The organism is Sphingobium sp. FG125 (genome assembly GCF_057809795.1).
The window spans coordinates 56,661-169,038 of record NZ_JBMDKQ010000009.1; the positions used below are offsets into that span (position 1 = coordinate 56,661).

Annotated in this window: 107 protein-coding genes and 2 pseudogenes (1 of these 109 running past the window's edge); 61 read left to right on the forward strand and 48 right to left on the reverse strand. The window is 63.1% G+C overall.

The window, feature by feature from the left end:
- The 3 genes from glgB to ACODSR_RS10735 all read right to left on the reverse strand — a co-directional run.
- Positions 1-306 carry the 5' end (the start) of a 1,4-alpha-glucan branching protein GlgB gene (glgB, locus tag ACODSR_RS10725; protein WP_489076298.1) on the reverse strand. It extends 1,854 nt beyond the left edge of the window, so 306 of the gene's 2,160 nt are visible here — the first part of the coding sequence; it begins with the start codon at positions 304-306; its stop codon lies beyond the left edge, outside the window.
- A 22-nt stretch (positions 307-328) separates the two neighbouring features.
- Entirely contained in the window at positions 329-2,797 is a 2,469-nt protein-coding gene (locus ACODSR_RS10730) for a glycogen/starch/alpha-glucan phosphorylase (protein WP_489076300.1), read from the reverse strand.
- Between the two features lie 85 nt (positions 2,798-2,882).
- Complete coding sequence (locus ACODSR_RS10735; RefSeq protein ID WP_489076302.1) at positions 2,883-4,091, reverse strand: serine hydrolase domain-containing protein; 1,209 nt, start codon at positions 4,089-4,091, stop codon at positions 2,883-2,885.
- Positions 4,092-4,232: 141 nt separating this feature from the next.
- On the opposite strand from ACODSR_RS10735, the gene ACODSR_RS10740 reads away from it, so the two are divergent.
- The 4 genes from ACODSR_RS10740 to ACODSR_RS10755 all read left to right on the forward strand — a co-directional run bounded on the left by ACODSR_RS10740 (position 4,233) and on the right by ACODSR_RS10755 (position 11,428).
- The gene (locus ACODSR_RS10740) at positions 4,233-4,745 is read left to right on the forward strand and encodes an RNA polymerase sigma factor (protein ID WP_489076304.1); all 513 of its coding nucleotides are present in this window, start codon (positions 4,233-4,235) and stop codon (positions 4,743-4,745) included.
- A 55-nt stretch (positions 4,746-4,800) separates the two neighbouring features.
- Positions 4,801-5,730, forward strand: a complete 930-nt coding sequence (locus ACODSR_RS10745; protein ID WP_489076306.1) for a FecR family protein — start codon at positions 4,801-4,803, stop codon at positions 5,728-5,730.
- Positions 5,714-8,137 carry a TonB-dependent receptor gene (locus tag ACODSR_RS10750; protein WP_489076308.1) on the forward strand — a complete coding sequence of 808 codons (2,424 nt, stop codon included), beginning with the start codon at positions 5,714-5,716 and terminating at the stop codon, positions 8,135-8,137. The genes ACODSR_RS10745 and ACODSR_RS10750 overlap by 17 nt, the downstream gene beginning before the upstream one ends.
- Positions 8,138-8,224: 87 nt before the next feature.
- Positions 8,225-11,428 carry an autotransporter outer membrane beta-barrel domain-containing protein gene (locus ACODSR_RS10755; RefSeq protein ID WP_489076310.1) on the forward strand — a complete coding sequence of 1,068 codons (3,204 nt, stop codon included), beginning with the start codon at positions 8,225-8,227 and terminating at the stop codon, positions 11,426-11,428.
- Between the two features lie 290 nt (positions 11,429-11,718).
- Here the strand turns inward: ACODSR_RS10755 and gatB are convergent, their stop codons facing one another.
- From gatB to gatC, 6 genes are all read right to left on the reverse strand, one after another.
- The gene (gene gatB, locus ACODSR_RS10760) at positions 11,719-13,224 is read right to left on the reverse strand and encodes an Asp-tRNA(Asn)/Glu-tRNA(Gln) amidotransferase subunit GatB (protein ID WP_489076312.1); all 1,506 of its coding nucleotides are present in this window, start codon (positions 13,222-13,224) and stop codon (positions 11,719-11,721) included.
- On the reverse strand, positions 13,224-13,640 hold the full coding sequence (locus tag ACODSR_RS10765) for a type II toxin-antitoxin system VapC family toxin (protein ID WP_489076314.1): 417 nt from the start codon (positions 13,638-13,640) through the stop codon (positions 13,224-13,226). Before ACODSR_RS10765 ends, gatB begins: the two co-directional genes overlap by 1 nt.
- A complete protein-coding gene (locus tag ACODSR_RS10770; RefSeq protein WP_489076316.1) occupies positions 13,637-13,930 on the reverse strand; it encodes an AbrB/MazE/SpoVT family DNA-binding domain-containing protein in 294 nt (97 codons plus the stop codon). The genes ACODSR_RS10765 and ACODSR_RS10770 overlap by 4 nt, the downstream gene beginning before the upstream one ends.
- Before the next feature lie 87 nt (positions 13,931-14,017).
- Complete coding sequence (locus tag ACODSR_RS10775) at positions 14,018-14,350, reverse strand: hypothetical protein (RefSeq protein WP_489076318.1); 333 nt, start codon at positions 14,348-14,350, stop codon at positions 14,018-14,020.
- Positions 14,350-15,834: an Asp-tRNA(Asn)/Glu-tRNA(Gln) amidotransferase subunit GatA gene (gatA, locus tag ACODSR_RS10780; RefSeq protein ID WP_489076320.1), complete on the reverse strand. Its 1,485-nt coding sequence runs from the start codon at positions 15,832-15,834 to the stop codon at positions 14,350-14,352. The genes ACODSR_RS10775 and gatA overlap by 1 nt, the downstream gene beginning before the upstream one ends.
- 129 nt (positions 15,835-15,963) lie before the next feature.
- The gene (gene gatC / locus ACODSR_RS10785; protein ID WP_489076322.1) at positions 15,964-16,251 is read right to left on the reverse strand and encodes an Asp-tRNA(Asn)/Glu-tRNA(Gln) amidotransferase subunit GatC; all 288 of its coding nucleotides are present in this window, start codon (positions 16,249-16,251) and stop codon (positions 15,964-15,966) included.
- 140 nt (positions 16,252-16,391) lie between these two features.
- Between gatC and ACODSR_RS10790 the strand changes: the two genes are divergently transcribed.
- Both ACODSR_RS10790 and ruvX read left to right on the forward strand, forming a co-directional pair.
- Complete coding sequence (locus ACODSR_RS10790) at positions 16,392-17,510, forward strand: DUF3089 domain-containing protein (RefSeq protein ID WP_489076323.1); 1,119 nt, start codon at positions 16,392-16,394, stop codon at positions 17,508-17,510.
- Positions 17,507-17,977 (forward strand): Holliday junction resolvase RuvX, encoded by a 471-nt coding sequence (gene ruvX / locus ACODSR_RS10795; protein WP_489076325.1) that lies wholly within the window; start codon positions 17,507-17,509, stop codon positions 17,975-17,977. Before ACODSR_RS10790 ends, ruvX begins: the two co-directional genes overlap by 4 nt.
- Before the next feature lie 132 nt (positions 17,978-18,109).
- Here ruvX and ACODSR_RS10800 read toward each other — a convergent pair whose 3' ends face one another.
- The 3 genes from ACODSR_RS10800 to serB all read right to left on the reverse strand — a co-directional run bounded on the left by ACODSR_RS10800 (position 18,110) and on the right by serB (position 20,965).
- Positions 18,110-19,714 (reverse strand): L,D-transpeptidase family protein, encoded by a 1,605-nt coding sequence (locus tag ACODSR_RS10800; protein WP_489076327.1) that lies wholly within the window; start codon positions 19,712-19,714, stop codon positions 18,110-18,112.
- On the reverse strand, positions 19,663-19,917 hold the full coding sequence (locus ACODSR_RS10805) for a hypothetical protein (RefSeq protein WP_489076329.1): 255 nt from the start codon (positions 19,915-19,917) through the stop codon (positions 19,663-19,665). The genes ACODSR_RS10800 and ACODSR_RS10805 overlap by 52 nt, the downstream gene beginning before the upstream one ends.
- Before the next feature lie 169 nt (positions 19,918-20,086).
- Positions 20,087-20,965: a phosphoserine phosphatase SerB gene (gene serB / locus ACODSR_RS10810; RefSeq protein ID WP_489076331.1), complete on the reverse strand. Its 879-nt coding sequence runs from the start codon at positions 20,963-20,965 to the stop codon at positions 20,087-20,089.
- On the opposite strand from serB, the gene miaA reads away from it, so the two are divergent.
- The 7 genes from miaA (at position 20,964) to leuA (ending at position 28,749) form a co-directional block, all read left to right on the forward strand.
- Entirely contained in the window at positions 20,964-21,908 is a 945-nt protein-coding gene (gene miaA / locus ACODSR_RS10815; RefSeq protein WP_489076333.1) for a tRNA (adenosine(37)-N6)-dimethylallyltransferase MiaA, read from the forward strand. The genes serB and miaA overlap by 2 nt on opposite strands.
- Positions 21,909-22,008: 100 nt before the next feature.
- Complete coding sequence (locus ACODSR_RS10820; protein ID WP_489076335.1) at positions 22,009-23,760, forward strand: acetolactate synthase 3 large subunit; 1,752 nt, start codon at positions 22,009-22,011, stop codon at positions 23,758-23,760.
- A gap of 10 nt (positions 23,761-23,770) precedes the next feature.
- Positions 23,771-24,130, forward strand: coding sequence for a hypothetical protein (locus ACODSR_RS10825; protein ID WP_489076337.1), 360 nt, complete (start codon positions 23,771-23,773; stop codon positions 24,128-24,130).
- Positions 24,130-24,645, forward strand: coding sequence for an acetolactate synthase small subunit (gene ilvN, locus ACODSR_RS10830; protein ID WP_489076339.1), 516 nt, complete (start codon positions 24,130-24,132; stop codon positions 24,643-24,645). The genes ACODSR_RS10825 and ilvN overlap by 1 nt, the downstream gene beginning before the upstream one ends.
- A 195-nt stretch (positions 24,646-24,840) precedes the next feature.
- Positions 24,841-25,860 (forward strand): ketol-acid reductoisomerase, encoded by a 1,020-nt coding sequence (gene ilvC, locus ACODSR_RS10835; protein WP_489076341.1) that lies wholly within the window; start codon positions 24,841-24,843, stop codon positions 25,858-25,860.
- 235 nt (positions 25,861-26,095) lie between these two features.
- On the forward strand, positions 26,096-26,722 hold the full coding sequence (locus ACODSR_RS10840) for a YceI family protein (RefSeq protein WP_489076343.1): 627 nt from the start codon (positions 26,096-26,098) through the stop codon (positions 26,720-26,722).
- Between the two features lie 353 nt (positions 26,723-27,075).
- Complete coding sequence (leuA, locus tag ACODSR_RS10845) at positions 27,076-28,749, forward strand: 2-isopropylmalate synthase (protein WP_489076345.1); 1,674 nt, start codon at positions 27,076-27,078, stop codon at positions 28,747-28,749.
- Between the two features lie 117 nt (positions 28,750-28,866).
- On the opposite strand, the gene ACODSR_RS10850 is transcribed toward leuA, so the two are convergent.
- On the reverse strand, positions 28,867-30,234 hold the full coding sequence (locus ACODSR_RS10850) for a M20/M25/M40 family metallo-hydrolase (RefSeq protein WP_489076483.1): 1,368 nt from the start codon (positions 30,232-30,234) through the stop codon (positions 28,867-28,869).
- Between the two features lie 295 nt (positions 30,235-30,529).
- Here ACODSR_RS10850 and ACODSR_RS10855 point away from each other — a divergent pair, with 295 nt between their 5' ends.
- Positions 30,530-31,834: a dicarboxylate/amino acid:cation symporter gene (locus ACODSR_RS10855; protein WP_489076347.1), complete on the forward strand. Its 1,305-nt coding sequence runs from the start codon at positions 30,530-30,532 to the stop codon at positions 31,832-31,834.
- A 19-nt stretch (positions 31,835-31,853) separates the two neighbouring features.
- Here ACODSR_RS10855 and ACODSR_RS10860 read toward each other — a convergent pair whose 3' ends face one another.
- The gene (locus tag ACODSR_RS10860; RefSeq protein WP_489076349.1) at positions 31,854-32,114 is read right to left on the reverse strand and encodes a hypothetical protein; all 261 of its coding nucleotides are present in this window, start codon (positions 32,112-32,114) and stop codon (positions 31,854-31,856) included.
- Between the two features lie 9 nt (positions 32,115-32,123).
- Complete coding sequence (locus tag ACODSR_RS10865) at positions 32,124-32,483, reverse strand: hypothetical protein (RefSeq protein WP_489076351.1); 360 nt, start codon at positions 32,481-32,483, stop codon at positions 32,124-32,126.
- A 218-nt stretch (positions 32,484-32,701) separates the two neighbouring features.
- Between ACODSR_RS10865 and ACODSR_RS10870 the strand changes: the two genes are divergently transcribed.
- From ACODSR_RS10870 to trmFO, 3 genes are all read left to right on the forward strand, one after another.
- Positions 32,702-33,049, forward strand: a complete 348-nt coding sequence (locus ACODSR_RS10870; RefSeq protein WP_489076353.1) for a type II toxin-antitoxin system RelE/ParE family toxin — start codon at positions 32,702-32,704, stop codon at positions 33,047-33,049.
- Entirely contained in the window at positions 33,046-33,333 is a 288-nt protein-coding gene (locus tag ACODSR_RS10875) for a helix-turn-helix domain-containing protein (protein WP_489076355.1), read from the forward strand. Before ACODSR_RS10870 ends, ACODSR_RS10875 begins: the two co-directional genes overlap by 4 nt.
- A gap of 299 nt (positions 33,334-33,632) precedes the next feature.
- Positions 33,633-34,976: a methylenetetrahydrofolate--tRNA-(uracil(54)-C(5))-methyltransferase (FADH(2)-oxidizing) TrmFO gene (trmFO, locus tag ACODSR_RS10880; protein WP_489076357.1), complete on the forward strand. Its 1,344-nt coding sequence runs from the start codon at positions 33,633-33,635 to the stop codon at positions 34,974-34,976.
- 121 nt (positions 34,977-35,097) lie between these two features.
- Here trmFO and ACODSR_RS10885 read toward each other — a convergent pair whose 3' ends face one another.
- Complete coding sequence (locus ACODSR_RS10885) at positions 35,098-35,562, reverse strand: EF-hand domain-containing protein (protein ID WP_489076359.1); 465 nt, start codon at positions 35,560-35,562, stop codon at positions 35,098-35,100.
- A 35-nt stretch (positions 35,563-35,597) separates the two neighbouring features.
- Positions 35,598-36,281, reverse strand: a complete 684-nt coding sequence (locus ACODSR_RS10890) for a hypothetical protein (protein WP_489076361.1) — start codon at positions 36,279-36,281, stop codon at positions 35,598-35,600.
- A gap of 92 nt (positions 36,282-36,373) precedes the next feature.
- On the opposite strand from ACODSR_RS10890, the gene ACODSR_RS10895 reads away from it, so the two are divergent.
- From ACODSR_RS10895 to ACODSR_RS10905, 3 genes are read left to right on the forward strand one after another with little or no spacing between them, the layout of a single operon-like run.
- Positions 36,374-38,419: a TadE/TadG family type IV pilus assembly protein gene (locus ACODSR_RS10895; RefSeq protein WP_489076363.1), complete on the forward strand. Its 2,046-nt coding sequence runs from the start codon at positions 36,374-36,376 to the stop codon at positions 38,417-38,419.
- Between the two features lie 8 nt (positions 38,420-38,427).
- Positions 38,428-39,012 (forward strand): TadE/TadG family type IV pilus assembly protein, encoded by a 585-nt coding sequence (locus tag ACODSR_RS10900; RefSeq protein WP_489076365.1) that lies wholly within the window; start codon positions 38,428-38,430, stop codon positions 39,010-39,012.
- The gene (locus ACODSR_RS10905) at positions 39,009-39,665 is read left to right on the forward strand and encodes a TadE/TadG family type IV pilus assembly protein (RefSeq protein ID WP_489076485.1); all 657 of its coding nucleotides are present in this window, start codon (positions 39,009-39,011) and stop codon (positions 39,663-39,665) included. Before ACODSR_RS10900 ends, ACODSR_RS10905 begins: the two co-directional genes overlap by 4 nt.
- A gap of 36 nt (positions 39,666-39,701) precedes the next feature.
- Here ACODSR_RS10905 and ACODSR_RS10910 read toward each other — a convergent pair whose 3' ends face one another.
- The 4 genes from ACODSR_RS10910 to eno all read right to left on the reverse strand — a co-directional run bounded on the left by ACODSR_RS10910 (position 39,702) and on the right by eno (position 44,019).
- Positions 39,702-41,054 (reverse strand): pyruvate dehydrogenase complex E1 component subunit beta, encoded by a 1,353-nt coding sequence (locus ACODSR_RS10910; RefSeq protein ID WP_489076367.1) that lies wholly within the window; start codon positions 41,052-41,054, stop codon positions 39,702-39,704.
- Positions 41,054-42,130 carry a pyruvate dehydrogenase (acetyl-transferring) E1 component subunit alpha gene (gene pdhA, locus ACODSR_RS10915; RefSeq protein WP_489076369.1) on the reverse strand — a complete coding sequence of 359 codons (1,077 nt, stop codon included), beginning with the start codon at positions 42,128-42,130 and terminating at the stop codon, positions 41,054-41,056. The genes ACODSR_RS10910 and pdhA overlap by 1 nt, the downstream gene beginning before the upstream one ends.
- A gap of 224 nt (positions 42,131-42,354) precedes the next feature.
- Complete coding sequence (locus ACODSR_RS10920) at positions 42,355-42,666, reverse strand: FtsB family cell division protein (RefSeq protein ID WP_119744283.1); 312 nt, start codon at positions 42,664-42,666, stop codon at positions 42,355-42,357.
- A gap of 78 nt (positions 42,667-42,744) precedes the next feature.
- Entirely contained in the window at positions 42,745-44,019 is a 1,275-nt protein-coding gene (eno, locus tag ACODSR_RS10925) for a phosphopyruvate hydratase (protein WP_489076371.1), read from the reverse strand.
- A gap of 231 nt (positions 44,020-44,250) precedes the next feature.
- Here eno and ACODSR_RS10930 point away from each other — a divergent pair, with 231 nt between their 5' ends.
- The 5 genes from ACODSR_RS10930 (at position 44,251) to ACODSR_RS10950 (ending at position 46,516) form a co-directional block, all read left to right on the forward strand.
- The gene (locus ACODSR_RS10930) at positions 44,251-44,892 is read left to right on the forward strand and encodes a hypothetical protein (RefSeq protein ID WP_489076373.1); all 642 of its coding nucleotides are present in this window, start codon (positions 44,251-44,253) and stop codon (positions 44,890-44,892) included.
- A 40-nt stretch (positions 44,893-44,932) separates the two neighbouring features.
- Positions 44,933-45,322: a phage holin family protein gene (locus tag ACODSR_RS10935; protein ID WP_489076374.1), complete on the forward strand. Its 390-nt coding sequence runs from the start codon at positions 44,933-44,935 to the stop codon at positions 45,320-45,322.
- Positions 45,319-45,642 (forward strand): hypothetical protein, encoded by a 324-nt coding sequence (locus ACODSR_RS10940; RefSeq protein ID WP_489076376.1) that lies wholly within the window; start codon positions 45,319-45,321, stop codon positions 45,640-45,642. The genes ACODSR_RS10935 and ACODSR_RS10940 overlap by 4 nt, the downstream gene beginning before the upstream one ends.
- Positions 45,635-46,189, forward strand: coding sequence for a hypothetical protein (locus ACODSR_RS10945; protein WP_489076378.1), 555 nt, complete (start codon positions 45,635-45,637; stop codon positions 46,187-46,189). Before ACODSR_RS10940 ends, ACODSR_RS10945 begins: the two co-directional genes overlap by 8 nt.
- 105 nt (positions 46,190-46,294) lie before the next feature.
- Positions 46,295-46,516: a DUF4170 domain-containing protein gene (locus ACODSR_RS10950; protein ID WP_489076380.1), complete on the forward strand. Its 222-nt coding sequence runs from the start codon at positions 46,295-46,297 to the stop codon at positions 46,514-46,516.
- A 3-nt stretch (positions 46,517-46,519) separates the two neighbouring features.
- Here ACODSR_RS10950 and ACODSR_RS10955 read toward each other — a convergent pair whose 3' ends face one another.
- The 3 genes from ACODSR_RS10955 to carB all read right to left on the reverse strand — a co-directional run bounded on the left by ACODSR_RS10955 (position 46,520) and on the right by carB (position 51,074).
- Entirely contained in the window at positions 46,520-47,158 is a 639-nt protein-coding gene (locus tag ACODSR_RS10955; protein WP_119744290.1) for a rhomboid family intramembrane serine protease, read from the reverse strand.
- Between the two features lie 23 nt (positions 47,159-47,181).
- Entirely contained in the window at positions 47,182-47,658 is a 477-nt protein-coding gene (gene greA / locus ACODSR_RS10960) for a transcription elongation factor GreA (RefSeq protein ID WP_489076382.1), read from the reverse strand.
- Positions 47,659-47,738: 80 nt separating this feature from the next.
- Positions 47,739-51,074, reverse strand: coding sequence for a carbamoyl-phosphate synthase large subunit (gene carB / locus ACODSR_RS10965; protein ID WP_489076384.1), 3,336 nt, complete (start codon positions 51,072-51,074; stop codon positions 47,739-47,741).
- 76 nt (positions 51,075-51,150) lie between these two features.
- Between carB and ACODSR_RS10970 the strand changes: the two genes are divergently transcribed.
- Positions 51,151-51,492: an endonuclease domain-containing protein gene (locus ACODSR_RS10970; RefSeq protein ID WP_489076386.1), complete on the forward strand. Its 342-nt coding sequence runs from the start codon at positions 51,151-51,153 to the stop codon at positions 51,490-51,492.
- Positions 51,493-51,664: 172 nt separating this feature from the next.
- On the opposite strand, the gene ACODSR_RS10975 is transcribed toward ACODSR_RS10970, so the two are convergent.
- Genes ACODSR_RS10975 through carA form a run of 3 tightly spaced genes read right to left on the reverse strand, consistent with a single transcriptional unit; the run spans position 51,665 to position 53,907 of the window.
- Complete coding sequence (locus ACODSR_RS10975) at positions 51,665-52,267, reverse strand: hypothetical protein (RefSeq protein ID WP_489076388.1); 603 nt, start codon at positions 52,265-52,267, stop codon at positions 51,665-51,667.
- 24 nt (positions 52,268-52,291) lie between these two features.
- Positions 52,292-52,660 carry a ribonuclease E inhibitor RraB gene (locus ACODSR_RS10980; RefSeq protein WP_489076390.1) on the reverse strand — a complete coding sequence of 123 codons (369 nt, stop codon included), beginning with the start codon at positions 52,658-52,660 and terminating at the stop codon, positions 52,292-52,294.
- Entirely contained in the window at positions 52,657-53,907 is a 1,251-nt protein-coding gene (gene carA / locus ACODSR_RS10985) for a glutamine-hydrolyzing carbamoyl-phosphate synthase small subunit (protein WP_489076392.1), read from the reverse strand. The genes ACODSR_RS10980 and carA overlap by 4 nt, the downstream gene beginning before the upstream one ends.
- Positions 53,908-54,064: 157 nt before the next feature.
- On the opposite strand from carA, the gene ACODSR_RS10990 reads away from it, so the two are divergent.
- The 9 genes and pseudogenes from ACODSR_RS10990 (at position 54,065) to ACODSR_RS11030 (ending at position 63,066) form a co-directional block, all read left to right on the forward strand.
- A complete protein-coding gene (locus ACODSR_RS10990) occupies positions 54,065-54,517 on the forward strand; it encodes a GatB/YqeY domain-containing protein (RefSeq protein ID WP_489076394.1) in 453 nt (150 codons plus the stop codon).
- Between the two features lie 121 nt (positions 54,518-54,638).
- The gene (locus tag ACODSR_RS10995) at positions 54,639-55,046 is read left to right on the forward strand and encodes a GIY-YIG nuclease family protein (RefSeq protein WP_489076396.1); all 408 of its coding nucleotides are present in this window, start codon (positions 54,639-54,641) and stop codon (positions 55,044-55,046) included.
- 92 nt (positions 55,047-55,138) lie between these two features.
- Positions 55,139-56,980: a DNA primase gene (dnaG, locus tag ACODSR_RS11000; RefSeq protein ID WP_489076398.1), complete on the forward strand. Its 1,842-nt coding sequence runs from the start codon at positions 55,139-55,141 to the stop codon at positions 56,978-56,980.
- A 35-nt stretch (positions 56,981-57,015) separates the two neighbouring features.
- Positions 57,016-57,357 (forward strand): annotated as a pseudogene (locus tag ACODSR_RS11005) (DNA primase); the annotation flags it as partial.
- Positions 57,358-57,434: 77 nt separating this feature from the next.
- A complete protein-coding gene (rpoD, locus tag ACODSR_RS11010) occupies positions 57,435-59,489 on the forward strand; it encodes an RNA polymerase sigma factor RpoD (protein WP_489076400.1) in 2,055 nt (684 codons plus the stop codon).
- Between the two features lie 427 nt (positions 59,490-59,916).
- Positions 59,917-60,597 carry a DUF6975 family protein gene (locus tag ACODSR_RS11015; protein WP_119744297.1) on the forward strand — a complete coding sequence of 227 codons (681 nt, stop codon included), beginning with the start codon at positions 59,917-59,919 and terminating at the stop codon, positions 60,595-60,597.
- Positions 60,598-60,682: 85 nt separating this feature from the next.
- Entirely contained in the window at positions 60,683-61,528 is an 846-nt protein-coding gene (locus tag ACODSR_RS11020; protein ID WP_489076402.1) for an AAA family ATPase, read from the forward strand.
- A 2-nt stretch (positions 61,529-61,530) separates the two neighbouring features.
- Positions 61,531-61,944, forward strand: a complete 414-nt coding sequence (locus ACODSR_RS11025; protein ID WP_489076404.1) for a GFA family protein — start codon at positions 61,531-61,533, stop codon at positions 61,942-61,944.
- 90 nt (positions 61,945-62,034) lie between these two features.
- Positions 62,035-63,066 (forward strand): hypothetical protein, encoded by a 1,032-nt coding sequence (locus ACODSR_RS11030; RefSeq protein WP_489076406.1) that lies wholly within the window; start codon positions 62,035-62,037, stop codon positions 63,064-63,066.
- Positions 63,067-63,075: 9 nt separating this feature from the next.
- Here ACODSR_RS11030 and ACODSR_RS11035 read toward each other — a convergent pair whose 3' ends face one another.
- Both ACODSR_RS11035 and ACODSR_RS11040 read right to left on the reverse strand, forming a co-directional pair.
- Positions 63,076-63,873 (reverse strand): SDR family NAD(P)-dependent oxidoreductase, encoded by a 798-nt coding sequence (locus ACODSR_RS11035; protein ID WP_489076408.1) that lies wholly within the window; start codon positions 63,871-63,873, stop codon positions 63,076-63,078.
- 74 nt (positions 63,874-63,947) lie between these two features.
- Positions 63,948-64,640: a TetR/AcrR family transcriptional regulator gene (locus tag ACODSR_RS11040; RefSeq protein ID WP_489076410.1), complete on the reverse strand. Its 693-nt coding sequence runs from the start codon at positions 64,638-64,640 to the stop codon at positions 63,948-63,950.
- Positions 64,641-64,757: 117 nt separating this feature from the next.
- Between ACODSR_RS11040 and ACODSR_RS11045 the strand changes: the two genes are divergently transcribed.
- From ACODSR_RS11045 to ACODSR_RS11060, 4 genes are all read left to right on the forward strand, one after another.
- Positions 64,758-66,071, forward strand: a complete 1,314-nt coding sequence (locus tag ACODSR_RS11045) for an aromatic ring-hydroxylating oxygenase subunit alpha (protein ID WP_489076412.1) — start codon at positions 64,758-64,760, stop codon at positions 66,069-66,071.
- On the forward strand, positions 66,064-66,594 hold the full coding sequence (locus tag ACODSR_RS11050; RefSeq protein WP_489076414.1) for a nuclear transport factor 2 family protein: 531 nt from the start codon (positions 66,064-66,066) through the stop codon (positions 66,592-66,594). The genes ACODSR_RS11045 and ACODSR_RS11050 overlap by 8 nt, the downstream gene beginning before the upstream one ends.
- Positions 66,595-66,602: 8 nt before the next feature.
- Complete coding sequence (locus ACODSR_RS11055; protein WP_489076416.1) at positions 66,603-67,607, forward strand: NADP-dependent oxidoreductase; 1,005 nt, start codon at positions 66,603-66,605, stop codon at positions 67,605-67,607.
- Between the two features lie 67 nt (positions 67,608-67,674).
- Positions 67,675-69,345 (forward strand): MFS transporter, encoded by a 1,671-nt coding sequence (locus ACODSR_RS11060; protein WP_489076418.1) that lies wholly within the window; start codon positions 67,675-67,677, stop codon positions 69,343-69,345.
- A 30-nt stretch (positions 69,346-69,375) separates the two neighbouring features.
- On the opposite strand, the pseudogene putA reads toward ACODSR_RS11060, so the two are convergent.
- A pseudogene (gene putA / locus ACODSR_RS11065) lies at positions 69,376-72,965 on the reverse strand (trifunctional transcriptional regulator/proline dehydrogenase/L-glutamate gamma-semialdehyde dehydrogenase).
- A 98-nt stretch (positions 72,966-73,063) separates the two neighbouring features.
- On the opposite strand from putA, the gene ACODSR_RS11070 reads away from it, so the two are divergent.
- Complete coding sequence (locus ACODSR_RS11070) at positions 73,064-73,543, forward strand: Lrp/AsnC family transcriptional regulator (protein WP_489076420.1); 480 nt, start codon at positions 73,064-73,066, stop codon at positions 73,541-73,543.
- A gap of 6 nt (positions 73,544-73,549) precedes the next feature.
- Here ACODSR_RS11070 and ACODSR_RS11075 read toward each other — a convergent pair whose 3' ends face one another.
- Positions 73,550-75,019, reverse strand: a complete 1,470-nt coding sequence (locus ACODSR_RS11075; protein ID WP_489076422.1) for a mannitol dehydrogenase family protein — start codon at positions 75,017-75,019, stop codon at positions 73,550-73,552.
- Positions 75,016-76,431: a glucuronate isomerase gene (gene uxaC, locus ACODSR_RS11080; RefSeq protein ID WP_489076424.1), complete on the reverse strand. Its 1,416-nt coding sequence runs from the start codon at positions 76,429-76,431 to the stop codon at positions 75,016-75,018. Before uxaC ends, ACODSR_RS11075 begins: the two co-directional genes overlap by 4 nt.
- A gap of 204 nt (positions 76,432-76,635) precedes the next feature.
- Between uxaC and ACODSR_RS11085 the strand changes: the two genes are divergently transcribed.
- Complete coding sequence (locus tag ACODSR_RS11085; protein WP_489076426.1) at positions 76,636-77,709, forward strand: LacI family DNA-binding transcriptional regulator; 1,074 nt, start codon at positions 76,636-76,638, stop codon at positions 77,707-77,709.
- Between the two features lie 91 nt (positions 77,710-77,800).
- Here the strand turns inward: ACODSR_RS11085 and purB are convergent, their stop codons facing one another.
- On the reverse strand, positions 77,801-79,117 hold the full coding sequence (gene purB / locus ACODSR_RS11090) for an adenylosuccinate lyase (RefSeq protein ID WP_489076428.1): 1,317 nt from the start codon (positions 79,115-79,117) through the stop codon (positions 77,801-77,803).
- A 286-nt stretch (positions 79,118-79,403) separates the two neighbouring features.
- Here purB and ACODSR_RS11095 point away from each other — a divergent pair, with 286 nt between their 5' ends.
- Entirely contained in the window at positions 79,404-79,835 is a 432-nt protein-coding gene (locus ACODSR_RS11095; protein WP_489076430.1) for an EF-hand domain-containing protein, read from the forward strand.
- Between the two features lie 113 nt (positions 79,836-79,948).
- Here ACODSR_RS11095 and ACODSR_RS11100 read toward each other — a convergent pair whose 3' ends face one another.
- Positions 79,949-80,209 (reverse strand): hypothetical protein, encoded by a 261-nt coding sequence (locus ACODSR_RS11100; protein ID WP_489076432.1) that lies wholly within the window; start codon positions 80,207-80,209, stop codon positions 79,949-79,951.
- A 107-nt stretch (positions 80,210-80,316) separates the two neighbouring features.
- On the opposite strand from ACODSR_RS11100, the gene ACODSR_RS11105 reads away from it, so the two are divergent.
- The 5 genes from ACODSR_RS11105 (at position 80,317) to pyrF (ending at position 84,793) form a co-directional block, all read left to right on the forward strand.
- Complete coding sequence (locus ACODSR_RS11105; RefSeq protein ID WP_489076487.1) at positions 80,317-81,453, forward strand: fumarylacetoacetate hydrolase family protein; 1,137 nt, start codon at positions 80,317-80,319, stop codon at positions 81,451-81,453.
- On the forward strand, positions 81,450-82,208 hold the full coding sequence (gene xylB / locus ACODSR_RS11110) for a D-xylose 1-dehydrogenase (RefSeq protein ID WP_489076434.1): 759 nt from the start codon (positions 81,450-81,452) through the stop codon (positions 82,206-82,208). Before ACODSR_RS11105 ends, xylB begins: the two co-directional genes overlap by 4 nt.
- 70 nt (positions 82,209-82,278) lie before the next feature.
- Positions 82,279-83,691 (forward strand): sugar porter family MFS transporter, encoded by a 1,413-nt coding sequence (locus ACODSR_RS11115; RefSeq protein ID WP_489076436.1) that lies wholly within the window; start codon positions 82,279-82,281, stop codon positions 83,689-83,691.
- A gap of 92 nt (positions 83,692-83,783) precedes the next feature.
- Complete coding sequence (locus tag ACODSR_RS11120) at positions 83,784-84,122, forward strand: LapA family protein (protein ID WP_489076438.1); 339 nt, start codon at positions 83,784-83,786, stop codon at positions 84,120-84,122.
- The gene (gene pyrF / locus ACODSR_RS11125; protein WP_489076440.1) at positions 84,119-84,793 is read left to right on the forward strand and encodes an orotidine-5'-phosphate decarboxylase; all 675 of its coding nucleotides are present in this window, start codon (positions 84,119-84,121) and stop codon (positions 84,791-84,793) included. Before ACODSR_RS11120 ends, pyrF begins: the two co-directional genes overlap by 4 nt.
- Before the next feature lie 162 nt (positions 84,794-84,955).
- Here the strand turns inward: pyrF and ACODSR_RS11130 are convergent, their stop codons facing one another.
- From ACODSR_RS11130 to ACODSR_RS11155, 6 genes are all read right to left on the reverse strand, one after another.
- Complete coding sequence (locus ACODSR_RS11130; RefSeq protein ID WP_489076442.1) at positions 84,956-85,609, reverse strand: outer membrane protein; 654 nt, start codon at positions 85,607-85,609, stop codon at positions 84,956-84,958.
- A 175-nt stretch (positions 85,610-85,784) separates the two neighbouring features.
- Positions 85,785-87,164, reverse strand: a complete 1,380-nt coding sequence (locus tag ACODSR_RS11135; protein ID WP_489076444.1) for an L-serine ammonia-lyase — start codon at positions 87,162-87,164, stop codon at positions 85,785-85,787.
- Positions 87,165-87,166: 2 nt separating this feature from the next.
- On the reverse strand, positions 87,167-91,345 hold the full coding sequence (locus ACODSR_RS11140; protein ID WP_489076446.1) for a translocation/assembly module TamB domain-containing protein: 4,179 nt from the start codon (positions 91,343-91,345) through the stop codon (positions 87,167-87,169).
- Positions 91,345-93,393 (reverse strand): autotransporter assembly complex protein TamA, encoded by a 2,049-nt coding sequence (locus tag ACODSR_RS11145; protein WP_489076448.1) that lies wholly within the window; start codon positions 93,391-93,393, stop codon positions 91,345-91,347. The genes ACODSR_RS11140 and ACODSR_RS11145 overlap by 1 nt, the downstream gene beginning before the upstream one ends.
- Positions 93,394-93,470: 77 nt before the next feature.
- Positions 93,471-93,950, reverse strand: a complete 480-nt coding sequence (locus tag ACODSR_RS11150; protein WP_006966534.1) for a DUF1465 family protein — start codon at positions 93,948-93,950, stop codon at positions 93,471-93,473.
- A 122-nt stretch (positions 93,951-94,072) separates the two neighbouring features.
- Entirely contained in the window at positions 94,073-94,252 is a 180-nt protein-coding gene (locus ACODSR_RS11155; protein ID WP_037492337.1) for a YdcH family protein, read from the reverse strand.
- A 188-nt stretch (positions 94,253-94,440) separates the two neighbouring features.
- Here ACODSR_RS11155 and ACODSR_RS11160 point away from each other — a divergent pair, with 188 nt between their 5' ends.
- Positions 94,441-94,599, forward strand: coding sequence for a YdcH family protein (locus ACODSR_RS11160; RefSeq protein WP_489076450.1), 159 nt, complete (start codon positions 94,441-94,443; stop codon positions 94,597-94,599).
- A 164-nt stretch (positions 94,600-94,763) separates the two neighbouring features.
- On the opposite strand, the gene ACODSR_RS11165 is transcribed toward ACODSR_RS11160, so the two are convergent.
- The 4 genes from ACODSR_RS11165 to ACODSR_RS11180 form a co-directional block, all read right to left on the reverse strand.
- On the reverse strand, positions 94,764-95,138 hold the full coding sequence (locus ACODSR_RS11165) for a PilZ domain-containing protein (RefSeq protein WP_489076452.1): 375 nt from the start codon (positions 95,136-95,138) through the stop codon (positions 94,764-94,766).
- A 68-nt stretch (positions 95,139-95,206) separates the two neighbouring features.
- A complete protein-coding gene (gene dksA / locus ACODSR_RS11170; protein WP_006966545.1) occupies positions 95,207-95,671 on the reverse strand; it encodes an RNA polymerase-binding protein DksA in 465 nt (154 codons plus the stop codon).
- Between the two features lie 653 nt (positions 95,672-96,324).
- A complete protein-coding gene (locus ACODSR_RS11175; protein ID WP_489076454.1) occupies positions 96,325-96,840 on the reverse strand; it encodes a hypothetical protein in 516 nt (171 codons plus the stop codon).
- 21 nt (positions 96,841-96,861) lie between these two features.
- The gene (locus ACODSR_RS11180) at positions 96,862-97,155 is read right to left on the reverse strand and encodes a hypothetical protein (RefSeq protein ID WP_489076456.1); all 294 of its coding nucleotides are present in this window, start codon (positions 97,153-97,155) and stop codon (positions 96,862-96,864) included.
- A 4-nt stretch (positions 97,156-97,159) separates the two neighbouring features.
- Between ACODSR_RS11180 and ACODSR_RS11185 the strand changes: the two genes are divergently transcribed.
- The 6 genes from ACODSR_RS11185 to rimO all read left to right on the forward strand — a co-directional run bounded on the left by ACODSR_RS11185 (position 97,160) and on the right by rimO (position 103,292).
- Positions 97,160-97,258: a PEP-CTERM sorting domain-containing protein gene (locus tag ACODSR_RS11185; protein WP_489076458.1), complete on the forward strand. Its 99-nt coding sequence runs from the start codon at positions 97,160-97,162 to the stop codon at positions 97,256-97,258.
- A 304-nt stretch (positions 97,259-97,562) separates the two neighbouring features.
- Positions 97,563-98,843, forward strand: coding sequence for a serine--tRNA ligase (serS, locus tag ACODSR_RS11190; RefSeq protein ID WP_489076460.1), 1,281 nt, complete (start codon positions 97,563-97,565; stop codon positions 98,841-98,843).
- A gap of 111 nt (positions 98,844-98,954) precedes the next feature.
- Complete coding sequence (gene surE / locus ACODSR_RS11195; RefSeq protein ID WP_489076462.1) at positions 98,955-99,719, forward strand: 5'/3'-nucleotidase SurE; 765 nt, start codon at positions 98,955-98,957, stop codon at positions 99,717-99,719.
- A gap of 45 nt (positions 99,720-99,764) precedes the next feature.
- Positions 99,765-100,811, forward strand: coding sequence for a peptidoglycan DD-metalloendopeptidase family protein (locus ACODSR_RS11200; RefSeq protein WP_489076464.1), 1,047 nt, complete (start codon positions 99,765-99,767; stop codon positions 100,809-100,811).
- 62 nt (positions 100,812-100,873) lie between these two features.
- Positions 100,874-101,863 (forward strand): potassium channel family protein, encoded by a 990-nt coding sequence (locus ACODSR_RS11205; protein ID WP_489076489.1) that lies wholly within the window; start codon positions 100,874-100,876, stop codon positions 101,861-101,863.
- A 61-nt stretch (positions 101,864-101,924) separates the two neighbouring features.
- Positions 101,925-103,292 carry a 30S ribosomal protein S12 methylthiotransferase RimO gene (gene rimO / locus ACODSR_RS11210; protein WP_489076466.1) on the forward strand — a complete coding sequence of 456 codons (1,368 nt, stop codon included), beginning with the start codon at positions 101,925-101,927 and terminating at the stop codon, positions 103,290-103,292.
- Between the two features lie 155 nt (positions 103,293-103,447).
- On the opposite strand, the gene ACODSR_RS11215 is transcribed toward rimO, so the two are convergent.
- Positions 103,448-104,287, reverse strand: a complete 840-nt coding sequence (locus ACODSR_RS11215) for a DUF4163 domain-containing protein (protein WP_489076468.1) — start codon at positions 104,285-104,287, stop codon at positions 103,448-103,450.
- A complete protein-coding gene (locus tag ACODSR_RS11220) occupies positions 104,287-104,487 on the reverse strand; it encodes a hypothetical protein (protein ID WP_489006135.1) in 201 nt (66 codons plus the stop codon). The genes ACODSR_RS11215 and ACODSR_RS11220 overlap by 1 nt, the downstream gene beginning before the upstream one ends.
- A gap of 144 nt (positions 104,488-104,631) precedes the next feature.
- On the opposite strand from ACODSR_RS11220, the gene ACODSR_RS11225 reads away from it, so the two are divergent.
- From ACODSR_RS11225 to argC, 4 genes are all read left to right on the forward strand, one after another.
- Positions 104,632-106,026 (forward strand): leucyl aminopeptidase family protein, encoded by a 1,395-nt coding sequence (locus ACODSR_RS11225; RefSeq protein ID WP_489076491.1) that lies wholly within the window; start codon positions 104,632-104,634, stop codon positions 106,024-106,026.
- Positions 106,027-106,087: 61 nt separating this feature from the next.
- Positions 106,088-106,495: a MarR family transcriptional regulator gene (locus ACODSR_RS11230; RefSeq protein WP_217672033.1), complete on the forward strand. Its 408-nt coding sequence runs from the start codon at positions 106,088-106,090 to the stop codon at positions 106,493-106,495.
- A complete protein-coding gene (locus ACODSR_RS11235; protein WP_489076470.1) occupies positions 106,455-107,363 on the forward strand; it encodes a C40 family peptidase in 909 nt (302 codons plus the stop codon). The genes ACODSR_RS11230 and ACODSR_RS11235 overlap by 41 nt, the downstream gene beginning before the upstream one ends.
- Complete coding sequence (gene argC, locus ACODSR_RS11240) at positions 107,360-108,304, forward strand: N-acetyl-gamma-glutamyl-phosphate reductase (RefSeq protein ID WP_489076472.1); 945 nt, start codon at positions 107,360-107,362, stop codon at positions 108,302-108,304. The genes ACODSR_RS11235 and argC overlap by 4 nt, the downstream gene beginning before the upstream one ends.
- Before the next feature lie 114 nt (positions 108,305-108,418).
- Here argC and ACODSR_RS11245 read toward each other — a convergent pair whose 3' ends face one another.
- On the reverse strand, positions 108,419-108,628 hold the full coding sequence (locus ACODSR_RS11245; RefSeq protein ID WP_489076474.1) for a hypothetical protein: 210 nt from the start codon (positions 108,626-108,628) through the stop codon (positions 108,419-108,421).
- 223 nt (positions 108,629-108,851) lie between these two features.
- Here ACODSR_RS11245 and ACODSR_RS11250 point away from each other — a divergent pair, with 223 nt between their 5' ends.
- Both ACODSR_RS11250 and ACODSR_RS11255 read left to right on the forward strand, forming a co-directional pair.
- Positions 108,852-109,025 carry a hypothetical protein gene (locus tag ACODSR_RS11250; protein ID WP_182913842.1) on the forward strand — a complete coding sequence of 58 codons (174 nt, stop codon included), beginning with the start codon at positions 108,852-108,854 and terminating at the stop codon, positions 109,023-109,025.
- Positions 109,026-109,083: 58 nt separating this feature from the next.
- A complete protein-coding gene (locus tag ACODSR_RS11255) occupies positions 109,084-110,409 on the forward strand; it encodes a PQQ-dependent sugar dehydrogenase (RefSeq protein WP_489076476.1) in 1,326 nt (441 codons plus the stop codon).
- A 38-nt stretch (positions 110,410-110,447) separates the two neighbouring features.
- Here ACODSR_RS11255 and ACODSR_RS11260 read toward each other — a convergent pair whose 3' ends face one another.
- A complete protein-coding gene (locus ACODSR_RS11260; protein WP_489076478.1) occupies positions 110,448-111,263 on the reverse strand; it encodes an ATP-binding protein in 816 nt (271 codons plus the stop codon).
- A gap of 110 nt (positions 111,264-111,373) precedes the next feature.
- On the opposite strand from ACODSR_RS11260, the gene ACODSR_RS11265 reads away from it, so the two are divergent.
- Positions 111,374-112,330, forward strand: coding sequence for an L-threonylcarbamoyladenylate synthase (locus ACODSR_RS11265; protein ID WP_489076480.1), 957 nt, complete (start codon positions 111,374-111,376; stop codon positions 112,328-112,330).
- Positions 112,331-112,378: the final 48 nt, after the last annotated feature.

Here is a 112,378-nt window from a genome sequence, read left to right on the forward strand (position 1 = left end):
CCCCAGCACCGGGCCGAACCCATAGGGGTCGATCATGACATGGTCGCCGCCATCGCCATAATGGGCGACATAACGCAGCGGCTGGCGCTTGCGCAGCTTCACCTTGCCAAAGAACAGACCGTCCGGGTGGATCGCCGCCAGTTCGCCGACCGGCTTGCCGTCCAGCGTCTGGGCCGTAACCCCGACCGCATCGGGCAGCAGGACGCAGGCGGTAAAGCCGCTATCGGCCGGATGCACGCCAAGCGTGGCAAAGGGGTCGTCCTCGCGACCTTGTATCAGCCGGTCAATCTGCTCCGGCGTCAACACCACCTCTATCCCTGCACCCTGGTCACGACTTTATCTTCCAGATGTCGGTCGCATATTCGCGGATAGTCCGGTCCGACGAGAACCAGCCCATCCGGGCGACATTATGTATCGCCTTCTTCGCCCACAAAGCGCCATCCGTCCAGAGCGCATCGACATTGCGCTGCGCGGCGGAATAGCTGTCGAAATCGGCCGCCAGCATGAACCAGTCATGCTCATAGATGCCCTGGATCAGCCCCTTGTAGCGATCCGGGTCGTCGGGCGAGAACACACCGCTGGCGATCGCGTCGAGCGCCTGCGACAATTCGCGGCTCTGGCCGATCACCTCGCCCGGATTATAGCCATTGGCGCGGCGCTCATTCACCTCCTGCGCGGTCAGGCCGAAGATGATGATATTTTCTTCCCCCACATGATCGCGCATCTCGACATTGGCGCCATCCAGCGTGCCGATGGTCAGCGCACCATTGACCGCGAACTTCATGTTGCCGGTGCCGGACGCTTCCATGCCCGCGGTCGAAATCTGTTCGGACAGGTCGGCCGCCGGGATCATCACTTCGGCCATCGACACGTTATAGTTGGGCACGAACTGCAACTTCAGCAGCCCCTGCACCGCCGGATCATGATTGACCGCCCGCGCCACATCGCCCGCCAGCTTGATGATCAGCTTGGCGTTATGATAGCTCGACGCCGCCTTGCCCCCGAATAATTTGACCCGCGGCACCCAGTCCTTTTCCGGGTGGGACCGGATCTGGTCATAAAGCGACACCGCCTCGACAATATTGAGCAACTGCCTTTTATATTCGTGGATGCGCTTGATCTGAATGTCGAACATGGCAGCCGGATCGATCCGCGCGTTGACCTTCTGGCGCAGGATATTGGACAACGCTTCCTTGTTTGCCCGCTTCACGGCCAGGAACTTCTCCTGAAACGCACTGTCGTCGGCAAAGGGATCAAGGTCGCGCAACGCTTCGGGATCGTCCATGAACCGGTCGCCAATCGCCTCGCGGATCAGCCCGAACAGGCCCGGATTGCACTGCATCAGCCAGCGGCGGAAGGTGACGCCATTGGTCTTGTTGTTGATCCGCGTAGGATAAAGATTGTGCAGGTCGGCAAAGACCGTGACCTTCATCAAATCGGTATGCAGCGCCGACACGCCATTGACGCTGTGCGATCCGGCAAAGGCCAGATTGCCCATCCGCACCCGCCGGTCGCCGCCCTCATCAATCAGCGAAATCGCGCCGATCGCATGATCGTCAAACTGACCCGACTTGCGCGCCTCCGCCAGCAAGCGACTATTGACCGCATAGACGATCTGCATGTGCCGGGGCAGCAGCCGCTCGAACAGCGGCACCGGCCAGCTTTCCAGCGCTTCGGGCAGCAATGTGTGATTGGTGTAGCTGAAGGTGCGCCGGGTAATGTCCCACGCCTCGCCAAAATCCAGCCCATGATCGTCGAGCAAGATGCGCATCAGCTCCGCCACCGCCACCGCAGGGTGGGTGTCGTTCAGCTGGATCGCCGCCTTGTCCGGCAAAGTCAGGATGCTGCCGAAATATTGGATATGGCGCCGGACAATGTCCTGCAACGACGCGGAGGAGAAGAAATATTCCTGCCGCAGCCTCAATTCCTGCCCCGCCGCAGAACTGTCGGCAGGATACAGCACGCGGGTCAGCGATTCCGCGCGGTTGCTTTCGGCCAGCGCGCCCAGATGATCGCCCGCATTGAATTTGGCGAGCAGAATGGGATCGATCGGCTGCGCCTGCCACAGCCGCAGCGTGTTGACCCGCTTGCCGCGCCAGCCCGCAATCGGCGTGTCATAGGGGGTGGCGATCACCCGCTCGGACGGACGCCAGTGCATCTGGTTCGGCCCGGCATCCTCGCCCTCGGCGGGATCGACCCGCCCGCCAAAGCCGACCTCATAACTCGCCTCGCGCCGTTCAAACTCCCACGGATTGCCGTGCGCCAGCCAGGTTTCGGGCAGCTCCACCTGCCAGCCGTCCGAAATTTCCTGCCGGAACATGCCGTTCACATAGCGGATGCCATAGCCATAGGCCGGCACGTCGGTGGTCGCCATGCTCTCCATGAAGCAGGCAGCCAGGCGGCCAAGCCCGCCATTGCCCAGCGCCGCGTCCGGCTCTAGCGCCGCGATAATGTCGATATCGACACCCAGCGAAGCCAGTGCGGCCTGCATATCGTCCAGCATTTCCATGTTGGACGCGGCATCGCGCATCAGCCGGCCGATCAGAAATTCCAGGGACAGATAATAGACCCGCCGCCCCTCTTCCTCATAGGTTTTCTGGGTGGACGTGATCCAGGCGTCGATCACCCGGTCGCGGATCGAGAGGATGACGGCGTGCAACCAGTCATGCGGCTTGGCGGCGGCCGCATTCTTGCCGATGCGATAGGTCAGCCGCTCGACAATCTCATGGGCCAGCACTTCGGGATCGACCCGGCGCGGCGCGGGTATCGGAAGTTTGGTCTGGCCCTTGAGGTTCATGTGGCTCGTCCCCCTATTCTGTCAACGGGATGATGGCACAGCGTCCCGGCCCAAGCCAAAGGGTTTTTGCAGCGCAGCAAAAAAATCAGAGCGCCTGGTTGCCCCGACGCTCGACAATCGAATCCCGAACACCGGCGCGCAGTTCGGACCGGACCGGATAGGCACTGGAGGGGAGCAACTGGGTCATGAAAATGCCGATCAGCCGCTCGATCGGGTCGATCCAGAAATAGGTCGAAAACACCCCGCCCCAATAATATTCGCGGCTGTCAAGGTTCATCGCAAAGCCCAGGCCAAAGCCCACGCCCTCATAGTCGGCCTCGCTGAACATGCCGGTCGAGTGGCGGGCCAGATCGCCCCCGCCCGGCAGATGATTGTCCCGCATCATCGCCACGGTTTCGGGCAGGAGCAGTCGCGCGCCGTCCAGTTCTCCGCCGCGCAACAACATGCACGCAAAGCGGTGATAATCCGCCACGCTCGACACCAGCCCGCCCCCGCCGGACAGGAACCGCCCCTGCCGCCGCCAGCCGCTGCGCGCGCCCAGATCAGCGATCACCCTCTGCCCGTCCTCGTCCAGCCGCCAGGCATCGGTCATCCGGTCGACCTGATCGTCGCGCACGACAAAGCCGGTGTCGGTCATGCCCAGCGGATCGAAGATGCGGGTGCGGAAAAAAGCGTCGAGGTCCATCCCGCTCAACCGTTCCACCACGACGCCCAGCACGTCGGTCGACACCGAATAATTCCACCGCTTACCGGGCGAAAATTCCAGCGGCAGCCGGGCAAGATCGGCAATGAAGGCATCCGACGTGCGTTTCTGCTGAAATTCGTCCAGCCCAAGCGCCCGATATCGCGCGTCGATCGGCGTCTGGCGTTGCAACCCGTAGGTCAGCCCTGACGTATGGCGCAGCAGGTCGATCATCCGCATCACCTGCTTCACCCGCGCCCGATTGCCGCGCCCGACGCGCAAATCGGCAAATTCGGGGATGACGTCCGCTACCGGCGTATCGAGCGCGACCTTGCCCGCCTCCACCAGCATCATGAACGCAACGGACGTGACCGGTTTGGTCATCGACGCGATGCGGTACAGCGCATCGTCGCGTAATGGCTCGCCACTGGCCCGCGCCGCGCCCCGCGCCATCGACAGCAAAGGCTGTTCATCGCGCGAGACCAATAACTGCACATGCGCCAGCTTGCCCGACGCCAGATAGGCCCGGTCCAGATGGCCGACCAGCGCATCCAGCCGATCCGGGTCCATCCCCGCCGCCTGCGCCGCCGCCCTGTCCACGCCATCCGTCATGCCGTCATGCTCCGATCACCCTGCCCGGTGCAGCGCTAATGCAGCAACGCGGCCGCGTAAACAGCTTGGGCGTTGCCAAGACCCCGCTCGGCCATCTATGGCAACCCGCCAAGAACTGCCCCGCATTGGACATAGACAGGCATGGCCACCGGCCTTTCCGCACTTTTCATGGCAAACCGCGCCGCCCTGCTGCGCTTCCTGCGCGCGCGCGGTGCGGGGGAGAATGCGGAAGATATGATCCAGGATATGTGGATGAAGCTGGAGGCCAAGGATATCGGCCCGGTCGCCGATCCGCTGCCCTATCTCTATCGCATGGCCAATAATCTGATGCTGGACCGCTACCGATCCGCCACCCGGCGCGAACGGCGCGAGCAGGATTGGGCGGAGGGGGCTGGTGGCGTGATGGCCGACCCCGTCGATGACATGCCCGTCGACGAACGGCTGATCCTCAACCAGGCGCTGGACGAGGCGCGCGAGGTGCTGCGCGCGCTCGGCCCGCGCGTCGAGCTGGTGTTCCGTCGCTTCCGTATCGAAGGGGTCGGGCAACGCGCCATTGCCGACGAACTGGGGGTCAGCCTGACCACGGTGGAGAAGGATCTGCAAAAGGCCTATCGTGCCATGCTGGCGCTCAAGCAAAAAATGGATACGGCATGAGGCGGTTGGCGGCGTCAGTCTCTGCAAGGGGCAAAAAATGAACGGGGCTGGAGCCATGATGCAAGAGGAAGCGCTCGGATGGGTTATCCGCACGCGCGATCCCGACTTTGTCGACTGGGAGGCCTTCACGCTGTGGCTGGAGGGCGACCCGGCGCGGGCCGACGCCTATGACGCGCTGATGGCAGCCGACACCGAGTTGGACATGATCATTCCGCCCGAATCCGTCGCCATGCCGGTCGCGGCCAATGATCCAGGCGAACCGCCCCGCCGGACATGGCGCTGGATTGGCGGCGGCGCGATTGCCGCGGCGCTGGTCGCGGCCATCTCGGTCGGCATGATGACCCGCGCGGACATCTACACCGTCACAACCCGCCCCGGCGAAACGCAGACGATCGCGCTGGAGGATGGCACAAGGATCGACGTCAATGGCGGCACAACGCTGCGGCTCGACCGCAACGACACGCGCTTTGCCGCACTCGACAGCGGCGAAGCTGCCTTCACCGTGCGCCATGATGCTGCCAACCCGTTCCGCGTGACTGTGGGCGAGGCTGTGTTCGAGGATGCCGGGACAGTGTTCAACATCGTCCACGTTGGCGACGCGACCCGCATCGGCGTGTCGGAGGGCAAGGTGATCTACAACCCGGAGGCGCAGGCGATCAGCCTGCCCGCCGGACGGGCGCTGGCCGACGATGCGCAGGGCTTGCGGGTGATGGATGTCGCCCCAGCGGCAGTGGCCAGCTGGCGGCAGGGACGCCTGGTCTATGCCAATGCTGCGGTCAGCGAGATCAGCCAGGATATTGCCCGGTCGCTCGGCGTAAAGCTGACCGCCACGCCCGGCGCGCGGGCTATGCGTTTCACTGGCACGATCCGGCTGGACAAAGACCCGGCGCGCTTCTTTGCAGGCGCTGCCCCGCTGATGGGACTGAGCGCGATACGCACTGGCGACGGCTGGGTGCTGAAGGAAGGGAATGGGCCGCAAAGCTGACCTCCTGATCGTCACCGCGCTGGCGATCGCAACGCCGGCACAAGCGGCGGACAGACAGAGCATCAGCATCGCCCCTGCTCGGCTGGGCGAGGCGGTGGTGGCGCTTGGCCGTCAAACCGGCGTCAGCATCGGCATGTCCGACCAGTCGCTCGCCGCAATAGCGACCCCCGCCGTCACGGGGCGCCTGTCGGTCGAAGCCGCGCTCAAACGCCTGCTCCGGGGCAGCGGCGCGACCGCCCGGCGGATCGACGCCACCACCTGGCGCATCGTCCGCGCCCGCCCTGCCCCGCGCCCCAGCGCGCCTGCACCGATTGCGGCGGCACCCGTGACCGATCAACCCGCCGCAGAGATCATCGTCACCGCCTCCAAGCGCGACACGCCCCTGCTCCGCTATGCCGGCATGGTCGAAGCGCTCGACACCAACCTCTTTTCCAGCGGCGAAGCTTCGGGCGGCACCGCAACGCTACTGGCGCGGGTCGCGAGCCTGAGTTCCACCCATGCAGGCGCGGGCCGTAACAAGCTGTTCATCCGCGCCATCGCCGATTCCGGCGTCGCCGGGCCGACCCAGGCCACAACCGGTCAATATCTGGGCGACATGCGGCTCAACTATGCCGCGCCCGACCCTGACCTCAAACTCTATGATGTCGGCCGGATCGAGATATTGGAAGGACCGCAGGGTACGCTCTACGGCGCGGGATCGCTTGGCGGGATCATCCGCATCATGCCCAACGCCCCCAATCTGGGCGCATTTGGCGGGCAAGTGTCGGCGGGCCTCTCCGCCACCCAGCATGGCGCCCCCGGCGGCGATCTGTCCGCCACGCTGAATGTGCCGATCGTCGCGGAGAAGATCGCGCTGCGGGTCGTTGGCTATGGCGTGCAGGAGGGTGGCTATATCGACGATGTCAGCCGCAACCTGAACGACGTCAACCGCACCCGCATTTATGGCGGTCGCGCCGCTTTGCGCTTTGCCCCGGACGAAAACTGGACCATCGACCTGAATGGCGTGTACCAGCATATCGACGGTCGGGACGCCCAATATGCAACCCAGTCGCTCGACAGGCTTCAGCGCGCATCGAGTGTCGCCCAGCCTTATTTTTCCGACTATCTGCTCGGCAATATCAGGATAGAGCGTCAGTGGGACACGTTGCGCTTCGTGTCCTCGACCGGTTTTGTCCATCATGAACTGGCCGAAAGCTATGACGCGACCCAGCAGGACGAGGCACCATCGCTGTTCCGCCAGCGCAATGATGTTGACATATTCTCCACCGAAAACCGCTTGGTGCGCGATCTCGACAATGGTCTTGGCTGGATATTGGGGGCGTCCTACCTCCAGAGCCGCTCGAAGATCAGCCGCTCGCTGACCTCCTACGGCACTGCGCCGGTCCAGTCGCAGGTCATCCCCGGCGTGCCGATGTTCGGCGGCGGGATGCCAGCGACCGCCACCGGGGTGCGCAACAGCGTCAAGGAAGCGACCCTGTTCGGCGAAGCCTCGTTCGAGTCGGTCAAAGGCCTGATCGCGACCATCGGCGGACGGCTGACCAACAGCCGCCTTTCGGGCGAGGCGCTCGATCCGATTGCGGCCCTGTCCTCGGCCGATCTCGCCCGCGCAGAAGCACAGGCGGACCGCAGCGAAACCATATTCCTCCCTTCCTTCGCGCTGCTGACCGACGCCATTCCCGACGTCACTCTTTACGCCCGCTATCAACAGGGCTTCAGGCCCGGCGGGCTGGCGGTGGACGACCAGCGGGTCCGCCGCTTCCAGAATGACCGCGCATCGACCATGGAGATTGGTTTCCGCAAAGGGATGCCGGGTCGCGACGCCATCGCGATCAGCGGCAACCTGGCCTATACCGACTGGCGCAACATTCAGGCGGACGTGACCGACCGGATCGGCCTGCCCACCACCGCCAACATCGGCGACGGGCGCATCTATACGGTCGAGGGGCGGATCGTCGTGCGCCCGGTGCCGCGCCTGACACTGGATGGCAGCATCATCTATAATGACAGCCGCCTGTCCCAGCCCGCGCAGTTCCTGCGGGCGCTCTCCTATGGCGGACAATCACTGACCCTGCCCAATGTCGCCAATCTGGGCGGACGGCTGGCGTTCGATTATCGCGCACCGCTGGGCGATGCGATGGCCCTGCATCTGTCGGGTTCGGCCCGCTATGTCGGCAAGTCGCAACTGGGCGTCGGTCCGATATTGGGGCGGACCCAGGGCGATTATGTCGACACCAGCCTGTCCGCCAGCGTGACGCGCGGCCCCGTGCAGATGTCGCTGACGCTCACCAATCTGCTCGACAGCGACGGCAACCGCTTTTCGCTTGGCACCCCCTTCGACCTGCGTACCGACTATTATACCCCGCTGCGTCCCCGCACCGTGCGGATCGGCATCGACTTCGCTTTCTGAACATCGGTTCAGACGGAAATGCCGGTCCGGCACCGTCCTTCCTGCACGCGCGCATAAAAATCAGGCGCGGCACGCAGAGGAGACATCATGCGACATCTACTGGCCTGCACGGCCATCGCCCCGGCGCTGGTCGCGCTGACGCTGGCCAACGCCATGGCAGCCACCACCATCGGCACATCGACCACCGCCCCGGTCAAGACATCGACCGTCGCTGCCGGATCGGCGGACGACATCATCATCAGTTCCGCCGGCTCCATCACCCTGACCAGCGGCACCGGCGTCACGCTCGACAGCAATCATGACGTCAGCAATGCCGGCACGATCACGATCAACGACGCCGACAATGTCACCGCCATTCTGGCTGTCCCCGGCACCACCGGCGACATCACCAATAGCGGCACGATCACCCTCACTGAAAATTACACCGCGACCGACACCGACAGCGATGGCGACATAGATGGCACCTTCGCCAAAGGATCGGGCAAGACCGGAATCTGGGTCCAGGCCGGCGCAGCCCATGTCGGCAATGTGGACCATAGCGGCACGACGACGATCGAGGGCAACCAGTCCGCTGGCATCCGGCTTGACGGCGCACTGACCGGCAATCTGACGACCAGCGGGACCACCACCGTTACCGGCGACAACAGCTATGGGCTAGTCGCCAATGCCGTCACCGGCAATGTCACGCTGCGCAGTTCGACATCGGTGCAGGGTGCCAACAGCGTCGGCGCGGCGCTGACGGGCGACATCGGCGGCGCGCTCAAGATTCAGGGCGCGATCGTCAGCACCGGCTATCGCTCCACCACCCGCCCGACCGACGTGACCAAGCTGGATGCCGACGATCTGTTGCAGGGCGGTTCCGCCGTCGTCATCGCGGGCAATGTGGGCGGCGGCGTGATCTTCGACGTGCCGCCGACGCTCAGCACCACCGACACCGATGTGGACGATGACGGCCTGCTCGACGCCAGCGAAGGCAGCGCATCCGTCGCCACCTATGGCTCCGCCGCTGCCGTCCAGATCGGAACGTCGGGCAGCAACACCGTTATCGGCGCGGTGGCTGCCGACAGTTCGGGCTATGGCCTGATCGTCAAGGGCGCAATCGGCGGTTATGGCGTGTATGATGGCGTCGCCGCCAACGGTCTGGTCCTCGGTGGCCTGGGCGGCGACGTCACCATTGCCAAGGGGATCGGCATCGACGGCACCCTCGCCGCCGTCTCCTATGACAGCAACGCCACCGCGCTACGGCTGGGGTCCGGGGCCAGCACCGGCACGATCAAAGTCGGCGGCACGATCGGCGCGACCGGATCGGCACTGACCGGCACATCGGCGCGCGCCATCGTCATCGACGCGGGTGCCTCGGTCAATTCCCTCACCATCAGTGGCACCGTCGGCGCGTCGGCGCTCAGCACCGAGAAAGGAACGGCGATCGCGATCCTCGATTCCTCCGGCACGCTCGCCAGCCTGTCCAACACCGGCCGCATCAGCGCATCGGGCGGCCTGACCAACAGCGCGATCGACCTCAGCGCCAACAGCAGCGGCGTGACCCTGACCCAGGCACTCGCCTCTGCGACCGCCATCGCGCCCTCGATCATCGGCGACATCAAGCTGGGATCGGGCAATGACGCGCTGACCGTCTCGGCGGGCAGCATCACCGGCAATCTGACGCTGGGCGCAGGCAATGACAGCATTGCCCTTTCCGGCACGTCCAGCCTCACCGGCAATGTCGGCTTCGGTGTCGGCAATGCCAGCCTGTCGCTGGCCGACAGCGCCAAACTGACCGGCGCAGTGGATTTCGGCAACGGCAGCGGCACGCTGACATTGGGCGGCACATCGACGCTGACCGGTGCGATCAGCAACAGCGGCGGCATGACGGTGGTGCTGAACGGCGGCACGCTCAATGCCACCAACACCGGCACGGTGTCGCTTGCCTCCCTGTCCGCCAGCGGCACGTCGACGCTCGGCGTCACCATCAACGCGGCGACCAACACCGCGACCGTCTATGACGTGGCGGGCGCCGCCAGCTTTGCCAGCGGATCGCAGGTCAAGGTGAACCTCACCCAGGTCAGCGGTTCGGCGGGCGATTATGTCATCGTGCGGGCCGGATCGCTCAGCGGATCACCAACGCTGGCGACCAGCACATTGCTGCCCTATCTGTTCAAGGGCAGCGTCACGGGCGACAGCAATGCCGGCACGGTCACTCTCTCGATCGCGGCAAAAAGCGTTACCGACCTGGGCCTCACCGGCTCGCTCGCCCGCGCCTATCCCGCGATTTTCGCCGCGCTCGACAATGACGCGGCGGTCGCCAGCGCCTATCTGGGCATCAGCGACGGCACGACGCTCGCCACCAATTTGCGCCAGATGCTGCCCGACCATGCGGGCGGCACGTTTGAGGCAGTGACGTCGGGGTCGCGCGCGACCGCACGCATCCTGTCGGACCCCAATGGCATTTATCGTACCAAGGACGGGCGGTTGGGCTTCTGGCTGCAACAGGTCGGCTTCGGCGGAGCCAAGAGCGTGGGCGATACAGCATCCTACGACATCAGCGGTTGGGGCGCTGGTGGTGGCGTCGAATATCTGACCGACCTTGGCGCGTTCGGCGGTTCCTTCGCCTACATCCACGCCAGCGACAGCAGCGGCAGCTCCAACAATGCAGTCGATTCCGACCAATATGAGCTGGCTGCGCACTGGCGCGGCCAATGGGGACCGTTGCTGGCCTTTGCCCGCCTGTCCGCCGCGACGATCGGCTTTACCGGCACCCGCCATTTCGAAAATGGCGACGTCACCCGGACGGCGGACGGCAAATGGGATGGCAAACTCTATTCCGCCATAGCCGGTGCCGCCTATCAATGGCAGATGGGCCGGTTCAGCCTGCGCCCGGCGGTCGGCATCGACTATTACCGCCTGAAGGAGGACGGCTATAGCGAGGCTGGCGGCGGCGACGCTTTCAACCTGACCGTCCTGGGCCGCAGCAGCGACGAAACCACCGCCAATGGCACGGTGACGGCGGGCTATGACTTTGGCAGCCTCAAGCCCGAAGATGGCTGGGTGCGGCTGGAACTGGAGGGTGGCCGTCGCCAGATTATCGGCGGATCGCTCGGTGAAACGGTGGCCTATTTCAAGGGCGGCGATCGCTTCACCCTGGTGGCGGACGATCGCACCAACGGATGGACCGGTCGCGCGCGCCTTTATGGCGGCACCGACACATTCCGCGTCGGCGGCGAGTTCGGCGCGGAGGAACAGCAAAATCACGTCGCCATCTCATTTAGGGCGACGGTTAACTTCGTGCTGTGACGTCTTGATTGTGAATGGACGGGCCACACCCCACAGACCCTCCCGGTCCGTCCGTTTAGTCCCGGCACATCCCTCCCCCAGGGCGCCGGGCACAAAAAGAGGGGCGTCGCCGGTCTCCCCGGCGGCGCCCCTTATTTTTTGCGATATGACTTGTCGGAAATCCTCCCCCTGTGGGGGAGGTGGCAGCACGAAGTGCTGACGGAGGGGTGTCGCCGTCTCGATAGGGTGACACCCCTCCGTCTGGCCTGCGGCCAGCCACCTCCCCTGCAAGGGGAGGATTTTGTGTTCGATCAGCCCGCCAGCGCCTTCTTCACCAACTCATTCACCACCTGCGGGTTGGCCTTGCCCTGCATCGCCTTCATCGTCTGGCCGACGAAGAAGCCGAACAAAGCTTCCTTGCCGCCGCGATATTGCTCGACCTTGTCGGCGTTGTTGGCCAGCACATTGGCCACAGCCGCCTCGATCGCGCCAGTGTCACTGGTCTGCTTCAGACCCTTTTCCTCGACGATCTTGCCCGCCCCGTCGCCGGTTTCCAGCATGATTTCGAACACCTGCTTGGCCAGCGATCCCGACAGTGTGCCGTCCGCGACCAGCGCCAGCAATTCGGCGGCCTGCGCGGGGCTGACCGGGCTGTCCTCCAGGCTTTTGCCAAGCCGGTTGAGCGCGCCATAGAGGTCCGACAGCAGCCAGTTGGCTGCGGCCTTGGCGACATCGCTCTCGCTCTTTTTCTGCGCGGCGGCGCTTTCGGCCAGCAGCGTCTCGAACCAGCGCGCGGTGTCGGCGTCGGCGGTCAGCGTCGCGGCATTATAGGGCGACAGGCCCAGCGCGCTTTCATACCGCTTGCGTTTGACGTCGGGCAGTTCGGGCAGCGAGGCGCGACATTCATCAAGGAAGGCGTCGTCAAGCACCAGCGGCAACAGGTCGGGATCGGGGAAGTAGCGATAATCATGCGCATCTTCCTTCGACCGCATCGACCGGGTCTCATTCTTGTCCGGGTCATACAGGCGGGTTTCCTGCACGATCTTGCCGCCTGCCTCCAGCACATCGACCTGACGGCTCGCCTCCCGCTCCACCACGGCCATGACGAAACGCACCGAATTGACGTTCTTCGTCTCGGTCCGCGTGCCGAGTTCCCCGCCCGGCTTGCGCACAGACACATTGACGTCGGCGCGCATGGAACCCTGATCCATATTGCCGTCGCACGACCCAACATAACGCAGGATCGTCCGCAGCTTCGCCAGATACGCCCCCGCTTCGGCAGGCGAACGCATGTCAGGCCGCGACACGATTTCCATCAGCGCCACGCCGGAGCGGTTGAGATCGACATAGGAGCTGGTCGGATGCTGGTCATGCATCAGCTTGCCCGCATCCTGCTCGACATGGATGCGCTCGACGCCGATCACCTTGCCGCTGGTTTCGGGGTTCTTTTCGTCCAGTACGATCTCGATCTGCCCTTCACCCACGATCGGGTGGTAGAGCTGGCTGATCTGATAACCCTGGGGCAGATCGGCGTAGAAATAGTTTTTCCGGTCGAACCGCGACCATTTGTTGATCTGCGCATCGATCGCCATGCCGGTGCGCACCGCCTGGCGGATGCACTCGCGGTTGGGCACGGGCAACATGCCGGGCATCGCCGCGTCGACCAGGCTCACCTGCGTATTCGGCTCCGCCCCGAAAGCGGTCGCCGCGCCGGAAAACAGCTTGGCGTTCGACGTCACCTGCGCATGGACCTCCAGGCCGACCACGACCTCCCACTCACCGGTTGCGCCCTGGATGCGATAGGTTGATTCAGTCATCAGTCGTCCTTTGAAGGCGTGATCAACGGCACGCCGGGGAAATAGCTGCGGTAGAAACGCGGGTCACGGGTCAGGATGGTCGCGCCGAGAGCCTGCGCATGGCCACCGATCAGGAAGTCGGCGAGGATGGATTTAGCCGCCATCGGTTGCTTCCGACGACGATGAACCTGAAAGGCTTTCCCCGCCAGAAATGCCCCCTCAGGCATCAAGGGTTCGACATCGATAAGCATGGCAGCCAGAAGAACGCGCAGATCATCCAGTGCCTCGAACTTTGGCGCCATTTCGCCGATCACTACCGGGTTTACGAATAGATAGGCACCAAATGCAGCACGATTGATATTGGCAGCGGACCATTCAAACCAATCGGGATCACGATCCAGAACATCAATGAGAACGTTGGAGTCAACAAGGATCACGGTTCGTAATTACCCCGTATTTCCCGCATATACTCATCTGTACTCATGCCGTCAGGATTAGGATATTTCCCGGCGATCGCATTGATCGCTTCGCGTACCCGTCGGCTTCTCTCCGCTGCTTCCTCAGGGCTGAACCCCAAAGGAGCAACAACCACCTGTCCCGCTTCGTTGACCATGACCTTATAGGGCTGCCCCGGCACCAGACCGGCGGCGTCGCGCATGGCTTTGGGGATCAATATCTGACCCTTGCTCGTCATGGTTCCGGTATCGATCTTGCTCTGCGCGTTCATTGCCAAATCTCCAGTGTTACCAAGGTAACACTTTGCAGTTCCATCTTCAATCGCCGGTAGCGCTCAGGGTGCGAAAGGTTGGTTCGGTCATTTCGCCCGTTCCAAATATTCAATGGTGAGCGCAAATTCGCGCTCAAGAATGTCCGCACGGCTCCCGCGAACCTCAATGTCGCTCAAAGCTCGTATGATTACCTCACGATATTGAGGAAACTTTCGAAGTTCATATGCTACGGCGGCATTGCCCAAAGCGGCCGTTCCAGCTGTCCCCAGTTCCTTCATCAGGTCGTGAAATTTATGAAATTCCCGAAACCGCTGCTCCCGACGCTGATTTGTCACGTAAGACATCGCTGAGTAGGCCAAAGCTGCGAACGGGATCACCAACCCCAGCCAAGCGATGACCTGATCCCAGCTGTAGCTCATCACCACCACTTGTCCGGCCGCGCCACAAAGCCAGCCCGTTCCTCAATCGCCAGCCCCGCGTTCAGCACCGTCTGCTCGTCCAGCGCCTTGCCGATGATCTGCAAGCCCAGCGGCAGGCCCTGGCTGTCCAAGCCACCCGGCACCGACATTGCGGGCAGTCCGGCCAGCGAGGCTGGCACGGTGAACACGTCGTTCAGATACATGGCCAACGGATCGGCCTGCTTTTCGCCCAGGGTGAAGGCTGCGCTTGGTGCGGTCGGGGTCAGCAGCAGGTCGCATTGCTCGAACGCTCGATCGAAGTCGCGCGCGATCAGCGCCCGGACTTTCTGCGCCTGGGTATAATAAGCGTCGTAGAAACCGGCGCTCAGCACATAGGTGCCGATCATGATGCGGCGCTTGACCTCCGGCCCGAAACCGGCGGCGCGGGTCGCGGCATACATATCCTGCAACCCTGCGCCATCGGGCAGGTCGCGCTGGCCGTAACGCACGCCGTCATAGCGGGCGAGGTTGGAGGAGGCTTCGGCGGGCGCGATGATATAATAGGTCGGCAGCGCATATTTGGTATGCGGCAGCGACACTTCCACCACGTTCGCCCCTGCGTCCTTGAGCCAGGCGATGCCCTTGTCCCACAAAGCCGCGATTTCCGCGTTCAGGCCATCAGGGCGATATTCCTTGGGAATGCCGACCGTCTTGCCACGCAGGTCGCTGGACAGGTTTGCTTCCCACTGAGGCACGGCCAAATCAAGGCTGGTCGAATCCTTGGGATCGAAACCCGCCATCACGTCCAGCAGCAACGCATTGTCGCGCACCGTCCGCGCCATCGGCCCGGCCTGATCGAGCGAAGAGGCGAACGCCACGATACCCCAGCGCGAACAGCGGCCATAGGTCGGCTTGATCCCCGAAATGCCGGTGAAAGCGGCAGGCTGGCGGATCGATCCGCCCGTGTCGGTGCCAGTCGCCGCAGGACACAGCCGCGCGGAAATGGCCGAGGACGAGCCGCCCGACGAACCGCCGGGCGCCAGCGCCGCATTGTCGCCGCCGCCACGTTTCCAAGGCGAGATCACATTGCCATAATAGCTGGTCTCGTTGGACGATCCCATCGCGAACTGGTCCAGGTTCAGCTTGCCCAGCATCCCAGCGCCCGCTGCCCACAGCTTGCCCGACACAGTCGATTCATAGGTCGGCACAAAGCCTTCCAGCATGTGCGACGCGGCGGTGGTCTGGACCCCTTCGGTGCAGAACAAATCCTTCATGCCGATAGGGACACCCGCCAGCGCGCCGAGCGTTTCGCCGGCGACCTTCGCAGCATCGGCGGCATCGGCAGCAGCCAGCGCCTTTTCCGGCGTTTCGACGATGAAAGCGTTAAGCGCCTTGGCCGCCGCGACATTGGCGTTGAAACCTTCGGCCACTTCACGCGCGGAAAAGTCGCCAGCGCGGAATCCGTCGCGGATTTCGGCTACGGTCAGGTCAGTAAGGTCAGTCAAAATCTTTTCCCCGTTCGGGCTGAGCGAAGTCGAAGCCCTCTGCTGAGCGAAGCGAAGTAGCCTCCCTCCGGTCGGCCGAGCCCTTCGACAGGCTCAGGGCGAACGGGGGAAGAAGGCGCAGGGCAACCCTCACTCGATTACCTTCGGCACCGCAAAAAAGCCATGTTCTGCCTGGGGCGCATTGGCCAGCACACGATCGCGGACATTGCCGTCGGTCACGGCGTCCACGCGCAGGCGTTGCGTGTTGGGGATAACGGCGGTCATCGGCTCTATGCCGGTGACGTCCACCTCGCCCAGTTGCTCCACCCAGCCAAGGATGTTGTTGAGTTCGGGCACCATCGCTTGCGCTTCGGCGTCAGTCACCGAAATGCGCGAGAGGCTGGCGATCTTTTTTACGGTTTGAAGGTCTATCGACATGGCTTCGCCGCTAGCACTCGGTTTAACCCGCTTCAAGGGGCGACCTGCCGACCATGGTTCATCTTGCGCCGCAGCAGCGCTTGGGCCAGACAGGCGGACAGAAAGGCGGGACAGGTTCCGCCCGGCATCGGAGAGCAGTCGTGGCGCGCAAATTCCTCTATGTCATCGCTGGCCTTGTGGTGCTGGTGATCGCCGCGCTGCTGGTCTATCGCATCTGGGGTATGCAACTGATCCGCGCGGTCATGGTCCCGCGTGAGGCGTTCAGCGACCTCGCTCCCTTGCCCGCCAACGCTTATGACGGACAGGCGATGTGGATCGCCCGGCCCGATATCGTGAAGGACAATCCCGCGCTCTGGACGCCGCAGGGGGTCAAGGACGCGCCCGTACCGGAAAAGGCGGCGGTGTTTTTCATCCACCCCACCAGCTATATCACCACCTTTGGCGACGCCCACTGGAACGTCCGGCTGGACGACAAGGAGGCTGCCAGCACTGCGCGCCGCTTCGTCACCGGACAGGCCAGCGCCTTCAACGCGGCGGGCAATATCTGGGCGCCGCGCTATCGCCAGGCCAATTATGGTGCCTTCCTGACCGACGGGCCGGAGGGGGACAAGGCGCTGGCCGCAGCCTATCGTGACGTGGCCCAGGCTTTCGCCGCCTTCCTCAAGGCCAATCCCACCGGGCCGCTGATATTGGCCGGGCATAGCCAGGGGTCGCGCCACCTGCTGCAATTGCTGCGCGAACAGGTTGCGGGCAAGCCGGTCGAGAAGCGGATCGCCGCAGTCTATGCCGTTGGTTGGCCGATTTCGGTAGAGGCGGACCTGCCCGCGCTCGGCCTGCCCGCCTGCGCGCGGCGTGAACAGGCGCATTGCATCGTCAGCTGGCAAAGCTATGCCGAACCGGCCGATCCTTCAGCGGTGATCGAGACGTTCGGCAAGAAAACCGGCTATAGCGGCAAGCCGCGCAAGGGCACCCATATGCTCTGCACCAACCCCATCACCGGCGCGTTCAACGGCGCGGCCCCGGCCAGCGCCAATCGCGGCACGCTCGACAGCCGGGAAGAAGGCAAGCCGCCGCGCCTCCTGTCAGGCATCGTGCCTGCGCGCTGCGACACCAGCGGGGTGCTGATGATCGGCGAGCCGGTGGACATGGGACCGTTCACCCTGCCCGGCAACAACTACCATGTGTATGATTACAGCCTGTTCTGGGCCAATGTCCGCGACGATGCCCGGCAACGGCTGGCCGCGTTCCTCAAATCATGAGCCTGCTGACCACGGACCGCGTGGCCTTTCGCGAATGCCTGCCCGAAGGCGGGCGGCTGATCGGCATGGATGTCGGCACCAAGACGATCGGGCTGGCGCTGTGCGACGATCGCTGGTCGATCGCCAGCCCCGCCCACACGATCAATCGCGGCAAGTTCACCAAGGACAAGATCGCCATCGCCGCCTTCATCGCGGAGCAACAGGTCAAGGGCATCGTCATCGGCCTGCCGTTGAACCTCGACGGCACCGGCAGCCCGCGCAGCCAGTCGAGCCGCGCCTTTGCGCAGAACCTTGCTGATCTGGGCCTGCCGATCCTGCTGTGGGACGAACGCTGGTCGACCCAGGCCGTCACCCGCACCCTGCTGGAAGCCGACGCCAGCCGCGCCCGGCGCGAGGTGCTGGTGGACAAGCTGGCGGCGAGTTACATTTTGCAGGGCGCGATTGATGGGCTGGTGGCGGGGCTTTAGGATTGACGCCACATCCGTTCGTTTCGAGCGAAGTCGAGAAACGGATAGGACAGCAATTTCATTTTAGTGGCGCTGAACTTGGCTCTGCCCCGTTTCTCGACACGCTCGAAACGAACGGAGCTTGGTGTAATCTCAATCCCCATCCCGCCCATAAACATCGGGCAGAAACTGCACCCCCTGCGCCGTGGGAACCGCCGTCAGATAGGTCAGAAACACCGGCACCGGTTGGGGCAGCGGCTGATGCTGCTCCGGTGCCGCTCCATCCGCCACAGGCTGCTTGCCAAAAAACCAGCGGCCAAGGCGCTGCGCATCCTCCAGCCTAACGCAGCCATTGCTGAAATGGCGCGCGGGTTTGGCGAACAGGTCGCGCGAGGGGGTGTCGTGGAGGTAGATGCCAAGGTCGTTGGGAAACATGAATTTCACCCGGCCCATCGCATTGTCGCCGCCGGGTAACTGGCGAACGCGCACTTCGCTGCGCCCCGCCGCGACCGACCGCCAGTCGATGGCGCTCTGGGCGAGTGGTGCGGGATTGGCGCTCCAGTCGGCCAGCGCCTCATAATGCAGACCCTTTAGTGAGGCACCGTTCAGGATTTTGGGCGCGACCCGGCTTTGCACCAGATCGGGCGGGATGTTCCAATAGGGGTTGAGCGTGGCGTAGCGGATCATCCCCGCCATCATCGGCGTCTGCGTGTCCTTCGCCCCCGCCACGACCTTCATCGTGCCGTCGAGCGAACCCTTGCTATAATACCAGAGGCGCGCCGATGCGGCGTCGACCACGACATGGCGCACCCAGGGACCGGGCAGCAGCCGCGTCCGCTCCATATTGAGCGCCAATAGCCGCTCATAATAGGTCGCCCCCCGATTGAGCGCGATGATGGTCTGCGCCCCTGCGACGCCATCGGCGGCCAGGCCATGGTCGCTCTGAAAACTGCGCACCCGTGCCGCCAGCGCCTTGTCATAGGCGGTGCCTTGGGCCAAGCCGAGCCGGTGGCGCAGCAGCGCGATTTCGGGAGCGCGACCGCCGGGGCGCAGCTTGACGCCTTCCGGCACAGTCACGTCGGGAAGGTCTCCCCATTGCGCCCGATAATCGGCGCGGGCGGTGCGCAACCGCATGTAGAAGGGACTCATCCAGCCTGCGGTCTGGATATAGTCGGTCAGCGACGGGGTGATGGCGGCGGCGCGCAGCAGATCGGACGGATCGGGATCGCGCGGCTCCACTTCCGGGTCGAGATAGCGCATCCCCATGCCGCGGGCCGGGCGGCGCATGTCGGCGACCAGCGTGGCAAAGGCCTTGGACAGGGCCAGGTCAGCGCGGGCCAGTGCCTTGGGCGTGGGACTGGCGTCGGCTTCCTCGATCAGGCGCTGGAGACCGCGCGGATCATAGTCGCGCGGGTCCAGGCCATCGACATCGACGCTGGCGATCAGCGCCAGCAGCACGTCGGCCTGTGGCCCGATAGCGTCCTTCTCAACCCAGAGCGGCCAGTAACCGCGGGGGGCGTAAAATTCCTTGAGCTTGCCGCTGACGCCTGTGCGGATTTCCATCGCGACGCTGGACTTCGCCGCGTCGGGGGATGCTTCAGGCTGGGCGCGCGCGGCCAAAGGCGTGACGGCGCACGCAGCCAGCAGCAGCGCGAGGGGCAAGGTGCGGGCGCGGCGGTGATGCCGCGCCCGCTCTGTCTTGCGGATCAGCCGCGTTCTCCGCGACGGGGTGCGGGCGGCGGGGGCGGCGGCGGGCAAGGCGGACCCTGCACGGCGTGATACATGCCGTCCGACGTGTAATAGCCATCGACATAGCCGTCGCCATCACGGTCGGCGGCAACGGTGCCAGCGATCGCGCCGGGGCCGACCGGCGGGGCCATGGTGACAGGGGCTTCATTCGTCGCGCAGGCGCTCAGCGCGAGCAGTCCGGCAGCAGCCAAAGCCATATGGTTGATTTTCATATCTTCTCCCTGGGCGCGATGGCGGGGATCGCCGGACGCCGCGTTTAACCTCTTGTCGCAACCAGTGCGACGCGACGCCAACGTGCGAACCGCGCAAAAAATCCATTACCGGAGCGAAATGACGACGAATAGTGGTTTAACCACGATAATGCGTCGGAACGGCCAAAAATCAGTCCAGCACCCAATTGGCGGACGCAATGCCCTGTGCATAGAGCAGCACCGACAGGTCGCCATGGACGATTTCAGCCGCCGCCGCCGCGCGGGTCTTGGGCTTGGCATGATAGGCAACGCCCAGCCCCGCCCCCTCGATCATCGGAATGTCATTGGCCCCATCACCGACCGCCAGCGTCAGCGCGCGATCTATACCGTCAGCGATCATCGCTTCCAGTTCGGCTCGCTTGCGCGCGGCGTCAACGATCGGGCGGGAAACGGTGCCAAGCAGCGCGCCGTCCGCAATCTCCAGCACATTGGCAACCGCCGCTTCGAAGCCGATCTCTTCTGCCACGGGTCCGGCAAAACGGGTGAAGCCGCCCGACACCAGCAGCGCCCGTGCGCCGCGCGCCTTCATCGTGCGGACCAGTGCCTTGGCCCCCGGCATGATCGTCACCCGCTCAGCGCGGCAACGGTCGATGGCGCTGTCGTCCAGCCCTTTGAGCAGAGCGACCCGTTCGTCCAGCGCGCCTGCAAAGTCCAGTTCGCCGCGCATCGCCCGTTCGGTGATCTCGGCGATCTGCGGCTTGATCCCGGCATAGTCGGCCAGTTCGTCGATACATTCGACGGTGATCATGGTCGAATCCATGTCGGCGATGATCAGCGCCTTTTCGCGGGTGGCGACTGGCTGGACGATGATGTCGATCCCCTGCCCCACGTCGGTCAACGCCGCGCGGGCCGCAACCGGATCGGCGGCGAAGAAGATGTCGGCGGCCTTGTCCGCGTCCAGCCAGATGGTATCGCCCGGCTGGCAACCCGCTTGGGCAAGCCGATCGAGCGCCGCTGCAATATCCCCCTGCCCCATCGAGGCGCTTGCCACTAAGGTCGCGACGAACATGCTTACCTCCGAACCACAACAGGGCGAATCCCGCCCACGGGTCGCGCTTATTGCCGGGCCGACCGCCAGCGGCAAGAGCGCGCTTGCCATTGCGCTGGCCAAGGCCACCAATGGCGTCGTCATCAATGCCGATGCCAGTCAGGTCTATGCCGATCTGGCGATCCTGTCCGCCCGGCCTTCGCCAGAGGAGATGGGCGATGTGCCGCACCGGCTGTTCGGTCATATCGACGGGGCGCAGGCCTGCACGGCGCCGCGATGGGCGGCGGAGGCAAAGGCAGAGATTGCCGCCGCGCATGAGGCGGGCCGCCTGCCGGTGCTGGTCGGCGGGACCGGCCTTTATATCCGCACCTTGCTGGACGGCATCGCACCGGTGCCGGAGATCGAACCGGAGATTCGCGCCACCGTGCGCGCGCTGCCGGTGGCCGACGCCCATGCGGCGCTGAGCATCGAAGATCCCGAAGCCGCCGCCCGCCTCGCCCCTGCCGATACGACGCGGGTGGCGCGGGCGCTGGAGGTGGTGCGATCCACCGGCAGGCCGCTCAAGGCCTGGCAGCAGCATAAGAGCGGCGGGATTGGTGACGCGATCAGCCTGTCGCCGATGATCCTGCTGCCACCGCGCGACTGGCTGATGGAGCGGTGCGACCGGCGGTTCGGGCTGATGATGGATCAAGGTGCAGTGGCGGAGGTGGAGGCGCTGCTGGCCCGCAACCTGCACCCAGACCTGCCGGTAATGCGGGCGATCGGCGTGCCGGAAATCCGCGGCTGGATCAAGGGCGACACTGAGCTGGACAATGCAATCGAAAAAGGGCGGCTGGCGACGCGGCAATATGCCAAGCGGCAATATACCTGGTTCTCCAACCAGCCGCCGCCGGGCTGGGCGCGGGAGAGGCGACATATTGATGACAAAATTATCGACGAATTGGCAATTAAATTACAACAATAATATTTGACACGTCATTTTATGTCAGATAGTGGCCGCCACCTTGCCATTTCGCGTCGCATGACGCAAAGGGCGCGGCTTGAACAATGCGAAGGAATCTATCGTGGCCGAAAAGAGCGGCGCGGACATTTTGGTCGAATGCCTGCTGGATCTGGGCGTCGAAGTCGTGTTCGGCTATCCGGGCGGCGCGGTGCTGCCCATTTACGACGCGCTCTTCAATCATCCCACGATCAAGCATGTGCTGGTCCGCCACGAACAGGGCGCGACCCATATGGCGGAGGGTTATGCCCGGTCGACCGGCAAGCCCGGCGTCGTCCTGGTCACGTCCGGTCCCGGTGCGACCAATGCCGTCACCGGCATCACCGACGCGCTGATGGATTCGATTCCCATGGTCGTCATCACCGGGCAGGTTCCAACGCAGCTGATCGGCACCGATGCTTTTCAGGAGGCGGACACGGTCGGCATCACGCGCCACTGCACCAAGCATAATTATCTGGTGAAGGACCCGGCCAAACTGGCGGGCGTCATTCATGAGGCGTTCCATATCGCCACCACCGGCCGCCCCGGCCCGGTCGTCATCGACATTCCCAAAAATGTCCAGATCGCCACGGCGCCCTATAAGCGTCCTGAACCGGTCGCCCATGCCAGCTATCACCCGCAGACCAAGGCGGATGCCGCCGGGATCGACGCTGCGGTCGAGATGCTGGCCGCGGCGGAACGACCGATTTTCTACACAGGCGGCGGCGTCATCAACAGCGGGCCGGAAGCTTCCACCCTGCTGCGTGAGCTGGCTGCGCTGACCGGCGCGCCCGTCACCTCTACGCTGATGGGTCTGGGCGCCTATCCCGCAACCGGGCCGCAATGGCTGGGGATGCTGGGGATGCACGGCACCTATGAAGCCAATTTTGCGATGAACAAGGCGGACCTGATCGTCTGCGTCGGCGCGCGCTTCGATGACCGTGTCACCGGCCGTCTGGACGCCTTCGCGCCCAACAGCCGCAAGGTCCATATCGACATCGACCGCAGCAGCATCAACAAGATCGTCGATGTCGACGTCGCCATCGTCGCCGACGTTGGCAGCGCGCTGACCGACATGATCGCGCTGTGGAAGGCGCGCGGGCATGAAGCCGCTGACCTGTCGGGCTGGTGGACGCAGATCGATGGCTGGCGCGCGAAAAAGTCGCTCGACTATGCCGAAAACACGACCGAGATCATGCCCCAGCGCGCGATTGCGGACCTGTACAAGGCTTGCACCGCGACCGGCAAGGACGTCATCATCACCACTGAAGTCGGCCAGCATCAGATGTGGGCGGCGCAGCATTTCGGTTTCGACGCGCCCAATAAATGGCTGACGTCGGGCGGCCTTGGCACGATGGGTTATGGCTTCCCCGCCGCGATCGGCGCGCAGATGGGCAATCCCGACAGCCTGGTCATCTGCGTCGCGGGCGATGCGTCGATCCAGATGAACATTCAGGAAATGGGGACGGCCAGCCAATATCGCCTGCCGGTCAAGATTTTCATCCTGAACAATGAATATATGGGCATGGTCCGCCAGTGGCAGGAACTTACCTATCAGAGCCGCTATTCCAACAGCTATTCCGACAGCCTGCCCGATTTCGTCAAGCTGGCCGAAGCCTATGGCTGGACCGGCATCCGTATCGACGGACCCGACGGTCTGGAAAGCGGCATCCGCGCCATGATCGACACACCCGGCCCGGTGATCGTCGATTGCCGCGTGGCGAAACTGTCCAACTGTTTCCCGATGATCCCGTCGGGCGCGGCGCATACCGACATGCTGCTTGATCCCAGCCAGGTGAAGGGCAGCATGACGGACGAAGCCAAGGCGCTGGTATGAGGATTGGGGTGTGACGCAGCACCTCAAACTGCGCATCCACGTCACGGAACCCTGGGATTTCGAGCGGAACGCGGGCAGCGCCGAGCTGACCGGCTGGACCATCGACCATGCCGACCCGGACAATGAGGAATGGGAAGTGCATCTGGACCATGGGTTCGAGCATCATGAGCGGCATGTCGGCACATTGCTGATCGGGCCGCGCTATGTGGGCGAGCATCTGAGCCGGATGTTCGATGCGGTGACGGGCTTTCCCGTCCGCCTCGCCCATCGGCAGGATGGCGGCTGGCACTATGCCTTTACGGCGATGATTTCGGAACGGGCAGACCATAAAGATGCCCATGAAGATACGGACAACGGGACAAGCATCTGATGCATATTCAGGAAGAATTGAGCCAGCGGCACGTCCTGTCGCTGACCGTTTCCAACGAGGCGGGCATATTGGCGCGCATCGCGGGGCTGTTCACCGCGCGCGGCTATAATATCGACAGCCTGACCGTTGCCGACATCACCCCCGACCATGGGGTGAGCCGCATCACCATCGTCACCAGCGGCCCGCCCAAGGTGATCGATCAGATCATGGCGCAGCTTGACCGGCTGGTCCCGGTCCACAAGGTCACCGACCTGACCGAGGCCGGACCCTTCGTCGAGCGCGAACTGGCGCTGGTGAAGGTGTCCGGCACGGGCGAGGACCGGATCGAGGCGTTGCGCCTGGCCGACGTGTTCCGCGCCAAGGTGGTCGATACGACCATCGAAAGCTTCATTTTCGAGATTACCGGCACCACCGACAAGGTCGATAATTTCGTCGGGCTGATGCGCCAGATCGGCCTGGTCGAGGTTGGCCGCACTGGCGTCGTCGGCCTGATCCGGGGGAAAGAAGCGATTTAACCTGAATTCTCCTCTCCCCGGCGGGGAGAGGAAGCGAGACTTGGCAGCTTGCTGCCTAGTCGCAGCTGGAGAGGGGGCTGGCACAGCGGTCCCCCTCTCCAACTTCATCTAGGCACGGCTTCGCCGCGCCAAGATTTCGTATCCTCTCCCCTGAAGGGGCGAGGAAAATGGCACGGTTCGAGGGAAGAGACACTCATGAAGGTTTATTACGATCACGACGCGGACATCGGCCTGATCAAGGGCAAGAAGGTCGCCATCCTGGGTTACGGGTCGCAGGGCCATGCCCATGCGCAAAATCTGCGCGACAGCGGCGTCGCTGAAGTCGCCATCGCGCTGCGCCCCGGTTCCGGCAGCGCGAAGAAGGCTGAAGGCGCAGGCTTCAAGGTGTTGGCGAACGCGGAAGCCGCCGCCTGGGCCGACGTCCTCATGATCCTCGCCCCCGACGAGTATCAGGCCGCCATCTATGCCGACGACATCCACGCCAATCTGCGCCCCGGCGCGGCGCTGGCCTTTGCCCATGGCCTGAACGTCCATTTCGGCCTGATCGAGCCGCGCAAGGACATTGACGTCATCATGATCGCGCCCAAGGGTCCGGGCCACACCGTGCGCAGCGAATATCAGCGCGGCGGCGGCGTCCCCTGCCTGATCGCCGTCTATCAGGATGCGACCGGCAACGCCCATGACATCGCTTTGTCCTATGCCAGCGGCGTCGGCGGTGGCCGCAGCGGCATCATCGAAACCAACTTCCGCGAGGAATGCGAAACCGACCTGTTCGGCGAGCAGGCCGTGCTGTGCGGCGGCGCCACCGCGCTGGTCCAGGCCGGTTTCGAAACGCTGGTGGAAGCCGGTTACGCGCCGGAAATGGCCTATTTCGAGTGCCTGCACGAACTCAAGCTGATCGTCGACCTGATGTATGAAGGCGGCATCGCCAACATGCGCTATTCGATCAGCAACACCGCCGAATATGGCGACATCAAGACCGGCCCGCGCATCATCACCGAAGAAACCAAGAAGGAAATGAAGCGCGTGCTGGCCGACATCCAGTCGGGCCGCTTCGTCAAGGACTTCGTCCTCGACAACCGCGCCGGGCAGCCGGAACTGAAAGCCAGCCGCATCGCCGCCAAGCGCCACCCGATCGAGGAAACCGGCGCCAAGCTGCGCGCGATGATGCCCTGGATCGCCGCCAACAAGCTGGTGGATCAGGAAAAGAACTGACCTTTCGAAAAGCCCCTCCCTTTCAAGGGAGGGGTTGGGGTGGGTGCGAGCGGAGCGAGCCTGCGACATCACCGTTGCAGCGCCTATAGCGCGGAGCACCCACCCCGGCCCCTCCCTGGAAGGGAGGGGAGAAGGACAGCATAACCGGAACGATCCGTTTCCGGTTACGGCTCTGGAACAATTAAGGGGCGTAGCTTATTCAAGCTGTGCCCTTGATCGTTTTGGAGAGTCCCCCATGCAAAAATATCTCATCCCCGCTGCCGCCCTGATCGCCCTGACCGGCGGCACCGTCCTGATCGCGCAGGGGCCGATGACCGCGCCCGGCACCAAGGACGCGGCAAAGGCGACCGGCGGCAGCTACACCGTCGATCCCGGCCATACCCAGGTTGTGTTCGCGTGGGACCATATGGGTTTCACCAGCAATATGGGCACCATCGCCGAACCGACCGGCACGCTGACGCTGGACAAGGCGAACCCGGCCGCGTCCAAAGTCTCGGTTGAATTTACCATCGCGAATCTGCGCACCGGCGTGCCCAAGCTGGACGAGCATCTGATGAAGGCGGACTTTTTCGACGCCGCCAAATTCCCGACCGCGACCTTCGTATCGACCAGCGTGAAGCCCGACGGCGCAACTGGCGCGGAGATTACCGGCAATCTGACGATCAAGGGCGTGACCAAGCCGGTAACGCTTGACGCTGAACTCTATGGCGCGGGCAAGGCACCGGCGATGGCGGGCGGCAAGGAAAATGTCGGCTTCGTCGCGACCGGCGCGATCAAGCGCAGCGATTTCGGCATGGGCTATGGCGTGCCGATGGTCGGCGATGCGATCGAGTTGAAGATTGTCGCTGCGTTCCAGAAGTAAGGGTTACCCTAACACTATCTCCGTCATTCCCGCGAAGGCGGGAATCCATCTCCCACCCTTGCGCCTGGCTAGAGCGCCGGAGATGGATCCCCGCCTTCGCGGGGATGACGGGCTTGGATGAGTAATAGGACTGGACGCCCCGCCCCCAAAGCGGCTATGCCGTCACCATCATGCAGAGCGCGACGCTTCTTCCCCTGCTACGACTTACACGCCCTTAGGCGTGGTTTTTGCGCTGTCTTTCGATTATGGGCAGCAACGATACGCCTAAGGGCTTCCTTTTCGCTGATCATCGTTAACCGGGCCGCGCCCCCTCCACTAGCCGCGCGCCCGTTCGCAAAAGAAGTAGCTGACCCATGATGCTGACCGATCCGTCCCAGAAATATCGCGCCTTCCCCCAGATCGACCTGCCGGGCCGCCAATGGCCGGGCAATGTCATCACTTGTCCCCCGCGTTGGCTCTCGACCGACCTGCGCGATGGCAATCAGGCGCTGATCGATCCGATGAATGCGGAAAAAAAGAGCCGCTTCTTCGACCTGCTGGTCAAGGTCGGCGTCAAGGAGATTGAGGTCGGTTTCCCGTCCGCCGGTGCGACCGAGTTCGACTTCATCAGCGGGCTGGTGAAGGACGGACGCATCCCCGACGACGTGATGGTGCAGGTGCTCACACAGGCGCGCGAGGATTTGATCGCGACGACGTTTGAATCGCTGCGCGGCGCGACCAAGGCCATCGTCCATGTCTATAATGCCGTATCGCCCGCCTGGCGGCGCATCGTGTTCGGGATGGAGCGGCCGCAGATCAAGGAGATCGCCGTCACCGCCGCCAAGCTGCTGCGCGACAATGCTGCGGCCCAGCCCGACACCGACTGGCATTTTGAATATTCGCCCGAAACCTTCTCCACCGCCGAGCTGGATTTCAGCCTGGAATGTTGCGAGGCGGTGATGGACATTTTGATGCCCACGCCGGACAAGCCGCTGATCCTGAACCTGCCCGCGACGGTCGAATGCGCCACGCCCAACATCTATGCCGACCAGATCGAATGGATGTGCCGCCATATTTCGCGCCGCGATTCCGTCGTCATATCGCTACACCCGCATAATGATCGCGGCACTGGCGTGGCCGCGGCGGAACTGGGGTTGATGGCGGGCGCGGACCGGGTCGAAGGCTGCCTGTTCGGCAATGGCGAACGCACCGGCAATTGCGACCTGGTGACGGTGGCGCTCAATATGTACACGCAGGGGATCAACCCCGGCCTGGACTTCAGCGACATTGACGAGGTTATCCAGACGGTCGAATATTGCAACCAGCTGCCGGTCCACCCGCGCCATCCCTATGCTGGCGAACTGGTGTTCACTGCTTTCTCCGGCAGCCATCAGGACGCGATCAAGAAAGGCTTTGCCGCACAGGAAGCGCGCAACGACCTGATCTGGGACGTGCCCTATCTGCCGATCGATCCCAAGGATCTGGGCCGCGATTATGAAGCGGTGATCCGCGTCAATTCGCAGTCGGGCAAGGGCGGCGTCGCCTGGGTTTTGCAGCAGGACAAGGGCTTCAAACTGCCCAAGCGGATGCAGGCCGATTTCAGCCGCGTCGTGCAGGGCATGGCCGATCAGTCCAGCCGCGAACTCAACGCCGCCGACATCTGGACCGCCTTTCAGGACCATTATCATCTGGGTGGCGAACAGGCCTACCGCCTGATCGACTATCAGGAAGGCGGCGCGGCGGGCGACCGCATTTTCACCGGCAAGATCGCCCATAAGGGCGGCGAACGCAGCATTTCCGGGCGCGGCAACGGCCTGCTCTCGTCGGTGCTGGCGGCGCTGCGCGACGAACTGGGCGTCGAGCTGGAGATTGCCGACTATAGCGAACATGCGATCGGTTCGGGCAGCGACGTGAACGCAGCCGCCTATGTCGAATGCCGCACCCCGGACGGGCGGACAGTGTTCGGCGTGGGGACGGATGCGGACGTTGCGACAGCTTCGGTACAGGCGGTGCTGTCTGCGGCGAATGCCGTGGCGTTGCAAGGTTAAGCCCACTTATCCGTTCGGGCTGAGCGAAGTCGAAGCCCTCCACTGAGCGAAGCGAAGTGCCCTCCCGCTGGTCGGGTGAGCCCTTCGACTTCGCTCAGGACGAACGGAGATTATGTTCTACCTCGCCAAAGCCCGCAGCACTGCGTCCCACTGCGCCAGCGATTCCGCGATACCCGCAACCGGCACCCGCTCGTTCAGGCCATGGGCAAAGCCGTCCTCCGCCTTCATGAACAGGCTGGACACGCCATAGCTTGGCACACCCAGCGCGCGGAAATAGAGGCTGTCGGTCGCGCCCGCCGACATGCCGGGCATCACTATGATGTCCGGCGAACGGGCCGTCACCGCGTCGCGCACCGCCTTCATGACGTCGGCGCGCAACGGTGACGCATCGCTGGCCAGCGGATCGCCCAGTGTTTTGATGGTCGCGCCATCGTCCGCCACTTGCCTGACCAGTTCCGCCTTTACAGCCTCGATCGCCACGCCGGGGAAGATACGGCAATTGACCATCACCTTGGCGCTTTGCGGCAAAGCGTTGAGCGCATGGCCCGCCTGCGCCATCGTCGCGACGCAGGTGGTGCGGACCTGGCCGATGAACTCCGGCTTGGTCGACAGCAGTTCGGCCGCCGCCATGTCGCCCGTGTCCGCATAGCGCGTCATCGCCGCGCCGACATCCCCGCCTATCCGGCCTGCCGACAGGCGCAGCGATGCCACCGTCAGTTCATTGCGCATCGCCGGGAATTGATAGGCCGCGATCCGCTCGATAGCCTTGGCCAGCCGATAGATCGGATTACCCGGCGTCGGCGCGCTGCTATGCCCGCCCGGATCGGTAAAGCCGATCTCGAAATCCGCATAGGTTTTTTCGCCCGCCTGCAATTGGTAGAGGACCGGCTTGCCCTCCTCATTGAGCAACCCGCCGCCGCCATCGCCGTTCAGCAGCAACTCTGCGTCCTTATGTTGCGCGGCCAACGCCTTGGTCGTCACCATCGCGGTCTCTTCATCGCCCGACAGGAGCAGGGTGACGGTGCGGCGCGGGGTCCAGCCCTGTTTCCTTAGCTGCGCCAGAGTCGCGACCATCATCGCGACATCATATTTATTATCCTCCGCGCCCCGCCCGAAAATATAGCCATTTTCCTCGACCGGCACGAAGGGGTCGCGGGTCCAGTCCGCCCGGTCGGCCGCGACCACATCCATGTGACCGATCATCAGCAGGGGTTTGAGCGCCGCGTCGCGCCCCCTGATCGTCGCGGCAAAGGTCGCCGTCTCGCCCATCGGGGTGATGACGATGTCACCGTCGGCAAAGCCCGCCGCTTTCAGCACCGACGCATAATAGGCCGCCAGCTTTGGCACCTGCCCCGCCCCCTCCACGGTGCGAAAGGCGACCGAACGCATCAGTATATCCTTCGCCGCCGCCGGGTCCGCCGCCGCCATCGCGCCCTGCGGCAGCATCACCGCCGCGCCCGCCAAAAGCCCCAGTCGCCAGCCCATATGTTCCGCCTTTCGATCCATTTGCGTGGCAATGTGGCACAGCGGCAGGCAGCGCTCCACCCATTCCTCCCCTTTAAGGGGAGGGGGACCGTTCGCGAAGCGAATGGTGGAGGGGTGTCACTCTCACGATAGCGCGACACCCCTCCGTCTGGCCTTCGGCCAGCCACCTCCCCCGCCGGGGGGAGGATGCAAAAAGACCACCCCGCCCAAAACTAAACCCGCCCCAAATATTGCTTGCGCGCAATCGCGTGTCGCCACTCCATATTGGTCGCCTTCGCCCACAGGACGCCCAGCCATGACCATTCCCTATCGCAGTTTCGGATTTCAGGTGCTGGTCGGCATGGTCGCGGGGCTTGTCCTGGGCCTTGTCGCCCGGTCTATCGGCGCAGGGCCGGAGGGTGATCTAAACGCCCTCACCACCACGCTCAAGACGGTCGGGTCGGTCTTCGTCTCGCTGCTCAAGGCCATCGTGCCGCCTTTGGTGTTCGCGGCCATCGTCGCGTCGATCGCCAATCTGCGCGCGCTCGACAATGGCGCGCGGCTGGCGGGGCAGACATTGCTATGGTTCGCTTTCACCGCGCTGATCGCGGTCATCATTGGCCTGGCGCTGGGCCTGATCATCCAGCCGGGCGTGGGCCTGAGCACCGCCACCCTCGCAGCCAAGCAGCCGGAGTCGGTTGGCGGCTGGCTCGATTTCCTCAAAGGCCTTGTGCCGGGCAACAGCCTGGCGCTGAGCGGCAGCACCAAGATCGGCGAGGATGGCGCGGCCAGCACCAGCATCAGCTTCAACATATTGCAATTGCTGGTCATCGCCATCGCGGTCGGGCTGGCGACGCTGAAAGTCGGGGAGAAGGCTGACCCCTTCCTCGCCTTCGTCCGGTCGCTGCTGGCGGTGGTGCGCGCGCTGCTGGGCTGGGTCATCCGCCTGACGCCGATCGGGTCGGCCGGGCTGATCGGCGCGGCGGTCGCCACCTATGGCTGGGACGCGCTGGCACGGCTGAGCGTCTTTACCGGGGCCATCTATCTGGGTTTGGCGATCGTCCTGCTGATCGTCTATCCCACGCTGCTGATCGCCCATGGTCTCAAGCCCCTGCCCTTCTTCGCCAAGGCCTGGCCCGCGATCCAACTGGGCTTCGTCTCCCGCTCTTCGGTCGGCACCATGCCCGTCACCGAAGCCGTGACCGAGCGGCTGGGCGTCGACAAAAGCTACGCCGCCTTCGCCATTCCACTGGCGTCCACCACCAAGATGGATGGCTGCGCTTCTATCTACCCCGCGCTGGCGGCGATCTTCGTCGCGGGCTTTTACGGCATCCCACTGGGCGTGGTCGATTATGCGCTGATCGCAGTCGTCTCCGTCATCGGCTCGGCCGCAACGGCGGGCCTGACCGGCGCGACGGTGATGCTGACGCTGACCCTATCGACGCTGGGACTGCCGCTGGAGGGCGCGGGGCTGCTGCTGGCGATCGACCCGATCCTCGACATGGGCCGCACGGCAGTGAATGTCGCGGGGCAGGTGCTGGTGGGTGTGGTCGTCGCCAAGCGTGAGGGGATTTTGGACGAGGCGGCTTATTATGGCGAGGGGGCGTTGGTGGGGGTTTGAGGGAGAGAGTAGCTAATTTTTAATCCGTTGCGCGTCGGAGCTTTGTTCTCACAGCAGGTGAACAATATTGTTCAATCGCGGCTTGATAAAGCTCGGCAGCTTTACGATCCGAAAAAGGAAACCGCAGCCGCCGTTTTTTTCCATAGCGTTCATTTGTTTGGCGGCGCTTAGCCATAATACCAGGCCGACCTTGCAGGTCCAGAAGTCGCCTCGCTTGGTCAAGTAAGATAAATTCATCTTGATTAGTAGAGCCCACACTGACATCAACGTAATAATCCATTTTTTTATCCTATTCATTTAGTCGCTTTATCTTGGAAACAAGCGCTTGAGAAACCCCCAACCTTAGAGAAACCTCTGTTTGAGTAAGGCCTTTTTCAAGTAATTTTACGATACTATTGTTCCGTTGCTGCTTTGTTAAACGAGAAGGATCGTATCGAGTTATATTTTCTAATCCAGGACCAAGAATTGACTTTGTTGCAATACGTCCATCTTTTCTCACTGCGGTATAACGCCCAACTCCAGCAACTTTATCTACCTCAAATGTGATCCGCACGACTTTACTATCTGACATCAACAATTCAAATTCATCCGACAAGTCCTGCATGTTAACCATATCGCGAATTTTTACTTTCGCGGGTAGTTTAGCCATAACGTCCCTCTATAAATTGCATTATTCGTGCTAGTCCATTATCACGATTTATGTCAAGACTTCAGTTGGAAGGTTTCAATTTTATCGAAATCTCCTTGCCTGTTGGTCAGTAATCCCCGTTGCCTGCCGCAGCAATCATGGACCATTTAAGGCGCAGTGAAAATTGGATCGTCACACCTTACGCTTGCAAAAATACGGCAATGCCGTATAATATCCTTATGAGCAACCCGCCCATCCACACCATAATCGAGACGGCGGCCTTTACAGCACAAGCCAGCAGAATCGGCGTGAGCCAGACCGAACTGGCGGCCATCTATGACCAATATGCCTCGGAACCATCCTATGGGAAGGTGATCCGGCAGACGGGTGGCTTGCGAAAAGGCCGGGTCGGCAAGTATGGGACGGGCAAGAGCGGCGGGTATCGGGTTTTCAGCTTTTACGCTGATGATGCCAATCCCGTCTTTCTGCTCTGGATTATCGACAAGAGTGCGGATGCCACACTGACCGATGCGCAGGAAAAAGCGTTCAAGCAGATGACGGCCGCTTTGAAGGAGGCGTTGCGATGAAGAGTGAGGATTTCGACGGGATCATGGCCGGTCTGGCCGATGCGGTCGCCTATGCCAAGGGTGATGGCGCGCGCGGGCGCATAGTCGCTGGCCCGGACGTGAAGGCGATCCGTCAGGCGACGAAGCTGACGCAGGGCGCGTTCGCCAAGACCTATCGTATTCCGGTGGGAACCGTACGGGACTGGGAGCAGAATCGCCGCCAGCCCGATGCCCCGGCGCGGGTGTTGCTGTCTTTGATCAAGGCCGATCCAGCTGCGATCCAGTCGCTGCTCGAAAGGGCTTAAAGGTAAAGCGAGGCGAAGCTGAGCGTCCACGCTGGCGGCAGTACACCCCCACCCAACCTCCCCCTCAAAGGGGGAGGAGTATGCCCCTGTGCTACCCTACCCCTGACACAAGGCACCCCACTTCGCAAAAGCCCTCCTATTGCGAAGTCCCCACTGCAAACTCCCACCCGCGCAAAACCGAACCCTGCGACACTGTGAACTTCGCAACTTTCACAAGCTTACGCCGCCCTGTCCTACTGCGCCGCCATCGGCTATAGGCCGTGGCCCGAACGGCAAAAGTGCGACATCAAGGCGATCCAGTGTCAGACTATCAGGTGCATATCATCGGCGGCGGGCTGGCCGGTTCCGAGGCGGCGTGGCAATTGGCGCAGGCGGGCGTCCGGGTGCGCCTGTCGGAAATGCGGGGCGCTGGGGATATGTCTCCGGCGCACCAGACCGAGGGGCTGGCCGAACTCGTCTGCTCCAACAGTTTCCGTTCCGATGATGCGGACAAAAATGCCGTGGGGCTGCTGCATCAGGAAATGCGGCGGCTCGATTCCGTCATCATGGCGCAGGCGGAACCGGCCAAGGTGCCGGCAGGCTCCGCGCTGGCAGTGGATCGGCATGTCTTTTCGGGCGGCGTCACCCGCGCGCTGGCCGATCATCCCAATGTGGAGATTATCCGCGAACGGATCGACGCGCTGCCCACGTTGGGCATGACCATCGTGGCGACCGGGCCGCTGACCGCGCCTGCGCTGGCGACCAGCATCGGCCAGGCGGCGGGGATGGAGCATCTCGCTTTCTTCGACGCGATCGCGCCGGTGGTCCATCATGACAGCATCGACATGGACCAGTGCTGGATGGCCAATCGCTGGGACAAGATTGGTCCGGGTGGTGGCGAGGGGAAGGATTATATCAACTGCCCGATGAACCGGGAGCAATATGAGGCTTTCGTCCAGGGGCTGATCGACGGCGAAAAGACGCAGTTCAAGGAATGGGAGGCCAACACTCCCTATTTTGAGGGCTGTATGCCGATCGAGGTGATGGCGTCGCGCGGGCCGGAAACGCTGCGCCACGGGCCGATGAAGCCGATGGGGCTGGACAATCCGCGCACCGGCCGCTGGCCCTATGCCGTGGTGCAGTTGCGGCAGGACAATGCCAGCGGGACGCTGTGGAACATGGTCGGCTTCCAGACCAAGCTGAAACATGGCGCGCAGGTGGAGTTGTTCCGCACCATACCGGGGCTGGAAAAGGCCGAATTTGCACGGCTGGGCGGGCTGCATCGCAATACGTTCATCCAGTCGCCCAAATTGCTGGACGCCACGTTGCGGCTAAAAAGCGCGCCGCATATCCGTTTTGCCGGGCAGATGACGGGGTGCGAGGGCTATGTGGAGAGCGCCGCGATCGGCCTGCTGGCGGGGCGCTTTGCCGCAGCGGAATTGCAGGGCCGGGTGATGACGCCCCCGCCCGCCGACACGGCAATGGGGGCGTTGCTGGGGCATGTGACGGGCAATGTCGTGAGCGCCGACTATCAGCCGATGAACGTCAATTTCGGCCTGTTCCCGACGCTAGACGAGGTCAAGAAGAAGCAGCGGAAAGAGGCCTATACATCACGCGCGCGTGCGTCTTTTGGTGAGTGGCTGGGGGAGATGGTGGGGGCGTAACAACCCAACGTCCGTTCGCCCTGAGCTTGTCGAAGGGACGGCTGAGCGAAGTCGAAGCCACTTCGCTACGCTCAGTAGAAGGCTTCGACTTCGCTCAGCCCGAACGGAGGGTGGGTTTGGATCAGCACCGGCACTTCGGCTTGGCGCTGCGCTTGGGCGCGGTCGCGGCGAATTCCGCCGGGGTCAGCTTGCCATCCTTGTTGCCATCCGCCGCGCCGAAACGGTCCGATGTCGCCACCGCCCATTCCTCGAAGGAGAGAAGATTGTCGCCATCCTTGTCGAGCGCCTTGAACGCCTTGGTGCGGCTGCCCAGCATCTCGATCCGGGTGATGACGCCATCGCGGTTGCGGTCATAACGGGCGAAACGCCGTTGTTCGCGACTTTGCGGGCTGGCTTCGGCGGGCATGGGCGGGGCGTCGCCGGTGGCATTGGCATCACCTTCGGGCAGGCCTTCAATCTGCGGCGGTGGCGGCGGGGCAAGGGCGAGTTGCGGGACGGGCTGTTGGTTCGCCCGGCCCTGCCACCAGAACAGGCCACCCGCGACCAGCAGCAGCATCGCCATCGCGCCCGCCAGCAATCGCCCCATGCCCTGTTCCCCTGTCGCCGCCTCGTCAGCCCATCCTAGCGCCCGAACAGCGCAACCCGCAACAGCCGCAGCGCAAAGGCGCGGGGCATCCCGACAGGCGCGCGACGTCCGGCCAGAACGTCCTGACGGGCGAGGGTATAAGCGATCCGCAGCGGCTTCCACCGACGCGGCCAGACTGGCGGCGCGTCCGTCCCCAGAGCGCAGGCAAGCGCTAGCGCTTCATCGGCCAATCGGTCATCGCCGACATGGCCCGACAGGTCCCACAGCGCCCAGACCTGCCCCGCCTGCACCAGCCAGTCGGGCGCATCAGCCTCCCCGGCCAAAGCGCGGAACAGCCCCCCGCCCCGCCCCACGGCATAAGCGCGCAGCCCCTCGACGTCGATCTCCGGCTCCACCACCAGGATTTCCCAACCGTCGATCATCGCGACCAGCCCCGGCGCGGCAATAGCCCCCGTCGCCCGCATCGCGTCGATCACCGGCTCCCCCTGCCCTTTCAAGCCAGCCGCATCGTCGAGGACGTCATTCCACCAGGCCAGTCGCATCTGGCCGATCGTGGGTTCACGGGTCGATCGCGCAATATGCGCCAGCCGCGCGTCATAGGCCCAGATCGCCCGATGCCGCGCAGACTCCGCTACGGCATGGGCGCTCAGCAGCGCTGCCAGCGGAGACAACGCATTATCGGGCGCGGGGGTTATCTGGCCTTTAACCATCTTCCTCATACACATTCTAACCAGTGCGCCTGCATAGGCGAAAGCGTTGCCCTGCCCGGATGTCGGGGGGTGTTGGGCGCGACATGGGTGATTGCGGACAGATGGGCAAGCAAATCGAACATCGCAAAGGGCTTTTGAGCCGTCTGCTGCGCAATCAGGCGGGTAATGTCATGGCCATTGTCGCAGCATCCATCATCCCGCTCGCGGCGCTGATTGGCGGCGGTCTGGACATGAGCCGCGCCTATATGGCCCGCGCCCGGCTGCAACAGGCGTGCGACGCCGCTGCGCTGGCTGGTCGCCGGGCGATGACGACATCGTCCATGACCGACGCGAACAAGGCAGAGGCTAAAAAATTCTTCGACTTCAACTTCCCGCAAGGAACGTTCGAGGCAAATAATTTCGTCCCCGTCATCCAGAGCAAGCCGGGTGAGACGACGACCGTGCAGGTGTCGGCCACGACGACGATGCCGACAACGGTGATGAAGATTTTTAAGTATGAGACGCTGCCGCTGGAAGTGACGTGCGAGGCCCGTTTCGACATCGGCAATACCGACGTCATGCTGGTACTGGACACCACCGGGTCGATGGCCCAATCGATCAGCGACGGCAATGGCGGCACCACCACGCGCCTAGCCGCGCTCAAACAGGCGGTGAAGGATTTTTACGATACGCTGGGTGCCGGATCAGACGCCACCGGACGCATCCGCTATGGCTTCATACCCTATAGCTCGACCGTCAATGTGGGATATCAGTTGCCCACGACAGCTCTGTTAGGCGGCACTAGTGGCGAGACTGCAGACTATCAGACACGGCGGCTGGTTACCACCTACTCGTCGTCGAACAGTAGCGGTAACTGGGTTTATACATCCGGCACATTGTCAGGTTGGTCAAATTACAGTTCATCGACGGGCGGAACGTCCGAGGCCTGCGTTGCACCGGCCGACACATTCAGCACGGTGACGAATAACGGGACAACGTCCAGCAGCACTGCTGCTAACGGAACCATAACCACCACCACTACTACCACTCGTGTCACCAATGGGAACGACTATAAACGCAGCTATACCGCTGCCACATCAGGATATTATACTGGTCCATGGTATAATCGTGTCTGGGTTGCAGGGTCTCCCAGCAGTTGCGTCATAACGGTCAGGACATATACAAATTATACCGAAACCAAGAGCGACACGGCCACACAAACCCCTCAATTTAGCTGGGAATATGGGAAATTTCCGCATGATGTGTCGATTTACATGACCGGCAACGCGGTCGCCAACCCAACATATCATTCCAGTATACCGAGCGATGCGAACGGCACCACAGTGTCCGCCAACAATACATGGTCAGGTTGTATCGAAGAACGTAAAACTGACAGCACTATCACTGCCGCCTCTTCCGCATCCTCAATTCCCGCAACGGCCTATGATCTACAAATCGACACGGCGCCGACAAACGCCGATACGAAATGGAAACCGCACTGGCCCGATGTGGAATTCACATCTGCTGGACGCTGGCTCAATGACAATCGTGAAGATTATTATGCCAGCGACTGGTATCGGGCCACCAGCGGCGGCTGGAACGCCTGCCCCAGTCAGGCGCGCAAGCTGGCCAGCTACAGCAGCCGCACAGCGGTTCCCACCGGACAAACAAGTAGCTTTAACGCCTATGTTGATAGTCTGATCGCAGTAGGCGGCACCTATCATGACATTGGCATGATCTGGGGCGCGCGCTTCCTGTCGCCGACCGGCATTTTCTCTGCCGACAACAGCAGCGCGCCCAACGGTTTCAACATCTCTCGCCATATCGTGTTCATGACCGATGGTAATATGAGCGCCTATGATGCGGTCTATGGTGCCTATGGTTATCAGAAGCAGGATGCCAGGATCGCTGCAGGAAACACCGACAATATAGGATTGACCGCCATCCATAACCGGCGCCTGGAAATGCTGTGCAACGCGGTGAAGGGCAAGGGTATCACTGTGTGGGTCATCGGTTTCCGCAACCAGTCCGAAGGCGATATCGAAACGCCGTTGCAAGGCTGCGCATCCAGCAGCAACCATTGGATGATGGCCTATACCGCCGCATCGCTGACGGAGAAGTTCAAGGATATCGCCAAGAATATCGGCGGACTGAGGCTGTCGCAATGATCGGGGATATGGCGCGCATCCTTACCCGCCTGCGCCACCACAAGCGTGGCGCGACACTGATGGAATTCGGCCTGATCGCTGCCCCCTTGTGTCTGACCATCATGGGCATTGGCGACCTGGCCTATCAATCCTATCTGCGGTCGGTGACGCGCGGCGCGCTGGAGCGAGCCTCACGTTCCGCTTCGGTCGGCACGCTCAATGCGACGCAGATCGACGCCTATATTTCGGCGCAAATGGCGAACATCAATGCCAAGAATGGCACGACATCCGTGATCAAGAAGAGCTATTACAACTTCTCCCGCGTCGGCAAACCGGAGAAGATCACCACCGATACGGTGCCATTAGGCAGCTATAATGCGGGCGACTGTTATGAGGATGTCAACGGCAACAACAGCTACGACACCAGCCTTGGTTCCGACGGTTTGGGCAGCGCCGACGACATCGTCTATTATGAAGTGACGGTGTCGATGCCGCGCATGTTCCCCATGGCCAAGATGCTGGGGTGGAGCGCAACCCAATCGGCGACCGCGACCACGATCGTCCGCAACCAGCCCTGGGCCAATCAGGCCAAACCAACGATACGATGCGTATGAAAGCTACCCAGCTACCGCTGCGCCAGAGACTGGGCGATCTGCGTGATGATACGCGCGGACTGGCGCTAATCGAGTTCGCCTTTTCGCTGCCGGTGCTGGTGGTGCTGAGCATGGCAGGCCTGGAGACGGCCAATCTAGCGCTGGCGCACATGCGCGTCAGCCAGATTGCGATGCTGGTTGCCGATAATGCCGCCCGTGTCCGCACGTCCATTGATGAGGCTGACATCAACGAGATCATGACCGGTGCCGAGCTTTCATCGGACTCGCTCAAGTTGAAGGCCAATGGCCGAATTTTCCTGTCCGATCTGGAACCCAATTGGCAGGCGGGCAGCAATGCGGGGCAGTTTATCCGGTGGCAGCGCTGCTGGGGCAGTGGTGCCTTTACGTCCAGCTACGGTGTAGCCAATGATGGCGCGACCAATTCCAGCATGGCTACAGGTATGGGCCCAACCGACACCAAGATTTTGGCAAGCAGCGGCAGCGCCGTGATGTTTGTGGAAGTGGCCTATAATTACCAGCCGCTGGTCAGCAATACGCTATTCGGGAATAAGGTGATCCGTTATTCCAGCGCCTTCATTGTACGCGAGCGGACCGACCAGACTATCAAGAATGCGGGCAATCTGGCGTCATCGGCCACAGCCGCATGCACCTGATGGAATAGGGGCGGCCTTTCGAGCCGCCCCCTCCTCTTATTTGTAGCAGACCTTCTTGGCCGCCGCGACGACGCGGGCGGCGTCGATCAGGGCGGCCTTTTCCAGGTTTGCGGCATAGGGCAGCGGCACATCCTCATTGGTGACGCGCAGGACCGGAGCGTCGAGGTCGTCGAAGCCCTGTTCCATGACCACAGCGGCGATTTCCGACGCGATCGAGCAGGTTGGCCAGCCTTCTTCGACCACGACCAGACGGTTGGTCTTTTTCAGGCTCTCCAGCACCGTGGCCGTATCGAGCGGGCGCAGCGTGCGCAGGTCGATGACTTCGGCGTCGATGCCCTCTGCCGCCAGCGTTTCGGCAGCTTCGAGCGCAAGGCCGACGCCGATCGAATAGCTGACCAGCGTGACGTCGCTGCCCGACCGCATGATCCGTGCCTTGCCGATCGGCAGGACATAATCATCGACCTTGGGCACGTCGAAGCTGCGGCCGTAGAGCAGTTCGTTTTCGAGGAACACGACCGGGTCCTGGCTGCGGATCGCGGCCTTGAGCAGACCCTTGGCATCAGCCGCATCATAGGGCGCAATGACGATCAGGCCGGGGACGGCGGCATACCAGGGGGCGTAATTCTGGCTATGCTGCGCGCCGACGCGGCTGGCCGCGCCGTTGGGACCACGGAATACGATCGGGCAGCGCATCTGGCCGCCCGACATATAGTTGGTCTTGGCCGCCGAGTTGATGATGTGGTCGATCGCCTGCATGGCGAAGTTGAACGTCATGAACTCGACGATCGGGCGCAGGCCGCCCATCGCCGCGCCGGTGCCGATACCGGCGAAGCCATATTCGGTGATCGGCGTGTCGATGACCCGCTTGGCACCAAATTCGTCGAGCAGGCCCTGGGTCACCTTATAGGCGCCCTGATATTCGGCGACTTCCTCACCGATCACGAACACGCGCTCGTCGCTACGCATTTCCTCGGCCATGGCGTCGCGCAGGGCTTCGCGGACCGTGGTTTTGACATATTCGGTGCCTTCGGGAAGGCTGGGATCAGCGACGGTCGCCTTGGCCGCGACCGGCTTTTTGGGCGCTTCGGGAGCAGCTTCAGCCTTTGCGGGCGCCGCGGCCTTGGGGGCTGGAGCGGCTTCTTCGCCGCCCTCGCCCGCCATTTCGGCGATGACGGTGCCGACCTTCACGCCTTCGGTGCCTTCGGCGATCATGATCTTGCCGATCTTGCCTTCGTCGACCGCTTCGAACTCCATCGTCGCCTTGTCGGTTTCGATTTCGGCCAGGATGTCGCCCGAACGGACGTCATCGCCCTCCTTGACCAGCCACTTGGCCAGCGTGCCCTCTTCCATCGTCGGCGAGAGCGCCGGCATCTTGATTGCGATACCCATTAATATTGCTCCACCAGCACGTCTGTATAGAGTTCGGCCATGTCCGGCTCAGGCGAAGTTTCGGCAAAGTCCGCCGCTTCGCTGACGATCTTGCGGATGTCCTGGTCTATCTTCTTGAGTTCATCCTCACCCACGCCTTGCGCGGCGAGATAGGCTTTGACGCCTTCGATCGGGTCGGACTTGTCGCGCATCGCCTGGACTTCCTCACGCGACCGGTATTTGGCCGGATCGGACATGGAGTGGCCACGATAGCGATAGGTTTTCATTTCCAGCAGGATCGGGCCATTGCCGCCCTGCACCCATTTGAGCGCTTCCTCAGTCGCGCCGCGCACGGCCAGCACGTCCATGCCATTGACCTGGATACCGGGGATGCGGAAACTTTCGCCCCGGCGATAGAGCTGGTCCTCCGCCGACGAGCGGTTGACGCTGGTGCCCATGGCGTATTGATTATTTTCGATGACGAAAATGATCGGAAGCTTCCACAATTCGGCCATGTTGAAGGATTCATAGACCTGGCCCTGGTTGGCCGCGCCATCGCCGAAATAGGCGACGCATACGCCGCCATCGCCATTATATTTGTGGGCAAAGCCAAGGCCTGCGCCCAGCGACACCTGCGCGCCGACAATGCCATGGCCGCCGAAAAATTTATGTTCGACGCTGAACATATGCATCGAACCGCCCTTGCCACGGGAAATGCCCGCTTCACGGCCCGTCAGTTCGGCCATGATGACATTGGGGTCGATACCGTAAGCAAGCATGTGGCCATGGTCGCGATAGCCGGTGATGACGCTGTCCTTGCCGGGCTTAAGCGCCGACTGGATGCCGACCGCGACCGCTTCCTGGCCGATATAGAGGTGACAGAAGCCACCGATGAGACCCAGGCCGTAAAGCTGGCCGGCCTTTTCCTCGAAACGGCGGATGAGGACCATCTGCCGGTAAAATTCCAGCAACTCTTCCTTGGATGCCTTGTAATCAGTGGGAGTTTCAGGGCGAGGCCGGTTATGGTCCGCGCCGGCAGCGGGTGCAGCCGCCTTTGCCGTTGCGCGTGTAGGACGCGGCGTCGTTGGTTTCGCCAAGGCTCTTATCCTTTTGCGTGGGGTAGGATGGAAGGAAGTCCGATATAGCGGCAGAGTTGCATATATTGCAACGACGAAGCCCCGGAATCCGGGCAAGGCCAGCAAGAATTCCGCAAACCATATCCGGCTTGCGAAGTTTGCAAAGTACTGCCCGATCCGCCCGCAGCAAAATTACGGCAACAGCTATTTTCGCGCAAAAACGTTACGCTTTCCGGGGATGTCGCTTAATTGAGCGGAACGATGACTTCGTCATGATGGATGACGCCAAGCTGGCGGCGGATCAGTTCGTCGGCCAGATCGGGATCGACGCGGCGGGGATCAAGCGCTTCGACGCGGTTGCGCAGTTCTGCTTGCGCTGCCTTCGTCGTTTTCAGCTCTGCCTTGGCCGCGCGCAGTTGACGCGAATAGTCGCCCCACGCCAGCACCCCGTTCGACCCCAGCACGACATAACCGGCAAAGACGAGCAGGAGCAGCAGCGCGACCGCCGGGCCAAAGGCCGAGAAAAGAAGGGAACGAAGCTTCGCGATATGCGCCATGGCCAAGATGAATCACAGGGAGGGGCTGGCCGCAAGTAAAAAATGGTTAACTTGCGGCCAACCGAATCCTGACGGATTTTAGCGGAAGATCGAGCGACCCGCGTAAACCGCAACGTCGCCCAATTCTTCCTCGATGCGGATGAGCTGGTTATACTTGGCAAGCCGGTCGGAGCGCGCCAGCGAACCCGTCTTGATCTGGCCGCAGTTGGTGGCGACGGCCAGGTCGGCGATGGTTGCGTCCTCGGTTTCACCCGAACGATGCGACATGACGGCGGTGTAGCGCGCACGGTGGGCCATGTTGACCGCCGCCAGCGTTTCGGTGAGCGTGCCGATCTGGTTGACCTTGACCAGCAGCGAATTGGCCAGCCCCATGTCGATACCCATCGCCAGACGCTTGGGATTGGTCACGAACAGATCGTCGCCGACCAGTTGGACCGAACCGCCAATCTTGTCGGTCAGCGCCTTCCAGCCCTCAAAATCATCCTCGCTCATGCCGTCCTCGATCGACTTGATCGGATAGTCGGCGCACAGGGCAGCAAGATAATCGGCCATTTCGACCGGGCTGAGCGACAGGCCTTCGCCCGAAATCTCATATTTGCCGTTCTTGAAAAATTCGGTCGCAGCGCAATCGAGCGCCAACACGACGTCGTCGCCCGGCTTGTAGCCCGCCTTCTCGATCGACAGCATGATGAAATCGAGCGCATCGCGGGTCGAGGCGATGTTGGGGGCGAAACCGCCCTCGTCACCGACAGATGTTGCCAGACCCTTGTCATGCAGGCCCTTTTTCAGGGTGTGGAAGATTTCCGAACCGATCCGCACGGCATCGGCGATGCTTTCGGCCCCCACCGGCATGATCATGAATTCCTGAAAATCGATCGGATTGTCGGCATGTTCGCCGCCATTGATGATGTTCATCATCGGCACCGGCAGAACATGCGACGACACGCCGCCGACATAGCGGTAGAGCGGCAGGCCCCGCGCGTCGGCTGCGGCCTTCGCCACGGCCAGGCTGACGCCCAGGATCGCATTGGCGCCCAGGTTCGACTTGTTGTCGGTGCCGTCAAGTTCGATCATCGCGGCGTCGATTTCGCCCTGATCTTCGGCATCATAGCCGACCAATGCGTCGGCGATCTGGACATTGACCGCTTCAACCGCACCCAGCACGCCCTTGCCCAGATAGCGCGACTTGTCGCCGTCGCGCTTTTCCACCGCTTCATAGGCACCGGTGGATGCGCCCGATGGCACGGCGGCACGGCCGAAGCTGCCATCCTCAAGGCTGACATCGACTTCGACGGTGGGGTTGCCCCGGCTGTCGAAGATCTGGCGGGCGTGAATGTCGAGAATGGCGGTCATGGTCGCTCCCTGAAATATGGCCTGCGCTGCGGCAGGACGCCTATTTTCGCGCTCCGCTTAGCCAGCGACCCGGTGCTTGGCAATGCAGAGGGGCTTGCATGGACCGAAAAAATGCCGATGGTCGAAATTGGAACGGCTACGGAACTGTGAGCGACCGCAAAGCATTTGACCAAAGTATCAATTGCCGCGTCGCGCGCCCAAGCCGCGCAACCGAAAGGGAGACTTAGGACCATGGCCGACACGCCCGAAACCCCGCCCGCCAAGACCGCAGCGAAGAAGTCGGTCGGCAGGCCGCGCAAGGCCAAGCCGGTCGAGGCCGCCGCCGCCAATGTGCCTGCGGTGAAGCCCGTCAAGGCCACGCCGGTTCGCAAAACGCCCGTGCGCAAGGCGCCAGCGGCCAAGACAGCCAAGAAGCCGGGCAATGGCGCAGCCTCCACCGGCTGGGCGGCACAGATCGCTCCGATCAAGGCGAAGGCGGAACAAGCGGCCAAGTCCGCGACCGATGCGCTGGGCGCTGTCGATTGGAAGTCCCATATCGACCCGATCAAGGAACAGGCCGGCAAAACCGCCAAGTCCGCTGCGGGCGTCGCCAAGGAAAAGACCGGCACGGCCATGCAGAGCCTCGCTAAGCTGATTGCCGATACGGCAGGCACGGTCGATGCCAAGCTGGGCCCGCAATATGGCGATTATGCCCGGCAGGCGGCCGAATCGGTCGCAGGCGCGGCGGACTCGCTCGACAGCAAGGATGTCGACCAGCTGATGACCGAAGCCCGTGACTTTGTGCGTAAAAGCCCGGCGGTCGCGATCGGCGCGGCGGCAGTGGTCGGCTTCGTGTTAATGCGTCTGGCCAAGGGTTCGGACAGCGACGCCTGACATCTGCGCAAAAGCTGCGGCAAGCGCGGCGGAGGGTGATTTGACAGAGATGCCAGCGGAAACGGCGGTGACGCCGCACGCCGACGGGCCGGACGATAGCGCGCCCGATGAATCGGTGCGCGACGTCTTTGCCCGTCTCTATGCCGATGGCCGTGCCTATGCGGCGGCGGAAGCGGACAAGCAGAAGGCGCGCGCTGGCCTGATCGGCGCAGGCGTGCGCGATGCGGCGATCTTTGCCGGGGTTGCGATCATGCTGGTCTTTGCCACGCTGGTCGCCTTCCTGATCGGTCTGATTATCGCGCTGGCGCCACAGCTTGGCCCGCTTTGGGCGACCTTTGCCGTGCTGGGTGCCAGCCTGCTGGTGGCGATCTGCCTGTTGCTGATGGCGAAGGCGCGGATTTCCCGCATGAAGAAAGCGATTACGCCATGAGCGGTGCAGGGCGCTATCAAGAGGCTGTCGCGCGGGCCGAGGCGGCTAAACAAAGCCTGATTTCCAGCGCTCAGGCGGCCAAAGCGCGTATCACGCCCGCCCGACTGAAGCAGGATGCCACGGCCAAGGTGGTGGACGTTGCCATGGACGGGATGGCCTATGCCGCCGCCACCGCGCGTCAGCGGCCAGCCATGGTTGGCGCGGCTGGAGCGGCCCTACTCCTCTTCCTGGCCCGTCGCCCGTTGGCGGCACTTTTCGGTCGGCTGGGCGTTCGAAATGATGATACAAACCCCGACCATTCGGAGACTGATGATGGCTGATATTCGCGCCCAACTGAGCCGCGTCCGCGAAGCGGCGAACGATGTCGCGACAAGCGCGACCGACAAGATCAAGGATGGCACGGAAAAGGCACGCGAAGGCGCGGGCGAACTGATCCAGACCAGCCGCGACAAGGCCAGTGAAGCCTATGGCGACGCGCGCGACCGCACGCAAAAGGTTGCGGCGCGGGCCAACCAGATCGTGCAGGAGCATCCGGTCGTTGCGGTTGCTGGCGCCGTCGCGGCGGGCGCGGTGATCGCCTGGATGTTCCCCAAGAGCCGCGCAGCGATGAAAGCGCTGCCGGGCCTCGCCAGCGCAGCGGGTGCGCGCGTGGTCGAGGCGGCACTGGCCGCGCGATCGGCGGCGTCGGATGGCGCAGAGACGATCAAGCAGGGCGCAAGCGATCTGGCCGCCAACGCGCGCAAAACCGCGGCGTCGAGCGACCTGCCTGCCAAGGCATCGCACCTCACCGATGATGTCGTCGCGATGGTGAGCGCCAAGGTCGATGCCCTGGCCGACGCGATCAAGGCGCGATTGCCGAAAAACTAATCGCAACGGCGGCAAAAGCACGCAGTTGCGGCCCTGCTCCCCCTTGGATGGACGCTGCACCGCTGCTAGGGTCAGCGTTCACCCAAGCGAGGATAAGATAACACCATGAGCAAAATGCATCTGGTGATGGGCGGTCGCGTTACCGATCCACAGACACTGGAATTTCAGAACCTGAGCAAGGTCGATCTGGTCGGCGTGTTCCCTGACTATGCGTCCGCCGAAAAGGCGTGGCGCAGCGCGGCACAGCGGACGGTCGATGACGCGGAAATGCGTTATGTCATCGTGCATCTGCACCGGCTGCTGGAACCGGAACTGCCGTCCGCTTGAAACTTAATTAAGGGGCTGGGGCGGTTTGCGGAAACGCCAGCGCAGCAGCGGGCGCGTCAGCACCAGCCCCACCAGAAAGCCACCAATATGCGCGGCGATGGCGATTTGGCCAAGGTCGCCTAATCCACCTGCGGTCGCGATGCCGATCATCAGTTGCAGGCCGATCCACGCCGCCGCCAGCCAGAGCAGGCGCACGATATTGGCCGATAGCGGCCCGATGCGGCGCACGGTCTGCTGGCTGTAGAGCAAGGCATAGGTCGCCATGATCGCCGAGATTGCGCCGCTGGCACCAACCATGGGGTTGGTAGATCCGGGGTCGATGGCCCATTGCGCAGCGCAGGCACCATAAGCGCCAACGAGATAAAGGCAGAGCGTCCCGCCCTTCCCCAACACCTGTTCGACCTGCCGCCCGCAAAAGACCAACATCAGCAGGTTGAAACCGATATGCAGCCAGCCCGCGTGGATCAGCGCGCAGCTGAGCGGGGTCAGCCAGGCCGGGACCGCCGCCATGCCTTCGAGCAAGGCGGGGTCGCCAATCCGCGCCGGGATGAAGCCGCCAATGATGGCGGCGTCATCGGTGCGTCCGGTGAAATGGAGCAGCAGGAATGCGACGAAAGTGATCGCCGCAATGCCGTTGGTCATCCTGCCTGCGGGTAATTTCACGGTCAGATGAAGGCGATTTTTTCGACCTGGTAGAATTTGTCGCCCGACGGGACCGACACTTCCACATCCTCGCCCACCGTGCGACCGATCAGCGCGCGGCCGAGCGGGCTGTTATAGGAAATCATGCCGAGCTTCGCATCGGCTTCGGCCTGCCCCACGATCTGATATTTGACCGGCTTGTCATCCTCGTCGAGCAGGGTCACGGTCGCGCCGAACACGATCTTGTCGCCCGACAGGCTTTTGGGATCGATGATCTGCGCGCGCGACAGCTTGTCCTCCAGATCGGAGATGGTCGCTTCGACCTGGCCCTGCCGTTCCTTGGCGGCGTGATATTCGGCATTTTCCGACAGATCGCCATGGGCGCGCGCCTCTTCGATGGCGTCGACGATCAATGGCCGTTCAGCCTTGAGTTCGCGGAGCTGCGTCATGAGCTTGTCATAGCCCATCTGCAACATCGGCATCTTCTCAACGGTCGCCATTATGCAAATCCTTCGTCAAAACTTCCCTTTGGCGGCGACCAACATGGTGCCACCCGCAGCGTGTGTCCTTGTGCAGGGGATCAGGCTTGCGACAGGGGATAATAGGACTGGAGCGACCGCACTTCAAGGGGATGGTCCCGTAAAGCCTCGATCGCGTCAGCAGCAGCGACGCTGGCGGCGGCGGTGGTGAAACTGGCAATCTTCGCCCGTAGAGCCGATGTGCGGATCGCCTTGCTGTCCTTCAGGGACTGCCAGCCTTCGGTGGTGTTGAAGATCAGCTGCACATCGCCGTCGGTGATCCGGTCGACAATGTGCGGACGGCCCTGCGCCACCTTGTTGACCGTTTCCACCGCCAGGCCATTATCGGCCAGGAAAGTGGCGGTGCCGCCGGTCGCGATGATGCGGAAACCCATGGCGGCCAGCTTCTTGGCGGCGGGCAGGATGACCTGCTTGTCGCCGTCCTTCAAGGAGATGAACACCGTGCCGCTGGTTGGCAACATGGTGCCCGCACCGATCTGCGCCTTGGCAAAGGCGGTCGCGAAATCGCTATCGATTCCCATGACTTCGCCGGTGCTTTTCATTTCCGGTGAGAGGACCGGATCGACGCCGGGGAAGCGACCGAAGGGGAATACCGCTTCCTTGACCGCGACATGGTTGATGGCGTTGCGGTCGATCACTGGCAGGTTTTCCAGCATCTCGCCCGCCATCACCCGCGCCGCGATCTTGGCGATCGGGGTGCCGATCGCCTTGGCGACGAAAGGGACGGTGCGGCTGGCGCGGGGATTGACCTCGATCAGATAGACGGTGCCATCCTTGACCGCGAACTGGATGTTCATCAGGCCACGCACCGACAGGGCATGGGCCAATATTTCGGTCTGCCGTTCGATTTCCGCGATGATCTCGTTGCTCAAACTATAGGGCGGCAGCGAGCAGGCGCTGTCGCCCGAATGAACGCCGGCTTCCTCGATATGCTGCAACACGCCCGCCACCACGACATCGACGCCGTCGCACAGCGCATCGACATCAACCTCGATCGCGTCGCGCAGATATTGGTCGATCAGCACGGGCGATTCGCCCGATACCAGAACGGCGGTGGTGATATATTCTTCCAGTTGTGCCTGCCCGTCGACAATCTCCATCGCCCGGCCGCCCAGAACATAGCTGGGCCGCATGAGGACGGGGTAGCCGATGCGGTTGGCGACGGCGATTGCCTCCTCCCGGCTGCGGGCGATGCCATTGTCGGGCTGGCGCAGCTTCAACTTGTCGATCAGCGCGGCGAAACGCTCGCGATCTTCGGCCAGGTCGATGGCGTCGGGTGACGTGCCCAAAATGGGGATGCCCGCATCCTCCAGCGCCTGCGCCAGTTTCAGCGGAGTCTGGCCGCCAAACTGGACGATCACGCCCTTTAATGTTCCGTTCGACTTTTCGATGTCGAGGATTTCCAGCACATCCTCAGCGGTCAGCGGCTCGAAATAGAGGCGGTCCGACGTGTCATAGTCAGTCGACACGGTTTCCGGGTTGCAGTTGACCATGATCGTTTCATAGCCGACATCGCTCAGCGCGAAGCAGGCGTGGACGCAGCAATAGTCGAACTCGATCCCCTGCCCGATCCGGTTCGGCCCGCCGCCAAGGATGACGACCTTTTCGCGGTCGGTCGGGGCGGATTCATTCTCCGCCTGCCCGAAGATCGGCGCTTCGTAGGTCGAATACATATAAGGCGTTTTCGCCTCGAACTCGGCGGCGCAGGTGTCGATGCGCTTGAACACCGGGCGCACGCCCAGCTTGTGGCGCAGGGCGCGCACTTCGTCCTCGGTCACGCCGCCGGTCATGGCCTTGACCGCTTCGTGGATCAGGCCGGACCCGCGCGCAATGCCGCGTTCCATGCCGCGCAGATTGGCGGATTTGAGCGCGAGATAGGCGAGGCGCTTGTCGGAAAAGCCCATGGATTTGAGGCGACGCATCCCGTCCGTATCGCGCGGCAGGCCGTTTTCGAGAACTTCGCCCTCCGCCTCGACAATCTCCTTGATCCGTTCGAGGAACCAGGGGTCGAACTTGGCGATAGCGTGGATTTCCGTGACGCTCAGCCCTTCGCGCAACGCCTGCGCCGCGACCAGCAGCCGGTCGGGCGTGGGCTGCGACAGGGCAGCGATGATGTCGTCCTTGGGCGCGCCGACCAGATGATCGACATCGTTGAAGCCGCACAGGCCGGTTTCCAGACCGCGCAGCGCCTTCTGCATCGATTCATGGATGTTCCGGCCAATCGCCATGACTTCGCCGACCGACTTCATCGCGGTGCCGAGCAAAGGTTCGGCGCCCTTGAACTTCTCGAACGCGAAGCGGGGGATTTTGGTCACGACATAGTCGATGGTCGGCTCGAAGCTGGCAGGCGTCGCGCCGGTAATGTCGTTGGTGATTTCGTCGAGCGTATAGCCCACCGCCAGCTTGGCCGCGACCTTGGCGATCGGGAAGCCGGTGGCTTTGGACGCCAGTGCCGAGGAGCGCGACACGCGCGGGTTCATCTCAATCACGATCAGGCGGCCATCCTTGGGATTGACCGCGAACTGTACGTTGGAACCGCCTGTTTCCACGCCAATTTCACGCAGCACCGCAATGGATGCGTTGCGCATGATCTGATATTCCTTGTCGGTCAGCGTCAGCGCCGGCGCGACGGTGATGCTGTCCCCGGTATGGACGCCCATCGGGTCGATATTTTCGATCGAGCAGATGATGATGCAATTGTCCGCACGGTCGCGGACCACCTCCATCTCATATTCTTTCCAGCCGAGCAGCGATTCCTCGATCAGCACTTCGGTGGTAGGCGAAGCGTCGAGGCCACCGCGCACGATGGTCATGAACTCGTCGCGATTATAGGCAATGCCGCCGCCGGTGCCGCCCATGGTGAAGCTGGGGCGGATGATGGACGGCAGGCCGGTAAATTCCAGCGCCTCCAGCGCCTCCTCCATGGAGTGGGCGATGCGCGAACGGGCGGATTCCAGCCCGATCTTGTCCATCGCGTCGCGGAACTTGATCCGGTCCTCCGCCTTGTCGATGGCTTCGGCGTCGGCACCGATCATCTGGACGCCATATTTTTCCAGCGTGCCGTCATTGAACAAGGCCAGCGCGGTGTTGAGCGCGGTCTGCCCGCCCATCGTCGGCAGCACCGCGTCCGGCCGCTCCTTCTCGATGATCTTCGCCACGATTTCGGGCGTGATCGGCTCGACATAGGTGGCGTCGGCAAATTCCGGGTCGGTCATGATCGTGGCCGGATTGCTGTTGACCAGGATGATGCGATAGCCCTCCTCTTTCAGCGCCTTCACCGCCTGCGTGCCCGAATAATCGAACTCGCACGCCTGGCCGATGATGATCGGACCAGCGCCGATGATGAGGATGGACTGGATATCTGTACGCTTAGGCATTGACTGATACGCTCCAAAGCCCTCTCCCTTGAGGGAGAGGGTTGGGTGAGGGTGTGAAACGGTGGTTGAGAAACGCTTGACCGGAGTAGCGCGCAAGCTGCGCGGCGATCCGACCGATGCGGAAAAAGCGCTGTGGACGCGATTGCGCGCCGCGCAGATCGACGGCTGCAAATTCGTCCGGCAATTTCCTATTGGGGCGCATGTTGCGGACTTCGCATGTCGCAGCGCGAAACTGGTTATCGAACTGGACGGCGGGCAGCACGCAACCAGCGACACCGACGCGACGCGAACCCGCGCGATCGAAGCGCATGGCTATCGGGTGGTGCGCTTCTGGAACCATGATGTTCTCGCGAATGCGGACGGCGTGGTTGAAACCATCCGATCCGAGTTGCGGCTCTCCCGAAACCTTCTCCCTTAAAAAGCCCTCCCCCTCGAGGGGGAGGGTTGGGTGGGGGTGCTCGGCGACCATTGCATATCCCATCAGCGCCGATCCCCCTCACCCCAACCCTCTCCCCGCCGGGGAGAGGGAGTCCGGGCGTGTCCAGCACCGATGCTGCGGATGGAGGAGATGTCGGTGCGTTTGGGCATGGTCAACCTAGCAATAGTTTGATTAAATGCTTGGCAGCTTCGCCAAGCGCAGTTCCAACAAATTTATCGGACAAAAACTTCAAAGCAGGGAGAATGAAAGCCGACAATCGGCGCAATCTAAACCCATCACTGTCTGTGATGGTGCCTGCTGATTTCAATTCATCACGTAAAATTTCCCGATCCGTTTGTGGCAGCAGAGAAGCGGTATTGCTGGCTGCAAATTCTTCACGGATCTTCGCAATAGCCTGCTTAATCTGTTCGATCTGTTCAGCGTTATTATCTTTGTGCAAAACAAGATCGGACGAGGGTGCAATGGCGTAATCTTCTAAAGGTTTACCATCCGCAGCAAAGTCCTCAGCAATCAGAATGCCTTTTGGGGTAAGCGAATATATGTCATTATAATTTTCATCCCGGCCAATCTCAATAAGCTTATCAGAGATTAAAGCATTGATCGCAATTTGTGCAATGGCACCGGAGATTTCGCTGTCTATATATTCCCGAATTACTGAAATAGAATACCAATAACTTTCCTCGTCCGAGGATAATAAAAGATCATAAAGCGACATGATGATTTGTCGTTTAACATCTGACAACTTAACCGCCATTTTTTATGTCCTGCTTGGCAGCCATCAATGCACCGCCCCCGTCCGGGCCTCGCACCCCCAGCCGTCATACTCAACGCCGCACAATATCTCGATCTGCAGGCATTTCTTGGTCAGCGCCTTGATTGACGCCTCATCGACCGCCTGTTCGCATTCGAGGAACAGGAACAGGTCGCCATCCTCATCTTCCTCGCGGTCCAGTTCGACCATGCCGAACTGGCTGGCGATTTCCAAGACGCGGTCGAAATCCTTGTCATTGCCTTTGAAGCTGACGTCTACGGCGCGCGGGATCATCGCCTTGTCGCCATTGGCGGCGAGGTTGGCGAGGACTTGCCGGTCCGCTTCCCATTCGGCGGCCAGCCGCGCTTCATCGACGGGGGGCAGCTTGATGCTCATGCCGCCACCGCCTTTTTAAGGCCATCGACGAACCGCTGGAACAGGTAGAAACTGTCCTGCGGGCCGGGCGAGGCTTCGGGGTGATACTGGACCGAGAAGGCGTTTTTGTCGGTCAAAGCAATGCCGCAATTGCTGCCGTCGAACAGCGAGATATGGGTCGAACGCACATTGGCGGGGAGCGTGGCGGCATCGACCGCGAAGCCGTGGTTCATGCTGGTGATTTCGACCAGCCCGTCCTCCAGCCGCTTGACCGGATGGTTTGCGCCTCTGTGGCCCTGATGCATCTTGATCGTCTTTGCGCCCACGGCAAGGCCGAGCAACTGGTGGCCAAGGCAGATGCCGAACACAGGAATGTCCGCGTCCAGCACCTGCCGGATCACCGGCACGGCGTAAGCGCCGGTCGCAGCGGGATCGCCCGGACCGTTGGAGAGGAACACGCCGTCGGGGGCGAGGGCCGACACCTGATCGAAAGTCGCGGTCGCGGGCAGCACGGTGACGCGCGCGCCGGCCTTTACGAGGTTGCGGAAGATGTTGTTCTTCGCGCCATAGTCGATCGCGACGACATGGGGTCTTGAACTATCTCCGTTCGCTTCGAGCGTAGTCGAGAAGCCGCTTTCAGGTGTCTCGACTACGCTCGACACGAACGGGATTTGGGTTTCGTTCAGGCTATATCCTTTGCCCAGCGTCCAGCCGCCGTCACTCCACAACCGGCTGTCCTTGCCCGTCACTTCGATGGCGAGGTCCATGCCCTCCAGACCCGGCCAGGCGGCGGCCTTGGCAGCCAGCGCGGCGATGTCGAACGCGCCATCGGGATCATGGGCGATGACGATATTGGGTGCGCCCTTTTCGCGGATCATGCGGGTCAGCGCACGGGTGTCGACGCCCGACAGGCCGATGCGGCCATGGTCACGCATCCAGTCGTCGAACGGCTGGACGTTGCGGAAATTGCTGGGTTCGGTCACGTCCTGCCGCACGACGCAGCCCAATGCGAAGGGCGCGTCCGCTTCCACATCATCCGCATTGGTGCCGACATTGCCGATATGGGGGAAGGTGAAGGTCACGACCTGGCCCGCATAGCTGGGGTCGGTCATGATTTCCTGATAGCCGGTGATGGCGGTATTGAAGCAGAGTTCGCCCACCGCTTCGCCCACAGCGCCAAAACCACGGCCGAACACGGCGGAACCATCGGCAAAAACCAATACCCCTGTCGCTCCTTTGGGCACAATGAGGGTCTTGGCGTCAGCCATGGTCGGGTGGTCCTTTTTTGCTTTTGCGGGGTCCCGTCTGGTGCGGGTTAAACGGCCGGTCACCTATGCCTGTGCGGCGTCGCGGTCAACGCCTGTTAAAAATCTCTTTTGGCACTATATCTGCTCCTTTCCGAATAACGACAGGATTCGCTTCGCCATGATTCGCGATACCATCAAGAGCGCCCAGATCACAGCCATGAAGGCGGGCGACAAGGACCGTCTGGCCGCCGTGCGCCTGATCATGGCCAAGCTGAAAGACCGCGACATCGAATTGCGCGTGGCCAGCAACGTGCCTGACGACGATGTGGTGGTGGTCGAAGTGCTGCAAAAGATGGTCAAGCAGCGCCGCGAATCGATCGAGATGTTCACCAATGGCGGACGCGACGAACTGGCCGCCAAGGAACAGAGCGAGCTTGAGGTGATCGAGAGCTTCCTGCCGCAGCAGCTGAGCGAGGATGAGACGAAGACGGCGATCGAGGGGATCAAGGCCGAAGTCGGCGCAGCAAGCGTGAAAGATATGGGCAAGGTGATGGCGGTGCTGAAGGAACGGCACGGCCAGGTGATCGACATGAGCAAGGCCAGCGCGCTGGTGAAGGCGGCGCTGGGTTGACATTGTTATGCCCCTCCCTTCCAAGGGAGGGGTTGTCCACAACCTCCGTTCGTTTCGAGCGAAGTCGAGAAACGCCAAGCGTGACGCTCGACACACGGACGGGTTCAGGCATATTCCGCACATGGCTTTCTGGACCTACATGCTGAAATGCTCTGACGGTCGATATTATACCGGCCACACCGATAATCTCGATCACCGCATCGGCCAGCATCAATGCGGTGAAGGCAGCACTTTCACGCGAAAACGCCGTCCAGTAGTGCTGGTCTGGAGCGAAGCTTTCGGCACACGGATCGAAGCACTGGAAGCGGAGCAGATCATCGGCGGCTGGTCGCGCGCCAAGAAGGAGGCGCTGATTGCCGGAAACTGGTCATTGGTGTCGCATTTTGCCAGACCGCCGCACGAGCGAAATCCAGCCCACACTCCGTTCGTTTCGAGCGAAGTAGAGAAACCCCAAGCTCAGCCCGGATGTTTCTCGACTTCGCTCGAAACGAACGGAGGTGGTGAGACATCGCGGGAGGAGAGATTGTGAGTCTGACCCCCGCCTTTCTAGACGAATTGCGTGCGCTACCGATACGCCCGTGTTATGATAGCAGTCCCTTAGTTAGATTTTTGATGTGAGATATGTCCCTAACGCCACAGTTTCTTGATGAGCTGAGAGCACGGACATCGCTGTCGACGCTCATCGGCAAGACTGTCAAAGTCCAGAAAGCGGGCCGCGAGTATAAGGCGTGCTGCCCATTCCATAACGAGAAAACACCCAGCTTCACGATCAACGACGAGAAGGGCTTTTACCACTGTTTCGGCTGCGGCGCGCATGGCGATGCGATCCGGTGGATGACCGACCAGCGCGGCCTGTCCTTCATCGACGCTGTAAAAGACCTGGCTTTGGCCGCAGGAATGGAAGTTCCGGCCGCTGATCCCCGTTCTGCCCAGAAGGCCGAACAGGCGAAAGGGCTGCATGATGTCATGGCTGCGGCGCAAAGCTTTTTTGAGGATCAATTAGGCGGAATTGATGGCAGCGAAGCGCGCGAGTATCTGAAACGGCGAGGCATTACTGAGGCCACACGTAGGACATTTGGTTTTGGTTATTCCCCTGATTCACGAGGGAAGCTGAAAATCGCGCTGCGGGACTTCGGTGAGCCAATGCTGATCGAATCTGGCCTTCTTATTGATCCAGATGGCGAACGTGACAGCTACGACCGTTTCCGTGGTCGTCTGATGCTCCCGATTCGCGATGCGCGCGGTCGGGTGATCGCCTTCGGCGGTCGCATTCTTGGCGCTGGTGAGCCGAAATATCTTAACTCTCCCGACACACCGCTCTTCGACAAGGGACGCACGCTCTACAATCTCGATCGTGCTTCGCCGGCAAGTCGCAAAACTGGCCGACTGATTGTCGTCGAAGGTTATATGGACGTGGTCGCTCTGGATCAGGCAGGCTTCAGTGAAGCAGTCGCACCTTTGGGCACAGCGCTAACCGAGCATCAGATCGAACGGCTATGGAAAATGGTCGATGTTCCGATCTTGTGTTTTGACGGCGATTCTGCGGGCCAAAAAGCGGCTGATCGTGCTGCCTTGCGAGCTTTGCCAATTTTGAAACCGGGCCAGAGCCTGGCGTTCGCGACCCTCCCTGCTGGAATGGACCCGGATGACGTTATTCGCTCCAGCGGACCAGAAAAATTCGAGACGTTTCTCGCTTTAGCTAAGCCTCTCGTTGAGCGCGTTTGGCAGCTTGAGATGAAAGCGCAACCAGTCGAAACCCCTGAGGGGCGCGCCGGTCTTTTACAACGCCTTCAAGAACGCGCTTCGACTATTGGCGACCCCTTTGTTCGCAAAGAATATGGCACTGCGCTAAAGAATATTTTTTACGAAAATTTCGGCTGGAAGCGAAATGAACGTAGAGAAATTCGGAAACTGATCGACCAAACTCGTACAGAAATCGAGCAATTGCGCGATATAAAGTTAAAATTAGAATACGCCATTCATCGCGCCATGCTTTTAGGACTGTCTCGTTGGCCCAAAATATTGCTGAGTCATAGAGAAACCCTACTTTCAATAAATCACCCTAGCGCCCTTCTATCCAGATGGCGCGATATTCTCGTAAATGCGAGTTTTAGGAATTTTATAAACGAGTCTATTCTTGATGCAATTTTATCTGAGAGCGATATCGCGCCGGATACTAAATGGAAAATAATAGAGGATTTGAAATTCACATTCATTTGTAGATCAACCGATCCCGATGTAGCCGAGGTTGATCTCGGAAAGGTGATTGATATCATAGCCGTCGAACAGGATTTGGCCCGTCAGATCGATGAGTATGAAAAGCAAATTGCCCATTCGCAGTCGGACACTTGGATGACTGATCAACAATGGCAAGTTCACAAGCACCTCTACTCGCAAAAGCGCGCTTTTGATGAGCAGGTGAGAGAGTTCCTTGACTACCAAGAGGAATTGCTCGCCGCGTAGGCTTATGCCTCATACCGCAGGAAACTGAAGGCATCGCTTCCTTTCGCAAAGAAACAGTTGAAACTGATGGCCTCCTTACCATATTGGGGCCAGGTGAAGTGTATAATATGGCGAAGGGGATGCTTCGGGCCGACACGTTCACATTCACCCCCCACAGGATGATAACCGACGCCGATCGCGTGACCCGCGATCTGGAAGAGGCCATTGGGGTGATGGCGCAGGGACCGGAGCTGGACGCTGCGCTGGCGGAGGCGACGAGACGGGCGAGGGATGACCTCAACGAGGAAAGCTATGCCGAGCAGCAACGGGTCCATCGACTGAAAATGGACCATGACAGCCGCCTGGCGGAACTGGCGCAGTCCGACGACATTGAATGAGATGGTCGTTCCGATATGGAACGAGGGATTTATATGATCGCTCCCGCAAGAGGGGGCGGCGGAGTTAAGGCGAATAGATGGCGACCAAGGCGAACAGCAAAAGTGCGGGTGCGGGCGATGGCGGGGATGAAGGCGGCGATGCCCCCCTGCTCGACCTCAACGAAGCCTCGGTCAAGAAGCTGCTCGCCCGTGCCAAGAAGCGCGGCTACATCACCTATGACGAGCTGAACAACGCCCTGCCGCAAGACCAGATGTCCTCCGAGCAGATCGAGGATGTCATGTCCGCGCTCAACGATATGGGCGTCAATATCGTCGAAAATGAAGAAGCCAGCGATGATGGTGAGGACCAGCAGCGCGAGGATGATAATGACGACGCCAATGAAACGGCGGAGGACGACGACGGCTCGCCCCGGCTGATCACCGAGAAGAAGAAGGAAACGGTCGATCGCACCGACGATCCCGTTCGCATGTATCTGCGCGAAATGGGCGCAGTGGAACTGCTCAGCCGTGAGGGCGAAATCGCCATCGCCAAGCGGATCGAGGCTGGCCGCGACACGATGATTTTGGGGCTGTGCGAAAGCCCGACCACCTTCAACGCGATCATCGAATGGTCGACCGCGCTCAACAATGGCGAAATGCAGCTCCGCGAGATTCTCGATCTCGACGCGATGCTGTCCAAGGACCCAGCGCCTGAAAGCCTGGAAGAAGGCGCCGAGGATGATGATGGCGAAATAAGCGAAAAGACCGCTGGTCCCAGCTTCAAGGAAGAGGAGGAGCCTGAAGAGGAGTCCGCCGACGCCGACGAGGATGAGGACGGCACCGAACGCCGCCCCCGCCGGGTCGAAGAGGAAGAGGAAGAGGACAACACCCTCTCCCTTGCCCAGATGGAAGAAACGCTCAAGCCGATGGCGCTGGAGAAGTTTGCGACCATCACCGATATTTTCCGCGCCTTTTCGAGCATCCAGGCCGCGCGCATGTTGGCCATGGGCAATGGCGACGCGCTGAGCCAGGCGGAAGAGGACAGCTATCACGAGCTGCGCGAAAGCCTGACCGCGCAGGTCGAAAGCGTGCAGTTCCACCAGCAGAAGATCGAATATCTGGTCGATCAGCTCTATGCCTATAACCGGCGCCTGACCGCGCTGGGCGGGCAGATGCTGCGTCTGGCCGAACGGCACAAGGTGCCGCGCAAGGACTTCCTCGACCGCTATGTGAACCATGAGCTGGACGATGGCTGGATGGACCGGGTCGCGGGCCTCGACAAGAAATGGACCGCCTTCGTCGCTGCCGAAGGGCGCGCGGTGGAACGCATCCGCACTGAAGTCAGCGAAATCGCGCAGGCGACCGGCATGTCGCTCAGCGAATTCCGCCGCATCGTCAACATGGTGCAGAAGGGCGAGCGCGAGGCGCGGATCGCCAAGAAGGAAATGGTCGAGGCGAACCTGCGCCTGGTCATCTCCATCGCTAAAAAATATACGAACCGCGGCCTGCAATTCCTTGATCTTATTCAGGAAGGCAATATCGGCCTGATGAAGGCCGTCGATAAATTCGAATATCGCCGCGGTTACAAGTTCAGCACCTATGCGACCTGGTGGATCAGGCAGGCCATCACCCGCTCGATCGCGGACCAGGCGCGGACCATCCGTATTCCGGTCCATATGATCGAGACGATCAACAAGCTGGTCCGCACCAGCCGCCAGTTCCTGCACGAGCAGGGCCGCGAACCGACCCCGGAGGAGATGGCCGAGCGCCTCTCCATGCCGCTGGAGAAGGTGCGCAAGGTGATGAAGATCGCCAAGGAGCCGATCTCCCTCGAAACGCCGATCGGCGACGAGGAGGACAGCCATCTGGGCGATTTCATCGAGGACAAGAATGCCATCATCCCGGTGGACGCCGCGATTCAGGCGAACCTGAAGGAAACCGTCACCCGCGTGCTCGCATCGCTGACGCCGCGCGAGGAGCGCGTGCTGCGGATGCGCTTTGGCATCGGCATGAACACCGACCATACGCTGGAGGAAGTGGGCCAGCAGTTCAGCGTGACCCGCGAACGCATCCGCCAGATCGAGGCTAAGGCGCTGCGCAAGCTCAAACATCCAAGCCGCAGCCGCAAGATGCGCAGTTTCCTCGACCAGTAAGCTGCTGCTTATCGGTGATTATCAAAGGGCGGCCCGCACAGGCCGCCCTTTTTTATGGCGATTATGTAGTTTGCCAACCCGATATTGTCGTATTGAACAATGCCCATCATCCTCTTGCAAGCTGATGTATCGCATATGATTTTTCGTTATTACACGACGTCATCCTGAATTTATTTCAGGATCCATTCCTCGTCACTAGCGACGGCTTGTGGGGCACGATGGATGCTGAAACAAGTTCAGCATGACGAGCGTAAAGAACGCAATTTCCGTATCGGATAGCCGTCGCCTGTCGGGGCAGGATTTTGATGCCAGGCTTACAAAGAACATGAAGGCCTTTTTTCTCGTCCGTAAACCGCTCCTTTACCCCGTTGCCCTAGCTTGACCGTCAAATCCCCGCTGGCGGACCGGGGCTGACAGGGAATGGTATATGAGCGAAGCGGCACCACGCTATCAATTTGGCGATATATCGCGGATATTGGAGGCGCTGGTCGCTGCCGATGGCACGGCGGCCCATGCCTATGCCAATCGGGCGGGCGCCAGCGTGGCGCGCGATTCGCTGCTGTCGCTGGGCGATCTGGCCGATGGCGCTTATTATCTCTGCCTGCTCCACGGCCGCCATCCCGGTGTGATCGATCATGCCGCCACCCGATCGGCCGATAATGCCGCCCGTGCCTGGCTGATCGAGGCCGCCGATTCCTTTGCTACCGAACGTGCCTACCTGACTCAGGTTTCGGTCGCCGTCGGCCCTGCCCCCAGCACGGCGGGCCAGGCTGATTGCGAAACCACCGTTGGCCAGCAACGCCATGCACTCGACATGCTCGCCCAGTCCGACCGGCGCGGTTGCGCCATGGGCGCGGCGATGGCGCTGGTGCTGGACTGGCGCGCGGTGCGCCATATTCTGGACATGGCGGCGATCCGCGCGGGGCTGGAGCCGCATCGCTGCACCCTGCCCGACCGCGCCGCCACGCTGGAGGTCGCACGCGCGATCGGCGGCGATGATGTCGTTGACCGGGCGATCCAGTTTGGCGCGCGCCAGTTGCTGAACCAGCATCGCGGCCTGTGGGATCTGCTCGCCGCCCGCGCCGACGTGCGCGCGCGCCAGCTGTGACCCCTCACCGATAACGCCAGCGCGGCTTGCGTCCCTGCCCCGCTTTGCCTAGTCCGAAAACAGGACAGCAAGGCGGACCAGAAATATGCGTTTTGAAGGCACCCAGGATTATGTCGCCACCGACGATCTGAAAGTCGCGGTCAATGCCGCGGTGCTGCTGCGCCGTCCGTTGCTGGTGAAGGGCGAGCCGGGGACCGGCAAGACCGTGCTGGCGCAGGAGATTGCGACGGCGCTTGGCGCACCGCTGATCGAATGGAACGTCAAATCCACGACCAAGGCGCATCAGGGCCTGTATGAGTATGATGCTGTCGCCCGCCTGCGCGACGGCCAGCTGGGCGACGAGCGTGTCCACGACATTTCCAACTATATCCGCAAGGGCAAGCTGTGGGAGGCGTTCACCTGCCCCACTTTGCCCGTGCTGCTGATCGACGAGATCGACAAGGCCGACATCGAATTCCCCAACGACCTGTTGCAGGAACTCGATCGCATGGCCTTCCATGTGTACGAGACGGGCGAGACGATCGCAGCAGCCGAGCGCCCCATCGTCATCATCACGTCGAACAATGAGAAGGAATTGCCCGACGCCTTCCTGCGCCGCTGCTTCTTTCACTATATCAAATTCCCCGACCGCGAGACGATGCAGGCCATTGTCGACGTCCACTTCCCCGGCATCCAGAAGATACTCGTCAGCAAGGCGATGGATATTTTCTACGAGATTCGCGACGTGCCGGGCCTGAAGAAAAAGCCCAGCACCAGCGAATTGCTCGACTGGCTCAAGCTGCTGCTGAACGAGGATATGCCGCTCGACGTGCTGCAAAACAGCGATCCGACCAAGGCGATCCCCCCGCTGCATGGCGCGCTGCTCAAAAATGAGCAGGATGTGATGATGTTCGAGCGGCTGGCCTTCATGGCGCGGCGGCAGGGGCGCTGACGATGGCGCATGTAGGCGGATGCCTGTGCGGCGCCGTCCGCATCATGATCGACGCGGAACCCATGGCCGCGCGCCAATGCTGGTGCCGCCTGTGCCAATATCTGGGTGCCGGGTCAGGCACGGTGAATGTCTGCTTCCCCAGCGATCAGGTTACCACCACCGGCGAAGTTCGCTGGCATGACAGTATCGCGGACAGCGGCAATGCGATGAAGCGCGGCTTCTGCCCGACCTGCGGCACACCGTTGTTCAGCTTGGCCGAATCACGCCCGCATCTGACCTTCATCCGCGCCGGTGCGCTTGACGATCCGGGGTTGATCGGACCCCAGGCGGTGATCTGGACCGATGCAGCCCCCGCCTGGGCGCATCATGATCCCGACCTGCCGCATTATCCAGCGCAAATCCCGCCAGTCGCCTGAATTAGGCTCTTGCGCGCCCGTGCTTTGTCTGTAGCGTCTCTGTCATAGTTCAAGGCCGCGCCAAGATGGTCTGTTCTGGAGAGGGATGCCATGCCGAAGCGCGCGTTATTCCTGGTTTCTGCGATCCTGTCCCTGGCCGCACCTATGTGCGCCTATGCTGCGGACGACGCCGAGGCCTGGACGCCTACCGAGACCGCGATCCGTGCCACCACGGCAGGGATCAGCCTGCCACAGACGATCGCCAGCCTGTCGCTGACCAAGAGCGGCGAGGCCTCCAATGGCGGGCGGGCTGTCGACAATTATGCGCAATATCTGTCGGATGATGGCGCGATCCAGGCGACGCTCTACGTCTATCTGCCAACCTATGCCGACGCATCGCTGGCGGCCTATATGACCGACAAGGCGATCATGGAACGGTTCGGGTCGCGCACGCGGCGCACCGCCTATGCCAGCGCGCCGGTGGCAGGCAAGGCCGGCAGCGCGATCCGCGCGGTTTATGACGATGCCGCCGATGGCGCGTTGACGACGGCGGCGGGCTTCGTCCATGCCGGGCGCTGGATCGTCAAGATCCGCGTCACCGGGCCGACCGAACGCCGGGCCGAGGTGCTGGCAGGGCTGGACGGGATGCTGGCGGGACTGGCGCTGGATGATCCGGCATCGCTGCACGCGACCGGCCCTGCCAAGTTCGATAGCTGTCCCGCAGCCGACACCCATGATGCGCGCCTGACGAAGGACGACGCTGCTACCGCCGCCCCGCAGGATGTGCGCATCCCGCGCGAGGGCAAGGACGCTCTGTGCGTGCGCGGCACGGTCACCACCGCCGACGGTAGCTATGACATGCTCCAGCAGGCCGGGCGCAGCGATGGTGCGATCATCGTGCCGGTGGATGACAGCGGCACCGTACTGGCGTTTGATCCGGCCGCCCAGGGCAAGGGTTACAAGCTGTCGATCCATATGGTCGGGCAGACCGACCTGTATGGCGTCTATGATCGCGTCCCCAGCCCGCGCCAGATCGCCGCGATCCTGGACGGCAAAGACCCGCAGACCGCCAAGGCCGAGGCGATCGCTGCTTACGCCGCCAATGGCGAGGTGACGATGGTGCAGGTGGGCAAGGCGCACTGAGAATAAGAGTCACCCCGCGGCCATGGCTGCGGCGACCGATGCCTCTATGTCCGCCTTGCTCGGATTGGCGCGCAGGGTCAGGCCGCCGCTCACCTGAAGATTCTGGCCGGTCATGAAACATTCGTCGCTGGCCAGGTATACGCAGCTGGCCGCGATGTCCGCCGATGTACCGTGGCGCCCCAGGGGATAGCCTTTTTTGAACGCCTCCATCAGGCCGGGCACGGCGGCGGCATCCGCCGTCATCGGGGTTTCGGTGAGGCCCGGCGACACGCTGTTGGCGCGAATGCCCAGATGGCCAAATTCATTGGCGACGGTGCGGATCATATGATCGGTCCCGGCCTTGGTCGCCATATAGGCGGCATGATCATGGAACATGATCGTCGCGGTGGCCGAGCTGATCTGGATGATCGATCCACCGCCGCGCCGCTCCATCGCCGGGATCAGCGCCTGCGCCAGCTGGAACGGGCCGCGCAGTTGCAACGCATACATCGCGTCCAGTTCGTCCTGCGTCGTTTCGAGGAAAGGTTTGAGCAGCCCCCAGCCGGTGGCGTTGACGGCAATGTCGATGCCGCCCAGCGCCTGTTCGGCGCCTTCCACCATGGCGAAGATACTGGCGCGATCGGTCATGTCACCGGGGATGGCGACGCCGCCAATCTCGTCAGCCAGAGATTGCATGGCGTCGATCCTGCGCCCGGCTAGGGCGACGCGCGCGCCTTCGGCAGCGAAGCGGCGGGCGATGGTCTGGCCCATATTATCCTTGCCAGCCGCGCCGACCACCAATGCCGTCTTGCCTTGCAGACGCGCCATATCATCCTCCCTCAACGCAGCTTCTTTGTTGCCTGGATGAAGGAATTAGGGCCGGGGGCCAACTCGGCTTTGTGCTAGGCGTCCGCGCCCAGCCCGGTGAAGCCCGCCGCGACGAAATCGACCAGCCGGTCGACCATGGCGTCCAGATCGCTGGAGCTGAAACGCCCGCCCGATTGGCGGTCCAGCATCCCGCTTTCGACCAATATATGCGTGGTCATCGCCTGAAAGAAGAAGAAGCACCAATGGACGTCGCCTTCATCCATTTCCGGGTGAAGCGCGTGGAGGGCATGGACATAGGCCGCGATCAGATCATCGAAATGCTGGCGGAAGGGGGACACGAACGCCTCCCCCTGCGGCAGGTTGGCGACCAGCGCCATCAGCCGGATATAATTTTTCCAGCCCGGCCCGCCGCGCATCGATCGATCGACAATTGGGGTGATGAAGGCGCGGATGATGGCGCGGCGGCGGTCGGCACGGCTGCCATCCAGCGTCACCGCCTGCGCCAGTGATTGCGCCATAGCATCGGCATGTTCGTCCGCCCGGCGGTCGATCACGGCACGGAACAGATCATCCTTCGACCCGAAATGATAATGGGTCAGGGCGACCTGAACCCCGGCCTCGGTCGCGATATCGCGCAGCGAGACGCCATAGAAGCCGCGTTGCGAAAAGAGCGACTCGGCGGCATCGAGAATGCGGGCCGCCGTCTCCGGCGCGCGGCGGCGGTCGGGCTTTGGCGCGCCTTCGACGCCTGTTTCGGCACCTGACATTTCCGCTAGGTTTGACGCTTTTCCGCCCATTTGAGACCTATGCCCGACGAATTGACAGGCGACAAGCCGCGCCGATATATTTAGTCGATCGTTCAAATAATAAACGAGAGGCGTGTCATGACGGTGGAATCCTTTCTGGGTCGCAGCATCGCGGACTATGATCCGCCTGTCCGCGGCGACCCCATTACGGGCGAACGCTATCATGCGCAGCGCTGGGCGGATGCGGAATGGCGGCATGTCTGGACCAAGACCTGGCATATTGGCGGCATGGCGGCCGACCTGGAGGAAGCGGGCGATTTCCTGACCCATGCGATCGGGCGGGAATCTATCGTCATGCTCTGTCAGGAGGACGGGTCGGTCAAAGCCTTTTACAATGCCTGCAAGCATCGCGGTTACCGGCTGGCCTGGACCGAGGTGGGCGGCGCGCCGCTGCTGACCTGTGGCTATCATGGCTGGAAATATGCGCCCGACGGCACGCTGGCCCATGTGCAGGACCCGGACGACTTCCCCGGCGGTTCGCCCTGCGGCAAGGTGAAGCTGGAGGAAATTCCCTGCACGGTGTGGGGCGGCTTCGTCTGGTTTACCATGGATCGCGACGCTGCCCCCTTGAGCGAGTGGCTGGGCGCGGCGGGTGTGCAGTTGGAACAATGGCAGATGGGCAAGATGACGCGGGTGATGGCGCTCAAGTCCGACGTGCCGTGCAATTGGAAGATCATCCGCGACAATTTCAACGAAAGCTATCATCTGCCCACGCTCCACCCGCAAATTGCCGGGTCGATCGACGATGCGCTGGACGGCACCATCTTCGAGATGAACCCCGAAGGCCATAATTGCATGGTGATGCGCGGGTTGAAGCCATCAGGCCGCTACCCCACCGCCGATATATTGGAAATGCCGCTGGCGCAGGCGCTCGAATATTGGGAACTGGACCCCAAGGATTTCGAGGGTCGCGCCAGCCAGGCGCGCGACGCGATATTGGCGCAGAAGCGCAAGCTGGGCGCGGCGAAGGGCTATGCCCATTATGCGGCCATGGGTGATAGCGAGATCATCGACTATCATCATTACACCCTGTTCCCCAACATCACCCTGACCATGTGGCCCGACGGGTTCCAGTTGTTGCGGTCGGAACCGCACCCAACTGACCCGGAACGCTGCATTTTCGACCATTGGTTCATGGCGCATGAAATCCCCGGCAGCGATGTCGTGTTCGGGCCGATGGGACCGACGCCGTTCGAGCCGGTCGAGCGCGAGACGATCATATTCGGCACCAAAACGCTGGGCGATGTCGCGGACCAGGATATGAGCGTGGCGATCGGCCAGCAGCAGGGGCTACATTCGCGCGGCTATACCGGCGGTATGCTGGCGGGGCAGGAAAAGCGGGTGCAGATGTTCCATGAGCGGCTGAACGATCTGTGCGGCATCCATGACTGAGGCGGACGCTGTTGCGGTCCTGATCGCCAAGCAGCAGTTGGCCGAACTCACCATGGCCTATTGCCGGGGCGTGGATCGCGCCGATGTGGCATTGCTCCACTCAATCTTCCATGACGACAGTGTCGTGGAAAGCGGGGTGTTCAACGGCAGCGGGGCGGAGTTTGCGGTGGAGATTTGCGCGATTGTCCAGTCCGCCTTTCACCAGACATCGCATATGACGACCAACCAGTGGTTCCGGGTCGATGGCGACGAGGCGGTCGGCGAATCCTATGTGTTCGGGGTGGCGACGCCACGCAGCGAAGCCGACCGGTCCGTGCAGATGCTGTCGGGCGGGCGCTATCTCGATCGCTTTGCGCGGCGGGACGGCGTGTGGAAATTCAGCGAACGCCGCTATGTCAGCGACTGGGCGATCCACCAACCGTCGGGCGGGCAGGACGATATGTTGCGCGCGCCCTTTCCGTTGCGCGGCACGCAGGGGACGGACGATCCCGTCCATGATCTTTGGAAAGGACCGGGCCAATGAGTGCCACCATGAACCGCCGTTTCATCCTGGCGGCGCGCCCGAACGGCCTGCCGAAGGAAAGCGATTTCCGGCTGGAGGACGCCCCCCTGCCCGCGCCCGGCCCCGGCCAGATCGTCATCCGCAACCATTATGCCTCGATCGACCCGGCCATTCGCGGCTGGCTGGACGATGCGCCAAGCTATTTGCCACCAGTCGCGCTGGGCGATGCGGTGCGGGCATCGACCATTGGCCGGGTCGAAACCAGCAATGTCGATCGTTTTGTACCGGGCGACTGGGTGATGGGCTTGAACCGGATCGAGCAATATAGCGTCGTCACGCCCAACGACTTCATGCATCCGATCGACGTGTCGCTGGTCCCGTCCGTCACCAGCTATTTATCGTCCATGGGCGCGGTCGGGCTGACCGCCTGGTTCGGGGTCAGCGAAGTCATGAAGCCCAGGGCGGGCCAGACGGTGCTGGTTAGCGGCGCGGCTGGCGCGGTTGGCTCCATGGTCGGACAGCTGGCGAAACTACAGGGCGCACGGGTGGTCGGCATCGCCGGGGGCGCAGCGAAATGCGCTCGGCTGATCGACCATTATGGCTTCGACGCCGCGATCGACTATCGGGGCAAGGATGTCGCCGCGTTGGCAGCAGCCATTGGCGATGCCTGCCCACAGGGGATCGACCATGTTTTCGAAAATGTCGGCGGCACCTGCCTGGATGCGACATTGCTGCACATCAACGCCCATGCGCAGATCATCCTGTGCGGGCTGATTGCCGAATATAATGGCGATCCGCAAGGCGCGCGCAACATCTGGCAACTGATCGTCAAGAGCGCGACGATGCGCGGTTTCCTGATCATGGAATATGCCGATCGCTTCCCCGAAGGCAGCCGCGCCATTGCGGACCTGATTACGCAGGGCAGGCTGCGGTTCGACGAGCATATCGAGGAAGGGATCGACCGGGCCTATCCCGCGTTCATGCGATTGTTCGATGGCAGTAATGAGGGGAAGATGATCCTCAAGCTCGCCTGACAGGGGTGGATTTGCGCGCGCACTGTCGCCATGCTGGACCGATAGCGAGTTCAGGGGAGAATGGTCGATGGCGACCGGCGTAGAAGACGGCCTGCCCAAACATCATGGCGCGACCCAGAATGAGAAACTGGTCATCGCCGCCTCCTCTTTGGGGACGGTGTTTGAATGGTATGATTTCTACCTCTACGGCCTGCTGGCCACCTATATTTCGGCGCAATTCTTCTCCGGCGTGAACGAGACGACCGGGTTCATCTTCGCGCTGGCGGCGTTCGCGGCGGGCTTTGCGGTGCGGCCATTCGGGGCGATCGTGTTCGGGCGGATCGGCGACATGGTCGGGCGCAAGAATACGTTTCTGGTGACCATGGGGATTATGGGCCTGTCGACCTTCGCGGTTGGCCTGTTGCCAAGCTATGCCAGCATCGGCGTGGCCGCGCCGATCATCCTGCTGATCATGCGGCTGGCGCAGGGGCTGGCGCTGGGCGGCGAATATGGCGGGGCGGCGACCTATGTGGCCGAACATGCGCCGGAGGGAAAGCGCGGCCTCTATACCAGCTGGATCCAGACGACGGCGACCTTCGGCCTGTTCGCCGCGCTGCTGGTGGTGATCGGCTTTCGTTTTGCACTGGGCGAAGAGGCGTTCGCGGCGTGGGGCTGGCGACTGCCCTTCCTCATCTCCATCCTGCTGCTGGGCGTGTCGATGTGGATCCGATTGCAGCTGAATGAAAGCCCGGTCTTTCAGAAGATGAAGGATGAGGGCACGACGTCGAAGGCACCGCTGACCGAAGCGTTCGGCCAGTGGGGCAATCTGCGCTGGGTCATCATCGCGCTGCTGGGCGCGGTGATGGGGCAGGCAGTGGTCTGGTATGCCGGGCAATTCTATGCGCTCTTCTTTCTGGAAAAGACGCTGCGGGTGGATGGCGCGACGGCCAATATCCTGATCGCGATCGCGCTGGCGCTGGCGACACCTTTCTTCGTGTTCTTTGGCTGGCTGTCGGACAAGATCGGGCGCAAGCCGATCATCCTGGGCGGCTGCGCGCTGGCGGCGATCAGCTACTTCCCGCTGTTCGGCGCGCTGACGAGCGCTGCCAATCCGGCGCTGGCGGCGGCGCAGGCGGCGGCACCGGTCACGATCGTCGCCCATGGGGAGGAGTGTTCATTCCAGTTCGATCCGGTCGGCAAGAACCAGTTTGACCAGACAAGCTGCGACGTCGCCAAAGCCTATATGGCCAAGACCGGCGTGAGCTACGCCAATGTCGAGGCGGCAGCGGGCAGTCCGGCCGTGGTGAAGGTCGGCAGCGCCAGCTTTGCCGCGCCCGATGCGACGACTCTGGCTGGCCCTGACAAGAAGGCGGCGATTGCTGGCTTTCAGGGTGCGTTGAAAGGCGGTCTGGAGCAGGCTGGCTATCCCGCCAAGGCAGATAGCGCAAAGATCGACAAGGTCGCCGTCGTCGCGATATTGTGGGCGCTCGCGATGCTGGTGACGATGGTGTACGGGCCGATCGCGGCGATGCTGGTGGAGCTGTTCCCCAGCCGCATCCGCTACACATCGATGTCGCTGCCCTATCATATCGGCAATGGCTGGTTCGGCGGCTTCCTGCCGACAACGGCCTTTGCGATGGTCGCGGCGACCGGCAATATCTATTATGGCCTCTGGTATCCGGTGCTGATCGCGGCGGCGACGGTGGTGGTCGGGCTGCTGTTTTTGCCGGAGACGTTCAGGCGCAATATTGACGAGTGAGACAGTCAGCCGCACATAGTGGACGCAGTTTCAGCCGATCATCATCAAGCTGGCATTGCCGCCCGCTGCGGTCGTATTGATGGAGGTGGAGACTTCCTCCATCAGCCAGTCGAGGCAATAGCCGTGGGGTCCAGGGGCATGGACCGGGACGATGCGACCGGGCCAGTCGGCGACTTCCTGCACCATGGCGGAGACTATGTCCGGCTCACCGTCGACCAGCACGGCGGCTATGGGCGTGTCGGCGGGAATCGTGAAGCGGGCGGCGACTTCCGGTGGCAGGCCGGGGGGCAGCGCCATGCCCTGCACCAGCGCGTCATTGCCGGTGGCGAGGATCGCGGCCATCTGGCGGAACAGGCCGGCACGGGTCGCCGGGCGCAGCAGCATCGTCCCGCGCGGGTGGAGCGTGTAGAGATTGCTCTCCCCCACCGGGCCGGGTAGCGCCAGTTCAAGCCCCAGCGCGGACACGTCCCCGGTGCGGCGGGCATGAGCGGCGGCATCCCCCTCCCCCTGCGCGTCGAGCCAGTCGGCAAAGCTGTGGAGCGGGGAGATAAGGGGGCTGACCCGCGCAGCACTGACCGGCGGCGCGGTGACGAGGCGGTTGAGATAGAGCGGACCGCCAGCCTTGGGACCAGTGCCGGACAGGCCGCAACCGCCAAAGGGCTGGACCCCGACGATCGCGCCGATGACGTTGCGGTTCACATAAATATTGCCGACCTTCACCCGTGATGTGACCCGTGCGATGGTTTCGTCAAGGCGGGTGTGCAGGCCGAAGGTCAGGCCGTAGCCGGTGGCGTTGATCGCATCGACCAGCGCGTCTAGCCCGTCGCGCTTGAACCGCAGGACATGGAGGACGGGGCCGAAAATCTCGCGGTCGAGATCGGTCAGACTGTCGATTTCGATGATGGTCGGCGCGACGAAGGTGCCATATTTGGCTTCGGGCGGGAGCGGCTGTTGCTCGACCTTGCGGCCCAGCGCGCGCATGGCGTCGATATGGGACGTGATGCCGTCGCGGGCTTCTGCCGTAATGACCGGGCCGATATCGACCCTGAGCGCGTCGGTGCGACCGATACGCAGCTCGGCGAGGGCACCCTTGAGCATAGTAAGCGTGCGATCGGCGACTTCCTCTTGCAGGCAGAGGACCCGCAGCGCCGAGCAGCGCTGGCCCGCACTGTCGAAGGCAGAGGCGATGACGTCGGCGACGACCTGTTCGGCCAGCGCAGAAGAGTCCACGATCATCGCATTCTGGCCGCCGGTTTCGGCGATCAGGGGAATGGGATGGCCGGTGGGCGACAGGCGGGTGGCAAGCTGGCGCTGAATCAGGCGGGCGACCTGGGTAGAGCCGGTGAACATGACGGCGGCAGTCTGCGGCGCGGCGACGAGGGCTGCGCCGATGCTGCCATCGCCGGGAATCAGATGGAGCGCATCGGTCGGGACACCTGCGGCGTGGAGAAGCCGGACGGCTTCGGCGGCGATAAGCGGGGTTTCCTCGGCAGGACGGCATTGCCCGCGACGAGGGCGGCGGCGACTTGCCCTGTAAAGATGGCCAGCGGGAAGTTCCACGGGCTGATGCAGGTGACGACGCCCAGCGGCTGTTGCTGCGGGCCGAAGCGGGTGCGGGCCTGTTCTGCATAATAGCGCAGAAAGTCGATCGCCTCGCGCACTTCGGCAATGGCATTGGGGATGGATTTTCCGGCCTCGCGGACGATGAGGCCAAGCAAGACGGGCATACGCTCCTGCATCGCGTCAGCCGCGCGATCGAGCGCGGCGGCGCGGTCGGCGACGGGGGTTGTGGCCCAGACGCAAGCGGCAGCCAGCGTGGCGGCGGCCTGGGCTTCATCCGCCGTCGCGTCGATGACGGTGCCGACACTATCGCGATGGTCGGCGGGGTTGCGGACGGGGCGTGCTTCCCCTGCCCCATCGGCTGGCGCAGCGGTCCAATCTAGCGTGGCGCTGTGCCGGAGCGCCTGGGTCAAGCTGGCAAGCGTCGTTTCGTCGCTCAGGTCGAAGCCAGCGGCGTTGCGGCGGTCGGGGTACAGGTCGGCGGGCAGCGCGATCAGATCATGATGCGCGCCGGGGTTGGGCATGGCGTTCACCATATCCACCGGGTCGGCGATCATCTCCTCGACCGAGACGGCAGGGTCGGCGATGCGGTTGACGAAGCTGCTGTTCGCGCCATTTTCCAGCAGGCGGCGGACGAGATAGGCGAGCAATGTCTCATGCGTGCCGACCGGCGCATAGATGCGGCAGGGGCGGTTCAATTTGCCCGCGCCGACCACCTGTTCGTAGAGCGGTTCGCCCATGCCGTGGAGGCACTGAAATTCATAAGAACCGACGCTGAAATCCGGGCCGGCCATCTGGTAGATGGTCGCCAGCGTCTGCGCATTATGGGTCGCAAATTGCGGGAACACGGCGTCCGGCGCGGCGAGCAGTTTGCGGGCGCAGGCGATATAGGCGATGTCGGTGTGCAGCTTGCGGGTATAGACCGGGAAGTCGGCAAGTCCATCGACCTGCGCGCGCTTGATTTCCGCGTCCCAATAAGCGCCCTTGACCAGACGGACCATGATCCGCCGGTCGGCGCGGCGGGCGAGATCGACGATCCAGTCGATGACGAAGGGGCAGCGCTTGCCATAGCCCTGCACGACGAAGCCAAGGCCGTTCCAGTCGGTGAGCGCGGGATGGAGCGCAAGACTTTCAAGCAGGTCGAGCGACAGTTCGAGCCGGTCGGCCTCCTCCGCGTCGATGTTGAAGCCGATATTATAGCGTTTGGCGAGGGCGGCGAGTTGCTGCACGCGGGGTAGCAGTTCGGCCATGACCCGGTCCGCCTGCGCGCGGGCGTAGCGGGGATGGAGCGCGGACAATTTGATCGAGATGCCCGGCCCGGCATAGATGCAGCGCCCCGCCGATGCCTTGCCGATGGCGTGGATCGCCTGTTCATAATCGGCATAATAGCGCGCGGCGTCGGCGGCGGTGGTCGCCGCTTCGCCCAGCATGTCATAGCTATAGGCGAACCCCTTTGCCTCCATCGCCTTGGCGCGTTTGAGCGCTTCCCTGATGGTTTCGCCCGTGACGAACTGTTCGCCCATCATCCGCATGGCCAGGTCCACGCCGCGCCGGATCACCGGTTCCCCGGCGCGGGCGACGAGGCGGGCGAGGGCTGCGCCAAGACCGCGATCGTCGACGCTGCCGACCAGCTTGCCGGTGACGACCAGACCCCAGGTGGCGGCGTTGACGAACAGCGACTTGTCGGTGCCCAGATGCGATCCCCAGTCGCCGTCGGCGATCTTGTCCCGGATCAGCGCGTCGCGGGTCGCCGCATCGGGGATGCGCAGCAAGGCTTCGGCGAGGCACATCAGCGCAACGCCCTCCTGACTGGAGAGGGCATATTCCTGCACCAGCCCTTCGACGCCGCTGCCCTTGTGGTTGGCACGCAGCGCGGTGACGAGGGTGCGGGCGGTGTCGCGAGCGGCGGCGCGGGTCGCGTCCGGGAGAGTTGCAGCTTCGATCAGGGGCGCAAGCGCCTCCGCCTCGTCCCGGCGATAGGCGGCGGTGATCGCCTGGCGCAGGAGGGATTGCGCCCGGATGGCGGGGGCGAAGGCGGCGAAGGGGGGCTGAGCGGTCATGACGCGCAGAATATCCCATTTGCTCTAGTCGATCCGACTTTTCAAACCGCGATTCATGAGTGATATGACTTATAATCCAGCTATGTTAGGGTATATGGATGGATAAATTGCTCCAAACAGTCGATCTGGATGATTTCGATCGCAAGATCATCGCCGCGTTGGTGGAGGATGGGCGGATGACCGTCACCGATCTGGCGGGCGCGGTCGGGCTGTCCAAGACGCCCTGCCAGATGCGGCTGCGCCGATTGCAGGAGAATGGCGTAATCCGGGGGTTCCGGGCGATGGTCGATCCGGCCAAGCTGGGGATGGATCATGTCGCCTTTGCCGAGGTCAAGCTGTCCGACACGCGCGAGAGTGCGTTGGCGGAGTTTAACGATGCTGTGCGGCGCATTCCCGAAGTCGAGGAATGTCATATGATCGCGAGCAGTTTCGACTATCTGCTCAAGGTGCGGACGGCGGACATCAGGCGCTATCGCACCGTATTGGGCGAGAAGATTTCCAGCCTGCCGCATGTCGCCAGCACATCGACCTTCGTGGCGATGGAAACGGTGCTGGAGGCAGGCGGCAGGCGGAAATAGGCGGCGTCAGTCTGGCCGGAAGGTGGCGAGCGCCGCGCGGGCGCCGTCTGTTTCCAGGATGGTCAGCCAGCGGATCAGCGCCGCGCGGAATTGCGGGTTCGCGCCCAGCGCTGGCGGGACGACGGCGTCGAAGGCGAGGATGGCGGCGACCCGATCCTGCGTCCTAGTCGCCGCGCCGAGGGCTGCGGCGATGGGCGTGGCGAGAGGATCGTCCACGATATGGGGCTGGCCCAGATCATCCTGCCCCGCCTGCCAGCGGACCCATGCGGCGACCGCCAGCGACAGGGCGTCGATCCCCTGCCCCGCCTCCAGTCGCGCGGCGATGGTGGCCAGCAGGCGTTGCGGCAGTTTCTGCGATCCGTCCATCGCGATCTGGCGGGTACGGTGGCGCAGTGTCGGATTGTCGAAGCGGGCCATCAACTCGGTGCGATAGGCAGCTACATCGAGTTCCGGCGGCGGTGAGAGGGTAGTTTCCGCTTCATCCCACAGCGCTTCAACGAAGATGCGCGCTTCGGGCAAAGCCAGGACGTCATGGACATGGTCGATGGCCGCGAGGCCGCCCAGATAGGCGATGCCGCTATGCGCGCCGTTGAGCAGGCGGAGCTTGGCTTCCTCCCACGGGGCGACGGCGGCGGTGATCTGAACCCCTGCCCCGAAATTTGGGCGCGGGCCGCAGAAACTGTCCTCGATCACCCATTGGATGAAGGGTTCGGTCTTGACCATCGCCTGATCCTGAACACCCAGGCGCGCGGTCAGGGCGGCGATGTCGTCGGGCGTGGTGGCCGGGACGATGCGGTCGACCATTGTTTCGGGGAAAGCGCCCTTTTCGGCGATCCAGTCGGCTAGGGTGACGTCATGGCGGCGGGCGAGCGCCAGCACGGCGTTGCGCAGGCGGGTGCCGTTGTGGGGGAGATTGTCGCAGCTGATGGCGGTGAAGGGGACAAGCCCCGCCGCCTTGCGCCGCGCCAAAGCCGCGACGAGATAACCGGGCGCGGTCTGGGGGGCGTCGAGCGAGATGAGATCGGCGGCGAGTTGCGGATCATCCTCGATCAGCGCGCCGGTCGCCGGGTCGAGCTTATAGCCCTTTTCCGTGATGGTCAGGGTGACGATGTGCGTGTCGGGCGATGCCAGCGCGGCGATGAGCGCCTGCGGGCCTTGCGGGGCGACGATGACGGCCTGCACCGCGCCGATGATGCGCGCCTGCTCCGACCCGCCATTGCGGACAAGCATGGTGTAGAGGCCGTCCTGCGGCACCATCTGGTCACGCACGGATGGCGAACGGAGCGAAGCGGCGGTGATACCCCAGCGCAGGTCGCCTGCGTTCAGGGCATTATCGAATAGCACCGCCTGATGCGCGCGGTGAAACGCGCCGATGCCCAGATGGACGACACCTGCCTTTACCTGCGCGCGATCATAGCCGGGGCGGATGACGTCGGCGGGCAGACTGGCGAGTGTCTGGCTCGACAGGCGGCTCACAGCTTGTAGGCCTGCTTGACTAGGTCATAGGCAAGCGCGCGGGCGACTTCGAACGCTTCATCCTCCTCCATGCGATGTTCGACCACCAACTGCGCCAGCCAGCCGCAGTCCATGCGGCGGGCGACGTCATGGCGCGCGGGGATCGACAGGAAGGCGCGAGTGTCGTCATTGAAACCGACCGTGTTGTAGAAGCCGCCAGTTTCGGTCGCGCGCTCGCGAAAGCGGCGCATCCCTTCCGGGCTGTCATGGAACCACCAGGGCGGGCCTAGTTTGAGCGCGGGATAATGGCCCGCCAGCGGGGCGAGTTCGCGCGAATAGACATCCTCGTCCAGGGTGAAGAGGATCAGCGTCAGGCGCGGATCGGTGCCGTAGAGGTCGAGCAAGGGCTTCAATGCCTTCACAAATTCTCCGGCGGTCGGGATGTCCGCGCCCTTGTCCTTGCCAAAGCGCGCGAGCACGGCGGCATTATGGTTGCGATGAACGCCGGGATGCAACTGCATCACCATGCCGTCGGCGATCGACATGCCCGCCATTTCGGTGAGCATATGGCCACGGAACAGTTCCGCCTCCGCCGCGCTGACCGGGCCGCTGGTGACTTTGGCATAGAGCGCCTCAATCTCCGCGCAGGGCAGGTTGGCGGTGAAGGCTGACGGGTGGCCATGGTCGGTCGAGGTCGCGCCAGCCGCGCGGAAATCGGCGCGGCGCTTTTCATGGGCGCGCAGATAGCCGGCGAAACTGGCGGCATCCTCACCTGCCATCGCGCAGAAGCGCTGGACATTGGCGATGAATTTGGGGTCATCGGGGTCCAGCACCGGATCGGGGCGGTAGGCGGTGACGACCTTGCCGCTCCAATCGCTGGCCCGGATCGCGCGGTGATGGTCGAGCGGGTCGAGCGGGCCTTCGGTGGTGGCGATGACTTCGATATTATAGCGATCGAACAAAGCGCGGGGGCGGAACGCCGGGGTTTTGAGCGCGGCGTCGATAATGTCGTAATAATGGTCGGCGGTCTCCGCCTCCAGCCGCACGTCAATGCCGAACGCCTCGGCAAAGACCCAGTCGAGCCACATGCGCGAGGGCGTGCCCCGGAACAGATGATAATTGGCGGCGAAGATGTGCCAGATGGCGCGCGGGTCGCTGGCGGTCGGGCTGCCATCGACGGTGGGTACGCCCAGATCCTCCAGCTTGACGCCCTGGCTGAACAACATGCGGAACACATAATGGTCCGGCACGATCAGCAACTCCGCCGGATTGGCGAACGGCTCGTCATAGGCGAACCAGCGCGGGTCGGTATGGCCATGGGGCGAGACGATCGGCAGATCCTTGACGCTGGCATAGAGCGCGCGGGCGATGTCGCGGGTGCGCGGTTCGGCCGGAAACAGGCGATCGGGGTGCAGGATGAGGGGCTTAGGCAAGAATCATGCTCCTTTGACGCCGCTTATGCCAGCGGTGGCAATAGACGGAAAGCGCGGAATGACGAGAAATTTTTCTGATGTTCCAACCATAGGGAAATGCGCCGGTGGCGTTATCTGGACATCGGCATTTTGCGCTTCGCGATGACCGCCTGATTACGCTACGACCCTGGCCATGATCCATTTTGCACGACAAGGGCGGACCCTTTGAGCGACAGCAGAGCGTCCCGCCGTCAGCGCAACGCGCCAACGATCAATGATGTGGCGCACCATGCCGGGGTGTCGGCGATGACGGTATCGCGCGTGATGAATGGCGAACAGGCGGTCCGCCCGGCAACGCGCGCCAGGGTGGATGCGGCCATTGCGGCGCTCAATTATGCGCCAAGCCCTGCGGCACGCAGCCTGGCGGGGGGCGAGGAAATGCGGATCGGCCTGCTCTACAGCAATCCGTCCGCATCCTACCTCAGCGAATTTCTGGTCGGCAGCCTGGAACAGGCCAGCCGCAGCGGCGTGCATCTGATGGTCGAAAAATGGGATGAGGAAACCGCCGTCGAGGCGGTGATCGATCATCTGTTGCGCGGGCGGATCGACGGAGTAGTCCTGCCGCCGCCGCTATGCGATCTGGACACCATGGCCGAGGCTCTGGCTGCCGCCAACATAGCTGCCGTCGCCGTCGCCACGGGCCGATCAGGCGGTGATCTGGCTGCGGTGCGGATCGACGATCGGCAGGCCGCCTATGAGATGACCCAGCATCTGATCGCGCTGGGCCATAACCGCATCGGCTTTATCAAGGGCCACCCCAACCAGAGCGCCAGCATCCGGCGGCTGGAGGGCTATGTCGCAGCGCTGGGCGATGCCGGTATTGCCGTGCAGGACGATTATATCGCGCAGGGCTATTTCACCTATCGGTCCGGGCTGGACGCCGCCGAACAGATATTGGCGCTGGCGGAACCGCCGACCGCCATCTTTGCCAGCAACGACGATATGGCAGCGGCGACCGTGGCGATCGCCCATCGCGGCGGGCTGGACGTGCCGGGCGATCTGACCGTCTGCGGTTTTGACGACACATCGCTGGCGACGACCATCTGGCCGGAACTCACGACGATCCGCCAGCCGATCAGCGCGATGTCACGCGCGGCGGTGGAGGTGCTGGTGCAGATGCTGCGCGCGCGGCGAAGCAAAATGGAGGCGGCACCCGCGCATCTGGTGCTGGAGCATCAGCTGATCCGGCGGCAGTCGGACGCGGCGCCACGGATGCGGCCGAAAGTGGGCGGAGTTTAACAACATCCGTTCGTTTCGAGCGAAGTCGCGAAACGCAAAGCGCTGTGCCAGACATTTCTCGAAACGCTCGAAACGAACGGATGTTGGATAGTTACGCTTCGCCGAATACCCGGCGGAAGATGGTGTCGACCTGCTTGAAATGATAATCGAGGTTGAACTTGTCCTCAATCTCCGCGACCGGCAGCGCGGCGGTGACGTCGCTGTCGGCCTTGAGCAGTTCCAGTAGCGAAAGCTGGCCGTCCGATTCCCACACCTTCATCGCGTTGCGCTGAACATAGCGGTAGCTGTCCTCGCGGCTGACGCCCGCCTGGGTCAGGGCCAGCAGTACGCGCTGCGAGTGGACGAGGCCGCCCATCTTGTCGAGATTCTTCATCATCCGCTCAGGATAGATGAGCAGCTTGTCGATCACGCCGGTCAGCCGACCCAGCGCGAAGTCGAGCGTGATGGTCGCGTCGGGGCCGAAGAAGCGCTCGACCGACGAATGGCTGATGTCGCGTTCGTGCCAGAGCGCGACATTTTCGAGCGCCGGAACAACCGCTGCGCGGACGACACGAGCGAGGCCGGTCAGGTTTTCGGTCAGCACCGGATTGCGCTTGTGCGGCATGGCCGACGAACCCTTCTGGCCGGGCGAGAAATATTCCTCCGCCTCCAGTACCTCGGTGCGCTGAAGGTGGCGGACCTCGACGGCGAGACGCTCGATCGAGCTGGCGATAACGCCCAGCGTCGCAAAGAACATGGCGTGGCGGTCGCGCGGGATCACCTGGGTCGAGACCGGCTCGATGGCGAGGCCCAGCTTCTCTGCGACATGCTCTTCGACGGCGGGGTCGATATTGGCGAAGGTGCCGACAGCGCCCGAAATGGCGCAGGTGGCGACTTCGGCGCGGGCGGCGATCAGGCGGGTCTTGCAGCGGCTGAATTCGGCATAGGCTTCGGCCATTTTCAGGCCGAAGGTGACGGGTTCGGCATGGATGCCATGGCTGCGGCCGATGGTGGGTGTCAGCTTATGTTCAAAGGCGCGGCGCTTGATGACCTCCAGCAGCTTGTCGATATCCTCGATCAGGATGTCCGACGCGCGGGCCAGTTGGACTGCGAGGCAGGTGTCGAGCACGTCGGAACTGGTCATGCCCTGATGCATGAAGCGGGCTTCGTCGCCCACCTGTTCGGCCACCCAGGTCAGGAAGGCGATGACGTCATGCTTGGTCACCGCCTCGATCGCGTCGATCGCGGCGACGTCGATCACCGGGTTGGTCGCCCACCAGTCCCACAGCGCCTTGGCCGCCGATGGCGGCACTACGCCAAGCTCGCCCAGCTTCTCGGTCGCGTGCGCCTCAATCTCGAACCAGATTTTGAAGCGGGCTTCCGGTTCCCAGAGGGCGGTCATTGCGGGACGGGAATAGCGGGGGACCATGGGCGAATCCTGCATAGGAGAGGGATAAGGTGCCGCGCGCCTAGCAGCGTCCTTGCGCCGGGGCAAATCGCGCTGATGTCATCAAAGAAAATGAAGATAAATACCTCGACTGGTCGCACTTGCCGCAGCAAAAACAGTCGAATCGAGCGGAATCCAAAGACAAGCCGTTGAACATGAACGGATATTCAGGAACATTGGCGGGTTATTCAGTCATTATCCCTCCGTCATTCAACGCCGGGCAGAGCAAGTTTTCACTGTTCCGGCTTAAGTAACCGAGGAGATTGTCATGATCCGTACGCTTCTAGTCACGACTGCCCTTGCCATCGCAGCCCCCGCCATGGCGCAGCAGACTGCAACGCCCCAGAGCGCGACGCCCGCCACGCCGGCAGCGCCAGCCGAACCACAGGCGGCAACGCCGGAAGCGGCCACTCCGGCAACGCCAGCGACCCCCGCAAACCCGACCAATGCGGTCGCGTCTATCGTCGATACCGAATTTCCCGCCTATGACGCCAATAGCGACGGCCAGCTCGACCAGTCCGAATTTTCCAAATGGATGGTCGCGCTGAAGGACCAGGAAATGAAGGCGACAGGCAAGAGCTTGCCCGCCGAGCAGGTGACAGCCTGGGCCAATGGTGCGTTCACCACGGCGGACGCTGACAAGAGCGTGTCGGTTAGCAAGCCGGAACTGGTGACTTATCTGAGCGGTGGCGCCGGATAAGCTGACGCAGTTATACTCCCCGTCGCGAAGGACGGAGAAGAAGAGCCCGTAAGGGTCGCAAAAATGGGCGGTATGGTGCGAAGGCCATGCCGCCCTTTTTGCGTGGTTGCGATTTAGCTGCGCTTGCGGGTGTAGAGCAGGGCCGCGACGATCGCGGCCGAGCCGATGCCGACGGCTGCGCCGGTCCATGCGGCCTTGCCTGCGGATTTGCGGGCCGCGCTGGCAAGATCGCTCTTGTCGTCAGCGGGTATTGCGGGGGTGGCGGATGCGGCGTCGGTGTCCGGCGCGGTCTTTTCAATTTTGCTCATGACATCAGCAGCTATGCCGTAAAGCGGCGGCGGGGAAAAGATGAAAGGCAGTTTTGTGACCACCATCGGTCGCAATCTTCGCTGCGCGCGGATTGCGCCCTGCCCTGCCCCTTGACTTCCGTGCACCGGCATTGTTGGTAGCGCTATCAATAACAGGCTGCCAGGAGTTGATGATGCCGGTGGACATGAGCCTGTCCGATTGCCTGCCACCCGATTGGCGGGACGGCCTGTTTATCGGTCGCGTGCTGCGCGCCGAAGGACCAAGCCCGCTACTGGTGGCGCAGGGCGTCGCCTATGATATGAGCCGGGTCGCGCCGACCGTGGCGCAGCTGATCGAGAAGCTGCCGGTGCCGCCGGATGCTGGCGAAGCGTTGGGCGCGCTCGACGCACTGGACGTGCCGCTGCTTAGCCCCGTCGATCTGCAATGCGTCAAGGCGTGCGGCGTGACCTTTGCCCTGTCGGCGATCGAGCGGGTGATCGAGGAACGGGCGCGCGGCGATTCGGGCGCGGCGGCAGCCATTCGCGGGCGGCTGGAGGAGCGGGTCGACGGCTCCATCCGCGCGGTCGTCCCCGGATCGAACGAGGCGGCGGCGCTCAAGGCCGCGCTGATCGAGGATGGGTTGTGGTCGCAATATCTGGAGGTTGCGATCGGCCCGGATGCCGAGGTGTTCACCAAGGCGCCGGTGCTGGCGACGGTGGGCACAGGCGCGGATATCGGTATCCGGTCCGATTCGACCTGGAACAATCCTGAACCCGAAATCGTGCTGATCGTCGATGCGAGCGGCACGGCGGTCGGCGCGACGTTGGGCAATGACGTCAATCTGCGCGATTTCGAGGGGCGCTCCGCGCTGCTGCTGGGGAAGGCGAAGGATAATAATGCGTCCTGCGCGCTGGGACCGCTGATCCGCCTGTTCGATGACAGCTTCACGATCGACGATGTGCGCAACGCAGAGGTCGGGCTGACCATCGATGGACCGGAAGGCTTTCGGCTGGACGGGCGCAGCAGCATGAACCAGATCAGCCGTGATCCGCTGGAACTGGTGCGCCAGACGCTGAGCGAGCATCAATATCCTGACGGGTTCGCGCTGTTTTTGGGGACACTGTTTGCGCCGGTGCAGGATCGCGATGATCCGGGGCGCGGCTTTACCCATAAGGTCGGCGATGTCGTCACCATCGCGACGCCGCGTCTGGGCAGGTTGGTCAATAGGGTCGTGATGTCTAAGGATGCCGCCCCCTGGACTTGGGGCCTGGGCGCGCTGATGACCAATCTGGCGCGGCGCGGCCTGCTGGCCAAGCGGGACGCGGCATGAGCCGGGCCATCTATCCCAGCCTGGCGGGCAAACGGGTGTTCATTTCGGGCGGTGGCAGCGGCATTGGCGAAGGGCTGGTCGAGGGCTTTGTCGCGCAGGGTGCGCGCGTTGCCTTTTGCGATATTGCGCAGGCGGATAGCGAGGCGCTGGTCGGGCGGTTGGACGGCGCTGCCTTTGCCCCGATCTTCCACCATGTCGACCTGCGCGACATTGATGCTGTGCAGGCGATGATTGCACGGGTCGAGGCCGAGCTTGGCGGCATCGACATCATGATCAACAATGCCGCCAATGACGACCGGCACAGTATCGACGAGGTGACCCCGGCCTATTGGGACGATCGGATGGCGGTGAATTTGCGCCATCTTTTCTTTGCCGCACAGGCCGCTGTCCCGGCGATGAAGCGCGCGGGCGGCGGGGTGATCCTGAATTTCGGGTCGATCAGTTGGCACCTCGCTTTGCCTGATCTTGTTTTATATCAGACCGCGAAGGCCGCGATCGAGGGGCTGACGCGCAGCCTGGCCCGCGATCTGGGGCGCGACAATATCCGCGTCAACACGATCATTCCGGGCAATGTCAAAACCCCGCGCCAGATGAAATGGTACACGCCCGAAGGCGAAGCGGAGATAGTGGCCGCGCAATGCCTGGACGGGCGGATCATGCCGGTCGATGTCGCGGCGCTGGCGCTGTTTCTGGCGTCGGACGATGCGCGTTACTGCACCGGCCATGATTATTTTGTCGATGCCGGGTGGCGCTGACGCGATAAGCAGGCAGACGCGGCGTAGCGCGATCATCACAACGATATAAAAGCAGAGAGGACGCACCAGGATGAGTGAGGGCAGCGCGGAGAAGGTCAATATGGCCTTTATCGCCGCGATCGTCGCGGTAGCGACGATTGGCGGGTTCATGTTTGGCTATGACAGCGGGGTCATCAACGGCACGCAAAAGGGGCTGGAAAGCGCATTCGACCTGGGCAAGCTGGGCATTGGCGTCAATGTCGGCGCGATCCTGGTCGGGTCGTCCATCGGTGCCTTTGGCGCGGGGCGGATGGCCGACATGATCGGGCGGCGCGGCGTCATGATGCTGGCGGCGATCCTGTTTCTGGTCAGCGCATTGCTCGCGGGGGCTGCCGGGTCGTCGGCCATCTTCATCTTCGCGCGGATCATCGGCGGGCTGGGCGTGGGCGCCGCCAGCGTCATTTCGCCAGTCTATATTTCCGAAGTCACCCCGGCGGCGGTACGCGGGCGGCTGTCGAGCATACAGCAGGTCATGATCATTTCCGGCCTGACCGGAGCGTTCGTCGCCAATTTCGTGCTGGCGCGCCATGCTGGCGGATCGACTGCGCCCTTATGGCTGGATTTCCCGGCCTGGCGCTGGATGTTCTGGTTACAGGCGATCCCCGCCGCCATCTATTGGCTGGCCCTGCTCTTCATCCCCGAAAGCCCACGCTATCTGGTGGCGCGCGGCCGGGACGCCGAAGCGGAAGCGGTCCTAGCCCGGCTGTTCGGCGCGCGGGAAGCGGCGCGCAAGGTGGTGGAAATTCGCGACAGCCTGGCCGCCGACCATCATCGCCCCAAATTGTCCGACCTGATCGACAAGAGCAGCGGCAATATCCGCCCGATCGTGTGGACCGGCATTGGGCTGGCCGTGTTCCAGCAGCTGGTCGGGATCAATGTCGTCTTTTATTATGGCGCGACTTTGTGGGAAGCGGTCGGCTTTTCCGAAGATAATGCGTTACAGATCAATATATTGTCGGGCGTATTGTCGATCGGTGCCTGTCTGGGGTCGATGCTGCTGATCGACCGGATCGGTCGCAAGCCGCTGCTGCTGATCGGATCGGCGGGCATGGCGGCGACGCTGGCGATCGTCGCCTATGCCTTTTCCACTGCGGTCACCGGCGCGGACGGCGCGGTCAGCCTGCCGGGGCATAATGGCCTGATCGCGCTGATCGCCGCCAATCTCTATGTGATCTTCTTCAACATGAGTTGGGGACCAATCATGTGGGTGATGCTGGGCGAGATGTTCCCGAACCAGATTCGCGGATCGGGGCTGGCCGTCGCGGGCTTTGCCCAGTGGATCGCCAATGCCGCCATTTCGGTCAGCTTTCCCGCGCTGGCGGTGTCGCCGGGGCTGGTCATGACCTATAGCGGCTATGCGCTGTTTGCGGCGATCTCTTACTTTTTCGTGCGCAGGATGGTGCAGGAGACCAAGGGGCGCGAGTTGGAGGATATGGTCGGCTGAGCGGCGGTTCCGTAGACAAAAAAGATCAGACGCTTCCGAAAAGCGACGGGATCGCCTAAGCTGCCTCGGTTGAGCAGCAAGAGGATATGCCGATGCAATTTTTGCGGACCGCCTTCTGGGTCGTGATCGCCGTCGCCCTCGCCTTTTTCTGCATGGCGAATTATGTGCCCGTGACCGTCCGCCTGTGGGGCGACATGGTGATGGAAACCAAATTGCCGGTGCTGCTGATCGGCGCGTTTCTGCTGGGCGCGCTGCCCTTCTGGATCATGGCGCGCGCAACGCGCTGGCGATTGAAGCGGCGGCTGGACAGTGCTGAGCGGGCGCTGGCAGTCACAGCGAGCGCTACGCCGCCATCCGTTGCCACCCCGCCGATCACGCCTGACGCCTCCATCCCATCCCTTCCCCCTCTCAACCCCGCAGGACCCGTATGAGCAGCCCCCTTTATGTCGCGATCGACACGCCGGACCTTGGCAAGGCGCAAAATCTGGCGCAGCAGGTGCGTCATCATGTCGGCGGGCTGAAACTGGGTCTCGAATTTTTCTGCGCCCATGGCCATCATGGCGTGCACGAAATGATGAAGTTCGGCCTGCCGATCTTTCTGGACCTGAAACTGCACGACATTCCCAATACGGTGGCCAAGGCGGTGCAGGCATTGCACCTGCTGGAACCCGCGATCCTGACCGTCCATGCCGCAGGCGGACGGGCAATGCTGGAGGACGCCAAGGCCGCAGCAGGCGTCAAGACCAAGGTGGTGGCGGTGACGGTGCTGACCAGCCTGGACGATGCCGACCTGCTGGATATTGGCGTGGGTGGAAAGGCCGAGGATCAGGTGCGCAGGCTGACCGATCTGGCGCAAAATGCCGGGCTGGACGGGATCGTCTGTTCGGGCGAGGAAGTCGCGATGGTCAAGAAGCATTGGCCCGACGGCTTCTTCGTCGTGCCGGGCGTGCGACCCGCAGGGGGCGCAATGGGCGACCAGAAGCGCGCGGTGACACCGCGACAGGCGCTGGATCGCGGCGCGTCCATCCTGGTCGTCGGACGACCGATCAGCCTGGCGGAAAATCCTGATCTCGCGGCGCGCGAGATTGAGGCGACGCTGTAAACTGCGATAGCGTCACCTCGATCCGTTCGTTTCGAGCGAAGTCGAGAAACCTGTGTGCTGCGTTTCTCGACTTCGCTCGAAACGAACGGAGGTTGGGGTTTCAACCTAAAGTCATCCTATGTTGAGAAACGGGGCGGGATTTCTCCCGCCCCGCCCGGTTTTTCAGAAGCGCCAACCGACGCTGGCCACGACCTGATGCCGGTCGGTGTCGATGTCGAATTCGCTGCTCGTCGCTCCGTCCATATAATCGATATGGGCGCTGTCATATTTGGAGTAGCGATATTCCACCTTGGCAAAGCTGTTCTGGTTGATCGCGCGCTCCACGCCGCCACCGATGCGCCAGCCGTCCAGCTTGAACGCGGTGTCGGTGGTTTCGTCGGTATCGCCTGCCAGCACGTTGAGCTTGGTGTTGGTGTAGCCACCCTTCACATAGACCAACGTGTTGGGGCTGGCGAGGATACCGGCGCGCGCGCCGACATAGAGGTCTCGGCCCTGGCTGACGCGACCAAACCCGAACTGGTCGGTCAGGTCGAAACGGTCGCTCTTGGCAGTGGAGTCGGTATATTCGCCCTCGACGCCAACGACAGCGCTGCCCAGGTTGATGTCATAACCAGCGCCAACACCGTAGAGCAGCCCGTCGATCGACTGGTCGTCGCGGCCGTTACCATTGTCGACATCGCTACCGGCACCGACATGGTCATAGCCCAAAATCGCTTCGACGCGGGGACCAGTGAAGGTGGGGCCAGTGTCCTGTGCCAGAGCAGGTGAGGCGACCGCGGTTCCGGCCAAAAGGGTTGCGACCACTAACTTACGCATATGCTTAACTCCAATTGTCATTCACGCCCCGCAGGGGTGAGACGTTGAAGTCCGGGCAAAGCCGTTGGTTGCATGAACGGGAGATAAACGATTGATTATGTTGCCAATATAGCACAAATTCCGGCGCTTCGTCGCGATCCCGTGGGCTGCGAACGACGAGCCGACAGGCAGCTATTCAGCACTCCACCACATTGACGGCCAGCCCGCCAAGCGATGTTTCCTTATAGCGGCTGGCCATATCCTCGCCGGTCTGGCGCATGGTTTCGATGACCGCGTCCAGACTGACGATATGGCGGCCATCGCCCTGGAGCGCGAGATAGGCGGCGTTGATCGCCTTGACCGCGCCCATCGTGTTGCGTTCGATGCAGGGTATCTGGACGAGGCCGCCGATCGGGTCGCAGGTGAGGCCCAGATTATGTTCCATGCCGATTTCGGCGGCGTTCTCGATTTGCCCGTTGGTGCCGCCCAGCACGGCGGCGAGGCCCGCTGCGGCCATGGAGCAGGCGACGCCGACTTCGCCCTGACAGCCCATTTCAGCAGCCGAGATGGACGCGCGCTTCTTGTAGAGAAAGCCGATGGCGGCGGCGGTGAGCAGGAAGCGCCGCTCGCCATCGCGATCCGCGCCGGGGACGAAGCGGCGATAATAATGCAGCACCGCCGGGATGACGCCCGCTGCGCCATTGGTGGGGGCGGTCACGACGCGGCCACCGGCGGCATTTTCCTCATTCACCGCCAACGCGAACAGGCTGACCCATTCGAAAATCTGCGCCGGGCCAAGCGCGTCCTGTTGCAGGCGCAGCCGCTGATGGATCGCCATGGCGCGGCGGCGGACCTTCAGGCCGCCGGGCAGCAACCCTTCCTGCGCCATGCCCCGGTCGATCGAGGCGCTCATCGCGTCGATTACGCTGTCGAGGAAGGCGTCCGTGTCCGCCTGCGCCCGCCATGCGCCCTCATTGCGCAGGACCAGCGTGGCGATGGAAAGGCCGGTCGCCTCTCCCTGTGCCAGCATTTCCGCGCCGGAGGAGAAGGGATAGGGCTGGACGATGTTATGGCCGAGCGGTGCGTCGGGCTGGGGGCGGCCGGACAGGACCGCGCCGCCGCCGATCGAGTAATAATCCTGCACCTGCGGATCGCCCTGCCTGTCGAACCAGGCGGAAAAGCGCATTCCGTTACTATGGGCTTCCAGAAATTCGCCCTTGTGGAAGATGAGGTCGCGCGCTTCCTCAAACGCGATCCAGTCCTCGCCCGACCGGATGCGGCCATCGTCGCGGATCGCGCGCAATATGGCGGGTATGGCATCGGGATCGACGCTTTCGGGGCTGTAGCCGGACAGACCGAGCAGGATGGCGCTGTCGGTCGCATGGCCGTGGCCGGTCAGGGCGAGCGAGCCATACAGGTCACAGCGGACGCGAACCGGTTGCCCCGGCAGCGATTCCATGAACATCAACGCCGCGCGCATCGGGCCGACCGTGTGCGAGCTGGACGGGCCGATGCCGATGGTGAACAGGTCCATGACGCTGATCGCGGCGGCAGCGTCGATGCGGGACTTGGTCACGCTCAATAATCCTTCGACACGCGCACGTTGGCGCTTTCGCGGCCCAGCGTCGAGATGGCGCCGAGCAAAGAGAGCCAGCGGGTGACCTGATATTCGATCCGGGTGGCGCTATAGCCCTGCCCGTCGGTGATCAGTTCGACATAGGTTTTGCGGGTCAGATATTTGCCCGCCGCGATCGACGTCCCCTGCCCCTGTGTCGGATCGGCGGCGATGATACGCAGCCGGTCCAGCCCCGCCGCCTTGCGCACCGCATTGATCGGGTCCAGCCCGCCGCCGCCCTGCAATGAAGCCACAGCGGAAGCCAGTTGCAGCGCTTCGGGCGCGGACAAGTTGGTGATCGAGGTGCCGAACAGGATGCGGGAGAGCAGTTCGTCCTGCGGCAGGGCGGGGACGCTGGTGAAGGTGATTTCGGGTTTCAGGCCCGTGCCGCCAACATGGATGGTGGCCGTCAGGTCGCTGACGTCGGCCTGCGCGTCGATGTCCAGCGTCGGGTTCACCGGCGTCTTACCGTCAAACTGGATGCGGCCTTCGCGCAGGTCGAAGCGGCGACCGGCGAACTCATAACCGCCACGCACCAGCTCTGCCCGCCCTGCGATCGCCGGACTGGTGACGGTGCCGCCAATGTCGAGATCGGCGCGCCATTCGCTGTCCAGGCCAAGGCCAGTGACGGTCAGGCGGTTGCGCGCCCGCGCCTTGATCGCCAGCGCCCAGGGGACATTGGTGCGGACCCGCTCAACCTCCTCGCCGCGCCGGTTGATTTCCGTCACGGCCAGTTCGGGGATTTGCGCCACGGCGGCGGCGCGGCCCAGGGTGAAGCGGCTCTTGTTGAGGGTCAGGTCGCCGCCGATCGTCCCGCCCACGCCATCGGAGCGCAGGCTGATCGGCCCGGTGACGGTGGCGGCAATATCGTCCCGCTCCAGCAGCGCGGCATTGTCCGCCTGCATCGCCAGGTCCATGCCGACGCCCGCTATGCCGTTGAAGGTGAAGCGGCCGGTGCCGCCCACCGTGCCGCCATTTTGCGCGGTGGCAGCGAAGCTGGAGATGACCAGCTGGTCGCCGGAAAAGCGCCCGCGCGCCTTGACATTTTTCAGGCGCATACCCGTAACAGGGCTGTTGATCGCGGCATTATCGGTCGCCAGCGATCCCGTGATTTGCGGGTTGCCGAGCGTGCCGCGCATGTCGGCGGAGACGTTGACGGGGCCGCCAATGTCGACAATCTCCACCCCGGTCAGCCGCCACAGCGTGTCCGCCGTGCCACCATAACGTAGCTGGGCAAAGAAGGGCGCGCGGTTGAGCCGTTCGACCAGCCCGCCCTCACGACCCAAAGGATTGAGCAAGGCCTGCGCGCGGCCGATCGTCTTGCCATCGGCGACGAAGATCATGCGGGTGGCGAGGCGATCCGCCGTCAGCGCGGCGTTGAGGCCGACATCGACAGGGCGCGAACTCAATGACAGGCCGGAGCGCGACAGGCCACGGATGCGCAGCTCCGCCGTGCCGGTCGGCAGGCCACCGCCGCGCGGCTGGGCATAGCTCAACGATCCGGTCGCCGTGCCGCCCAGCCCCAGATTATCATAACCAATGTCGAGCAGCGAGAGCGGCAATGTCTGCATCCGCGCCTCGACATGGGTGGATGTGCTGCCCAGTTCGCCCGCCAGTTGCAGCGATCCGCCCGCATAGCTGATGGTCGCCGGCGACAATTTCCAACCGTCATCGGTGCGGGTCAGCAGCGCGGCGCGGGTCAGGCGAATGGGCCGCTTGTCGATCGTGCCGCCAGCGGTCAGGCGGATGCGGTCGGCATCGACCTGCGCCTCGCCCTGTATGTCGAAGATGCGGCCGCGCTGGCCCGACAGGCTGCCTCTTATCTTGCCCCGGCCATCGACCAGATCAGCCTTGGCGGCAAAACGTCCCAGCAACACGCCCCCTACACGCAAGCCCCGCGCCTGCGCCGTGGCGGTCAGCGTGGTGCGCGACGGATCGAGCAGCATCGTCGCATCGAGCGTGCCGCGCCGCACCGCGATGACGGTCGGGCCGTCGAAACTGGCGTCATTGGCGGTCAGTTTGAGCTGGACCTGCTGGATCGCGCCCACCGGTTTCAGGCTGATATAGCCGGTTACGGGACCATTGACGGCCAGTTGCCCATCAAGCCCGCCGGTAACCGGGCGAATATCGCCGCTGGCGGTGACGCCGGACACGTCGATCCGGGCGATGCGCACGACCGCCTGCCCGCCCTGCGGCAACAGGATGACGCCGCGCCCGGTAAAGGGACCAAGGGTCGATCCGCCCCCTGCGGTATAGCTGTAACCCGCCGCATCGGGGATCAGCTTCGCGCGCACGTCGCGCAGGCCCAGCGATTTCATCGGACTGGCGAGCAGGATGTCGATGGTGGGGCGCTCGATCCTGCCATCCAGCGTCAGCCTGACCGGACCATATTGGCCATGCCGCCCCTGCCCCTCCAGATGCAGCGTGCCGTCGCGATGGCGCAGGCCATTGCCGCTCAATGTCAGCAAAGGCGCGTCGAGCCGCAAATTGGTGAGCGCCACCTGCCCGTCGGGCCGCAACGCGAGGGCGCTGCGCACGGTCGGCAGGCCGCCGCCCAGCGTGCGGAGAAATTCATTGTCCAGCCGCCGCACCCGCGCCAGCGCGTTCCCGCTGAGGCCAAAGCTGCCATTAGGACCAGGCACCGCGCGCAGCTTGGACGTCAGGTCGACAATGCCGAGGCCGCGAATGGCCAGGCCATTGATCTGGCCGTCCAGCCCGAAATCATAACGACCGGTCTTGAGATCGGCGAGCATGACCAGCTTGCCGCGCAGCTTGTCCGACCGCACGTCCATCGGATTGCTGACGATCTGCTGGCCGTTGAGCTGAAGGACGCCATCGAGCGCGAAATTGCGGATGATCCCCTCGACCAGTTCGCCCTGCCCGTCGAGCCGTGCGGCGCGCAGGCGCAGCGGGATCAGAGCCGGGCCATTCTCCGCCCGCCTTCCCTTGCCATCCATGCGCACATTGCTGATCAAAGTCTTGTCGAAGGCGAGTTGGCGGGCGGTGAGCAGATATTCATAGCCCAACGTCGCAAAGGGGCCGTCGAGGCGAATCTTCGCCGCGACATCCTGACCGCGCATAGTTTTGAGCAAGGCCTGTGGGCGGGCGAGTTTCAGCTGCACCAGCATATTGTCGAGCGCATTGTTGCGCAGGTCGATCGCGCCGTCGGCGTCCAGATCGATCGCGGCGGAACGGAGCCAGAGGTGGCCGTCAATCACCCGATCGACCATCGTGCCGTTGGCGCGTACAAAAAGGCGAGGCGCGGCGAGGCGCTGGACGAGGCCGGTGCCTGCAATCGCGCCACCCTCGATCGAACCGCGCGCGGAATAGGCGCCGCTGCGTGCGGCGAGGACGAAGTCGGCGACCGGCTGGCTGTCGAGCGTGGCCGACAGGCGACCGTCCCAGCGGCTCCAGCCGCCCTTGCCGCCGATGCGCAGATTGGCGTCCTGTTTCAGGCCCGCCATTGCCGCCAGCACGCCGCCTTTGGGCGCATTGACCGTGACGTCGAGGCGGAAGCGGTCATTGTCAGGGCGGCTGTCGAGCGCGACCGTCAGCGCGTCCTGACCGTCGATGACGCGGGCCGACAGGTCGATGATGGCGCGGCCACCGCGAATGTCGGCGTCGCCCGCCATCGTCGCCTGCTGCACCCGACCAGCGATGCCGGGTGCGATCGTCAGCTGCCCGACCGAAAACTGCATCAGGCGAATGTCGAAGCCCGGCAGGATCGGTCCCTGTTTCAGGCTGGGGTTGAGTTTGGGCAATTTGTGCAGGGTCGCGCGCGGGATGACCAGCCGGTCTATATCCAGCCGGTTATAGGCCCAGGCGAAAGGCCACCAGTCCAGCTCGACCCGTGGCGCGTCGAAGAAGCGGCCCTTGGGGTCGGACAGGGTCAGATTGTGCAGGACCGCCTTGCGATAGATGCTGCCGTCGATCCGGTCGACCTGGATGCGTAGGCCCGATGGCGGCTTGATCGTCGCGATCCGGCTGATGAGGAAGCGATGGCCCGACGACGTATCCAGCCACGCCAGCGCGCCGACGACGATCAGCAGCAGCGATGCGACGAGGCCGACCAGCCAGCGCTGCCAGCGCGCGTCCCAGGCGCGGCGGCGATGTGGCTTGGTGGCGGGGGCGTCGTCCGCCATCAGAAGGCCTGCCCCAAGGACACATAGACGGCGACGCGCGGGTCGCCCCTTTGCGGGTTGATCGGCGTGCCGACGTCAATGCGGATCGGACCGAAACTGCTATAGTAACGCAGGCCAAGCCCGGTGCCGATGCGCAGGTCGCGGAAGCGCGGCAGGAAGGTGGTGGAGATATTGCCCGCGTCGACGAACGGCACGACGCCGAAATTGCCAAAGCGCACCCGCGCCTCCAGCGAAAATTCAGCGAGACTCTTGCCGCCGACCGGATCGTCATCGACACCGAAACGCGGGCCGATCGCCTGATAGCCATAGCCGCGCACCGAAGCGCCGCCACCGGCATAGAAACGCCGCGACGGCGCGATCTGTTCTACCGTCGACCCAAGGATGGTGCCAAAGCGCGCACGAGCCGCGACGACGAGCTTTTCGCCCATCGACTGATAGACGCTGCCATCGACCTGCACCTTGGCATAGCCGAAGGTCTTGTCCTGAAAGGAAAGTTCGGGGCTGAGCCGACCGCCCAGGCGAAAGCCTTTGGTGGGGTTCAGCAGATCGTCGCTGCCGTCATAGGTCAGGCTGAGCGGAATCGCGCCGATCAGGAAGGTGCGACGCGCGCCGCCGCTGAACGCATCGGCTTCGTCCGACGCGATCAGTTCCGCGCCGAAACGCCAGACCCAGTCCTTCTGGAACAAGATGTTGGTCTGCCGCTCCAGCCCGCCCGACAGGGTGATGGTGCGCGCGTCATAGGCGTCCCGCCTGATGTTGCTGACCGACAGCAGGCCGGTCAGCACATTGTCGCGACGGTGGAAGTTGTTGCGGCGATAGGTGAAGGAGGCGGTCTGTTCCTGCGTGCCGACGACACCACGCACCGTCACCGCGCCTTCGGGCGGGAAGAAGTTGCGATGCTGCCAGCTGACTTCGGCGCGATAGCCTTCGCCCGTGCCATAGCCCAGCTGGCCCGCGATGGTGCGCAGCGGCGCGGGACGGACATCGACGGCGAGATCGACATGGGTGCCGTCGCCAGCCTCTTTGGGCGTCAGGCTGACCGAGGAGACCAGGCCGGTCGCGACGATGGCGCGGCGCAAATCCTCGACATCCGACGCCTTGTACGGATCGCCGGGGTCGAAGCGGGCGATTTCCTGAACATGGTGGGCGCTGAACAGCTTGTCGTCGTTCAGACGGATCGCGCCAAAGCTGCGATAGCCGCCGGGCGTCACGATGATGTCGAGGTCGCCCTTGCGCTCCTCATGGTCGATCCGCACTTCAGGTTCATCGACCTTGGCGAAGGGAAAGCCGGTTTCGGCCAGCACCGCCGACAGCGCATCACGCCCGGCCAGGATCGCATCGGCATCGACCGGATCGCCGACCTTGGGCGGGAAAGCGGCGCGTAGTTGCGCTTCCTTGTCGCCCGTCTCGGCAAGGCCAGTCAGATCAACCGATTCGAGCAGATATTGCGGGCCGGGTGTGATGTCGAAACTGACGGCAAGCCGGTCGCTGCCTGCGGGCGGCGCGGCGACAGCACCCCGGATACGCGCGGCATAATAGCCCTTGGCGCGCAGCAGCCGGTCGAGCAGTTCGTCATCCTCTTTGATCCGACGATTGATCTGCGCCAGGTTGGCGGCCTTGCCCTCCCCCAGCCGCAGTGCGGACAATTCGTCGAAGCGCAGCTTGAAGGTGGCGTCGGCGATCGTGTCGACACCGCTGAGCTGGACGGTATAGCGCCTTTCCTCCCCAGCGTCGGCGAAGGTCGCGGCTTCCTCGACCGGCTCGACCGGCGCACCGGCATCGGGCGCAGCGTCAGGCGTTGCCACCTGCACGTCAGCCGGATCGTCGGGCAGCGGCTTGACGCTATCCTTTTGCCCCATATCGGGCCAGTCCAGGCCGATGTCGGGCATGGTATCGAGCGACTGGTCGATGTCCGGCATGGCATCTGGCGGCGTGACGGACTGCGCCAGCGCGCCGCCCGGACAGGCGAGCAGCATCGGAACAAGCAGGAGCCGTGCGGCGTGCGGGCGGCCAGAAGGGCGGCGAAAGGTCCGCAAACCATGGATCATGGCGATGGTCTAGACCAAGTGCGGGCGAAAGCGCCAGTCTTAGAAAGCGAAGAATGCGGCCAAATGCGGGACTGCGATCAGAAGGCGCTGTGCAACCGGTCAATCAGCGCGCGGGCCGGGTTGGCATCCTTGACCGTGGCCGGACCCATCATCAGGTCCATCCGGTCCTGCAACCGGGCAACCCGGTCATACAATTCCTGGCTCGCATCAATCAAAGATCGGGCCATGAAAGGGAAACCGGCGGCGAGTTCAGGCGCCGTCTGGGTTGCGCGGCCCAGCCGATATTTCTCGTCCGACAGATCCGCGTCGCCAATCTCGCCCCGCTGCCACGCCCGCTGGCTGAGCAGCCAGGCGATGATGTGCATCAGGCGGGTGGTCACTTTGAGCGATTCGCAGGCGAAAGAAACGCGGCGCAGCGGATCGCTCATCCCCTCATCGGTGCTGGTGCTGCCGTCGAAATAGGATCGCGCCTCGTCAGCCATGACCATGGCTTCGAGATAAAGGCCATCGACCAGTCGGCGGTGAAGGCCACGATCCAGAAAGGCTGCGCGTTGCATGGAGGATGAGTGACATATTATCGCAACCTTGTCAGGCCCGCTGGTGCGCTTTTAGCGCGCGCTGTCCCATTCGGGGTCGGTCAGCCCGGCGTTAACCACAATATTCCGATATAGAAACGAATTTACGCAATGATGTCCGGCACCAATGCGTCCTCCAGCTGAGCGATTTCGTCGCGCAGGCGCAGCTTGCGCTTCTTGAACCGGGCGATCTGCATCTGGTCACCCGCCCCTGCCGCCATCAGCACGGCGATCGCGCTGTCGAGGTCGCGATGCTCCACCCGCAACAGCTCCAGTCGGCGCATAATATCTTCCCGGCTCACTGCGCCCCCGATCCGTCAACCATGCTCGTCATACGCCCTGATAACCCGCCGCCCGGATGCGGGCCATCGCAAAATTTTCTCATTCAGGCGCAGGGTGCGAATCAGGGCGAGACAAGCCGAATATTTCATGATCTACTTCGTCATCCATCACCCCTCATCTGGAGAATGTTATGGAAAACAGCCACTTTTCAGCTCTTTCTGCCAAGCACGCAGGTATCGACGCCCGAATCAAGGCGGAGACGAGTCGGCCCATGCCCGACGCTATTTTGGTCGCTTCGCTCAAGAAGCAGAAATTGCGGTTGAAGGAAGAACTGGAAGCGCAGCACTAAGCAGCGGTGCGCGATGCGGAAGGAGGTCGAGACGCGGCAGCAGCACACTGCCGGTCCGGCCCTTCCCGATCATTCCGGTCCCTATTGTTCAGACAGTAAAACGCCCCGCAACCAGTTGGTTAGCGGGGCTTTTTACTGCCTGGCCGGATGAATGCCCGGTCGGATCAGCGGCGCGGAATGCTGCGCTGGTGCAGCCGCAGATAATCGGGCACGGCCTGTGGCACGGCGCCGGTCGACACTGGCTTGCGCGCCAGTTGCGGGTCGATCGGTTCGTCAAAGGCGAGGCCAATCTTGTCCTCGCGCGCCCAGGCAACGATGCCGGTCATCTTGCCGATGCCCCGCAGTTCAAATTCCACCCTGGTCCCCGCAGGAACGCCGCGTTCGCAGTCGGCCATCAGGCCGGTGGCCGACAGGTTGCGGACGCGGGCCTTGCCCAGCGGCGCACCTTCGGGCGTCATGAAGCTGGTGAGCAGGAACAGGCTGTCACGCGGCGCAGCGCGTGCCGGTCCCCGATCGGAAGAATCCAGTTCGTCGTTCATGCCAAGACCCGCGAATAAAATGCCAGATAATAAGTGGGCATTATAGTCGCGGGGGAATGGAGAAAGGGTTAATCGTCGCGGGAGATCTTCTCTTGCCGCTCGTGCCGTTCCTGCGCTTCGACCGTCATCGTCGCGATCGGCCGGGCCTCCAGTCGGCCCAGCGAAATCGGTTCGCCGGTGACTTCGCAATAGCCATATTCGCCATCCTCGATCCGGCGGAGCGCCGCCTCGATCTTGGAGATCAGCTTGCGCTGGCGGTCGCGGGTGCGCAGTTCGATCGACCAGTCGGTCTCGCTCGACGCGCGATCGTTCAGGTCAGGTTCGCGCAGCGGCTCATTCTGGAGGACGGCCAGCGTCCCTTCCGCTTCGGCGTGGATCTGCTTCTTCCAGTCCCACAAGCGCTGCCGGAAATATTCCAGCTGGAGCGGATTCATGAATTCCTCATCGGCGGACGGCCGGTAGTCAGCAGGAAGTTCGACAGTCGATTTGGGCGGCTTGTCGCCGTCTTTATCGGAATTCAGGACCGATGCCATCTGGCTCTCCGACTCGGAGGACGCCGGCGCTTAACGTCCGGGCGCCCATGACTTTTCATTGAGGGCGCCTCATAGCGACGGGCGCAGGGCGACACAAGCGGGCAATCTTGCGCGTCCGCTTCATTCTGTCCGATTTCGCGGAAGGTCGCGGGCCTGCCCTGCCGAGTCCGGCCAGCCGGGCAAAGGGGCGAAACATGCCAAGCGATTTTTACCCCGCACGCGCCAGTCGTTCCATAGTGGGACGTTAACCATTTCCCTTGGGAAGAAGGCAGGATTTCCCTCGACTTGACTATCACATTCAGGGTTAACACCGTTGCAGTTAACGCTTTCTTTTGCGTTCTTGCGCATAGGAAGTTCCAAGCAGCCCTTCATTGGATAACGCCAATGCCGGGTTGCAGGACAACAAGATGAAGAGTGGACCCTATGTCGGTACGGATGGCTTTGGCTAAATTGTGCGCCTGCACTTGCGGCGGGGCGATCATCGGCGGTGGTGCCGTGCATGTCGCTGAAAATGCGCGGCCGGCAGTGGTCCACAGCAGCAAAAGCACCAAGGCGGCGGCGCCCCGGAAACGCTATGCCGTGCGGACAGTGAAGCGCAAGGTGGTGCGGACCGTCACCAAAACAGTGCCGCAGACCGTGACAGTCGTGACGCATCAGGCACCTGTCCCCCTGCCCATGCCGATGGCCGAAATGCCGATCATGTCGGGCGGCGGCGGCGCGGTGCCGATGGTGATGGGCGGTGGCGGCGGCTTTGGCGGCGGCGGCTTCATGGGCGGCTTTTTTGGCGGCGGTGGCGGCGGCAGCGGTGGCGGGTCCGTCGTGATCTCCTCGACCAGCAGCTCGACCGGCGGCATCAGCAGCTCGACCAGTTCGACCACGGGCGGCGTGTCCACGTCGACCGGCGGCGTTTCGACCTCCACTGGTGGCGTGTCCACATCGACCGGCGGCGTCTCGACCTCCACTGGTGGCGTCTCGACGTCCACGGGCGGCGTGTCTACGTCCAGCGGCAACGTGTCCACATCGAGCGGCGTTTCGACGTCGAGCGGCAATGTGTCGACATCCAGCGGCAATGTCAGCAGCAGCTCGTCCTCGTCCAGTTCCAGCTCTTCGTCCTCATCCTCCTCGTCCAGCTCTTCATCCAGCAGTTCGGGCGGATCGAGCGGCGGCAAGCCGGGCAAGCCTGGCCATGGTCATGGGTCGAGCGGCAGCTCCGGCTCCAGCGGCAGTTCGGGGTCGAGCGGCAGCAGCGGATCGTCGGGCAGCTCCGGGTCGAGCGGGAGCAGCTCCTCCTCATCCTCGTCGTCGGGCAGTTCCTCCTCTTCGGGCGGTTCGTCCAGCTTCGGCAGCACGGGTAGCAGCGGATCGAGCGGCAGCTCCGGCTCCAGCGGCAGTTCGGGGTCGAGCGGTTCGTCCTCCTCGTCGAGCAGCAGCTCTTCCTCCTCGTCCAGCAGTTCCAGCGGCGGATCGAGCAGCAGCGGCGGCACCGACGTGCCTGCCCCGCCTATGATCCTGCTGTTCGGCGCCGCCGCGGTCGCACTGGTCGCCCGCCGCCGCTTTGCCGAGCGCAAGGACAAGAACGCCGCCTGATCCGTCAGGCAGTGACACAAAAAGGGCGGCTCCCGATAGCGGGGGCCGCCCTTTTTGTTGGCGATTATATATTTTGTAAACCCGTCATCAAAATCCTCCCCTGCAAGGTTCAACAGAGGCACGTGACTCTGTTGAAGGGGACCGTTCGCGTAGCGAATGGTGGAGGGGTGTCGCCCTATCGAGAGGGTGACACCCCTCCGTCTGGCCTACGGCCATCCACCTCCCCTTGCAGGGGAGGATTTTGGTCCCGGATGACAGCGCGCAGGGTTGCGTGGCCCGTCGCACGGCGGCATAGGACTGGCCCATGCACGACATCCGTTTCATCCGCGAAAATCCCGCTGCTTTCGACGCTGGCCTGGCCCGGCGCGGGCTGGCGCCCCTGTCCGCCGAGATATTGGCGCTGGACGAGCAAAGCCGGGCGCTCAAGACGCAGTTGCAGGTGGGGCAAGCCCGTCGCAACGAGGCGAGCAAGCTGATCGGTCAGGCCATGGCGGCGAAGGACGTCGAGAAGGCCGAGGCGCTGAAGGCTGAAGTGGCTAAGCTCAAAGAAGATATGATGTGGCTTGAGGTAGATGAGCAAACTCACAGCGAAACATTGCAAGACAGACTAGCCGCCATTCCCAACCTGCCTGCCGACGATGTGCCGCAAGGCGACAGCGAAGCCGACAATGTGAAGGTGAGCGAGTGGGGCAAGTTGCCCACATTCGATTTCACGCCGCAGGACCACGCCGATTTCGGCCCGGCACTGGGGCTGGATTTTGAGGGCGGCGCAGCTTTGTCCGGCGCGCGCTTCACTGCGTTGCGCGGGCAGATGGCGCGCCTGCACCGGGCGCTGGCGCAGTTCATGCTGGATAGGCAGACGGCTGAGAATGGTTATGAGGAGGTCAATCCGCCGCTGCTGGTCCGCGACGAGGCGCTGTTCGGCACCGGCCAATTGCCCAAATTCGCCGAGGATCTGTTCAGGACGACCGATGGCCGCTGGCTGATCCCGACCGCCGAAGTCAGCCTCACCAACCTAGTCGCCAACCAGATCGTACCGCTGGCCGACCTGCCCGTCCGGCTGACCGCGCTGACCCCCTGTTTCCGCTCCGAAGCCGGGTCCGCCGGGCGCGATACGCGCGGGTTCATTCGCCAGCACCAGTTCGAGAAGGTCGAGCTGGTCGCGATCTGCGCGCCCGACGAGTCGGAGGCCGAGCATGAACGCATGTGCGCGGCGGCGGAGGGCATCCTCCAGGCGCTCGCCCTGCCCTATCGCAAGATGCTGCTCTGCACCGGCGACATGGGCTTTGGCGCGCGCAAGACCTGGGATCTGGAAGTATGGCTGCCCAGCCAGAACACCTATCGCGAGATCAGCTCCGTCTCCAACTGCGGCGATTTTCAGGCGCGGCGGATGAACGCCCGCTACAAGCCGGAGGGGGAGAAGCAGACGCGCTTCCTGCATACGCTGAACGGATCAGGGCTGGCCGTGGGGCGGACGCTGGTGGCGGTGCTGGAAAATTACCAGCAGGCCGATGGCAGCGTGATCGTGCCGGATGTGCTGGCGCCTTATATGGGTGGGGTTACGCGCCTGACGCCGAAAGCTTAGCCGTTCGCCCTGAGCGAAGTCGAAGGGCCATGCCGAGCGCTAGCGAGGCGGGCCTCGCTTCGCTCAGCGGAAGGCTTCGACAAGCTCAGCCCGAACGGAGTTGTTCATTCCATGCGTATCCTCCTCACCAACGACGATGGCGTTCATGCCCCCGGCCTCAAAGTGCTGGAAGAGATTGCGCGGCAGTTTTCCGACGACATATGGATCGTCGCGCCGAGCGAGGAGCAGTCGGGAGCTGGACATAGCCTGACGCTCACCCGCCCCTTGCGCATCCGCAAGCATGGCGCGCAGCATTATAGCGTCACCGGCACGCCGACCGATGCGGTGATGATGGCGGTCGGGCATTTGATGAAGGATGCGCGGCCCGACCTGATCCTGTCGGGCGTCAATCGGGGCGCGAATCTGGCGGAGGATGTCACCTATTCCGGCACCGTCGCAGCGGCGATGGAGGGCGCGATTTCGGGGATCAGGTCGATCGCGCTGAGCCAGGTCTATGCGCGCGAGGGGATGGGCGACGCGGTGCCGTTTGCCGCCGCGCAGGCGTGGGGGGCGAAGGCGATTGCGCCGCTGATCGCCATGCCGCCATCGCGCCGAATGCTGTTCAACGTCAATTTCCCGGCGATCGAGCCAGATGCGGTCAAGGGCATCCGCGTGGTGCGGCAGGGGTTTCATGATGTCGATCGCACGAAGATTGTCGAAGGCACCGACCCGCGCGGCTATCTTTATTACTGGTTCAGCCTGGGCAGCAGCGACGCGGTGCCGGAGGGAAGCGATCTGGCGGCGATTGCGCAGGACTATGTCACGGTCACACCGCTCCATTATGATCTGACGCAGGACAGCGCGATGGCGGCGACGGCGGCGGCGTTCGGGCAATAAAGGCAGGGGGTGGCAAGCGCGGCGCGATGCGATAGACAGGCGGCGATGCAACGATCGCTCCTTCATGCCGCCCTGCTCCTTGCCCCGATGCTACTGGCTGCCTGCATCCCCAATGAGGCAGCGCCCGCACGGGGCGAGACGCCCCCGCCCCGGCTGGATGCCGATGCGTCCGCCGTCGAACTGGTCGAGGCGGAACCGGTGTGGACCGCGCAGCAGGTCGTGGCCAATGCGCAGACGGTGGCGACATCCACCTATGTCGTCCAGCCCGGCGACACGTTGCGCGGGATCGGCAATCGCAGCGGCGCGGGATCCGAAGCGATTGCGCGCGCCAACGGGCTGATGCCGCCCTTTGCCATTCGCGTGGGTCAGAAACTGACAATACCCGGTGGCCGCTATCATCTGGTGGCGGAGGGGGAAACGGGGATTGCGATCGCGTCCGCCTATGGCGTCGCGTGGAGCCGGATCGTTACGGCCAACGGGTTGAGCGAACCCTTCATGCTGCGGCGGGGCCAGCGGCTGTTATTGCCGGGAGACGCGCCGGTGGCCGCGCCCTCGATCGAGCAGCGCGCCGCCGCCTTCCGCATCGACATTGACGATGTGCTGACGGGTGGCCAGCCAGCGGCTGCGGAAAATGCGCCGGTGGCAGTCGCTTCGTCCCAGCCGCGTCCCCTACCCTCCAATGTGCCGATCGCCCAGCCCGCCAGCTTTACCGGTCGGTTCGCCTGGCCGGTGAAGGGCACGCTATTGTCGCGCTTTGGCCCCGGCGAGAGTGGCGCGAAGAATAATGGCATCGACATTGCTGTCCCGGCCGGCACGCCGATCCGCGCGACGGCGGACGGCGTGGTCGCCTATGCCGGTGACCAGGTCGCGGTCTTTGGCGGACTTGTCCTCATCAACCATGGCAGCGGCTGGGTGAGCGCCTATGGCCATGCCAGCCGCGTGGACGTGGTGCGGGGCCAGAAAATCACGCGCGGGCAGATTGTCGGCCTGACCGGCGATAGCGGCTATGCCAGCCAGCCCAAGCTGCATTTCGAACTGCGCAAGGACCGGGTGCCAGTGAACCCGATAGCGCAATTGCCAACCGCGCCATGAGGGTGAAGCGGACGCCCCCCCGTTCGCCCGAAGGCTTTTTGCGGCGGCGATCGGCCATGCCGATGTGGGTGGATTTAAGCTGGCGCGTGGCGCTGGTGTTCGGGCTGATCGCGCTGGTGCTGCTGCTCCACTGGGTCGGGCGCGATGGCCTCAAGGACAATCTCGACAATCATATCAGCTTTGTCGATGTGCTGTATTTCACGACCGTCACGGTGACGACGGTGGGCTATGGCGACATTGTGCCGGTGACGCCCGAAGCGCGATTGTTCGAATCGCTGTTCGTCACGCCGATCCGGCTGTTCGTTTGGCTCATTTTCCTGGGCACAGCCTATTCGCTTTTCCTCCGCAACATCCTCTACAGGTGGCGCATGGCCCGCATACAAGCCGATCTGCACAATCACATCATCGTCACCGGGTTCGGCACCAGCGGGCAGGAAGCGGTGCATGAACTGCTGGCGCGTGGCACCGATGCGCGCGAGATCGTCGTGATCGACGGCAGCGAAGCCGCGCTGGAACTGGCAGAGGCGCAGGGGTGCAACATCTTGTGCGGCGATTCGACCCGCGACCGGACATTGAAGGACGTGGCGATCCACCGCGCGCGCAGCATGATCGTGTCGGCCGGGCGCGACGATACGTCGATCCTGATCACGTTGACCGCGCGCCATCTGGCCCCGCGCCTGCCGATCAGCATCGTCGTGCGGAACGAGGATAATGAACTGCCCGCGCGCCAGGCGGGCGCGACGACGGTGATCAACCCGGTCAGCTTTGCCGGGCTGCTGCTGGCGGGCAGCACCAGCGGCAAGCATATTGCCGATTATATGGCCGATCTGGCGGCGTCGGGCGGGCGGGTGAAGCTGAACGAGCGGTTCGTGCTGCCACAGGAGATTGGCGGGCCTTTGTCGGCCATCACCACCGGCCTTGGCGTGCGTATCTATCGTGAGGACCGGCCCATCGGCTTCTGGGAGGATGGCGCGCGACAGCTCCAGACCGGCGATCTGATCATCGAGATTGTCGCGGGCGATGGCATTCGGGAGAGCGGCGCACTCGACTGATTGACAGGGCGCGACGGCGCTGCGTGACATTCCGCGCAAAAATCCCTATGTGCGCGCCATCATGGCAACCAAATTTCCTGACGCGCCGAAGATCGGCATGGTTTCGCTCGGCTGTCCGAAAAATCTGGTGGACAGCGAACGCATCCTGACCAAGCTGCGCTCCGACGGCTATCAGATGTCGCCCGACTATGCCGGGGCGGACGTCGTGCTGGTCAACACCTGCGGCTTTCTCGATTCGGCCAAGGAAGAATCGCTGGAAGCCATTGGCGAGGCGATGGCCGAAAATGGCCGTGTCATCGTTACCGGCTGTATGGGCGACGAGGCGGACCTGATCCGCGCGAAATTCCCGCAAGTGCTGGCCGTCACCGGCGCGCATCAATATGAGCAGGTGGTCAACGCGGTGCATGACGCATCGCCGCCGGTGCCCAACGCCTTTGTCGATCTGGTGCCGGAAGGCGGGTTGAAACTGACGCCACGCCATTACAGCTATTTGAAGATTTCAGAAGGCTGTAACCATCGCTGTTCCTTCTGCATCATTCCCTCGATCCGGGGCGACCTGGTATCGCGGCGGATCGACGCGGTGCTGCGCGAGGCGGAAAAGCTTGTTCACGCCGGAACCAAGGAATTGCTGGTCATCAGCCAGGATACGTCCGCCTATGGCGTCGATACGCGGCATGAAAGCCGGTCGTGGAAGGGCCGCGACGTCCGTGCGCATATGACCGACATGGCGCGCGAACTGGGGCAGCTCCGCACCGCCGAGGGCCGTGCGCCCTGGGTACGGCTGCACTATGTCTATCCCTATCCCCATGTCGATCAGGTCATTCCGCTGATGGCGGACGGGCTGCTGACCCCCTATCTCGACATCCCGTTCCAGCACGCCGCGCCCAGCGTGCTAAAGGCGATGAAGCGCCCGGCCAACGAAGCCAAGGTGCTGGATCGCATCCATAAATGGCGCAGCATCTGCCCCGACATCACGATCCGATCGACCTTCGTTGTCGGCTTCCCCGGCGAGACGGAGGCGGATTTCCAATATCTGCTCGACTGGCTGGACGAGGCGCAACTGGACCGCGTCGGCGCGTTCCGCTTCGAGCCGGTCGAGGGCGCTGCGGCCAACGCCCTGCCCGGCGCGCTGCCCGAAGAGGTCAAGGAAGAACGTTACCAGCGGATCATGGAAAAGACCGCCGCGATCAGCGCCGCCAAGCTGGCGGCTAAGGTCGGGCGCGTGCTGCCGGTGATCGTCGATGAAGTGGGCGAGCCGGACGAGGAAGATGGCTCGATCGGCGCGACCGCCCGGTCACAGGCCGATGCGCCGGAAATCGACGGCAATGTATTCCTGCGCGATGTCGGTGAAGGCCGGAAGGCCGGCGACATATTCGACGTTAGAATCGAGGATGCCGACGAGCATGATCTATATGGGGTGCCGGTTTAGGGTTTATGGCAAACCATTGATCCTCCCCTTTAAGGGGAGGTGGGTGGCCGCAGGCCAGCCGGAGGGGTGTCACCCTCACGATAGGGCAACACCCCTCCGTCAGCACTTCGTGCTGCCACCTCCCCTTACAGGGGAGGATTGGGGACGACGCTCCTCTATTTTACCGCCACAAACCCGTCCTGATACTCGGTCTTGATCGCCTTGCGCATCGCCGCATCGACCGGCAGCGCGACTTCGTAGGTCCCCTCCGCATAAGGCCCGGCGCTGTAGGGGCCGACCACCACGGTCACGCCGTCGATCAGCTTCCCGTCCTTCGATGTCAGCACCAGGACCTGCTCCATCGGGTCGATGCACTGGGTAAATTCATCGTCACCCCGCACCACCGGCGCACCGCGTTTTTGCGCGCGCTGCTTGTCCAGTTCGGTGCAGAAACGGTCGCGGATGGCGGCGGCGAAGGCGGCGGGGCTGGTCATCACCGCCTTGACGCTGGTTTCGCGACTGCGCGCCTTGTCCCATAGCAAGCTGTCATATCCGGTCATGCCATGCGCGCCGCCGGTATAGACATAGGTTTGCGACTGGAGCGCCAGGAAGCGCGGCGTATCGGCAGACACGCTCCATGTCGTTTCCAGACTGTGGGCGTGGAAGGGAAAGCCGGATTGCTTCGCCGCCGCGCTGTCGTCCTTTGCCATTTTGAGCGCATCGGCCCTGGACGTCGCCAATTGCTTGCCGAACTTTTCCACCAGCGCGGGGATGGCGGCTGCCTGCGCCGGATAGGCATAGGCGAACTCCAGCAGGGCGCTCTTGTCCGTCTGCGCGAAGGGTTTGGCGGGGGGAGCCGGTGGCGGTGTGCCCGCCATCTTGTCGGCAAAGCGGGACGCCGCGACATTGGCCGCCGCGTTGCCGCTCACCTCCTCCTGCGAGGGGGAGCAGGCGACCAAGAGCATCGCGGCGATACCCAACAGCCCCGCCGACCGGGCCAGCTCCCCGTGCCGCATCAGTGCGCCCGTGCAGCGCGGCAGCGTTCGCCGATTGCCTTGCGCGCATAGTCGCTTTGCAGCGCCTGCCCGGCATTGGGCCAGCCTTCGGCGATCAGCGCCTGTTCGACGGCATGGCCATTGTCGAAATGGCCGCTCTCCGCCAGCGTGTAGGCGCGGGCGCGGGCGGCCTGGAGGCCGCGGTCATCGGAATGAATCATCGTCTCTCTCCTTTGCATTTCGTGATGCGCATGAAGCTAGGCCTCACCGGCGCAGGACGCAAATGGGGAAAGGGCGACTTGTGCGATGCGGGCGATGAAATTTCGCACTTTCCATCGGTTGCGCCTTTCTCCTACACCCACGCCATGACCGATTATTCAGCCTTGCTCAAAGCCGACAACAACCAGCCTGCCCGTTCGATCCATCTGGTCGAGGCCAAGGGATATGACGATTGGCTGGCAAGCCAGCCGGAGCGGGTCCGCACGATCGTGGCGGCGCAGAAATTTCAGGGGAAGCCCGGCGAACAGGCGATCGTGCCGGGCGAGGCAGCGGGCGACTGGTGGGTGGTCGCTGGTATCGCCAGCAGGGCCACGCCCGGTCCCTGGTGCCTGGCAAAACTCGCCGAGACGCTACCCGAAGGGGCCTACCGACTGGCGGAAGGATCACCCGATGCGGCGGCCCTGGGCTGGCTGACGGCGCATTACCGGTTCGACCGGTATCGCAAGGAGGATGGCACCGTCGGGCCGCGCGTGCTGCTGACCAGCGACGTCGCAAGGATAGAGGCGACGGTGCAATTGGCGCAGGCGATCGCGCTGGTGCGCGATCTGGTCAATACGCCCGCCGCCGACATGGGGCCGGCCGATCTGGAAACGGCAGTGGCGCAAGTCGGCAAAGCGTTCGGGGCCAGCGTCAGCACGACGCGCGGCGACGCGCTGGAACAGGGCTATCCGATGATCCATGCCGTAGGCAAGGCGGCGGACAAGAGCTTCGCCCCGCGCCTGATCGAGTTGACATGGGGCGAACCCACAGCGCCGCGCATCGCAATCGTGGGCAAGGGTATCTGCTTCGATAGCGGTGGCCTCGACATCAAGCCGTCATCGGGGATGCGGCTGATGAAAAAGGATATGGGCGGCGCGGCCCATGCACTGGCGCTGGCGCAGCTGATCATGGGCGCGCGGCTGCCCGTGCGGCTGCACCTGCTGATCCCGGCGGCGGAAAATGCGATCAGCGGCAATGCCTTCCGCCCCGGCGACATATTGCGCACGCGCAAGGGGCTGAGCGTGGAGATCGGCAATACCGATGCCGAAGGACGGCTGGTGCTGGGCGATGCGCTGACCCGTGCGGGCGAGGAGAAACCGGAGCTGATCATCGACTATGCCACGCTGACCGGGGCGGCGCGGGTCGCAGTGGGACCGGACCTGCCTGCTTTGTTTGCCAATGACGACGCGCTGGCGGCGGAGATGGCGGCGGCAGGCACCCAGGTGGACGATCCGACCTGGCGGCTGCCACTCTGGGATGGCTATGCCGACATGCTCAAATCCGACATTGCCGACATCAACAATGCGGGCGAAGGCGGGTTTGCAGGGGCAATCACCGCCGCCCTGTTCCTCAAGCGCTTCGTGCCGGACGATGTGGCCTGGCTGCATCTGGACACCTTTGCCTGGCGCCCTGCGGCGAAACCGGGGCGGGCGAAGGGTGGCGAAGCATTGGGTCTACGCGCTGTTTTCCGCCTGTTGCAGGAGCGTTACGGGCGCGATTGAGCATGTGACGATTGTGCGCGTCCGTTACGCAACCGGATTGTGCATCATGCGTTAAGCCCACATGAACGCTCATCCCGCCACCGATCTTTCGCCCGCAATCGACCGGCCCGGCATATTGCCGCTGACCCACTGGATGCGCACCCTGGTCGATTATGTCCGGTCTGGCAAACCTGACCTCACCAACCGCCAGATGGCATTGATGATGACCGTCTATATAGGCGACGGGCCGCATACGGTGCGCGGCCTGGCCGAAGCGCTGCATGTGTCCAAGCCCGTCATCACCCGCGCCCTGAACAAATTATCCGCACTCGGCTACCTCCGCCGTGAGCGCGATGTGAGCGACCGGCGCAATATTTTCATCACCCGGACCCCCAAAGGGGCGGAATTTCTTGACGCCTTTCACCTTTTCATCGCAGGAACCGCGCGCGATGACAGGTATGAACAACCCCGCGCGGAACGGACCGCCTGAAAGAACCCGCTTCAAGCTGGACGGGCGCTCCGTCGCGCTCGATCGCCGTATCCATGCAGCGCGCGGCGACCTGGCCGACCTGGCATTGGCCGGCACTTTGTTTTCCGCCCATTATGCCCGCGCCGTCGCCCTCACCTGCGTTGCGCCCGGCACGCCGATCCTGACCGCACCATCGGCGAGCGGCGAAGCCGTCAGCGAATTGCTGCGCGGCGAGACATTCCATGCGCTCGACGTCATGACCGACTGGGCCTGGGGCTTTTGCGGCCATGACGGCTATGTCGGCTATATCCGGCGTGAAGCGCTGGACGTGCTGGAAACTGTCAATCACCGGATCATTGCCGAGACCGCGCCTTTGTTCCGCGCGCCCGACATCAAGGCACCGATCGCCGATTATTGGCCGGGCGGCGCACTGTTTTCGGGCGAAGCAGAGGACGGCTTCATCGCCTGCGCCGAAGGCTTCATCCATGCGCGCCACGCCGCCCCGCTCGACGCCCCTGCCGCTGACTGGGTCGCGGTGGCGGAGCGGTATCTGGGTCAGCCCTATGTCTGGGGCGGGCGCGGGCATCGGGGCATCGACTGTTCGGGGCTGGTGCAGGTCGCGCTGGGTCAATGCGGCCTGTCCGTGCCGCGCGACACCGACCTGCAATGCGAGGGGATCGGCAATCCGATCGACAGCGACGCCATCTTGCAGCGCGGCGATATTCTCTTCTTCCCCCGCCATGTCGGCATCATGATCGACGGCAAGACGCTGCTCCACGCCAATGCGCACTGGATGGCGGTGGTCGCTGAACCGCTGGCCGACGTGGTCGCGCGGCTGGCAGGCGACCATGCCCAACCCATCATCGCGCGGCGGAGGATCGGCGCATGACCACACAGGTTTTCATCGACGGCGGCCATGGCACCACCGGCATCGAGATTGCCGACCGGCTGGCCGGACGGCCCGAACTCTCGCTGATCCGGCTGGACGAGAAGGATCGCAAGGACGCCGGCGCGCGCCGCGATGCGCTGAACGCTGCGGACGTCGTGATCCTGTGCCTGCCCGACGATGCGGCGCGTGAAGCCGTCGCGCTGATCGACAATGACCGCACCTGCGTGATCGACGCATCGACCGCACACCGGGTGGCGGATGGCTGGACCTATGGCTTTCCCGAACTGGAACCGGGGCATCGCGAGACGCTGGCGGCGAGCCGCTTCGTCGCCAATCCGGGCTGCTGGCCCACCGGCTTTCTGGCGCTGGTGCGGCCGCTGACGCTCGCGGGACTTGTTCCTGCCGACTGGCCGGTCACCGTGTCGGGCGCGTCGGGCTATTCGGGCGGCGGCAAGGCGATGATCGCGGAATATGAAGGGCCAGACGGCGCGCTGACCGCCTTCCGCGCCTATGGCCTTGGTCTGGCGCACAAGCATGTGCCGGAAATGACCCGCTATTCCGGCCTGACTCACGCGCCGCTCTTCGCGCCTGCCGTCGCCAATGCCTATCGCGGGATGCTGGTGGAAGTGCCGTTGCAGCTGCACGCCATGCCTGGCGCGCCTGAACTGGCCGATGTTCATGCTGCGCTGGCCTCGGCCTATGCCGGATCGCCGATCGTCAGCGTTGCGCCGTTGGCCGACAGCGACGCCATGGGCAAAATCGAACTGGAGCAGGTCGGCGCGACCGACCGGTTGCAATTGTTCGTGTTCGGCAATGCGGCCAGTGGCCAGGTGCGGCTCGTTGCGGCACTCGACAATCTGGGCAAGGGCGCAGCGGGCGCGGCGGTCCAGAATCTCAATATCCTAGCCGGGTTGCCTGAGACGGCGGGTCTACGGCTTTAGGACCCAAAACCCGTTCGGCCCCGGACTTGATCCGGGGTTGTCGAAGCCTTGTCCTTCTTCGTGCAAGAAATGACAGCCCTTCGACAGGCTCAGGGCGAACGGGGATTATTTATCTCAGTGAATCGTCCCCAGCGGCTGATCATAGGTCAGCAGCACGATGAGCCGCTCAATCTGCCGCCAGTGGCAGAAGTGGATATGATTGCCCACATCCAGGCTGCGATCCGCGCGGGCGGCGGCTTCATAGCCTGCATTGTCGCCGAACAGCGCCATCAACTCGGCGGCATCCTCATAGCTCTTTCGATCCGAAAGATATGGCAACTGCATTGCGACCCCCGTTATTTTCTTGGCGACACCTGTTAGTCCGCTCCAACCTTCAATCCCCGTGCCATTTCAGCGCCTTGGCGCGGCAGGCGGGATGCGAGGGTGAACGGAGCGTTAGCCAAGTCCCATCGCGGGACGACCATCCCGTAACGGCACGGCCAGTCCTGAAACGGCGCAGCATCAAAGCCACTGGCCTTGCCATCCGGTCCATGGCAAAGCGCTGGCCATGAGCAACGACAGGAAAGACCCGACCGGCGCGGGCGCGATCATCGCCTTCCTCATCCTGGGGGGTGCGATTACCGGCGGGCTGATGGGCCAACCCAGCATCGGCCTGCTGGCGGGCGTGGGCGCGGGCATCGTGATCGCGCTGCTGCTGTGGCTGCGCGACCGGCGCAAATAAGCGACGCGGCCCCCCCATCCGCCTTGCCCCATGCGGCATCGCGACATAGATGAGGGGAATGAACAAGCATCTGATCGCCCTTCCGCTCGTCGTCCTCACCCTGGCCGGCGGCGCATTCCTTTATTTTGCGCAAGGGGACACGGCGCAGTTGCCGCCCGGCGCGGATATGGGACGCGAACCGGTGTTCACCAGCCCCCGCAGCGAGATGATCCCCACGGTCAATATCGCCGAAGTGACGCCATGGGCCGCTGGCGAAAAGCCGGTGCCGGCCACGGGGCTGGCCGTCGCGCGCTTTGCCGAGGGGCTGTCCCATCCGCGCTCGCTGCTGCTGCTGCCCAATGGCGATGTGCTGGTGGCCGAAACCAACAGCCCCCCTCGCCCCACCGGCGGCATCGTCAACCGGGTGATGAATTATCTGATGAACAAGGCGGGCGCGGGCGATCCGTCGCCCAATCGCATTTCGCTGCTGCGTGACGCCGATGGCGACGGGCGGGCGGAAACGAAAACCGCTTTCCTGACCGGGCTGAATTCGCCCTATGGCATGGCGCTGCTGGGCAACACATTGTTCGTCGCCAACACCGATGCGCTGATGGCCTATCCCTATAAGCCGGGCGACACGAAGATCAGCGCACCGGGCCGTAAACTGCTGAACCTGCCCGCGCAGGCGCCCAACATGCACTGGACCCGCAGCCTGACCGTCAGCCCCGAAGGGATGCTCTATGTCGGCGTCGGGTCCAACAGCAATATCGGCGAAAACGGGCTGGAAAGCGAAGCCAACCGCGCGTCGGTGCTGGAAGTGAACCCCCGGACCGGCGATTATCGCATCTGGGCGTCGGGGCTGCGCAATCCGGTGGGCCTCGCCTTTGAACCCAAGAGCGGCGCGCTGTGGGGCGTCGTCAATGAACGCGACATGCTGGGCAGCGATCTGGTGCCCGATTATCTGGCACGGGTCGAATTTGGCGGCTTTTATGGCTGGCCGTGGAATTATTGGGGCGGCTATGAGGACCGCCGGGTCCAGCCGCAACGCCCGGAAATCCGCGAATATACCAAGCGGCCCGACTATGCGCTGGGCAATCATGTCGCGCCGCTGGGGCTGACCTTCGCCGACAAGGTGACGCTGGGTGCGCCCTATACCGATGGCGCCTTCGTCGGCCTGCACGGCAGTTGGAACCGCAAGCCAGCGGCAGGGTACAAGGTCGTGTTCGTCGGCTTTGCCGATGGCGAGGCGGACAAGGCGAAGCCGGTCGATGTGCTGAGCGGATTCCTCGACAAGGATGGCAATGCCCGCGGTCGCCCGGTCGATGTGACCGCAGACGCCAAGGGCGCGCTGCTGGTCAGCGACGATGTCGGCGGCGTTGTGTGGCGGGTAACGAAGGGGAAGTGATCACTGACTTCCGTTCGCTTCGAGCGGATCTAAGCCTGTTACACGCGCAACCCGTTGCGCCCCGCCAGTTCCACCACATATTGCCACGCGACCCGGCCGGATCGGCTGCCGCGCTGGGTTGCCCATTGGATCGCTTCTTGTCGGTCGAAGCTGATGCCGAGTTTCGCCGCATAGCCGCCGACGATCGCGACATAGGCGTCCTGATCGAGCGCGTGGAAGCCCAGGCTCAGCCCAAAGCGGTCGGACAGCGCCATCCGGTCATCCACCACGTCGCGCGGATTGATCGGGTCATCCTGTTCCGACAGGTGACGCGGCACGATATGGCGGCGGTTGGACGTCACATAAAGCCGCACATTGGCCGGGCGCGCAGCCGTGCCGCCCTGCAACAGCGACCGCAGCGACCGGGCATCGCCCACCCCCTCATCAAAGCCCAGATCATCGAGAAACAGGATGAAGGGCCGGCTTGTGCCGCGCAGCAGCGAGAAGAGCGTGGGCAGGCTCGCCAGTTCATCGATCGCGCATTGCAGCAGGGCAATATCCTGCCCCTCCCCCTGCAACTGGCCGACGACCGATGCCACCACCGCCGACTTGCCCGTCCCGCGCGCACCCCAGAGCAGCACGTCATGCGCGGCGTGGCCCGCCGCGTGACGGCGGCTGTTATCGAGCAGCGCGCCCTTCTGCGCGTCAATCCCGGTCAGCAGGTCATAATCCACCGGCGCGAACGCCTCGACCGCGCGGATCGCGCGGCCATCCCAGACATAGGCAGGCGACGCGGCAAGATCGGCGGACAGCGCGGGCGGCGGCGCGAGCCGTTCGAGCGCCTGCGCAATGCGGTTGAGGAGTTCGTCGGTCATGGCGCGGGCTTACCGGGCGACAGGCTTTGCGGCAAGCCACGGCGCAGATGTCATGCGACTGACGCAATGGCCTTTTACTGGGGCGGTGCGCCGTCTATATCGCGGGGGCCGTGACCATCGCCAATCCAGCCTATTCCACCCGATCCTGCCGTTATGGCGCGGAATCCCTGCGCGAGGCGGCTTTGCTGATCCGCGCGGGCGAACCCGTCGCGGTGCCAACCGAAACCGTTTATGGCCTGGCCGCCGATGCGACCGACAGCCACGCCGTCGCCGCCATCTACAGCGCCAAGGGGCGACCCAGTTTCAATCCGCTGATCGTCCATGTCGCCGACCGGAATATGGCAGCGCGACTGGCGGACTTCTCGCCCGTCGCCGACATATTGGCCGACCGTTTCTGGCCGGGACCATTGACTTTGGTGCTGCCGGTGCGGGCCGATAGCGGCCTGTCCCCGCTGGTGATGGCGGGCTTGCCGACCGTAGCGCTGCGCCTGCCCGCCCACCCGGCGATGCGCGCGCTGATCCGGGAAAGCGGGCGGCCGCTCGCCGCGCCATCGGCCAATCGCAGCGGATCGATCAGCCCGACACGGGCCGAGCATGTGCTGGCCAGCCTGAATGGCCGGGTGCGGATGATATTGGATGAAGGGCCGACCAGTGAAGGCGTGGAATCGACCATCGCCGCGCCGGAGCATGACCACGTCCGCCTGCTCCGCCCCGGCCCGGTGACCGCAGCGATGCTGGAGGAAGCGACCGGCCTGCCGGTTGTGATCGGCAAGGACGGAAGCAAGATCGAGGCACCGGGCCAGCTCGAAAGCCATTATGCGCCGTCCAAGCCGGTGCGGCTTGATGCGATGCGCGCGGAGCGGGACGAATATCTGATCGGCTTCGGCCTGATGCCCTGCCACATCAATCTCAGCCCGGAAGCCGACATACGGGAGGCTGCGGCCAATCTGTTCGCGGCGCTCCACATTGCCGATGCCAGCGCACAGCAGCGCATCGCCGTCGCTCCCATCCCCGAAGAGGGAATCGGCGCTGCGATCAACGACCGGCTAAAACGCGCCGCGGCGTAGAGCGGTGCAATTTCACCTTGACCCGTTCGTTTCGAGCGAAGTCGAGAA

Excerpts from the sequence above, each read along its gene's own strand:
- ACODSR_RS10730 (WP_489076300.1), bottom strand. The coding sequence starts at position 2,797 with ATGAACCTCAAGGGCCAGACCAAACTTCCGATACCCGCGCCGCGCCGG.
- ACODSR_RS10735 (WP_489076302.1), bottom strand. The coding sequence starts at position 4,091 with ATGACGGATGGCGTGGACAGGGCGGCGGCGCAGGCGGCGGGGATGGAC.
- ACODSR_RS10740 (WP_489076304.1), top strand. The coding sequence starts at position 4,233 with ATGGCCACCGGCCTTTCCGCACTTTTCATGGCAAACCGCGCCGCCCTG.
- ACODSR_RS10745 (WP_489076306.1), top strand. The coding sequence starts at position 4,801 with ATGATGCAAGAGGAAGCGCTCGGATGGGTTATCCGCACGCGCGATCCC.
- ACODSR_RS10750 (WP_489076308.1), top strand. The coding sequence starts at position 5,714 with ATGGGCCGCAAAGCTGACCTCCTGATCGTCACCGCGCTGGCGATCGCA.
- ACODSR_RS10755 (WP_489076310.1), top strand. The coding sequence starts at position 8,225 with ATGCGACATCTACTGGCCTGCACGGCCATCGCCCCGGCGCTGGTCGCG.
- gatB (WP_489076312.1), bottom strand. The coding sequence starts at position 13,224 with ATGACTGAATCAACCTATCGCATCCAGGGCGCAACCGGTGAGTGGGAG.
- ACODSR_RS10770 (WP_489076316.1), bottom strand. The coding sequence starts at position 13,930 with ATGAACGCGCAGAGCAAGATCGATACCGGAACCATGACGAGCAAGGGT.
- ACODSR_RS10775 (WP_489076318.1), bottom strand. The coding sequence starts at position 14,350 with ATGAGCTACAGCTGGGATCAGGTCATCGCTTGGCTGGGGTTGGTGATC.
- gatC (WP_489076322.1), bottom strand. The coding sequence starts at position 16,251 with ATGTCGATAGACCTTCAAACCGTAAAAAAGATCGCCAGCCTCTCGCGC.
- ruvX (WP_489076325.1), top strand. The coding sequence starts at position 17,507 with ATGAGCCTGCTGACCACGGACCGCGTGGCCTTTCGCGAATGCCTGCCC.
- ACODSR_RS10805 (WP_489076329.1), bottom strand. The coding sequence starts at position 19,917 with ATGAAAATCAACCATATGGCTTTGGCTGCTGCCGGACTGCTCGCGCTG.
- miaA (WP_489076333.1), top strand. The coding sequence starts at position 20,964 with ATGCTTACCTCCGAACCACAACAGGGCGAATCCCGCCCACGGGTCGCG.
- serB (WP_489076331.1), bottom strand. The coding sequence starts at position 20,965 with ATGTTCGTCGCGACCTTAGTGGCAAGCGCCTCGATGGGGCAGGGGGAT.
- ilvN (WP_489076339.1), top strand. The coding sequence starts at position 24,130 with ATGCATATTCAGGAAGAATTGAGCCAGCGGCACGTCCTGTCGCTGACC.
- ilvC (WP_489076341.1), top strand. The coding sequence starts at position 24,841 with ATGAAGGTTTATTACGATCACGACGCGGACATCGGCCTGATCAAGGGC.
- ACODSR_RS10840 (WP_489076343.1), top strand. The coding sequence starts at position 26,096 with ATGCAAAAATATCTCATCCCCGCTGCCGCCCTGATCGCCCTGACCGGC.
- leuA (WP_489076345.1), top strand. The coding sequence starts at position 27,076 with ATGATGCTGACCGATCCGTCCCAGAAATATCGCGCCTTCCCCCAGATC.
- ACODSR_RS10850 (WP_489076483.1), bottom strand. The coding sequence starts at position 30,234 with ATGGGCTGGCGACTGGGGCTTTTGGCGGGCGCGGCGGTGATGCTGCCG.
- ACODSR_RS10855 (WP_489076347.1), top strand. The coding sequence starts at position 30,530 with ATGACCATTCCCTATCGCAGTTTCGGATTTCAGGTGCTGGTCGGCATG.
- ACODSR_RS10860 (WP_489076349.1), bottom strand. The coding sequence starts at position 32,114 with ATGGATTATTACGTTGATGTCAGTGTGGGCTCTACTAATCAAGATGAA.
- ACODSR_RS10865 (WP_489076351.1), bottom strand. The coding sequence starts at position 32,483 with ATGGCTAAACTACCCGCGAAAGTAAAAATTCGCGATATGGTTAACATG.
- ACODSR_RS10870 (WP_489076353.1), top strand. The coding sequence starts at position 32,702 with ATGAGCAACCCGCCCATCCACACCATAATCGAGACGGCGGCCTTTACA.
- ACODSR_RS10875 (WP_489076355.1), top strand. The coding sequence starts at position 33,046 with ATGAAGAGTGAGGATTTCGACGGGATCATGGCCGGTCTGGCCGATGCG.
- ACODSR_RS10885 (WP_489076359.1), bottom strand. The coding sequence starts at position 35,562 with ATGGGGCGATTGCTGGCGGGCGCGATGGCGATGCTGCTGCTGGTCGCG.
- ACODSR_RS10890 (WP_489076361.1), bottom strand. The coding sequence starts at position 36,281 with ATGAGGAAGATGGTTAAAGGCCAGATAACCCCCGCGCCCGATAATGCG.
- ACODSR_RS10895 (WP_489076363.1), top strand. The coding sequence starts at position 36,374 with ATGGGCAAGCAAATCGAACATCGCAAAGGGCTTTTGAGCCGTCTGCTG.
- ACODSR_RS10900 (WP_489076365.1), top strand. The coding sequence starts at position 38,428 with ATGGCGCGCATCCTTACCCGCCTGCGCCACCACAAGCGTGGCGCGACA.
- ACODSR_RS10905 (WP_489076485.1), top strand. The coding sequence starts at position 39,009 with ATGAAAGCTACCCAGCTACCGCTGCGCCAGAGACTGGGCGATCTGCGT.
- ACODSR_RS10910 (WP_489076367.1), bottom strand. The coding sequence starts at position 41,054 with ATGGGTATCGCAATCAAGATGCCGGCGCTCTCGCCGACGATGGAAGAG.
- ACODSR_RS10920 (WP_119744283.1), bottom strand. The coding sequence starts at position 42,666 with ATGGCGCATATCGCGAAGCTTCGTTCCCTTCTTTTCTCGGCCTTTGGC.
- eno (WP_489076371.1), bottom strand. The coding sequence starts at position 44,019 with ATGACCGCCATTCTCGACATTCACGCCCGCCAGATCTTCGACAGCCGG.
- ACODSR_RS10930 (WP_489076373.1), top strand. The coding sequence starts at position 44,251 with ATGGCCGACACGCCCGAAACCCCGCCCGCCAAGACCGCAGCGAAGAAG.
- ACODSR_RS10940 (WP_489076376.1), top strand. The coding sequence starts at position 45,319 with ATGAGCGGTGCAGGGCGCTATCAAGAGGCTGTCGCGCGGGCCGAGGCG.
- ACODSR_RS10945 (WP_489076378.1), top strand. The coding sequence starts at position 45,635 with ATGGCTGATATTCGCGCCCAACTGAGCCGCGTCCGCGAAGCGGCGAAC.
- ACODSR_RS10950 (WP_489076380.1), top strand. The coding sequence starts at position 46,295 with ATGAGCAAAATGCATCTGGTGATGGGCGGTCGCGTTACCGATCCACAG.
- ACODSR_RS10955 (WP_119744290.1), bottom strand. The coding sequence starts at position 47,158 with ATGACCAACGGCATTGCGGCGATCACTTTCGTCGCATTCCTGCTGCTC.
- greA (WP_489076382.1), bottom strand. The coding sequence starts at position 47,658 with ATGGCGACCGTTGAGAAGATGCCGATGTTGCAGATGGGCTATGACAAG.
- carB (WP_489076384.1), bottom strand. The coding sequence starts at position 51,074 with ATGCCTAAGCGTACAGATATCCAGTCCATCCTCATCATCGGCGCTGGT.
- ACODSR_RS10975 (WP_489076388.1), bottom strand. The coding sequence starts at position 52,267 with ATGGCGGTTAAGTTGTCAGATGTTAAACGACAAATCATCATGTCGCTT.
- ACODSR_RS10980 (WP_489076390.1), bottom strand. The coding sequence starts at position 52,660 with ATGAGCATCAAGCTGCCCCCCGTCGATGAAGCGCGGCTGGCCGCCGAA.
- carA (WP_489076392.1), bottom strand. The coding sequence starts at position 53,907 with ATGGCTGACGCCAAGACCCTCATTGTGCCCAAAGGAGCGACAGGGGTA.
- ACODSR_RS10990 (WP_489076394.1), top strand. The coding sequence starts at position 54,065 with ATGATTCGCGATACCATCAAGAGCGCCCAGATCACAGCCATGAAGGCG.
- ACODSR_RS10995 (WP_489076396.1), top strand. The coding sequence starts at position 54,639 with ATGGCTTTCTGGACCTACATGCTGAAATGCTCTGACGGTCGATATTAT.
- dnaG (WP_489076398.1), top strand. The coding sequence starts at position 55,139 with ATGTCCCTAACGCCACAGTTTCTTGATGAGCTGAGAGCACGGACATCG.
- rpoD (WP_489076400.1), top strand. The coding sequence starts at position 57,435 with ATGGCGACCAAGGCGAACAGCAAAAGTGCGGGTGCGGGCGATGGCGGG.
- ACODSR_RS11015 (WP_119744297.1), top strand. The coding sequence starts at position 59,917 with ATGAGCGAAGCGGCACCACGCTATCAATTTGGCGATATATCGCGGATA.
- ACODSR_RS11020 (WP_489076402.1), top strand. The coding sequence starts at position 60,683 with ATGCGTTTTGAAGGCACCCAGGATTATGTCGCCACCGACGATCTGAAA.
- ACODSR_RS11025 (WP_489076404.1), top strand. The coding sequence starts at position 61,531 with ATGGCGCATGTAGGCGGATGCCTGTGCGGCGCCGTCCGCATCATGATC.
- ACODSR_RS11030 (WP_489076406.1), top strand. The coding sequence starts at position 62,035 with ATGCCGAAGCGCGCGTTATTCCTGGTTTCTGCGATCCTGTCCCTGGCC.
- ACODSR_RS11035 (WP_489076408.1), bottom strand. The coding sequence starts at position 63,873 with ATGGCGCGTCTGCAAGGCAAGACGGCATTGGTGGTCGGCGCGGCTGGC.
- ACODSR_RS11040 (WP_489076410.1), bottom strand. The coding sequence starts at position 64,640 with ATGTCAGGTGCCGAAACAGGCGTCGAAGGCGCGCCAAAGCCCGACCGC.
- ACODSR_RS11045 (WP_489076412.1), top strand. The coding sequence starts at position 64,758 with ATGACGGTGGAATCCTTTCTGGGTCGCAGCATCGCGGACTATGATCCG.
- ACODSR_RS11050 (WP_489076414.1), top strand. The coding sequence starts at position 66,064 with ATGACTGAGGCGGACGCTGTTGCGGTCCTGATCGCCAAGCAGCAGTTG.
- ACODSR_RS11055 (WP_489076416.1), top strand. The coding sequence starts at position 66,603 with ATGAACCGCCGTTTCATCCTGGCGGCGCGCCCGAACGGCCTGCCGAAG.
- ACODSR_RS11060 (WP_489076418.1), top strand. The coding sequence starts at position 67,675 with ATGGCGACCGGCGTAGAAGACGGCCTGCCCAAACATCATGGCGCGACC.
- ACODSR_RS11070 (WP_489076420.1), top strand. The coding sequence starts at position 73,064 with ATGGATAAATTGCTCCAAACAGTCGATCTGGATGATTTCGATCGCAAG.
- purB (WP_489076428.1), bottom strand. The coding sequence starts at position 79,117 with ATGGTCCCCCGCTATTCCCGTCCCGCAATGACCGCCCTCTGGGAACCG.
- ACODSR_RS11095 (WP_489076430.1), top strand. The coding sequence starts at position 79,404 with ATGATCCGTACGCTTCTAGTCACGACTGCCCTTGCCATCGCAGCCCCC.
- ACODSR_RS11100 (WP_489076432.1), bottom strand. The coding sequence starts at position 80,209 with ATGGTGGTCACAAAACTGCCTTTCATCTTTTCCCCGCCGCCGCTTTAC.
- ACODSR_RS11105 (WP_489076487.1), top strand. The coding sequence starts at position 80,317 with ATGCCGGTGGACATGAGCCTGTCCGATTGCCTGCCACCCGATTGGCGG.
- xylB (WP_489076434.1), top strand. The coding sequence starts at position 81,450 with ATGAGCCGGGCCATCTATCCCAGCCTGGCGGGCAAACGGGTGTTCATT.
- ACODSR_RS11115 (WP_489076436.1), top strand. The coding sequence starts at position 82,279 with ATGAGTGAGGGCAGCGCGGAGAAGGTCAATATGGCCTTTATCGCCGCG.
- ACODSR_RS11120 (WP_489076438.1), top strand. The coding sequence starts at position 83,784 with ATGCAATTTTTGCGGACCGCCTTCTGGGTCGTGATCGCCGTCGCCCTC.
- pyrF (WP_489076440.1), top strand. The coding sequence starts at position 84,119 with ATGAGCAGCCCCCTTTATGTCGCGATCGACACGCCGGACCTTGGCAAG.
- ACODSR_RS11130 (WP_489076442.1), bottom strand. The coding sequence starts at position 85,609 with ATGCGTAAGTTAGTGGTCGCAACCCTTTTGGCCGGAACCGCGGTCGCC.
- ACODSR_RS11140 (WP_489076446.1), bottom strand. The coding sequence starts at position 91,345 with ATGGCGGACGACGCCCCCGCCACCAAGCCACATCGCCGCCGCGCCTGG.
- ACODSR_RS11145 (WP_489076448.1), bottom strand. The coding sequence starts at position 93,393 with ATGATCCATGGTTTGCGGACCTTTCGCCGCCCTTCTGGCCGCCCGCAC.
- ACODSR_RS11150 (WP_006966534.1), bottom strand. The coding sequence starts at position 93,950 with ATGCAACGCGCAGCCTTTCTGGATCGTGGCCTTCACCGCCGACTGGTC.
- ACODSR_RS11155 (WP_037492337.1), bottom strand. The coding sequence starts at position 94,252 with ATGCGCCGACTGGAGCTGTTGCGGGTGGAGCATCGCGACCTCGACAGC.
- ACODSR_RS11160 (WP_489076450.1), top strand. The coding sequence starts at position 94,441 with ATGGAAAACAGCCACTTTTCAGCTCTTTCTGCCAAGCACGCAGGTATC.
- ACODSR_RS11165 (WP_489076452.1), bottom strand. The coding sequence starts at position 95,138 with ATGAACGACGAACTGGATTCTTCCGATCGGGGACCGGCACGCGCTGCG.
- dksA (WP_006966545.1), bottom strand. The coding sequence starts at position 95,671 with ATGGCATCGGTCCTGAATTCCGATAAAGACGGCGACAAGCCGCCCAAA.
- serS (WP_489076460.1), top strand. The coding sequence starts at position 97,563 with ATGCACGACATCCGTTTCATCCGCGAAAATCCCGCTGCTTTCGACGCT.
- surE (WP_489076462.1), top strand. The coding sequence starts at position 98,955 with ATGCGTATCCTCCTCACCAACGACGATGGCGTTCATGCCCCCGGCCTC.
- ACODSR_RS11200 (WP_489076464.1), top strand. The coding sequence starts at position 99,765 with ATGCAACGATCGCTCCTTCATGCCGCCCTGCTCCTTGCCCCGATGCTA.
- ACODSR_RS11205 (WP_489076489.1), top strand. The coding sequence starts at position 100,874 with ATGTGGGTGGATTTAAGCTGGCGCGTGGCGCTGGTGTTCGGGCTGATC.
- rimO (WP_489076466.1), top strand. The coding sequence starts at position 101,925 with ATGGCAACCAAATTTCCTGACGCGCCGAAGATCGGCATGGTTTCGCTC.
- ACODSR_RS11215 (WP_489076468.1), bottom strand. The coding sequence starts at position 104,287 with ATGCGGCACGGGGAGCTGGCCCGGTCGGCGGGGCTGTTGGGTATCGCC.
- ACODSR_RS11220 (WP_489006135.1), bottom strand. The coding sequence starts at position 104,487 with ATGATTCATTCCGATGACCGCGGCCTCCAGGCCGCCCGCGCCCGCGCC.
- ACODSR_RS11225 (WP_489076491.1), top strand. The coding sequence starts at position 104,632 with ATGACCGATTATTCAGCCTTGCTCAAAGCCGACAACAACCAGCCTGCC.
- ACODSR_RS11230 (WP_217672033.1), top strand. The coding sequence starts at position 106,088 with ATGAACGCTCATCCCGCCACCGATCTTTCGCCCGCAATCGACCGGCCC.
- ACODSR_RS11235 (WP_489076470.1), top strand. The coding sequence starts at position 106,455 with ATGACAGGTATGAACAACCCCGCGCGGAACGGACCGCCTGAAAGAACC.
- argC (WP_489076472.1), top strand. The coding sequence starts at position 107,360 with ATGACCACACAGGTTTTCATCGACGGCGGCCATGGCACCACCGGCATC.
- ACODSR_RS11245 (WP_489076474.1), bottom strand. The coding sequence starts at position 108,628 with ATGCAGTTGCCATATCTTTCGGATCGAAAGAGCTATGAGGATGCCGCC.
- ACODSR_RS11250 (WP_182913842.1), top strand. The coding sequence starts at position 108,852 with ATGAGCAACGACAGGAAAGACCCGACCGGCGCGGGCGCGATCATCGCC.
- ACODSR_RS11255 (WP_489076476.1), top strand. The coding sequence starts at position 109,084 with ATGAACAAGCATCTGATCGCCCTTCCGCTCGTCGTCCTCACCCTGGCC.
- ACODSR_RS11260 (WP_489076478.1), bottom strand. The coding sequence starts at position 111,263 with ATGACCGACGAACTCCTCAACCGCATTGCGCAGGCGCTCGAACGGCTC.